Raw genomic sequence first — 100473 nt, forward strand, 5'->3', positions numbered from 1 at the left:
TCGGTGGCCTCAGCTTCCTCGCCGTCCTCCTCAAGAAAAAGAAAGGAGAATCCCTATGATCCGACTTGAAAAGCTCTGCAAGGCCTACAATGATGAGGTCCAAATCGGTCCTCTCAATCTAGAAATCCCCAAAGCAAGTTTTACCGCTCTGGTGGGTCCCAATGGGGCAGGCAAGTCCACCTGCCTCATGATGATTGGCCGTCTATTAGAAGCCGACAGCGGCCGGGTTTACCTAGAAGGTCAGGCGATGGATGAGAGCAAAAGTCAAGACTTAGCCAAAAAAATCGCTGTCTTACGCCAGGAAAATCACTTTATGACCCGGCTGACGGTCAGGCAATTAGTGGCTTTTGGTCGCTTCCCCTACAGCAAGGGGCGGCTCACAGCAAAAGACCTTGAAATTGTCGATAACTACATCCACTTTCTCAGCCTAGACCACTTAGCCGACCGCTATCTCGACCAACTCTCGGGTGGTCAACGCCAGCGCGCCTATGTGGCCATGGTCTTAGCCCAGGAAACCCCCTATGTGCTCCTCGATGAGCCTTTGAATAATTTGGACATTGCCAGCTCTATCCAGATGATGATGCATCTCCGCCAAGTCGTCAACCAATTGGACCGGACCATTATCACAGTCCTCCACGATATTAATATTGCGGCCCGCTATGCTGACTTTATCTGCGCCATGAAGAAGGGCCAGATCGCCAGCTTCGGTTCCCCACGCGATGTCATGCAGACCCAGCAATTACAGAGGATCTTTGACGCTAATATCCGAGTTATCGAAAGCGAAGCCGGACCCATTGCCGTATATTAAAGGCTAAACAAAAGAGCCATAGACTGAAATTTGACTCAGTCTATGGCTCTTATTTTATCATTAGTCCTTACAAGTAGGGCCTAGGCTTCACTTAAAGCATTTCTTTAACAAAGGAATGAAGTGGCTTTACTCTGCTAACCAGCTATCGACCTTGTCGCGGTTAGCCTCAATCCATTTGTCTGCTGCTTGCTGGGGATCTGTGCCATCTGCAATATCCAGCATCACGCTCTCCATATCTTCCATCTCCCACTCGAAGCGGTCAAGGATTTGATAGGCGCGCGGGTGGTCTTCTTTTAAGCCATGGCGGACCATGGTATTGATGGTTTCTTCACCACCAAAGTCCCCTTCCGGATCGTCCAAGTACTTTAAGTCATAGGTCTGGAACTTCCAGTGGGGCGACCAACCGGTGACGACAATTTCTTCATTGCGGTCGATGGCCTGGCCTAGGGCGGTCGTCATAGCCCCTGTTGACGCCGTTTCGATCTGCCATTGCCCTAAATTGGGATAGGATTCTAAGGCTCTTTCGGTCGCCATAACGACCCCTGTACCAGGTTCAATCGCTGTTATGGTAGCATTAGCCTCCGTCGTCAGATCAGCAATGCTAGAGACCGGCATATAGCTAGGAACAACCAAGCCGATCTTGGCCCCTCTGAGATTAGGGCCCAAGTCTTCCATCTGGTCGCCAAACTCATCATAGTAAGACCCGTGAGTTTGTGGTAGCCAGGCCGCCACCATCCCGTCCACATCACCCGAAGCTAGGGAAGCCCACATCACAGGCACATCAGCTGAGGTCATCTTGACCTGGTAGCCAGCCTCCTCTAAGACACTGGCAATGACATGGGTCGAAGCAATCTCCGTATCCCATTGGACATAGACAATTTCCAATTCTTCTTTATCTGAGAAGAGGTCGCCATCGAAGAGTGAGGACTTAAAGGCGCCCTCACTCCCTAGGCTAAAGACTAGCCCTAGCAGTGCACTTAGGGCTAATAGTATTTTTTTGATCATGATTTGTTTTTTTACTCCTTCTTAAAGGCTAAGAGGTCTTGAGACGGTTAGTCTTAAGCGGTAAAAAACAATTAATAGAATAGCTGAAGCTTTCTATTCTGCTAACCATTCTTCCACTTTATCGGGATTCGCATCAATCCACTCAATGGCAGCTTGCTGTGGATCTTTGCCGTTAGAGATTTCTAACATGACACTTTCCATATCATCTAAGCTCCAATTGAATTGGTCGAGGATTTGATAAGCCCGTGGATGGTCTTCCTTGAAGCCTTGGCGCACCATGGTATTGATGGTTTCTTCGCCACCATAGACGCCCTTAGGATCTTCTAAATATTTCAAGTCATAAGCTTGGAATTTCCAGTGAGGGGACCAGCCCGTCACCACAATTTCATCTTCATTAGAGATGGCTTGGCCTAGAGCAGTCGTCATCGCACCTGAAGAAGAAGTTTCAACGGTCCAATCGGCTAGGTTAGGGTATTGGGCGACAGCATCTTCAGTAGCCGCTACAACCCCAGCACCAGGCTCAATCCCTGTAATGACAGAGCCGGCTTCATTCGATAGGTCCTCAATACTGTTAACATCCATGTATTCAGGGACAACCATACCGATCTTAGCCCCTTCGAGGTTAGGACCTAAGTCTTCCATTTGGTCGCCGTACTGTTCAAACTGCGGGCCATGGGTTTGTGGGAGCCATGCCCCTACCATGCCGTCAGCTTCACCAGTTGCCACAGCACTCCACATAATGGCATTATCGAGGGGTGTAATCGTCACATCATAGCCTTCCCGGCGTAGAACTTCAGCAATAATATTGGTCGAAGCCACTTCCGTATCCCATTCCACATAGGAGAGGGTAATGGATTCGCCGTTTGAACTGCCGCCCCCAGAGAAGAGCGAGGAGCGGAAGGCGCCTGGACTGCCCAAGCTAAGTACAAGACCTAGGACAGCCACGATGCCAAGTATAATTTTCTTCATAATCGTATCTGCCTCCTATTCTTATTGGCGTTTATCTTCAGTTGCAAAGAGAGTCAAGCGGTCGATAATGATCGCCAGGATAACAATCCCGAGACCGGCAACGAAGCCTGTCCCCACTTGGGCTCTTTGTAAGGAGGATAGGACAATCCGACCGAGACCAGGTGCCCCGATCATGGAACCTGTTACAACCATGGAGAGGGCCAACATCACAGTTTGGTTAACCCCAGCCATGATTGTTGATTTAGCAATTGGGAGCTCCACTTGGAAGAGCTTTTGCGAAGGGGTTGAGCCGAATGCTTCAGCCGCTTCATCTAAGTCTTCAGGCACTTGGCGGATCCCCAAGTTTGTCATCCGCACAGTTGGTGGGAGGGCAAAGATGACCGAAGCGAAGACGCCTGGTACCGTCCCAATCCCAAAGAAAGCAACTGCTGGAATCAGGTAAACGAAGGCAGGCATGGTCTGCATAAAGTCAAGGATAGGCTTAAGCACCTTTTGGACCCCGTCGTATTTGGAAGCGAGGATCCCTAAAGGCACCCCAATCACTACCGACACCAGACTGGATACGAGCACCAAGGTGACCGTATTCATTAAGTCAGACCAGAGGCCTTGGTTAAGGATGTAACCTAGACCAAGCAGGACAAAGGTTGGCAGTGACCAGCTCTTATGGGAAATAAAGTAAGCCAGAACAGCTAGCGCTATGATGAAGATAGCTGGTGGAATCATCATCAATAGGCCAGTTAAGCCGTCCATCACCGTTGAGCCGAGGGATTGGAGGACATCGAAGAGCCCACTAAAGGTATTGGTAATCCATTCAGTCGCTCCTTCCACCCAATCGGCCACTGGGAGTTGGTCTAAGGGAAATAAGGCAAGTTTATTCATCTACTGGACCTCCTTCATAGTCACTTGATGAGAGAATATCAATAATCATCCGGCGGTTAATAATACCTAACCAACGGCCATTCTCATCGACAACCGATACCGGTAAGGATGCCCCTTGCAAGGCATCGAAGGTTTCATTAATCGTAGCATCAGGTGCAATCACGGGCACGTCCGTATGCAGGATATCCTCAAGGTTCAAGTCTTTACCCGCTTGCGTTTGCTTACGGATATAGGCTAAAGCCTCCCCATCATGGATATAACCGCGTAGGCGTTGGGAGTCATCGCGGACCATGATTTGCGAAATATCTTCTTCTTGCATCCGTCTGAGGGCTACACGCAAGCCTTCGCGATCCATATTGATCACAAACTCAGGACGTTTCATGGCATTTTCAGCGGTAATAACCTTAGAACGGTCGACGCTCTCAACGAAGCGTTCCACATAGTCATTGGCTGGATTGGTCAGGATTTCTTCACCCGTTCCAACTTGGACCACTTCCCCGTTCCGCATCAAGGCAATCCGGTCCCCAATGCGCAGGGCTTCATCCAGGTCGTGGGTAATGAAGATAATAGTCTTATTCACCCGTTCTTGGAGGTCAACGAGTTCATCTTGCATGTCGCGGCGAATGAGGGGGTCTAAAGCTGAGAAGGCTTCGTCCATCAAGAGAATTTCTGGATCATTAGCCAAAGCCCGAGCCAAACCAACCCGTTGCTGCATCCCACCAGATAGTTGGTCAGGGTATTGGTCCTTGTAGTCTAATAAGCCGGCATTTTCAAGGGCCTTTTCCGCTACTTTACGCCGTTCTTCCTTGTCTACCCCTTGGACAGCTAAACCATATTCGGTATTCTCCTGCAGGGTCATATGAGGAAAGAGGGCGAAGTTTTGGAAAACCATGCTGACCTTCTTGCGGCGGACTTCACGTAAGTCTTCAGCAGAAATCTTAGTGAGGTCGTCCCCGTCAATTTCTACAGAACCGGAAGTTGGTTCAATCAGACGGTTGATCATCCGTAAGAGGGTGGACTTCCCAGAACCGGATAGTCCCATGATAACGAAAGTCTCCCCTTCGTGAATATCCATGGAGGCATTGTCGACACCAACAGTAGCACCAGTGGCTTTAACAATTTCCTCCTTGGACTTTCCTTCTTTTAACATCTTTTTCGCCCGGTCGATTTGTCCGCGCGATCCATAAATCTTTGTGAGATTGCGAATTTTTACTGAACTCATTCGTTCTCCTCCCTGTTTTTGAGATTTCTAGTAACACTCGTATTTCCACCCTAACAAAATAAGGCCCCCATTTCAAAGATGAGGGCCTTATTTTTGGATTTTCATAGCATTTAAAAATCAATTCTATTTAAATTTTCTTAACTTTTACTAGGCCTTATTCCTAAGTAAAAGTCGATGTAACAGTTTCCATAAATCTCTTTCTTGAAAATACAATGATTGTTCTTTTTTAGATTTCTCCCTGGCGCAATTGTTCCGCCACTTTCTTAATCTCAGCCTTCTCTTCCTCAGAGAATTCCGGGTACTGGGGATTCAAATCCGCTAAGATTCCAATCAAGGCTTGGGTGGCTATCTGCCGTGAGAGCCAGGGGTTATCTGCAGGGAGAACATACCAAGGGGCACGCTCACTTGCTGTATGGTTGAGCATCCCTTCAAAAACTTCCTGGTAGTGGTCCCATTGTTTACGGTCTTCAATATCGGAAAGTGAGAACTCATAATTCTTCTTGGGGTCTTCAATCCGTTCCAGTAAACGGTCGCTCTGGGCATCCTTTGACATATTGAAGAAGAGTTTCAAAACAGGGAAGCCATTGGCAATCAGATAGTCTTCAAAGCCCTGGATCTGCTCATAACGCTTCTCAATGACTTCAGGATCTGCTTTAATTTCATCTGGCTGCTCTTCTGAATCTAAGGACTGGTGAATTTGGGGCGCGATGATGTCTTCATAATAGGACCGGTTGAGAATCGCGATCTCTCCCCGGGCAGGCAAGCCATCATGCATCCGCCAGAGATAGTCATGGGCCTTCTCATTATCTGATGGTTGCTGGAAGGAGGTCACCTTGAGCGCTTGGGGCTGGAGGGTGGAGAAGATATAACGGATAATCTCATCCTTCCCTGCGGCATCCAGAGCTTGAAGAACTATCAAAACGCCACGTGTTCCTTCTGCTGTCAGCCGATTATGCCAGTCCACCAGTTCAGGTACTAGGTCCTCATAGAGTCTGGTCTTAATTTCCTGGTCCTCTTCGTCTGATACGACCCGGCAAGGATAATCAGCCAAGCGAATCTCTTTTCCTGTTAATTCATAATCATCAAGTGTCATCAAAATCCTCCTTATAGTGTATCGTATGCAATTACTAGCTCTGTAAGAGATTTTTCTATCATAGGCTTAGCCAGCACTAAAGCCAGCCTAATAGTTGGAAGCATAAGGTTCCCAGCCCTAGCCAGATAGCTAAGTAGATCACGCCCATGACGGCCCCATTGCGCCACCATTCGCCCTGGCTCACATAGCCTGTCGCAAAGATGATTGAGGCGGGGCCACTGGCATAGTGGGTAGTGGACGCACAGATATTAGTCACAAAAGCGAGCATCAGGGCCGCATAGAGAGGTGGTGCCCCTGCAGCTAAAGCCACTGCTAAGAAAGCCGGATACATAGCAGTCACATGGGCAATAAGACTCGCAAAGAAGTAATGGCTATAGAAATATAAGAGGCACAAGGCCACGAAGACCCACTGCCAAGAATAGCCTGCGAGGGCAGCTGCCACGCGTTCACTGAACCAGGGAATAAAGCCCTGACTATTCAGCTGTTCTGCCATCATCATTAAGACGGCAAACCAGGATAAGGTGTTCCAAGCCCCGGTCTCCCCTAAGATATCCTGCCAAGTTAAGACCCCTACCAGTAGTAGCAAAGCAACAGCCACGACCGCCGTTGCTGTGGCATCTAAGAAGTGCCAAGAGCCCGTAATCCAGAGCACTAAGGCCAGCGCGAAGACAGCTCCTGTCCATTTCTCATCACGCGACAAGGGCCCCTGAGCGTCCAGCTCTTCTTGAGCCATTTGGGCGGCTTGGGGTGTCGAGCGGAGTTCTGGCGGTGAGAGAAGCAAGAAGGCTAGAGGAACAATTAGAAGAGAGACCAGGCCTGGGACGAGAGCCCCCAGAAACCAATTCATCCACGTAATTTCAATACCGAAATCTGCAGCAATAGCCTGGGCTAGTGGTTTCGACGCACCAGCTGTCAGGAAGAAGATGGCCACAATGGAATCCCCATGGTAGAGGCAGTTCATCAAGTAGGCACCAATCCGTTGGCGCGAAGGCTCATGCGGGTAGGAATCGTAAGAGCGGGCCAAGGACTGGGCAATGGGGGCCATCACACCCCCTGCCCGGGCAGTAGAGGATGGTGTGGCCGAACCGAGCACCAAGTCCACCCCTAAGAGGGCGTAGGTCAAGCCCAGGGTCGTCTTCCCAAAAGATCGGATAAAGCGATAGGCCATGCGTTGGCCGAGGCCTGATTTGATAATGGCCTTAGAAATGAAGAAAGCCATGACCACCAACCAGACACTCTTAGACGAGAAACCAGAAAATGCTTCCGAACTGGGCACGGTATCCGTTACAAGCGATGCTGCTAGGCCAATTAAGGCGACAGCCCCCATCGGCAGGGGCTTGAGAATAATCCCTAAGATAGTTCCCACAAAAATAGCTAGCATGTGGAGGGCTTCCGGTCTTAGATCAGCAGGCCGCCAAGGAAAGAAGTAAATCCCAGCCCCCACACAGAGGATGACCAGCCAAGACTGCCAGGAAGCCCATTGTTTCTTTTTTGACCTGGTCATAGAAGTCACCGCCTAGAGATCACGAGCTTGGCCATCCCCAGGAATCTGGAAGACATAACGGTGGCCTTGGCTCAAGCTATGGTAGAAAGCTTGCCCTTCATACAGATGGAAGACTTGGATATCGTCACGCTCCTTCTTATCAGGATAAACCTGGTCAACAAAGGGATTATTAGCTAAGACTTCTTCTAATTTATCGCGGCCAATTTTTCTCGCCTTACCTTCAATTCGGATACTTTGGACCAAATAATCATCTGTCTGAAAAGCTGCAATTGCTAGGTTAGGATTAGCTACGAGTTGGTCGTAGAACTTAGTCTTAGGGCTGGTCATAAAGAAGATGCCCTTGTCATTAGCCAAACCAATATGGATGGGCCGGGCGTGGGGCTGTCCCGCTTCATCAACTGTAGCGAAGGTTCCCACTCCCATATCTTCTTCAAGTATTCTTAGAATTTCTGTTGCATCCATTCTTACCACTCCTTTAAGCGTTTTCTTTATTATAACAAAAGCTTCTCGAATTCCCTAGTTTTTCTCAGTGAAACCATTTGTTTCACTTCCGAAATAAAATCCTCTATAATAAAATTGATCATTGTAGAGAAAGGAGCAAGATGATGCCCAAGAAGCAAGGATTGGAGTTTGGTCTCTATAGCCTAGGCGACCAGCTCCCCCATCCCCTGACAGCTAAGCAGCTGACGGCAGGCGAACGCATAGAAGAAATCATTCAATTGGCTAAAATGGCGGAAGCAGCAGGCTTTGATGCCTTCCAAGTCGGCGAATCCCACCAAGACTACTTCGTCTCCCAATCCAACTTAATTATTCTCTCGGCCATTGCCCGCGAAACCAAGAAACTTAAGATTGGATCAGCTGTGACTACCCTCTCAGTCCTCGACCCGGTCCGCGTCTATGAAGATGCCGCCACCATTGACCTAATCTCTAAGGGACGGATGGAGCTAGTAGCTGGCCGGGCCTCCCGCGTCGGATCCTTCGACCTTTTTGGTTATGACTATAAGGACTACGATGCCCTCTTCGAGGAAAAAATCCAATTACTCTTGAAGTTGAGGAAGCAAGATCGGATCACTTGGTCGGGAAATTTCCGCCCTGCTCTGAAGGACCAAGCTGTCCTACCCCAAAGCTATGCCCAGCATAGTCTCCCTATCTATCGGGCCATCGGTAACTCTGACAGTTCTGCCTATGAAGCCGGCAAGGTTGGCATGCCGATCTACCAGGCCCACCTCGCAGGAGCTGCCCAAACATACGCCCGTCGGATTCAGATATTCCGTGATGCTGCCCAAGAACACGGCCACGACCCGGCTGAGCTTCCTGTCCAAACTGGTGGCTTCCTCTTCCTCCGTGAAAGTACGGACCAGGCCTACCGCGATTTCTGGCCCCACCTGGAGGCTGGTTTCAAGAAAACCAATGGCCAGGCCTTCTCCAAGCGGGCCTTTGCCCAAGGTCAGTCCGTCAAAAGCATTACAACCGTCGGGGAGCCCGAACTCATAATTGATAAGTTACTGATGCAGTATGAACTCTTTGGCCAGCAGCGTTTCAATGGTGAAATTGACTTTGGCGGCCAGAGCCTCGATAGTATCAAACAGACCCTTGACCTCTTCGCCGATAAGGTCATGCCGGTCGTCAGAAAATATACCCAAAAGGAGACAGAAAATGACCACTAATCCACATATTATTCCAGAAATCGACCGCAGCCAAGGCCTCGAATTTGGCCTCTATAGTTTAGGAGACTACATGCCCAACCCTCACACCGGGGACTGGGTCAAGCCAGAAGACCGCCTCCAACAATTTATCGAGATGGCGCAATTAGCTGAAGCTGCTGGGATGGATATCTTCCACCTGGGCGAATCCCACCAGGAATACTTTATCTCCCAGGCCCATATGATCATCCTCTCAGCTATTGCCCAAGCCACTGACAAAATCAAGATTGCTTCTGCGGCAACCATTATTTCCACTTCGGATCCCGTCCGTGTCTATGAGAATGCCGCCACTATCGACCTCTTATCGGGTGGCCGGATGGAAGTTGTTGCCGGCCGGGCCTCACGTATTGGCCTCTTTGAGCTCTTAGGTTATGACTTCAAGGACTATGAAGCCCTCTATGAAGAGAAGCTTGACCTCCTCTTACAAATTAACGAAGAAGAAGAGGTCACTTGGTCCGGCCAATTCCGTCCCAGTCTAGACTCGGCCCGTGTCCTCCCCCGGTCCAAGGAAGGGCTGCCTATTTGGCGAGCCGTCGGAGGACCCGCTGATTCTGCCATCAAAGCAGGCCTCAAGGGGGTTCCCATGTATATTACTACCCTGGGCGGTTCTGCCGAATACTTCAAAAATTCCATCGACATTTACCGGTCGGTTCTCCATGAGAAGGGCTTCGATGCTGAGGCCATGCCCGTGACGACTTCTGCCCTGATGTATATCCATGAAGACCAAGCCACTGCTTTCAAGAACTACTATAAGCACCTCGACGAAGGCATGCGCAAGGCCAATGGCACGGGCTTCGACAAGCGGCTCTTTGCCCAAGGTAAGGACTATCGCGACTCACTCAATGTGGGAGACCCTGAGCTCATCATTGATAAGATTCTCTACCAGCATGAACTCTTTAATAACCAACGCTATGCTGCTCAGATTGACTTCGGTGGGATCCCCATGGATGACATCCGCCGCATGATTGATCTCCTAGGCGAAAAGGTTATCCCTACCGTCAAAAAATATACCCGTCAAAAGGAAGGATAATTTATGAATATACTCGTACTCTCTGGCTCCAACGTGGGCCGCAAAACCGAAATTGCAACTAAGGCACTCTACCAAGAACTCAAAGATCATTACAGTGACCATGACCTCCACTATCTCAACCTCAAGGACTTAGACATGGTCTTCGCTGATGGTCGGAATTTCTTAGATTATAAGGGGGACACCCAGACAGTAGCGCGGAGCGTCATGGAGGCAGACGTGATCTTCATTGGGACCCCTATCTTCCAAGCTTCGATCCCTGCTAGCCTGAAGAATGTCTTTGACCTCCTCCCCCAAAAGGGACTGGAGCATAAGACAGTCGGTATTATTGCCTCTTCCGGGTCCAACCGCCACTATCTGATTCCAGAACTCCAATTGAAACCTATCCTCAACTATATGAAGGCGAATGTCACCCCCCGCTATGTTTATCTCAACGATCGAGACTTCGGTATTGACGACATTCGCAATGACGATGTGCTCTTCCGCATCAAAGACCTGGTCAACGAAACCATGATTCTAGCCGATACTTACCAAGAAATCCTGCGCAAAGAAGACGAAAAATTTGGTTTTTAAAACTTGAGCGAATCATTTTATAAAGTGAATAAATGCTTTATAATATAAATGAGGAGGCATGTAAGTTATGACCATTTATGATTATGCTGTCGAGCGGCCTGATGGGACCTACCTCGACCTAGCGGATCTCAAAGGTAAAGTCATCTTGATTGTGAATACAGCGACCCGCTGTGGCTTTACCAGCCAATACAAAGAGCTCCAAAAACTCTATCACAACTACCACGACCAGGGCTTAGAGATCATTGATATCCCCTGTAATCAGTTCCGTGACCAAGCGCCAGAAACGGACCAGGAAATCCAAGCATTCTGCCAACTAAACTTCCAAACCGAATTCCCTCAGATGAAGAAGGCCAAGGTTAATGGTCCCGACCAACTGGACCTCTACCGCTATCTCAAAAGCCAACAAGCCTTCCAAGGTTTCGGTAAGTCAGCTAAGGGCTTGGCCCTGGCAGCCATGATGAAAGTCCAGGATAGTCAGTACCAAAAGAACCCTGATATTAAATGGAATTTCACCAAATTCCTGGTCGACCGCCATGGCCAAGTCGTCGCCCGTTATGAGCCGACACATTCGCTTAATAAACTCAGCCAACACATTGAAAGTCTCCTATAAAACAATTAAGGAAGTTGGGGCAGATAGCCCCGTTTCCTTTTTTAAATGACTTCGATTGTGTGCGCTAGCCATCATCCGCCCTGGCTGCACACTATCAGCACGAGATGGTCTGAAGGGCTTTTAAGACTTCTTTTCACCTATCCTTGATTTGTAGGGACAATTGACCCTGTTAATAGGTCAAAACAATTATTTGTGGAAATTTTCTAAATAAATTAGTCAAAACTATCTCATTTATTGAATTTTTGTGTTATCATAGTTAGCATCATGAAATAGAAAGATTGTTATAATGAATATAAAAACAAAAGACATTATTATTATTGGTTTCGCCCTCTTTGCCATTTTCTTTGGCGCTGGGAATTTAATCTTCCCGCCTTATTTAGGGGTTTTGGGTGGCGAAAATTGGTTAAATGCTGCCTTTGGTTTTCTAATGTCCGACCCTCTCTTCCCTATCCTGGGTGTCCTCGTGACCATTGCCCTAGGGGGACGGGCGGATGATCTGGGGCGGCGCGTCCATCCCAAGTTTGGGATTATTTTGGCCGGCATCTCGGTTGTCCTCATCGGCCCCCTCTTCTCCGTTCCTCGGACCGGGGCCACAACCCATGAAGTCTTCGTCCAATCCCTCTGGCCTGACGCTCCGATTTGGATAACATCCTTGATTTTCTTCTCCTTGACGGCTTATCTAGCCCTCAACCCGAGCAAGGTGATCAATCATATCGGTAAGTATTTAACGCCAGCCATTATTATTATCCTGACCCTTCTGGTGATCCTGGCCATTGTCAACCCGGTTGGGAGCGCTCAGCCTAGCCAAATTGACCACACCTTCGCCTATGGTTTCAGGGAAGGCTACCAGACCATGGATGCCCTGGCAGCTTCTATCCTTGCCAGTGTCGTCATGTCGGAACTCAAGCAGCGGGGCTACACGGATAAGAAGACCCAGATGAAAGCCGGCGTCCTAGTAGGGATTGTCGCCTTCGCCCTCCTATCTGTCGTTTACCTGGCCCTCACCTATGCCGGTTCAACGGTCTCTAGTCTCTTTACGATAGCGGACGACCGGACAGCCGTCTTTACTGGGACAGTCGCTCAGATCCTTGGGCCCTATGGTAATCTCATCATGGGGATCTGCGTCACCCTAGCCTGTCTGACGACAGCAGTCGGGATTACCTCAGCTTGTGCCAGCTTCTTCGTGGGCCAATCCAAGGGGCGCTGGACCTATCAAGCCGTTACTTTGACCTGCGTCGCTATTGAGTTCGTCATTTCGCTAGTTGGGACTAGTCGGATCATTGACTTTGCGAGCTTCGTCCTGACCCTCATTTATCCGATTGTTATGGTCTTAATCATCTTCTCACTCTTTGACCGCCAGATTCGCTACGATGCGACCTATACGGGAGCAGTTGTTGGCGCAGGACTAATTGGTTTAAGCCAAGCGCTAGCCATCCTCGGCCATTATTTCGACAGTTTGAAGATGGAGCCTGTCTTGAACTTCATCAGTCAGCTTCCTCTCAGCCAATTTGGCTTAGAGTGGTTCCTCCCCTCAGTTCTCTGTGCGGCAGCCTTCACCCTATACGCCTATTGGCAGGAGCGGAGCCATTCTCATTAAGCAAAACAAAATGCCAAGTCGTTAGCAACACGGCTTGGCATTTTTGTTTAGTCTCCTTGTTTTAACTTGCAATAGTAAGAAGTCTGTTTGGCTTGCTGTTTCTTCTTGATGGGTTGGCAAGTTCCAGCACAGCCTTTCTGCTTAAAGGCACAGGCCGCACAGGGACCTTGGCCATAGAATTCCTTATAAACAGCTCGGCCAGCATAGACAATCAAAGGAATCAAAACCAATAAAACTAAAAGATCACCCATCTTAAATCCTCCTTAAATCAGCCAAAGCAGGCTTAGCTTGGTAAGGTCGCTTGAAGAAGAGCATATAGACCATTCCGGCTAGGGTCAGACAGGCTAGCCCCGTCCACAGATCAAAATGCCCGGTCATCCACCAGGTCCCAAATTGGTAGATCATCAGTGAAACGGCGTAGGCTAGGAGGCATTGGTAAATCACCGCAAAGAGGGTCATTTTATCATCCATCATCTCCCGGCGCAAAGCCCCGACAGCTGCCATACAAGGAACACAGAGCAAGTTGAAGGTCATCAAAGAATAGCCTGCAATCGGGGTGAAAGCTTGCGATAATTGAGGCCAGAAGTCTGCCCCGTCTTCGGCTGCTTCCGCATAGCCAAAGAGGATCCCAAAAGTCCCCACTAAGTTCTCCTTAGCTAGAAGCCCTGTGACGGAGGCAACAGCTGCCCGCCAGTCTCCCCAGCCCAGTGGCACAAAGAGAGGAGCCAGCAGGCGTCCCAAACTAGCTAGAATGGAGTCCCCTGTCTCGACCAGGTTGAATTGCCAATCGAAAGACTGCAAGGCCCAGATCAAGACGGTCGATAGGAGCACAATGGTTCCCGCTTTTTTGACAAAGGCCTTGGTCCGTTCAAAAACCGTCCGCAAGACGCCCGACAGGCTGGGGAGGTGGTAGGCCGGCAGTTCAATCACAAAGGGAGCCGGATCTCCCGCAAACCAGCGTGTTTTCTTAAGCATAATACCAGAAAGGACGATCGCTCCGATCCCCATAAAATAAGTCGAAAGGGCCACCCAATCTGCATTAGGGAAGAAGGCACCGGTAATCAAGGCGATAATCGGCAGTTTAGCGCCACAGGGAATGAAGGTCGTGGTCATTATAGTCAAGCGGCGGTCATTATCATTCTCAATGGTCCGAGCCGCCATAATTCCCGGTACCCCGCAACCTGTTGAAACTAAGATGGGAATAAATGACTTCCCTGATAACCCAAACTTACGGAAGACCCGGTCTAAAGCAAAGGCAATCCGGGCCATATAGCCACAATCTTCTAGGAAGGCCAGGCAAGCAAAGAGCACCATCATCTGGGGTAAGAAGCCTAAGACCGCCCCTACCCCAGCCACAATACCATCCATAACCAAGGCTTGGAGCCAATCCGATACGCCCAGGCTCGCTAGGAGACCTCCCAAGTGTTCAGGGACGAATTCCCCGAACACTTGGTCATTGACCCAGTCCGTCCCCTGCTTACCGATCGTTGACACCGCTAAATAATAGACAAGATACATGACCAGGGCGAAGATAGGAAGGGCAAGAAAGCGGTTTGTCACAATCGCATCCACTCGGTCCGTGAAGCTGACGGCTGCTTGACTTTCTTCCTGGACGCAGTCAGCTATAATCTGACTAATCCACTCATAGCGACTACTTGCCATAATCCCTTCTGAGTCATCATCATAGGCGTCTTCCACTTGGTCGATCAAGCCTTCAATCGCTTGCGCTTGGTCTTCTGATAAGTTCAGGTCCTGGACGACTTCAGCATCCCGCTCAAAGGTCTTAATCGCATACCAACGCAGGCGATCAGGCGCTACCCTAGCCTCTAAGATTTCAGCAATTTCGCGAATGACTCGCTCCACCCGATGGGAATATTTTTGCGGGGGTTGATAGGGGACCTTGTTTTCAGCTCGAACAATAGCTGCTTCAGTTAGTTGAGCGACCCCTGTCCACCTAAGCGCAGAGATCGGGGCAACCGGGCATCCCAAAGCCTCACTCAGGCGCTGACAATCAATCTCAATTCCAGCTTTCTCCGCAATATCCATCATATTGAGAGCAACCACTACTGGAATCCCCAGCTCCGTTAGCTGAGTCGTGAGGTAGAGGTTGCGTTCCAAACTAGAAGCATCCACAATATTTAAGATCAGGTCAGGGCGCTCTTCCAAGATATAATTTCTTGAAATGATTTCTTCTGAGGTATAGGGAGAAAGGGAATAAATCCCAGGGAGGTCTTCCAACCAAACCGAGCTATCGGCCTTCAGACTTCCTCCCTTCTTCTCCACTGTTACTCCAGGCCAGTTACCCACTTTTTGCTTGGATCCTGTCAATGCGTTAAACAGGGTGGTCTTCCCTGTATTCGGATTCCCTGCCAATGCCAATTTAACCGTCATCATTCACTCCTTATTCCACTTCCACATTTGCGGCATCTTTCTTCCGCAAGCTCAACTCATAACCTCTCACTGTTAACTCCATGGGGTCCCCCAACGGAGCCAATTTGCGCACTGTTACTTGGGCTCCCTTGGTCAGGCCCATATCACGCAAGCGCCGCCTTAAGATCCCCTCAGCGTGGACCCTTCTCACCCGAACACTTTCACCCAATTCAACTTGGTCTAAGGTCTTCATCTCTTACTTTCTCTCCTTTTATCGAAGCAGGATATGCATGGCCATGGAACGATTCAGGGCCAGGCGTGTTCCTTTCAGGTCCACGATCAAATCCCCCGCGAGTTCACTTCGTACACTAATCTCGGCTCCAGGAACGAAGCCAAGATCTGTTAATCGTTTCACAATTTGCTTTGAACCGACCAAGCGGACGATGATCCCTGTCTCTCCTTTTTTTAACATAGCTAGGTACATAGGCGCCTCTCATTGATTCTCTTTCTCACTTACATGTTCATTCCTTAACTATTTTAGCCCTGTTAGTTAGTCCGTGTTTGTCATTGTATTCAAGGTTAGCGAAAGATGTGACAGGCAAAAACCCCAGTTTATCAATCTTTTTATCGGTAAAATGCTCACATGCTATTATTTTTAAAACAATATTTTTAAAAAGGACCCAGCGAAAAGTCTGAGTCCTTTTTAATCTAGAGCAAGTAATTAAGAATCTATCGGTCAATAAACATCATGACTAGAGAGGCGGCGGGTCGTAGTTAAAGCCCTAAATAGAAAGTAACAGGGCTTGCCTTTATAAGCTGCCAGGGAAGCCACTTGCTGGCCGCATGAGGGACAGACCAGGGCCTTGTCTAGGGAAGCGAGAGGGAAGTTAGCCGAGTGGATACGGTGGACTTGGAGCTTAATCAGGTTACCCCGTCCGACCTTATAATAGATCGCCAAGTCTGCCTTGCAAGTTTGGCAGGAAACCAGCAAGAGATGGCTATTTTTAACCTTCTTTCGATGGGGGTTTGCGTATTTCACAGCGCATCGGCCTCCTCTGCCCCTTGGATAAAGACCAAGGTATCCGCTTTAGAGGATGAGGCGTCATAGCTGAAACCCTCAGCTTCAAAGTGTTTGACTGCCTCCAAGCTGTCCACCTGGTCATGGACTAAGGCATTCGCCATCAAGCCCCGTAATTTCTTGGCTGTAGCGGAAGGGGCCTTCTTCACTTGCCCCTGCTGGTAGCGGTAGAATTCAATATCAATCCACTGGTAACGGTCCCTTTGAAGCATGCTGGCGTATTCCTGGCTGGCTAAATTAATCACAGTTTCCCCGGCTCGGAAAGCTTGGTCGAAGTCCCCCTTCCAATATTGGCGGAGAGACTGCCCCTCAACCCTCAGAGGCATGGTGAAGTCTAAACGATAAGCTTTAATCGGCGTGAAAGGTTGAATCGGACCATACAAGGCAGAAAGAATCCGCACATGGTCTTTGAGATAGTCTGTTTGGCTAGGCGTTAAATCGTCCAAAAGAAACTGGCGGAAGGCCAAGCCGTGATAAAGCTGGATGGCCGGATAGCTTACTTCACGGTCAAAGTCCGCTATGAAATCCTGGACCTGACTTACTTGCTTGTCCGTTAAGTTAAGGCTTGCTTGCAGCTCATTCGTATTTAGATTCTGGAGCCGGTCAACAATTTTCTGGCTCTTTGTAGAAAGTTGCCAGTCTTTAGCCTGGGCTTTGGACCTGTCCAGTTCTTTGGCTGGGGATAGGATAATCTTCATCGTGGAACCCTCCTTTAATCACCTTCCATTATGCCTGACCCCGCAGGCCTTGTCCACTCTCGACTGAGGGCTCCAATACAATATTGTTTGGCTCTAAACATGAAATAGCTGTCACACAATGATCAGTTAAAGCTATAAATCCCTGTTTTAAGGCATTTTTATTGTCAAGGAGACCAGGCTTTAAAGCGTCTATTATTTTAACGATAATTGCATGATTGTTTTTATTTGCATAGTTATTTCTAGCCGTGTTAGGATACAGTCAATCGTTTATTTGACACTTAAGCCCCTAAGAGAAAGGACGTCTTAGATGACTGACAAGAAGCTGAAGAACGCCCAAGCCTGGGAGCATATTAGAGAACATGGCCACGAGATGGATGAAGTCGAATTCAAATCTTTCTTCCCTCTCTTTGAGCCAGGTCCTGGCCCTGCCCTAGTCGATAAATATGGGAAAAATGATGACCTCACAAAGAATGCTGGCACTGGTGGCGAAGCCATCGGCCAACGGATTATTGTCAAAGGCCGGGTACTCGATGAAGATGGCAATCCTGTTCCTAAAGCCTTTATTGAAATTTGGCAAGCGAATTCGGCCGGTCGCTATATCCACAAGTTAGATTCTTGGGATGCTCCCCTCGATCCTAATTTCATCGGTAGTGGCTGGACCTATACGGATGAAGACGGTCACTATGAATTTACCACCATCAAGCCGGGGAACTATGCCTGGAAGCCGGACATCAACCAGTGGCGGCCAGCCCATATCCACTTCTCTGTTATGGGCCCTGCCCTAGCTGACCGCTTGGTAACCCAGCTCTACTTCGAAGGTGACCCCCTTCTAGACTATGATGAAGGGATCTACTTAGACCTCGATGAAGATGAGCGCAAGCGGGTCGTAGCGACTTATAACCATGACTTCACCGAACCAGACTGGGCACTTGGCTATCAATTTGACATGGTCTTGCGCGGATCCAGCGCTTCCCCAACCATGCCTAACCGCCACCAGCTCACTGACGAAGAACGCCAAGAGCTCAAAGATAAAGGAGTGGACCTCATCGATGACTAAAGTAGACCAAGAACACCTCGACCCTAGCCGTACCCCCCAGCAAACCGTAGGCCCATATGCTAGTCTAGGCCTAGTAGCCGACGAGGCCAATGACCACATTTCCAACGATCTCACCGAAGACGGGGGCCAGGGGCAAGAAATTATCCTCCAAGGTAACCTCTTTGGTTCAGACGGCAATCCCCTTTTCAATGTACTCGTTGAAATTTGGCAGGCCAATTCCGATGGTGTCTTCAACCATCCTGCCTTCAAAGACCGGGAAGGCTATGACCCAAGCTTTGTGGGCTTTGGGCGGACCATTACTGATGAAAGAGGGGCCTACCGCTTCAAAACTTTTAAACCAGGGGCTATCCTCGAAAAGGACTATCCGGAATTCTCCCAATCCCCACATATCCTTGCCTTCGTCCATGCCAGTGGGGTTTCTTATCCCCTCTATACCCGGATTTATTTCGAAGACGAGAGCCAGGATGACCACTTCATCCAGCAACTTTCAGAAGAAGAAGGCCAGTCGCTGATCGCCAAGAAGGTTGAAGGCACAGACCAAACGACCTATCAATTCGATATCGTGTTAGATGGTCCTGCTGAAGATATGGTGCTCGAGTCCAAGCTCGACGGTGAAGATGTGGGTGACCTCCCTGATGGATCAGGCAAGGCCCAAACCTACTTCTTCCACTTTAAATAAGGCTAACTTTTTCAATATAAAAGCCAGACGCTCAGCGCCTGGCTTTTATTTTTGATTACTTTATCTTATTCTTCGTTCAATGAAGCTTCATCGAAGATAACTTTAGAATCTTTGTTATCGATTGGACGAGTCCCCATCCAGCCGATCATTTCTTTCATAGAATCAGTAATGGCGTCAGTCCCTGCACGTAGGAGTTTACGTGGGTCGTAACCCTTGTTTGCGCGGTCAATATCTTTATCAGCTAAGATATATTCACGTGTTGCTTTTTGGAAGGCCAATTGGAATTCTGTATTGATGTTAATCTTAGCAATCCCAAGTGAAATAGCTTTCTTAATTTGGTCTTGAGGAATCCCTGAACCACCGTGTAATACTAATGGATTATCTACTGCATCAGCGATTTCTTTCAAGCGTTCAAAGTTCAGGCCTTCCCAACCTTCAGGATAAACGCCGTGGATATTACCGATACCGCAAGCTAATTTATCAACGCCTGCTTCAGCGAACATCACAACTTCGTCTACAGAAGCTAACTCACCCACACCTTGGTTTTCACCAATTTTGCCGATTTCAGCTTCGACTGAAATGCCACGTTCATGAGCTAAACGGACAATTTCTTTAGTGTTTTTCAAGTTTTCTTCAAGGGGAAGATCGTGGCCATCATACATAACAGAAGAATAGCCTAAGTCGATACATTCCTTAGCAGCTGCGAAGTCACCATGGTCTAAGTTTAAGATAACTGGAATATCAGCACCCATAGCATCCATTTCATTAAGCACTAAGTCACGAACTACTTTATAGCCGCCCATGTACTTAGCAGCACCCGTAGATACTTGGATTAATAAAGGTGTACGTGTTTCTTTGGCCCCACGAATTAAAGCACGGGTCCATTCCAAGTTATTTGTATTGTAAGCACCCACTGCATATTGGTTGTCGCGAGCGTGTTGTAAAATCTCGTTACCATTCACTAAAAAAGCCATCAAAAATACCTCCTAAAATTTTTACCGAATTCATTATACCCTACTAATTAAATTTTTCACAGTCCTTTTTATAAATAAAAACGCTTTCATAATCATAAACGATCAATTCCGGTCAATACCCGGCACATTTTCCCACAAAACCGATTAAAAAAAGTCATTTTTGAACAAAAATGACTTTTTTAGTACGCAAATAAGATTTTAAGTTCAATCAGACAGTTCGCTGCCATCCATAAGTTCTGCTTCCATCACTTCTTCACCTTCAAGTCCCTCATAGCGCCGACCCCAACCCGTTAAAATTGAAATCAAAAGGACTAAGAAAAGATTATAGCTATGGAAGAGATAAGGGGCAATTTGAGTGACGGACAGGGCTGGTGCCAAATCATAGCCTTGCGTTAATTGCGACCCGACAAAAATAAAAACAGAGAGGAAAGGCACAGCAACACCGAGCCCATTAGCAAAACCGTCTAATAAATTGGCCCGTCGGTAGGGATGGAGTTGACAGGCTTGGCCTAATTCATTCTGAACCTTACCAAAAGTCGTCATGGACGCTGATGAAACCCCACCAAATAAAATAGTGGTTAAGGTAATACCTAACATCATAGCTAATTCTGTTCCAGCTACTGTCTGGCAGAGTTTAGACTGCCTGATCTGATTAGTTAAACGGTGCAGGGCTCCCGAAGCGTTCAGTACCCCCATAATCCCATAAACAGATAGGACCAAAAGACAAGTCCCCATCATCCCTTCAACCCCTTCTGTTAAAAATCCAGTTAAGGCACCATCCTGACTTGATAGAATATCGCTCACTTGGAGCACCCCCGTTAAGAGACCTACAAGACAGCCAGAGAGCAAACCAACTAAGATAGCTAAATAGAGGTTTCGCTTACGAATAGAAATAACAATCATCAAAAGAACTGGAATTAACATTGAAAGAGAGGGCAAATGTTCAGCTCCAAGCACTTCAGAACCGCTATGTAAGCTCCCACCCCCGCCACATATAAGGAAGAAGACAAAGGATAAGGCGCCTGCTATTAAAGCATAAGGTAAACGTGTTCGGACCACTCCTCCAATATCACAAGCCTGATTAGAATGCCGGTAATGCTGACTCCCTGCAGAAATAATTGTTGTATCTGAAATAGGCGCTAGATTATCGCCAAAGACACCCCCAGAAAGGATGGCACCAGCTAGAGCAGCAGGATGGGCTCCTAGCAGAACGCCTGCAGGATAAAAAATAGGAAAGCAGGTAAAAAAGGATCCAATAGAAGAGCCAGTTGCTGTTGCAATAATTGAAACAAAGAGAAAAGTCATAGCCGTGTAGAGGCCCCCCTCAACTCCCATAACTTGAGCGAGATAGACAAAGCCAGCAGAAAGATTAGCGGTCTTAATCATCTGTGAAAAAATACCGATTGTCATCAGTAAGATAAGCACTGGCACTGATTCCCGAGCGCCCTCATAGACGGCTTCCCAGTAAGCCGTAGCTTGTTTGGGCTTAACAAAGATTGAGCCAATCAGCAAAGCTAGGATAGCTCCCATGGCTAAAGCATGCATTTCAAAAGCTTTTAAAACAACAAAGAAAAGAATACAAAAGCCCAAGAAAATGACTAAAGGCAGATAGGCCATTAAATAGCCACCTCTAAAAGTTAAAAGCTGCTTATCTTTCATTTATTTTCTCTCCTTAACCATTAGCATTCTCGTGTCGTCTAATAATTGACGAAAAGATCGAATGAGGATCCCGCTCAAGTTCATAACAGTCACCAGGCAATCTTGGGTACTGGTCTAAAAGTGATCGGATAGCTTCAAGATCTTCCTGGTCCAAAATAAAATCAAAAATAGCTAAATTATCTTTTACATGACGGTGGTTTCGAATTCCAATAATACTTCCAGCAACCCCTTCTTGTTGGAGAATATAGCGAGTAGCTACATTAGAAATGGAGACCCGGTGTTTGTGAGCAATCTCATCCAACAAGTGTAAGAGCTTCTGATAGCCAGCTTGCCCTAAACTTTGGTCAATCACCTGCTGGTACTTAACCTGAGAACGTGTTTCTAAGTCAATATCTGTCTGGTTAAGGTATTTATCCGATAACAGCCCACCCGATAAAGTACCGAAGCATAATTGTTGGATACCCTGATCAATCGAATAAGGTAAAAGTTTCTTCTCAGGACGACGATCAAAGAGCGAATACTGAGATTGGCAGGATATAATGGGGAGTCCTGCATCCACTAATTCTTTCAGATGAGGGGTATCAAAATTCGTCACTCCAATATAGCGAATCTTACCTTTTTCTTGTAACTTCACTAAGTGTTCAGCTACTTCAATATAGCGGTCGACACTATAATCCCACCAGTGAAACTGCATGAGATCAATATAATCACGTCCTAATTTCTTCAAAGAGCGATCAATAATAGCTTCTGTATCTTCAAATTTCACGCTCTCTAAGACATCAATGTCAGGCACATACTTCTCATGGATTTGAATATCATGAGCAGTTAGGTAAGAATGATGGTCTAATTCCTTCAAATAGCGCCCCAAAGCCTCTTCTGCCCCTGTATAAATATCTGCCAAGTCGAAGGTCGTAAAGCCAAGTTCTCCTAGCTGATGGAAAGTTTGATTAATTTCTTCAAGGTCAAGTTGGCCCTTCAAAGTATGGCCCGGTGATAGCTGCCATAAGCCATTGAGAACGCGAGCAATCGTATAACCTGGACTTAATTCAATTCTTTCTAACATTAGTCTTCATCTCCCTCACTTACTGGTACAACAGTTGTTTCAGCATGGCTAAATTGTCGCTTTTGATTTCTCGTTATCTTAAATACCGCCCCACAATTAGGATCTGGACAAGCAATCAGAGCATCAGATCGCATCCAATCATTCTCCTGGAGTAACCTTTGCTTAGCCGGTAATAAGGGAAGTAAGGCTGACAGGGCGTACATGGAGAAAGATTTTGTCTGAGGGAATATTAAATTCTCTCCCTCTACAATAAAATAGTCCCCCTCCTTGTGACTACAAACAAAAGGTCGGTCAGTCGCCAAGACTTCAACTTTTAAATTGTATAAAGTAAACAAATCATCTGTCATCGTTCGTCCTCCCATAATAAATAGCACCTGCCCTTTACTCTCCAAGGAGAATAAAGGACAAGTGCTTAACCTGCGGTGCCACCTCTATTAGCCAGCTATTACTGACTCACTTTCACAAGTTCCTAAAAACTTGCCGTCCATGATAACGCCTTGGTCGCGCTAGCTCATAGCAATGAGCTATTATCTGGTGCATAAAACACCCTAAGGCCCAGCCCCTAGCACAAGTAGGTATCTCTCACCTCCACACCCTCGCTTTAACTTGACTAACTAGGTTTTTCCTTATTAGATATTTGTAATTTAATTATAATATTTAGATCATTTTTTAGCAAGTTTGAACTAGCAAGATATTTTTTCTAATTCGTCTTCTTAATCCGCTCAGCCAAGTCCCCTTCCAGTTTCTCGAGCGACTGGCGGAGCTCTTCAAGCGCTCTGATTTGTTCTTTAATCTCTGACTGTACCTTGATATCAACTAGCACATTATCTAACCAGCTATCGAAGAACTTGTCACTCCATGTGTCGCTAATTGCTTCTGGCAGGGTCATACCGATGTCAGCTAGCTCTTGGTCTAATTCTTCCAAGGTCCGTCTGACTTCTGCAAGTTCTTGGTTTGACGTCTTAATATGGTCACGTTTCATCATCGACGAGAAGAAGCCGCCACCTAATAAGTCCACCACGCCCCAACTTGAAGCGTCTTGGAGAGATTTAAGTGCTTGATCCAGGCTTACTAAGACTTCTTGACTTGCTTGCTGGGCTTCTTTGATTTCTTCAATTGAATCCATCTTCCCTCATCTCCTCATTTCGCTATGACATTTTACTTATCTTTCTCCTAAAATAACACGAAAAAATAAGCGGACAAAGTCTAAGCCCCTGTCCGCTCATTTGTTGAAACTTATAGCAAGTGTATCGATTAGCTCTCAGCCATTACCAGCCTAAGTAAAACTTGCCTAAATTTAGGCAATCCCAATGAAGTGTCCCGCAAATCAATTTCTTTTCTTTCATTTAATCAAATCTCTCGTATCAAATCAATGGCTTCATGGTCTAAGAGGCTTTTGAGCCCTAGCCGATAGATGATGAGGTTTAAGCCATAAATGAGGCAAGAAAAGATGATGAATTCAACATAGGGGAAGTAGAAGACAAAGGCCTTCATTTCGATGCTCCTAAATGCCCCAGCGATTCCTGCCATGATGACCAAACTAATCAGGACCGCCAAGAGGAAGGACTTGCCCTGCTCGATGAGAAATTCTTTCGTAAAGCCTTGCTTGAGTGCTTTGAGGTCCATACCAATCGAGTAAAGCGTTCCAATTTCTTTACGCCGGCTCATCAAGCTGAGGTTGATCGAGGAATAGCCATTGGTAATGTTCATCATGAAGATGATGGCAGCAATGCCAAAAATCATGAGTTTGAAACTTTGGATATCTGTGAATTGCTCGGCCTGGATTTCTTCTTTGCTAAAGACCTTGAAGCTTTCATGGTAAGAAATGGTCCTTTCAATCTGACTGCTGATGGCTTCCTTGGCCCGGCTCGCTTCGTCTTCTGGCAAGTTGAGCTTGAGCACGAAGGGGTAGTTCAGGTTTTTCTCGTCGTGAGTCTTTGCCATCAAGTCTTGGTAGGTAGAGAAATCCGTATAAATCATGACGGTAAAGGGAAGAATCCGGGTCTGGTAGGGGCCTAGGTCCTCTATAGTGTGAGCGATAGGCAGATTGATCGGCCCTTCTTCCGTCTCATCATTAACCGTCACCTTCACTTGGTTAGGCTTGGCGAAATAGGGCACGCTTTCTGCTTGGGCAATAGGCGTGTTGGGGTCCGCCTGCACCTGGTTGTAGAGGGTATAAGTCCCCGCACATCCTCCCAATCGTTCGAGGTCTTCCTCCTCCAAGGCGATCAAGTCTCCGCTGAGGTAATTCTCACTGGAATCCGCCATCATCTCACTCAATTGCTCATCTAGGTCTAAGGCCTTAGCAGCTTGGGAGAGTTCGAGCTCTGGCGCGATGGCGAGGTGTTTCTCTTTTGAAATAAAGCCTCGGCCACCATAATCTGCTAGAATGTCTTCCAAAATAGTGGGGAGGTCCCCTGTATCATTATAGTAGTGAACGGTGAGATTATAGCCATCATCGAAGGCATAGAAATCTCGATTATAATCTGCAATAGCATAAACGATACAGAAGAGGGCGACAATCAGGATGCCAATGGCAGAGATATAGCGCTGGGACTTCAGACTCGCCATATTATTGAGCCTCAGCTCCTTCCAAAGATCAGGATGTCGCTTCTTGCCTTTCTTTTGGAAGAAGTTAAAGTTGCCTTTGAGCCCTTCGATAATATCAATCTGGGCAATCTTGCGGGCGGGATAGATGACCGCTAGTAAGACCACGACAAGGGCAAGGCAAACAATTAGCAATGACAAAAGCCAGTTAAAAGTAACCTGATTAAAGAAAACCAGCTCGGCCTTGCCAGAATTAGCCAGTTCAAAAAGATAACGAATCAGGAAGAAGCCGAGGAAGTGCCCAATGATAATGGGCAAAATAGAGATACTGACCGCCCCCTTGACCAGGATCTGGTAGATTTGAAAGTCGGTCGACCCGATGGACTTGTACATGGACAGCTCACGAACCTTGCGCAAGCCCCAGACCCAGAAGATGTTTTTGACAAAGAAGACAAAGATCCCCATACACAGTAAGAGCGTTAAAACATTGACTAGCTGGGTCATCAGATTCTTCGCTGCGGGCACGTCCAAGCCATAGAAACGAACCAGGGCCTCATTAAATTCTAAGTCCACCTCTTGCCCCAGTAGCTCTTGGATTTCGGCTTGGATGGCCTCACGATTAGCATAAGCCTCGTCAAAGGATTTAAACTTAATCAAAGGGATCAAAGCCTCGTCTTCCGCCACTAGGGGAAGGCCGTAATTAATTTTTAAGTTCTCATTATAAAAGTCTTTATAGACCCCCACCAGGCGAAAGTGCCGACTCTCCTCAGTCTCAAAGCTTTCTTGGGGGGTATAGGTTGACCGGGCATCAATGGCCTCCCCATCAATGAGACGCTGGCCTAAGTCAATTCTTAATTCATCGCCCAGAGCCAGTCCTTCTTCTTTGACCAAGGATTCATTAAGCACAATTTCATCGGCCTGTTGCGGGAAGCGCCCAGAAATGAGATAGGACTCCTCCCGCATCTGGTTGACCGCTAAATCTTGGCCCACCAAGGAAATCAGATGGTCCTTGTACTTGCCGCTGTGAGCCTTGGCCGAGCTTCCACCTGCTATCTCGATGGCTTCAATTTGATGCAATTGCTCAATGTCAGCCTGGGACAAGTCTTCTGACAAGCGGGCATCATAGAAGTTGGTCGCCTTCAGATGACGGTTATTGGCCGAAATATTGGTATAGGCATAGTAAAAAATCACCGTAAAAAACAAACTCACAATTAACAAGGAGACAAAAATAGGTAAATTCCGCTTATTCATTGGGCTCATCTCCTACAATCTGACCATCCACCATGCTGATGATCCGTTGGGTCTGTAGGGCCACTGCTTCATCATGGGTAATGACTAGGATGGTTTGTTTGAGCTTCTGGTTGAAATAAGTCAGCAGATCAATGATCTCTTGAGAATTCTTGCGGTCCAGGTTCCCCGTCGGCTCATCGGCTAGGATAATCGCAGGCCGGTAGATCAGGCTGCGAGCAACCGCTACACGCTGCTCCTGGCCACCCGATAACTCACTGGGAAAAGCCTGTAACTTATCAGCCAAACCCAACCTAGTCACTAGCTCTTGAAAGAAAGCTTCATCCACCTGGCGACCATCTAACTTCACTGGCAAGTTAATGTTATGGGCCACGGTCAGATTAGGAATCAGGTTATAGAACTGGTAGATTAGTCCGACCTTACGCCGCCGGAAGAGGGCCATCTCCTTAGAAGAATAGGTGGAAATATCAGCCCCCTCAATGAAAATCTTCCCCTTGCTCGGACGATCCACGCCACCGATCATATGGAGGAGGGTCGACTTCCCCGACCCGCTCGGGCCTACGATGGCAATAAATTCACCCCTATCGACGGTTAAATTAACCCCATCCACAGCCCGCACTTGCTTGTCCTTTTCGCCGTAAATCTTAGTTAAATTTTCTAGCCGAAGTATTTCCATAAGATCTCCTCCTAGGTCGACTATACGAAATGAAAATGACAAATCGGTGACAAAGCGAGCGAAAAGGGAATTAATTCGATCTGCCATTAATTCCCTCACGCCTTTATTTATAAAACTTCAATCTAAATTCTGCTCCTTGGCCAGTATTCCTGCAGCTGATCTGCCCCTGGTGTTTGTCCACAATGCACTTGGCCATGGCTAAACCGATACCAAAACCTTTAGAATCTGGATCTTTATAGAAACGTTGAAAAATTTTCTTCTGCTTGGCTTCGGGGATTCCCCCACCATCATCGCGGATGGACAGTTCGATAAAGATGGGGGTTTCCCGGCTTGTCATCCAGATCTGACGGCTTTGTTCTTGGTCAACCGCATTCTTTAGGATATTAATGACGGCCTCCGTCAACCAGTTGAAGTGCCCCATCAAGCACTCATCTCCGACGTGCAGGTGGACAGTTATTCCCCGCTCCTCAATCTCATCACTTAGGATGTCTAAGGCATAGTCCACGACTTCCGCCAAGCTGAGGGGACTTAACTTGAAGTCATCACCCTTGGCATCCAGGCTGGCGAGTTTCAAGAGGGCATTGGATAAATCATTGAGACGCTTTAAGTGTTGGGCTAAATTATCAGGATCAGCCTGGTGATTCTCTAAGGCAAAGAGCATGCCTGTAATGGGCGTCTTAATCTGATGCGCAATATCTTCAATATTCTGCGACTGAATTTGGGAGAGCTGCTTGGTTTTTTCTCTTTCTTCGACCAATTCCAGGAATAGCTTATAGATCTGGTCTTCCAACTGGGAGAAGGCATCCTGCTTCATGGGGATGCGGTAGTTCTGCTGGTAGAGGGCATCGATCAGATCCGTCAGCTCTTGGATCCGTCGACGCTGGCGGGCCTTAAGCCCAATAAGAAGGACAAGCAGGCTCAGTCCCCAGACAATATACATCATAGCTTCAACCGGTAGCCGATGCCGCGGACCGTCTCAATAAGATCTTTAGAGGTCTTATCGCGAATCCGCTTGATCGTCGCTGTCAAGGTATTATCATTCACATAAGCCTGCCGGGCATCCCAGAATCTGGTGAGCAGTTGATCCCGAGTTAGGAGCTGTCCCCGGTGCTTGATGAAGTGGGCCAGGACCCTGTATTCCAGGGCGGTCAAATCGACCACTCGCCCCTGGTAGCTAATCATCCCTTGGTCTTCCATGAGCCTTAAGTCGCTGTCCGCTTCCATATCATCAAAGTCTCTCAGGCAGGCGGCAATCCGAGCGCGCAAGATCTTCAGATGAAAGGGTTTGGTCAAATAGTCTGACGCGCCGCAGTCAAGGGCTTCCGCGATAAAGTCAACGTCATCGACCACCGTGGTAATCATCACTTGGATTTTATTGGCTAAAAAGAGCTCTAAAAGATCAAAGCCTTCCCCATCAGGCAAATTTAAATCGAGGATGGCAAGGTCATAAGCCCCACTGGACCTAGCTTGGCCTTCTTTGAAACTCCTCGCCCAGTCCACGTCAAAGCCATATGGGGAAAGAAAATCAATAATCTCTTGCCCAATGATGGGATCGTCCTCGACTAAAAGTAGTGAATGCATAGCAAAACTCCTCCAAAACTTAACTGCGACTCATCAAAGCCCGCTACACATTTTAGTTTCCCAGTCGATTTCATCTGATTTCAATTCTATCTTATCACAGGCGCTCTATTTTATCCTTTAAGACAAACATGGAAATATTCCCCTCATTCCCAAGACGGCTTGCCCACAAGCGATGACTTATAGAGGGAAGCTAGCTCTCCCTTAACCGCTAGAAGGATCCAGTCGTTAGCTATCCAACAATAAACTGGATTGTTCTAAGTAGTCATTGGGGTAATTTTTCAACAACTTGCCTACAGCCTGGGCCAGCTGGTCTTGGCTGGCTTCTCCCTCCCCATAGGCTGCTAAGAGCTCCATAAAATCGCTCTTCTCTTGGTCAGTCGCCAACTTCTTAAAGTAACCCCAAACATGCTGGTAGGCGTTAACAACCTGGCCCCGGTCTTCAGGTAGAGCCCTAGCTTCTTCAATGTAGGCTTCCACTACGGCTAATTCAGGCTGGGTCTGTTTCAAGTACTGGCGAATTTCCTGGTAGATTTTCTGCGACTTACTGAGCACTAGATACTTGTTTTGCGCCCACAATTTTTGGCAGGCATGAATTTGCTTGGCCATCTTAGTCCCTCCTATCCTTCATCTTTCCTAGCTTAGTATACGTTAAAAGAATATTTCTATCCATCTCAAGCCATTACTTAGACCTTTTAGCTCATTATTTACTTCTTCTAATCTCTTCGACGAACAGCTTCATAGAATTGAATGGGATTTCGCTCAAGCAAGTGAGTCTTCAATAGATCTTCCACGCTATTCAAAGTCAGAGGCCCGCGTACTTGCTTGAACAGATCACGGCTATCAACTTTCTCTTGGACATAGACAAGATTGGGATCTTCAAGTCCTAGCTGGTCGGCTAGAGCCTCCACGCAGTCATTCAGAGAGCCGATCTCATCGACTAGGCCATTTTGTACCGCCTGCTGTCCCAGGTAAACTCGGCCGCCAGCTAAGGGCTCCAAGTCGTCTGCCGCTATCTTACGTGCGACTGATACCCGGTCCTTAAACTCAGCGTAGACGGCTTCCATGCTACGAACGAAACGGTCTTTTGATTCATCAGACAGGGGCTCGAAGGGATTCAAGAAATCGGTTCCTTTCCCCTTGCTGACGCTTCCTAGATGGAGATCTAGTTTTTCTATGGTTCCAGTGAATTCTGGAACCATAGCCACCACGCCAATCGAACCTGTTAAGCTATTTCGATTAGCGAATAAGCGCTCTCCTGCACAAGCAATGTAATAGCCCCCACTGGCACAATAATCGCCCATCGAGACATAGGTTGATAAGTCTAAATGCTTGAATAGTTGATAGATCTTCTCTGCTTCAAGGGCTTCCCCACCCGGACTATCAATTCGAATCACCAGGCCACGCACATGGTCCATCTTCTTAATCTGGTCGACCTTATTCTTAACATTGTCGTAAGAAATATGTGTTTTTTGGCCAGGCTTGGATTGGATCGTCCCCGAGAGACAGATAAGGGCCAGCTCCTCTTGGTCGGTCGAGCGACTGGTCCATTTTTTTAGCGGCTTTAGGCCAAAGTGACCTTCTTTATCGCTCAGACACTCATAGGTATCAAATGAAACGGTATGCTCTGAGTCGTGGATGTCTAATTCCTTATAGGCTAAGCACCCATCAACCAAGCCCAAATCTAGGGCCTGTTGGCGGTCAGCTAGGACAAGGTCGCCAGCTAAGAGCGGCTCCTCAATATCTAGCCCACGCTTTTCTTTAACCAAATCCATAAAATACGTCAAAGACTCATCCCCTAATACTTGCAGGGACTCGCGTCTAGCTGGGCTCATATTATCATGGTGGTAAGCTTCACCAGCTAGCTTATAGTCTCCAATTGATAAGACATGCATTTTAAGGCCAAAGTTAGCCAAGAAATCTTTGAGATAAAGGTCATAATAAGCATAGCCCCGCAACCACAAGCTCGCATTATTGGTATCCAGCATATAAATCTTGGGCGCTAGTAAGGCCATTTGATAGTTCTTTTGGTTGAAGTCTGTGCCATAAGCAATGACTTCCTTATTTTTCGCCATCTCTTCGAATAAGGGGCGGACTTCTTCAATTTGGGCTAAACTTAAGTCCATACGGTCAACATTCAAGTATACCCGCTCGATCTGTGGATCGTCCCCTAAGTCCTCTAACTTAGCTAGGAAAGCATAATACGAGTCTTCTGCCTCCCTGGATATCAGGGAACTAGCTTGGTCTTCCTTCAAATCCTCTGTAGCAATCACCACTTGTCTGACTGCCTTGGTCATCACTTCCTTAGTCGGTGTAGATTTAGCCTTCAGCTTCTTATAAACAATCCCAGCCAAGATTCCTAGTAAGGCAATAAAAATCACAGCGACTAGCAAACCTTCGATCAAGGCGCGAATTATAAACATATCATCAGTCCTTTTTCAATTTAAAATTTACCACACCCTTCTCTGCAGCGATGACGTGGATGGATTCATTGTATAACAGCTAGGAGGCAAAGGGAATATGATACTTTTTTGTTATATTTTTTTAGTTAACCTTTTCCCAAATTAGATCCATTCACATTTTATTGAAGGAAAATCTGATTAGTATGTCTAAAGCTAACAATTCAACCCTTAGAGCCTCTCTATTTAAGCTTTCCCAGTAGACACATAGCCCCCTCGACATCCCCGGCAGCTTCTTCTCCAAAACAAAAGCCCCCACACTGGAGGGCTTTTTACATATGAAATCCTATACCATGGAGCACTCTATTGTTTTGTCTTCTCTAATAGAGCTACTGCTTCCACATGCGTTGTCTTTTGATTGGGAACATAATTTTTTATCCTCGTCATTCTTGTAGGAACACAATTTATTAATGTCATTGTCTTTGGCATTTTTTCTTTTATCTTTAAAGTTATTAGAATCTTGACTATCTTTAACTCCTGTTTTGAAATAGAATGTTAAGTCATAAGGATGAACTGTTCCGTCTTTATCAATTCTACCCACTACGACTTTATCAACTATGCTTTCGAATACTGTTCTATTAAATTCCTCTATAATTTCTTTGTTTTCTAAGACCTTTTTAAATTGCTTTAGTCTTTCTTTAATAGAGTTTTCATCTTTTATCGTTAGTTCTAGTGTTTTCTTTTCATCAAGTAATTCTTCTTTTTGTTTTGTGAGTTTTTTATACTTTTTAGCATAAACTTCTTCGTCTATACTATCTTCTAAATGAAGATCAACTAACTTTCTTTCTTGACTAATGATTCTGTTTAATTGGTTTTCTAACTTTTTCAAATCCTTGACTAAAGTATCATCATTTATTTCTTCTTCAACAATTTTTAAAAAGTCATCTATTACTGTTGAATCTGCATGGCATAATTGCCTATAGCTTTCAACAAATGCTTTTTCTATTGCTGCTTCTTGTATTCCTTTTGAATGAGGGCAATATTTTTTACCTTTTTTAGTTGACTTTACACATTGCCAGTTAATTTTTTTGTAAATTGAACTGGTGTGCCAAGTTCTTCTTGAAAGTATTTCACCACAAAATCCACATACCAGCATACTTGAAAAAGCGTATTGTCTTGATAGTTTTTCTCTTTTTCTATCCTTGTTAGCAATAGTGTTTCTATTTTGTGCTCTCCTGAGTCTAATCTCCTGAGCCTTCTCAAAATCTTCTTTTGATATAATTGGCTCGTGATGATTTTCAATATGGTATTTATCAGATTCTCCAAAATTTGCTAGTCTTCTTTTTGTTATTGGATCAACTGTAAAAGTTTTTCCCATTAGTATATCGCCAATATACTTTTCATTCTTAATTACCCCTAACACTGTAGTATCAGACCATTTTGTTTTACCTCTAGGGGTGAGATATCCTTGTTCTTCTAGTTCCCTACCAATGACCGAACCACCATTGCCTTCTAAATATCTTTTAAAGATATATCTAACAATTTTGGCTTCTTCTTCATTTATAGAGATACTTTTTGTTATAGGGTCATAGTCGTATCCAAGGCAACCTTGAAAACCAATAAGTTCCCCTTTTTCCATTTTCATTTTCAGTCCTTTTTTTACATGGGCTGAGGTATTTTCTACTTCTTGTTGAGCTACTGAACTTAATATTGTTAATAGTAACTCTCCATCCATTGTCAAAGTATCTATATTTTCTTCTTCAAATACTACACCAACATTGTTTTCCTTTAATAGTCTTACATACTTTAAGGTATCTAATGTATTTCTAGCAAATCTTGATATAGATTTAGTAATTATCATGTCTATATCTCCATTTTGGCAATCACTAATTAGTCTCATGAAATCAGCTCTCTTACTAGCAGTTGTTCCTGTTGTTGCTTCATCTGCATATATACCAGCCAGAGTCCAGTTCTTATTATTTTTTATTAGATTTGTGTAATAATCAACTTGCGATTTATATGATTCAAGTTGGTCTTTACTATCTGTACTTACTCGACAATATGCTGCAACACGTTTTAAATCTAAATGTAGTGCATTTCTATTTCTAGCTCCTGTATTTGAAGCTTTAATTAATTTTACTTTAGTATTCATTTTACCTCCTTCCCATTTTGTGTCTTTCTACAGTATTATTTTATCATAAAATTAATTGTTTTCTATCAATTTTCTTGTAATCTTTTTCTATTCTAGTCTTTATTTTTGTGTATTCCTTATCATTAATTAATTTAAGATCATAAAGTCTACATAACATAGCTACTCTCATGCTATAAACTTTTATTGCTTTCATAATAACCTCCTATGTAAATTTAAGTTTTTTGACATTGACAAGTGCCTTGGATTAGCAACATAGGAATCTCACCTCCGCCTCTGTTCAGGATGAGCCGGCTTTAACCTTAGAAGTATCATTATCCTCATTTTCTTCATTGCGAATAGGGTATCCCTCCCTATATTCAAACTCTTACTTATCGCTCCCTTTCTTCTTCCCTTGCTTTTAGCTTAGCAGTACTTGTTTTGCCGAATTATTCAGCAGAAAGATCTTGGCGGATAGGTTATCACGCTCCAAAAATGATTAACGTCTTGTCTTGGTCTATTCAATTGTTAAGGTTCAAAATTTATCGAGAGCTATTAATCTTTTTAAAATTTGACCATCAGAAAATACTTATCTTGATGAAACAAAATTGTTTAAAATTACCCTCTTATACTTAACAGTGAAAAGAAGTCTTTCTTGGTAACCAATTTTCAAAAATAAATTTGCTTAAATAAAAAAGTCCAATTCCCACTGTATAAGTAACAGTGAAAATTAGACCCTCTTGGCAACTGTCATCTAAAAGTTTTCCAACATTTCCTTTAGTTTTTCTAAGACTTTATTACGCCTTTTAATAACGGCTGGATGAGAAATATTCAGTTTGGCAGCTACTTCTCTAATTGTTTCTTCTTTATAAAAAAGACTTTCTACCAAATCCCTTTCAACAGGGTTGAGTTTAGAAATAGCTCTTCTTACTTCTTCAATCATTTCCTTTGTTTCGATAATTTTTTCAACATCAAATTCCAGATCTTCTAAATTTTCTTCAAAATTACCATCATGATCATAGGAACAAAAAAAGAAACAGTTATTTAACCTGTCTCTTCTCGTTTGATATTTCTCTTTATTCAATTCACTATGATAAGCAAGATATACCTCTTTGCTAACAACTACTTTCTTCCCTTCTACAAATAAATAGTATTCTTTGTCCATTAATTTTTCCTCCTTGTTGACATGAATTTCTTTTGTTTGAAAATAAAATTCACACAAGGAGGGTTTCTAATTCTATGCATATATTCTCCTGGGCATAAAAAAAGACCGAAAGAAAATAAATTCTTTCAGTCAATAAATGCCAATATTAAATTTAGGTGCAAATCACCTATCATGGATATTATATATGCACTTAAGTACACATAAAATTCGTATATGGTACTTTTTTCATTCGGAAATAGTACGCAATAAGTTCGTCATAATTTAACTTTTTAGATGTTCATTATATCATCAATACTACGACCGTCTTCAAGTTGACTAATAGCAGTTGGTAAAGTATATCCCCAAATTATTACACCAACCAATGCAATTGCTTCCTTTTTTCTTTGGTAATAAACAGTTCTCTCTAAAGATACACTTCTCATACAAGCTTCATCAGTAATCTTTTTTTCAGCAATGTAGTAGTTATAAATAATCTTATGATAAGTTTCTCCATACTCTGGATAAACTTTTAGTCTAACACAGGCATCATAAATTATTAAAAGCATAAGCTTACTATCCATTACATTGGATACTCTGTTATTAAACTTTTCTTCAACTTTTTCTGGAGCAAATGTAGAAAGATACAAGTAAGCAGATTCTGAAGTTGATCCATAGTTTTCTTTACTCTCAAACATCATAAAATTTGCCCTACTATCTACTGCCCAGGTAACTTGTCTATATAAACTTAAAATAAGTTTTGCAGCCGAACTAATCTCTTCAAATTTCAAGTTGCTATCTGCATACATGTTCATTATATTCTTTAAAGTTTTACTTATTCTCAATCTAATCACCCCAATACAATTTATTTACAACCCTGAATGTTTGTGCTATAATATGAATATAAGTTCAGTTTGTATTATATCTCAAATTGAAAAATAATTCAAGCACTATTGTTCGTATTAAAAGTTATAAATGCACATTAGTACAGGAGGTTAAAATTATGGCTTTTGCGGATAGATTAAAGGAATTTCGTGAAAAAGAAAAGTTAAGTCAAGCAGATTTTGCAAAAATGATAGGAATAAGTACAAGAACTCTTGTACATTATGAAGACGGAGAAAGATACCCAAGAGATGTCGAGGTTTACAAAAAAATAGCTGAGGTTATGGACTGTGATTACAATTATCTTCTAGAAGAAAGTGACGAGTTTTTAAATAGAGTTTATAACATGGGTGGCAAAAGAGAATTAGAAAAAGCTAGAGCATTAACAGAAGGTCTAAGCTCTTTATTTGCTGGTGGAGAAATTTCTGACGAAGATAAAGATGCTGCTTTTGAAGCTATTACTCGTGCTTATTGGGAGGCTAAAAGAGAAAACAAGAAATACGGTCGTAAGAAAAAAGATTAGGTGATTTTATGAGCATGAATCGCTATATATATGATAAGGTTAATCGACTTATAAAAAAATATAAGACACGAGATCCTATCGAATTAATAGAAGCTTTGAATATTAACCTGGTATATCTACCTGAAACAAAAATACTTTTAGGAATGTACCATTATATTCAAAGGAATAGATTTATTTTTATAAGTAGCAACACAAATTTTAATAGAAAGACTATACTAGCACATGAATTAGGTCACGATCAACTTCACAGAGATTATTGTATGAGGGGCGGAGCTTTTCATGACCAAATAGTGCTAAACCCTACAAATAAATTTGAAACTGAAGCAAATATTTTTGCAGCTCATTTATTAATAAGTGATGAAGATGTCCTCGATAATATCAATGATCAAGTTTGTGATTATGAAATCGCTGGACAATTAGGTGTAGATATAAATTTACTAAATCTAAAAATTTCTGAGTTAGCAAAAATGGGCAAGTTTAATAAACCAGTTAATGTTAATATACCTCAGGGAGATTTTCTTAAAAACTATCGCCCTGAACATGATGATGATTATTATTAGGAGACTCTATGGGAATTTTTATTACAGGATATTTTTTATTAATCCTTTCTGGAATAGTTTTCTACTATCTCATCTCTACCTACTCTGTAAAAATCTCAGCATTTTTGATTGATTTTATAGTTATAGGTTTAGGATTTTATATATCCATAAAAGATAAACTAGATAACAAATTAGCTATTCCCCTTTCAATTACAGCAGTAATAATTTATGGAATATTGCTAGTTTTAATAAATCGAAAGCTACCAAAGGTTAGCAGGTTTTTAAACTATATAATTGCTTTTATAGGAGCATCAGTCGCCCTATGGTTGGCACTTGATTTTATAACAAACACTCTAGCCGCTTTTAAAATAATAGGTCAAACTTATCATCAATTACCAATAACAAAAAATATGATGATAAATTCCTTTATACATTATCTAATTGTATTCTTGATTAGTATTCCAGTGTTTAAAGGTAGAATGAAATTTATACATGGAGGAAATTATGAGTAAAGAAATGGATAAAAATAAAGACGAAAATCAGAAAAAAAAAGAACTTCAAATCAGATCATCCGCTGCTGAATACTTGACTTTTATTGCAGCAAATGGTGATGATCAAGAAGCTATTGAAATTAGATATGAAGATGAAAATATTTGGCTTACTCAAAAGATGATGGCAGCTCTTTATGATGTCAGTACTGCAGCAATAAATCAGCACCTAAAAAAAATATTTGACGATAACGAACTAGACGAAAATTCAGTTATTAAGAAATACTTAATAACTGCAAACGACGGAAAATCATATAATACAAAACACTATAACCTACAAGCAATTATTGCAGTAGGCTTTAAAGTAAATAATGAACGTGCAGTACAATTTAGAAAGTGGTCAAACCAAATTGTAAAAGATTTTACAATTAAAGGTTGGGCGATGGATGATGAAAGACTCAAGAATTCTGGCACAAAACTTACCAAGGATTATTTCGAAAAATTACTTGTAAAAATTCGTGAAATTAGATTATCTGAGAGAAGATTCTATCAAAAAATCACAGATATTTATGCCACCTCTTTAGATTATGATCCATCTGCAAAAGCAACAAAAAGATTTTTTGCAGCTATTCAAAACAAATTGCACTATGCAATTCATGGAAAAACTGCAGCTGAATTAATTGTAGATAGAGCCAACCACAAAACTAAAAATATGGGACTTACTACTTGGGAAGGATCTCCAGATTCAAAAATTCATAAATATGATGTAGTTGTTGCAAAAAATTATCTAAATGAAGAAGAATTAAATCAAATGCAAAGAATTGTTTCATCTTATTTGGACATGGCAGAACTACAAGCAGAAAGACATATCCCGATGACAATGGAAGATTGGGAAAAAAGATTAAATGGATTTTTACAATTATGGGATAAAGAAATCTTAAACGACGCAGGAAAAGTATCTGCAGCTCTAGCTAAAAAACACGCAGAGACTGAGTTTGAAAAATATAGAATCATACAAGATAGGCTCTACAAAAGTGATTTTGATAAATTCCTAGAACTAGAAGATGATACTAAAAAATTAGAAGAATAACTTAATATACGCTTAACGCTTATAACTTTAATAGCTTTAATAGCAAGCACAGTAAGTGTACGGACACTTACGAAAAAATTAATGGAGCAGCCCTTTACGGAATGCTCCATTTTTTTAATTTTTACCTTGTTAGGGAGAACCCTAAGACCCCAAAATATATTTTATAAAGGAGAATAAAATGGCAAATAGATTTAGAAATGAAAGAATAGAAATAAAACTAACTAAGGAAGAAAAGGAAGTTTTTGAAAAGAAAATGAAACTTGCAAATTGCAAAACCATGTCCCACTTTCTTAGGAAATGTGTATTAGAAAAAGAAATTTATGTTGTAGATTTAGAACCATTTAGAAACTTACAATGGCTACTTTCAAATGCAACAAATAATATAAACCAGATCGCCAAGGCTACTAATACAACTGGTGTTATTTACAAAAATGAAATTGAAGCAATGAATAAAGAAATAGAAAAATTATCAAGAGAAATATGGCAGATTCATTCCCTACTTCTTAATAAATCAAAAGAAAGTTCTGGTGATTAATATGGCAATTACAAAAATACATCCTATAAAATCAACTCTAAATTTAGCAATAGATTACATTACTAAGAGCGAAAAAACTGATGAAAAAGTCTTAGTATCTTCATTTAAATGTCACCCATCTACTGCCCATATTCAATTTATGAAAACACGAGAAGATAACGATACTAAAGGTACAGTTTTGGCTAGACATTTAATCCAATCTTTTCTACCAGGAGAGGTTGATCCTATAAAAGCTCACGAAATAGGAATGGAATTATGTAAGAAAATTTTAAAAGAAGATTATGAATTTGTTCTTGCAACTCATATAGATAGAGGACATATCCATAACCATATTATTTTTAATAATGTAAATTACAATACTGGTAAATGCTACCAATCTAATAAAAAATCTTATCATAAAATCAGGTTTCAAAGTGACGAATTATGTAAAGAAAATAAGCTTTCAGTCATTGATAAATACTATGAAGCTTACAAGAGAAAATATAAAACTGCTGGTAAATCTTGGTACGAATATGAGCAAAACAAGAAAGGAAATTCCTGGAAATCTAAACTGCAATTTGATATAGATAGAATGATTAACAGGTCTAACTCGTGGGAAGAATTTTTAGAAAATATGAAGGCTCTTGATTATGAAATTAAGTTCGGTAAACACATTGCTTTTCGCCATAAAGATAAGCAAAGATTTACAAGAGCAAAGACTATCGGAGAAGATTATAATGAAGAAAAAATCAAAGAAAGAATAGATTTTGCTATCAAAAATAAAGCTAATCCTATTAAAAAGCGAGTAGGAAATGTTATTGATATATCTACTAATAAAAAAGCTCAATCCTCTAAAGGTTACGAAGTTTGGGCAAGAAAACATAATATCAAAACAATGGCAGATTCAATAATTAAATTAAGAGAACAAGGAATTAATTCAATTACCCAGCTTGATGATCTAATCAAAAAATCTGCTGATGATAGACAAGACTTGTTAGATAAAATAAAGAAATTTGAAGCTGAAATGAGGAGCTTATCTCAAGATATGGAAAATATAAATACTATAAATAAGTATCGTGAAATCTATAAATACCACAAGAAAAATCCTGAAGATAAGCAATTTGCAGAAGAATATTATAGTGAACTTTCTGTTTATAAAATAGCCGCTAAAGAAATTTTAGAAAACTATAAAAAGCTTCCAAGCACAAAAGAAATACTATCAAATCTCGATAAATTGCAAGAAAAAAAGAACACCCTTATGCAAGAGTATTCTTTGAATAAAGAACAATTTTCTGACCTTGTTCAGTATAGGAAAAACTATGAAAATTATTCCTGATTATGTTTCATTTGATAAGATAGGATGTGAGATTCCTTAAACTCTTATCATCTAGAATTGATAAGGAATCAATAATTTTAACAATGAATTTGAACTTTGAAAGATGGGAGTAGGTTTTTAAAGATTCTATGCTTACTGGGGCTATCGTTGATAGACTTGCTCATAGGGCCCATATTATGGATATGTCTAGGGAGAAAAGTTATCGGATGGAAGATACAGTAGAGTGGTCAAAAAATATATGAAATATATTTAAAACGCCTTTCCCCTATTACGTCATTATACAACCTATATACATATAAAAAATAAAGGCAGTCCGTAGACTGCCGATATTTATCTCTCTGTACCTTTGCTGTGGTCTTTCTTATTTGACTTAGCTTTGTCATCTGTCTTAAAGCTTTTTATTTGCCCTAATATGGACTTTTTATCTTTATCTTGACTCCTTACTTGTTCTTTTGCTTTTAAAAGCTTAGAAGATAAAATACGAACATTTTTATGTTCCTTTCCGTTGTTATCAATGCTTGTTTTTACTTGACCAAATATTTTAACAAAATCTCCTTGTTTTAGATTCTCTATATCTTTTGTCTTATCTCCATATGCTGAACAATTGGTATAAATTTTATTCCCATCGTCATCTTTTGAAACAATTGAAAAATTGCTTACCTTGAATTTTTCTCCATTAGCATTTTCTCTTTCAAGATTTTCTACTTTTCCAGCTATATTACCCACGAGATTTATAAGTTCATCTTTTTCTTCAATATCACTGACATTTTCAACAATCTTACCTTGTTCTTTCATATCATCAATCATATAGTCAAAGTCATCACTTAGTAGACCTGTTGTGTCATTGTTCATATATAAAACATAGACTTCTTCAAGTGCCTTTTCGTCAGTAACACCTTTTTCTATGCTCACAAGTGCTTTTATAAAATCCTTGTAATTATCATTCATCATTTCTTCTAAGTTTTCTCTAATATCTTTGTATTCCATAATTTCCTCCTTGTACTAAATAAGGAGAGCCTTTCGCCCTCCTCTACCTTTCTTGTCCTTTTTCGTTTTTTTCTTGATTTTTATCTTTTTCTTCTTCTGATTTGAATTTTGATATTTGTCCCAATATTGATGGTTTCTCCTCCCTTGTGTGAAGATTATCCTCTACATCATAAGTTGATTCAAAGTAATCACTATCTTTAAAATCATTGTCATACCTATCTGGTATTCCATCATTATCAAGATCTTTTGCTAGTGGATCATAGAAGTTTCCGTCATCATCTATTTCTAAGCCCAGTGCTTGTTTTAAATCTTCTTCATCTACTGATACCAGATCATCAAAACTAGACATCTTTATAGCTTCGGTCATATCTTTAATAGCTTGTGAGTTAGATATATCTTCCTCTACAAAAGATTCTGTTCTAATAGCTACATTGTCTACATACTGAGTCCATGTTTTTTCTTCCAAATTTACCTCATATTGAATCGAATGCTTACCATCAGGTGTTTCTGTATAGGCAAGTCCTATATGGCTTAAATCAGGATATAATTTGTCAAAGTCTTCATAGCTATTAGATTCTGAGAACTCGTAGTTAGAATAATCAACTATCGCCCTCTTTAAATCTTCTAAAAGTGGTGATTGGTTTTCTAATTCTTCTACTTCTCCCATATCTAAAAGTTTATTAATTTCAGCTAGTCTTAGTGTCTTATCCCTTAACTCATCTGCTTTTTCAAATGGTTTAGTTAATTCTACTTTAGCATTTTCTAAAGATTCTTTATAGTTTTCAAGGTTTTGATTTAACCTCTCAAGCCTTGCAGGCATTTTTTCAATTGCATTATCGAGCCTTGTTATATTACCATCAGTAGAGTTTGAAAACTCTCCAAAGTATTCTGCTTTTCCTAGAAGTTTAAAGGTGTGAGTATTAGTCATAAAGTTATATGAAACTTGCAAGTCTAAATTTCTATATTTACCAATGACCTTGCTATCATTTATCTTTACTTTTTTTATTTCTTCTAATAGCTTCTCTCCAGCTTCTTTCTTATCTAAAATTTTATTTGTACCAAGACTGATTAAAGTAAATTTGCTATCTCCTTCTCCTAATTTCTCAACACTTGCAATATCTTCTTTAACTGCTTGTATTTCCATTTCAGTTTTTAAAATACTTTGAGGATAAATTTTATTTACCTTATCTTCAAGCTTATATTTATTAGATTTATAGTTTGCTTCCAGCATTTTTAGCTTTGTAACTTCGTTATCTAAATCCATTTTTTCTTTAATTAGAGGATTACCCGTAGCTAAAGCCTTAATTTCTGAATAAGATAGACTTGCTTCATCAACATCTTCAGCAACTCTTACTGGAGTTTTTGAAGTCATAATTTGAGAAATGAATTTCTGCTTATTTTCTATTGTCTGGTCGAGTAGGTCGAGTATATTACTATCCCTTTCCCCTCTAAGAACCGTGCATGAGAGTTTCCCCTCACACGGCTCAAGTTTTTATAAGCCCTAATTAAAGAGCCAGCGTGTTTTCTTCATCATTTATATGCAATTTTCTATGACACCAAGGGTGTACTAAAGTTTTAAGGGTAATGTTATTTTGAATTGTTTGATGTACTCTAAAGTCTGTATCAATAGTTATTTTCTCTCCACAAACAGGGCATATTCCATTTTGCATTTTATACAGTCTATTTATAACTGTACGTCCTTTAAGTTCGTTTCGTATTTTTAACTCTTCTCTTTCTTCAAAGTATATTTGCCAATTTTCATCAAATGGATTTGCTTCAGCTTGTATCTTGGTAAATCTTTTAATATCAGTGTCTGTAGCATATTTAAGACGAAGATAGTATTTCTCGCTATTTTCCATTCTGTCGCCAGTTGCTACACTGAAAGTCCAGGTTCTGTTTCCAATGGTATTGAAGTATTTCTTAGCTATCCATTTTCTACCTTTCTTTGGGTGTCTACGAACGCACCAGTTCCACAAGCTTTTATATATTTCATAATCAAGTTTTTCAAAGGCTTTAGATGAAACATTATATTTCTGATAGTTTATCCAACCTATAATGATTGGATTTAATTTTCTAATCAAAATTTCTTGTTTCATTGACGGATTATCTTTTATGATTCGTCTAATTTTATCGACAATAGCCTTGAAGTTCTTATCAGATGGTTTTGTAAGCAACTTATCTTTATACATCCTAATATTAACTCCAAGAAAATCAAAACCGTCATTTATGTGTGTTATGAGTGTCTTTTCCTCTGATAATTCTAAACCTCTTTCAGCCAAGAATTTTACAATGATTGGCTTTACACCATTTTCAAGCAATTCTGCACTTTCCCCTGTAACGATAAAATCATCTGCATATCTAACAAAGTTAACCTTTGGGAAATATGTTTTCTTATTTACTGTTCTTCTATGGTATTTCTCTTTGATTGCTTTTTCTAAACCATCCAATACCATATTGGAAATAATAGGTGATATTGGCGAGCCTTGGGGACTTCCTGTTTCTGTTGGAAATAATTTTTGTTTTTCTATATATCCACACTCAAGCCAGAGTTTTAATAATTTCTTGTTCATTGGGATATTATTTAATATCCATTCATGACTTATATTATCAAAACAACCTTTTATATCTCCCTCAAGTACCCATTTTGCAGATTTCTTTTTATTGAGTGATGTAAAACACTGCTCGATAGCATCTTGTGTACATCTTTTTGCCCTAAATCCATAAGAATTAGGGTCAGCAGTAGTTTCTGCTATGGGTTCAAGTGCAAATTTATATAGGGTTTGCATTGCTCTATCTGTCATTGTAGGAATGCTGAGAGGTCTTTTCTTCCCATTTTTCTTTGGTATATACACTCTTTTAAGAGGCTTAGGTTTATATCCTCTTAAATTTAACTTTTCTATTGCCTTATACTTTGCCTGTGATGTTAGCCATAATTCTCCATCAACACCACTTGTTTTCTTGCCTTGATTTTCAGTTACCCTCTTAATAGCCAAGGCTTTTGCATAAAATGAAGTTGTGAGTAAATGTTGTAAAGATTTTACCTTTCCATATTTACTCATTTTCCACGCTTTCACAATACGCATTTGTAGTTTTTTAACATAGCTTTCTGCTAGATAAAAGTCTATACTTTCCCAGTTTTTAGCTCTGTTAGTAGTAGCACACATTTTACTGTTCATTTGCTTTCTCCTTTCAAAAATTCTACAAGTTCTCTTGTGATTAAAAACCAAATGGAAGTCTGCACTCTTTCAAGTTAGGGCAAATTTTGAACCCCTATCCATCTCATTACAAGATGGCATTCGCTTTTTCCATTCTCCTTTACCTGCACCATTATCAGCATTTCTTACGATTTGCTTTGCCTTTTGGCAATAGTACAGGCTTACCATGTTTCACTTAATTAACATTGATAACTTAGGCTCTACCTCTCTGCCGGTAGTCTTTTTGTCCGTGTAATCCCACTGTGGAAAGGATTATCCGACTACACACCATTTTGGTTCAGGCTTATCAGCAACTTTAGCCTGTTCGCCTTAACGACATTTATCAGTAGTTCACATATGTTAGCCATATTATCAAGCCTCGCTCCCTAACCACCTTGTTGCTAGCAGTTTCGGTATTTCCTCACGGTTTTACCTCAAGTAGGGATACTTTAATATCGGCTTACCACACCTAAGTGCAGTCGATACTAGGCTCAACTAACGGAATAGTTGGTTTGGTCATTTTGCCAAACAGTTAAATTAAGCGACTTCATGTCGCACCCATAAATAAGCATCAAAGGTATTCTCAGTTACATACCTAAAGATATTTACCTTATCATTTTCATTACCTTGACGAACAATTCTACCACTTCTTTGCTCTAGGTCAGACGGTCTCCATGGGACGTCTAAATCATGTAAGGCTATTAATTTGTTTTGTACATTTGTACCTGCTCCCATTTTTTGCGTAGAGCCTAATAATACTCTTACTTCTCCTCTTCTTACCTTAGAGAACAATTCATCTTTTTGTTTGTCTGTATCAGCTTCGTGTATAAAGGCTATTTCTTCTTTTGGTATTCCCATATTTACTAGCTTATTTCTAATATCATCATAGATATTAAATTCTCCATCTCCTTTTGGTGTAGACATATCTGAAAATACTAATTGGGTCGATGATTTTTCTTTTGTCTTATCCCAGATCGAAAAGATATTTTTAACACATACATTAACCTTTGAATTAGGATCATCGGGTAGTAGTGGATTTATTAATCTTTGGTCAAGGGCAAGTTTTTTACCATCATTTGTAATCTTTAGCATATTATCTTCTGTTGGCTCGACTTGGTTATTTCTAACTGCATCAGCTCTTTCTGAAATAGATTCTAATATTTCCTTTTGTTCCTCAGTAGGTTTTGTCTTAATAACTTCAAAATTTGCTTCTGGTACTGGCAAATTTAACATATCTGAAGTCTTTATATCTGCTACTTCTTTAAACATAGACATCAACTCTGGCAAGTTATAAAACTTTGAAAATCTTGTCTTTTGCCTATATCCAGTACCTTCTGGAGATAACTCAAAGGTGTTTTCTGTTTCTCCAAAAGTAGAAGCCCAAGCGTCAAAATGTTCTAATCCTCTTGCCTTTAAATCGTCATATTGAAGGTATCTTTGCATTGTATAAAGCTCTGTCATTGAATTTGATATTGGTGTACCAGTAGCAAATACAACTCCCTTGCCATCTGTCATTTCATCCATATACCTACATTTCATATACATATCCGAAGACTTAAAGGCTTCACTCTGACCGATACCCGCAACATTTCTCATCTTGGTATGCAAGAATAGGTTTTTGTAATTATGAGCTTCGTCTATAAATAACTTATCTACTCCTAGTTCTTCAAAGGTTATTACATCATCCTTTTTAAAGTCATCATTTAGTTTTTCCAGTCTTACCAAGAGTTTCTTCTTTGTCTTTTCCAGTTGTTTTACAGTGAAATTTTCCCCTCTATTTCTTTTATTCTCGTCAATAAAGGAAACTATATCATCTATTTGGTCTTGTATATGCCTTACCTGGTATTCCTTAGACATTGGTATTTTTTCGAATTGAGAGTGTCCTATGATGACTGCATCATATTCTCCTGTTGCAATCCTACCAATAAATCTTTTCCTATTTTTAGGTTGAAAGTCTTTTTTATCGGCCACCATAATGTTCGCTGACGGATATAATTGCATAAACTCTCTACCAATTTGAGTAGTTAGATGGTTAGGAACTACAAATAATGACTTACTTGCAAGTCCTAACTTTTTAGATTCCATAGCAGAAGCTACCATTTCAAAAGTTTTTCCTGCTCCTACTACATGGGCAAGTAGTGTATTTCCACCATAAAGAGTCCTTGCTATGGCATTTTTCTGGTGTTCTCGTAGTCTGATTTCAGTATTCATTCCATCAAAAGTTAAGTTAGAACCATCAAATTCTCTATTTCTAATTGAATTAAATTTTTCATTATAAATCTTTTCTAGCCTATATCTTCTATCAGGATCTTCAAATATCCAATTCTTAAATTCTTCTTTAATCAGTTCTTGCTTTTGACTTGCAAGCATAGTTTCTTTTTTGTTTAATACAGAAGTCTTAGAACCATCATCATTTATTACTTGGTCAAATACCTTTGTATCTTTTAGATTAAGGGCATTTTCAATTAGCTTATAGGCATTCACTCTACTTGTACCATAAGTCATGTTAGCAAGGTCATTAGTTGAGTCAACACTTTTACCTTCAATGTTCCATTCACTTGTATGTGGTGAGAACCTAACATTTATATTCCACCTATCATAACCTGGTGTTTTTAAAAGATTAAAAGTGAAGTCTTCTATATCTTTTTGAGGTATCCAAGTTGCTCCTAACCTTACATTTATATCAGAAGCAGTGAGTTCTTCAGGCATAACTTCTTGTAATTTTTCTCTTTGATATTTGAGTTTGCCTAACTCTTTTAATAATGTGTCTTTCTTTTCAGAAGGTGCTAAATCTATTACATTTTCAATTTCTCCGATATATGAATTGAGATAACCAATCTTTTCTCTAATATTTCCACTTAAATACTCGTCTGCCGATACATATGAAAAATGAAATGGATCGTCATTGTCAAAATTTTCAAAGGGCATTCTGTTATTTATTAGGTCTGTGTCCTTAATATCTAAAAATATTTCGCCCTCAAGCTCACCAATTAAAGTGTCCCTATCTTTATTTGTGATAGATTCCATATATTCAAAATCTACATATCCTTTTTGTGAAACTGATAAGACTAAGGCTTCAAGGGAAGTATCTACATGATCTACTACCTTTGCCTTTGTTATTGTTCTTTTTGAAAATATATCACTCTTAGCTTTGAAATTATCCTCATCATCAAGTATTTCTATTGATGATACCAAAGGAAAGTTTGAGTCTTCCTTTAAGGCTCTAGTGTTTGATAAGGAGTTAATAAAGCCATGTTTCTTTGAAAAGTTATCATAGACTTCATTTAACTTTGCTTGTGACTCTTTTATCTCTTCATCAGAAAAATCGTCCTTTTGTTTTTCTATTACATCTTTTAAAGCATCCATTACATCAAGATAATCTTTTATCTTTTCTTTATTTTTATCTGATATATTCTGCTTAATTAAGACAGAGTTTTCTCTTAGATAGACTTCTTCGTCAATAATGGTATAGGAAAAATTCTTAACATCGTCTGTCGCTGGAAGACTTAATTCTTCATCTTCTAATAGTTCGACCTCTTCATATTTTGAATTTGAAGATATTTCCTTACTTGCAAGATCCATTAAATCCTTTAGATTTTCATCTTCTCTTTCATCACAAGTAATAGTATTTCCAAATCTTCCAGATACTTCTTTCATATCCCCTAATACCATTTGAGGATTATCTACAAAGTATTTATTATAAGTCAAACCCTTTTTATCAGTTTCTAGGTGTATCCAATCGTCATCTCTTTCTATAACTGAATCTCTCTTTTTCAAGAAAATAATATCTGAAGTAACTTCTGTACCAGCAAGTCCTTTAAATGTTGTATTAGGTAGCCTCATAGCTCCTAAAAACTCACATCTTGCATTAATATATTTTCTAACAGATTCATCTTTTTTATCCATAGTTCCAGATGATGTTATGAAGGCAATAATTCCTCCATTCCTAACCTTATCTATTGACTTTGCAAAAAAATAATCGTGAATCAGAAAGTTATTTCTGTTATATTCACGATCGTTTACTTTAAAATCTCCAAAGGGAACATTTCCTATAACTAAATCGAAAAAGTTATTTGAGAAGTTTGTTTCTTCAAAGCCTTTAATTTGAATATTGGCTTCAGGATAAAGTTCTCTTGCTATTCTTCCGCTTAGACTATCTTTTTCTACTCCATAGACTTTAGACGCTTTCATTTCACTTGGTATATTACCAATGAAATTACCAACTCCTGCAGACGGTTCAAGGATATTTCCAGTCTTAAATCCCATATCTGTTATGGTCTTATATATTCCATCCATTACCTCTCTAGGTGTATAAAAGGATGTTAAGGTAGACTCTTTAGCATTCAAATACTCTCCATTTGTTAGATTTTCTTTTAAAATATTTCTTGCTTCAAGCCATTGTCCGCCCTTTTCTTCATCAAAGACATTGGCAAGACCACCCCAACCTAGATAGTCAGCAAGATAGGCTTGTTCATACTCCCTTGGGCTCCTATTTTCATTTTCAAGTCTTTTGAGCATTTTAATAGCTTTGATATTTTTATCTAGTCTTTCTGATGGTGTTAGGTATTCTGAGTAAATATGATTTTTCAAGTCATAATTTCTAGCAAAACTTAGCCTTTCCTTATTAGGTTCATAGCCTAGATTTTTTAAATCCTCTTTACCCCTCAATAAGTTTTCGGCTGCTTCCCTAGGTACATTGTATCTATCCATCATTTGGTCAATTTCTGGATTGTGGGTATCAATAAAGCTTTCTTGCTCTACTTGTCTTTCAATTTGATTTTCATGCTCAGATAATTTGTATATCTCATAATTTCCACTATCTAAAAGGTCATCAATCTTTCTACTTTCTTCAAATGTTTCACCCTTATATAAAGGGAATTCTTCCCCATTAACTTCTACTTTAGTTCCAGTTTCAATTAAGTTAATTCCATCAAAGGTATTCTCATCTTCTAAAATAAATTCTTTTCCAACTTTTACTGCTAGTTTTTCTGATGTTTGACTTAAATTTTCAAATATTTCTTCAAGGTATGAATCGTTTCTATATGGAATTACTTCCGAACCCCTAATCATACCTCCCATATATTCCATATTGTCTCTGATAGTGACAGTTTTAAGTCCTCCACTTAGTTCATCAAAATCTGTAATTGTAAAGTCCTTATCTTTATATCTAACCTGATCGCCTATCTTAAATTTAGGCTCTATCTTTTCTTTATCTTCTTGTAATGATTTTTCCTCACTTAGTGTAACTTGTTCTTCTAAATATGAAAATTCACGCTCATTTACTTCTTCACCATCACCAAGGTCAATCCTATAGTGTTCGACAACTTCACCGTCTACATAGTGGTCAAAATAGAATTTGAAATATCCGATATAATCATCAGTCATTTCTCCAAATTCATTTTCTCCATGAGTTTGATTATGGTCTTTAATATCAATATCCTTTTGTCTTAGGATATTGATTAAGTCTTTAGTTACTATCTGCCCACTATAATCGGGAACTAATTCGTGGTTTTCATTAAATTCTACAATCCAGTAGTCTTTTCTTTTTTCAATGTTGTTGCCATCAAAAAAAGAAGCTTTATCAGCTTCCTTTTCTTGGCTTATTTCATTTTCTAAGCTTCCACGTATTCCTTGATTGCCATTCTCTTCACTGTTGCCATTAAGTTGTTCATCTGTCCTTGGTATTCCTCTGGATTCTCTCTCATCATCTTCTCTGTCAATCCTTGTGCTCTCATCATCTTGACTTTCTCTCTCTTGATAAAGTCCACTGCCTGATCTTGAATTTCCTTCAGATGGTTCAAAAGTGTTTTCTCCTCGTACATTTCCTGAAGTTTCTTCCAGTTCTCCATGTCCTCGCTCCCTACTAGGTAAGACAGTCTTAGTACTGCGTAAGTCGGATTCGGAAATCTCTCCATAAATTCCAGATCCTTCTCCATCATATCCAAGGCTTTCTCTTCGATCTTCATCGCTATTTCCTCTGTCGCTTCCATCTGTGAAAACTCGTCCATCTCTACTTCTTGACCTATCATCTCGTCTATATAAATCATTTTGACCTCCTCTATCTTCATTTGTATTTTCTATATCTCTATTATAGTCGGCATCGGCCCTTTCTGTCAGCAGCCTAGCACGATCCATTTCCTTAGATTTTTCTATTGTTTTATCTATAATATCTTCACTAACCCTTGATATTACAAGACCTATCTGTTCTAAAGAAATTGTATTAATCCTAGAAAAATTATTTTTTAAATTTTCCATATCCATAGGATAGACTGTATTAAACCTATTAGCTACCGCATAGGATATTGAGTCTCTCATAAACTTTTCAAAGCTAAGTCTATCCTCTATATCTATCCTCAAATCAGCAAGAGCCAAGTTAATATATTCATCTCCATAAATTCGACTTAAAGAAAATATATTTTCATTAAGTGAATCACTAGCTTCAAATGAAGAATCTCTTATTATTTCTTTTAAAGCCTCGTTATGGTTTTCGTGGTCAAACTGCCATAAGCTAACCTCATTAATATTCCTATCCATTGATGTAGTCTGACTAATATCAAAGATGTATGAAACTCTTTGGCTTACATCACTCCCAACTAAAATTGGAATACCTTTTTGACCCCTCATAACAACTCTGCCAAAATATTTCTTCCACATATCAAATGTCGCACAAGCTCTAGCTTCAGGTTCTTTGTTATATATACTTAATTGGCTAGAAAAATCATATTTCTGATTATTGCCTATAACCTTTAAGAGTTTTAAATATTCTTTTTCATCTTGCAAAACTTCATACTTTATAGCTTCTTGTATATTCTTAAAATCATTTACTTGCATTTTCTACCTCCATTCTATGAATTTCTTTTATAATAGCCATTAAAATATCGACCACAATAGAATTGCCGGCCTGCTTATATAGTTTGCTTGAAGTGCAATTTTTTCTTCTTGGATGTACTTCTTCTAGTTTGTCTATATCTCTATCATCAAAACCCATGAGTCTTAGACATTCTCTTTCTGTTAAATACCTATACTGATCATTTCCGATATCTATTATTCCAGAATTGGGTACTCTCATTTGTTTTGTAGAAATAGTATAAGAAAAATCTTTAATCACTTTAAGTCGCCCTCTAAAACTACTATCTATGCCTTTATTTAAAAATTTGAGCATATAAGGTTGAGTCATTGTGTAAAGTTCACCTACATCTTTTTCTAAAAATACACTTAGTGGTCTAGTTTCTTTCCTCTCCAATTTATTAAAAGAAAAGTTATTTGCTCCAAGACATGAAACAACAAATATCCTTTCTCTTTTTTGAGGTATCCCAAAGTCCATTGCATTTAAGATTTCATACTTGCTTTCATATCCTAGGCTCTCTAGCTCTTTTAGATAAATAAAAAAGGAGTCCCTCATATTTCTATCAAGGACTCCCTTTACATTCTCCCAAATTATCCATTTAGGTTTATCTTTCATTTCTTTGATTATTCTAATTGTTTCAAATAGTAGGCTTGATCTAGTTCCTGAGTTTTTTACTCCTCCTTGCTTTTTTCCAATTCTTGAAAAGTCTTGGCAAGGACTTCCATGCATAATTAAGTCTATCTTTTCATTAGTAGCTTTATATCCTACTACTGATTTTGGCTTATAACTCTCTCCATAAAGTGCGTTGTATGATTTAACACAAGCCTTATCTATTTCTACATAATCAACAACTTCATAAGGTATCTTTAAATTAATAAAAGCCTTTCTAATGGCACCTATGCCACCGAAAAGCTCTAATATTTTTACCTTATTCATTTAGATTATTCTTGTACCTATCTACAAGCTCCCTTATACTATCTTCAATTTCTCTTAAAAAGTCTTCTTTATCTACCTCGCCAGAGCTGATCTTTGCAAGTTTCATTTCCCATTCAGATGTTGTTTCAGCCGACTTAAACTTATCCTCTACAATTGATACAAGTCTATTGCCTTTTTCAGTTACAAGTAGATTTTTCTTATCTCTTCTTATGAGATCCTTATGGATAAGATTTTCAATAATTCCTGCTCTTGTAGCTGGCGTTCCTAAGCCTTTTCTCTCCACTTCTATGTCTTTATCTAAGGATTCTACTCCTGCATTTTCCATAGCCTTTAAAAGTGTATCTTCATTATAATGACTTGGAGCTTTGGTAAATTTCTCTGATATATTTTTAGAAGTTATCTTAATTTTATCTCCAGTCTTTATATATGGTAATTCATTTTCTTGTTTTTCCTTTCCATAGCTCTTTAGATACTTGGTATAACCTTCATCAATTACAGTCTTGCCACTTGCATTAAAGTTAAACTTGTCATATTCATATCTGATTTTTCTGCTAGATTCCTTTAAGTTATCCGAGCATGAAGCAAGTAATTTATCCTTAATTAGATTATAGATTTTACTTTCTTTATCAGATAAATCTTTGGCTTTTCCGATACCTGATATAGTAGGAATAATTGCATAGTGGTCTGTAACCTTAGATGAATTAAAAATAGACTTAAAGTTTGATTCATTGATTTTAAAACCTTCTTCAAGTCCTTCTAATAATTCTTTCATAGTGGTAACCATATCATCGGTTAAATACCTACTATCCGTTCTTGGATATGTGATTAGCTTCTTTTCATACAAAGCTTGTGCCAGATTTAAAGTGTCATTTGCTGAATATCCAAAATATTTATTTGCTTCTCTTTGTAAGGTAGTAAGATCATAAGGCTTATCTGGTTTTGTGCTTACTTCTTTGTCTTCTACCTCTGTAATAACTATTTCATCTTCTAACAAGTTTAATAGTTGTTCTGCAACTTCAATTTTATCAATCCTATCAGATACAAGTTTCAATTCTCCATAAGATAGGTCAACTGTATAATATTTTTGCTTCTTAAATAGATTTATTTCGCTATCTCTTTTAGCTATTAAATATAGAGTTGGTGTTTGTACTCTACCAACTGAATATGTTTCCTTGTAAATGCAAGAATAAAGCCTACTTAAATTCATTCCTACCAGCCAATCTGCAATAGCTCTTGCACTTGCCGATCTATATAAGTCTTCAAAGTTTTCTCCATCTTTAAGATTTCTAAAGCCATCTTCAATAGCTTTGTTTTCCATTGAAGATATCCAAAGTCTTTGAATCTTCTTCTTACATTTAGCTTGATTATATACAAGCCTAAAAATAAGTTCTCCCTCTCTTCCAGCATCACAAGCATTTATAACTGTGTCGATGTTCTTATCGTTTAAAAGTTTCTTTAAAACTCCATATTGTTTTTTAGTGCTTTTAGATACTTCATAAATATATTCTTCTGGAATTATAGGAAGAGTGTCTATTCTCCATTTCTTCCATTTTTCATCAATCTTATCTGGACTTGCCATTTGAATTAAATGACCGACACACCAAGAAACAATGTATCCACCTCCCTCATAATATCCGTTTTTTCTTGTTCTTGCTCCAATTACTTTTGCAATTGTAACTGCTACACTTGGCTTTTCTGCTATTACTAACTTCATTAATACCTCCATAAATAAAAAAAAGAGCGAAAGATTTCTCTCTCGCTCAAAGTTTTTCTCCCGAATATTGTATTATTTTCGGGAGAATTCGATTTACTTATTAATTTCTTTTTCTAGTTCTTGAAGAACTTTTATAATCTCTTCAAAGTTTGGATAGTCTCCATAAATCATTTCTGACATAGCCTTATAATCTTTTTCTATTTCAGAAAATCGAAACTCTCTTGGGACTAACTTCAATCTACCATTTAATGCTTCTTCGTATTTTGCCCACTTCCTAGGATAAAATTTCATCTTAAATTCAGTCACTTTTTTTAATAACCCTTTATCTTCTAAGGCTTTGTTTTTAAAATCTGAATTTGCTATTTTATATAAGTCATAAAAGTGTCTTGCATATCTGTGGGGCATAGGAGAAGCTTCCGGTCTATTTGCTTCGTGGTGTAAAATTGTTGCTTTTTCCCAAAAGGTTCTCTCTGCCGATACTGTCCTTATATTAGTTTTTTCTTTAAATACATTTGAATATGCTTCGCCAATTATCGGCAAAACTTCAACATCAATTGCAGGTGTCCATGCTGCAAGGCTTCCTATTTCAAGCCTTATATTTTGTGTCAAATAATTAGATTCAAAGATTTTAGGATATTTACATAGAATTGTTTGTGGATCTATTGTATCTATTGAAAATTCAAAATCAAAATCCTTTAAATCTTCTTCTAAAATTTTTACAAATTCATCTCTTAAAAATTCTTCTGTCTTTTCATTGACTTCTTTGTTGAATTTATCTTGCTTGGTATTTGATCTTTCTATCCATGGTTCTTTTTCTTCGTAACCTAATACTCGCCAATCTAAGATTAAATCTATATCTTCAGAAAATCTTTCAATGAGTCCAAAACATTTTGAAAGTGATGTTCCTCCTTTAAAGGTAAAATATTCCCTCCATTTGTTTTCATTAAATAGATAATCTAAGATAAAAGTAACCCAATAGTCCTTTTCAATAACTGCCTCAGATATATTTCTCTTTCTGGCTGTATTTACCATTAAAACTCTTAAGTCTTCTTTGTTTTCTATATAAAACTTATTCATTTTTGCCCTCACAAATTTCCCTTATTACTTCATATATCCATGCAGGAACTGATTTTGATTCGTTCATTAAATCTGTTCTTTCTTCTTGAGTTAAATTTTCTCTTATCTTTTGCATAACTTGGGCATTGATATTTTCTTTCCCTAAAGACTTAATTGCTTGAATTACAGTCGCTGTCTTTAAGGACATATTAGCAATCTCTCCTGGATTTACTTTTTTAAATTCTAAAATTGTATCTCCAATTTTATATTCTTTATATCTTCCACTAGATATATATTTATAATGTGTTGGTACTTGTGTTGAAAGTCCTAATAAGTTTAAGGCTGTGCTATTATATGGTGCAATATTCCAATTGTATTTTCTTGCTATGGCAAGTGCTAATTCGTGAATTGATACTGCTTCGTACTCTCCAATTAACTCACTGTATTTTGGATTGTAATAGAATCCATTAATTACTCTTTTTATTTTATTTTCACTAACTAGTTGATTTAAAGTTCTACGGACAGTTTCATTTCCTGCTATATCTAAGAAATCATTGTTTATAAAAACTTTTCTGCTATCAAAATCATTAATTCTATTTTTTATTTGATCTAAATAAGAATTCATTTTGCACCACCTTTCTCCCGAATATTGTATCATATTCGGGAGAAATATTCAATTTAGATTAAATTTTCATATCTTTATAATAGTTCATCATCTTCATCTAAAGATTCTTCGTGAGTTTCATCATCGTCATCATCTTCTGACTCACTAATATAATCCTCATCATCTTCTTCAAAGTCTTCCAACATTTTATCTTCCTTAGCTTTGACTACTTTAAAATAATATCCTGCTCCTACAACTCCTCCAATTACAAGTGCAACAATTAGAAATGAACCTATTCCACTTTTCTTTTCTTCTTTTACTGGAACAACAGTAGGTTCTTCTTTTTTTACTTCTTCTTTCTTAGGTTCTTCAACCTTTATATTGTTTTTATCTTCTGATTCAATCATATTAAGTAGGTCTTGCTCTCCTACTTCTGTCAATAGCCTTACATTATCTTGATTTGATGAATGATCCACTATTAGGTGCATAGTTTTTCCACTTTTAGTTTGAAATGTTAAAAATTGTCTTACATCTACTGGATTTTCTTTATCTTTTTCTGTATCTCCACTTGGTGTAATATCTTTTCCATTCCTATCTACATTTTCAATTACTGAACCTCTTGCCTTATTTTCTTGTGTTGCTAGACTATTTACTGCCTTCGTATTACCACCTTTTACAAGTGGTGTTTTCTTTGGAGGATTATTTGAAGGCTTGGCTGCTTCACTTGTATTTCCTGGTATTCTTGGAACATCTTGATAAGGAATTTCTTCTTTTGATGGTGTAAAAACATCATCTTTCAACATTTTTTCAAATTCTTCTTTTTGTGGTTCATAGATTGATTCGTTTTGACTTTCAATCTGTCCTTCATTTGTCATCGCAAATGTAGTTGCTGGTACTGTAAATGTAAAAAGGAGTAACGCTATGGCTACTCCTCGTTTAATGCTCTTATTCATTTTTCTATCCTTTCTTATTTTACATTTTTAAATACATAGACTGCTTTTCTAGCATTGTCCCATTCTATTGTTTGGTTTTTACCATCTTTAATATCTCCATGACTTGCTCCAAAAGCTTTGGCAATGTTTGAAATTGAAGCATGAATTCTTCCATTTATAATCACTGGCTTAACATCTGAATTGTAGACCTTTCCATCTGAATCTTTCATAACACCAGTATCAATATTTAGTCTTAATGTCTTTTTTGCTAAGATATTATTCTCTTTATTTGAGAAAATAGCTTCACGAGTAGAGTTGTCATATTCAACATTAAAACCTAGAGTATAGGCAATATATCTTACTGGAATCATAGTTCTTCCTTGATCCACATAAGTTTTTACATCCTTGTATACTGTTGTCTTACCATCTTTATTGATAATGTTATAAAAGTTTTTGTCTACTTGGAAAACTGCAAATTCTTTTTCATCTTTAACTTGTTTTTTGTCTTGTTGTTCCTCTTGTTTTTTCATATTGTTAAGATCAAATTGATTTAGGATGTTCTTATCATCAGCTTTCAAAAGTTCGTCCCACTTCTTATCTTGAGATTTCTTATCTTCTTTCTTCTCTTTGTTTTCTTTTTGGAGTTTTAGAAGTTCATCTAATTTTTTAGATAGGTCTTGGTTTAGATTTTTATCTTTTTCATCTTTAGCTTGTTTCTCAAGTTCTTCTTTCGATTTTTTATTTGCTTCCTCAATTAACTTCTTTGCTTCTTCAATTTTCTTATCTAACTCTTCTTTTAGCTTTTTAATTTCTTCTTCAGAAGTTTTTTGTTTTTCTTCTAGCTCTTTAATTTTCTCTTCTAATTCTTTTTTTGTATTTTCAGAAGATTCTTTTAAACTATCAATAGCCTTTTGAAGCTCTTCAATTTTCTTACAACATTCTGACTTAGAATTTTCTGTCTCTTTCTTTTTAGACTCAAGGTCTTTTATCTTAGTATCTTTTTCATCAAGAGCTTTTTCTAAGTCCTTAATTTTATTATCTTTATCCTCGATTTCTTTAGTCTTCTTTGCAAGTTCTCCTTCTAAAGACTCAAGCTTTTCTTGCATTTCTTTGATTTTATTTTCGTTTTTGTCGGTCTTCTCTTTCTCAGCTTCTAACTCCCATTTTGTAGATGAATAATCTTCTTTTAGTTTTGCATTTTCATCTTGTAATCTTTTTAATTCATCTTTAAGCTGAGTAATTTCTGCTATTAGTCCATCATTATTGGAGTTTTTAAGATTCTCAATTTCTTTATTCAATTGAGCAATCTTATTATCTTTATCTCTAATCTCTTCTTCTAGCTTAGTCTTTTCTTGTTTTAGTTTTTCTCCATTATCTTTGCAAGATTCTAACTTTTCCTTTAATTCATCTATCTTTGATTGGTCTTCTTTTTTCTTATCATTTAAGTCTTTAATCTGATTTTCTAAATCACTAATATTACTTATAGAACTTTCTATAACTTTTTTACTACCATCTGTATCATCAGCTTTAGCTAGTACATTAGTAGTTGAAGTTGATGTTAAAACTAATAAAAGAGCCATAAAAAAGGCTCTTAGTCTGTTCGTATTAAATTTCTTCATTATGAATGTTCTCCTTTTCTTTTAATTTTTCTTCTCTTTTTCTATCATTAATTTTCTCCATTAATTCTTCCAAGCTAATATTGTTCCTCCTAAGAGTTACAATTATTTCTTCATTTTCAACTTGTATTTCTTCGTCGCAAATTTCCTTGTATTTTGCATTTAAATCTTTCAATTTCTCTTCTATTTTTTTCTTTTTATTCCTAATACTTATAAGTTTTCTGTTCACATAATATCTCCCTTCTATCTTGGTCTTCCAAAACCATAAAAGTGTGATTTCCAATATTTTGAATTTATTGATGTGTATTGAATTGGATCTCCTGCGTGAATCATCATTCCGTTACCTGCGTATATTCCTACGTGAGATATTGGAGTTCCACTGTTATATGTTGAGTGGAAAAATATAATATCTCCAGGTTGAGCTTCACTTGGACTTACTGGATTACAATAGTCTTTGTATATTCTCCATGCAGTTGTTCTTGGCATTCTCTTTACACCAGACTTTGTAAATGACCAACATACAAAACCTGAACAGTCAAAGTTAGATGGTCCACTTGCTCCAAACACATATCTTTTGCCTATATGTTTTTCTGCTTCATTAAAAAGATCCTTTGCAGTAGCTGAATCAAAAGCAAGACCAGGATTTCCAAAGTTTGGATTATCTACTATTTCTCCTAAGTCCCCATTACCTGATCCAAAAACATCTCCCATATTTCCCTTAGCTTCAAGAAGAGCTTCATAATGAACTACATTGTCTGGATAATCTTTAAATATTTCCCTAACAACTTCATCCATTTCTTTTTTCTTTAAAGTTACAATTAACTTTTTATATTCGTACTCTTCTTTTTCATAGCTAGTATAAGGATTACCACGACTATCATATCTTGTTCTTGCTACTGTTCTTGTTCTAATTTCAATTTCTTCCTTAAAATCAAGCTTATACATCTTATCGAAAAGATCTTTTAAAATTCCTTTTACTTCAGATGCTGATTTTACTTCTCCACATCTTGAAGTTATATAGGATAAAAGTTCATGGGTATTATGACCAATTTCTCCTTCTTTGTTTATGATATATTCGTCATATCCAGGATGACTTGTTTTCACACTTTCGATTTGTGATTGTAGGTCATACTCCATTGATGAAAATTCTTGATTAACTTCACTTAGAACTGTATCTTGTGATAGGTATGTTGTTGTCATTACTGAGTTTACAGAGTTACTTAATCCACTCATACCAACACTTCCACCACCAATCATGATTGATAGCATAAGACCTAGTCCTATTACTAGAAATAGAACCATCTTACTTTTTCTTACGATTAGCTCTTTAGAAGCCTTACCTAAACTTAAAATAGCTTTTTTAACCCTATCTACAAGTCTTGTTTCGTGCTTTTTAGCTATCATGCTCTTCATTTGTTTTCTCTGGTAAAACTTTTTAAATCTATTTTTCTTTATATAGGCATCTGACTTTTTTAAATCTTCCAAGCTACTTTTAAACTCCAACTTGCTTTTTCTCTTTCTTATTTTCTTATCAAGTTTAGATAGCTTTTTTAAGGACTTTTTCTTTTTGTCTAACTTATACTTCCTTATTCCATGCTGGAGTTTAGAGCTTACATTAGCGACTTTTTCTCCAGATTCTACACCAGTATTGTCAGATCCTGAACTTAGATAATCTCTCACTAACTCTGATGACTTAGCTCCAGATAATAAAACCCCAGAAGATAGACTTCCTTTAGTTTTGTTTTTTAAGATATTATCCTTTAGCTTACTTTTAGACTTTTCAAGCTCTCCAATCTTTTTATCTGAGATAAAGTCTTTAACATCTTGTGTCTTCTTAGAATCTTTCGTTGTAACTTTCTTCGATTCATTTTTTAAGTTATCAATTTTCTTGCGAGTAAATTTATCACTTTCATAATTTTTTCTCTTATAGTAAGTCTTCTTTTTATTAACTTTCTTTTGTTCTGAAGATTTAAGGCTTGTTTCTTTTTCATCCTTTATAAATTCTTGATTATTGTCTTTAAGCTCAGAATTGTCAAAAGTCTTATCTGTATCAACTTCGCTTGGCTTATTTTCTTTATCTATCTCTTTAGAAATTTTTTCCTTATCTCTAAACTTCTTTTCTTGATAAAGTTTCTGCTTTTGCTTTTTATCAATATTAGTATTACTTTCGTTCTTACTTACTTCATCTTTAACAAGCTTATCTTTTCTATATATTCTCTTACTTTTCTTTGCTTCGATAGGTTTATCTTCGCTTGTGTGGATTCGCTTAGACTCTCTCTCTTTAATTTTGTCTTGGAATTTATCCTTACTATGGATAAGTTTATCCTCATAATTTTTAAGAACTTGTCTTTTACTTGATGCCTTCTTATTGCTTTTTTGTTGAGCCTTAGCTGAAATATCATCTGTTGTTAATTTATTAGAATTAATATTTCTACTGTTTTCACTATCAAAATCAACTTTTTTAAAGTCTACATCTAACTCTTCATCAAGTTTAAAGCTTTCATCTGTCCTTATTTCAAGATTAGCTTGTTTTGTTTCTTCAACCTTATCCTTATTATCTAAAACTTCTTTTCTAATTCTTTCCTTATTTTTAGACTTCTGATAATCTTTTAGTTTATCTTGTTTTTGATCTTTAGCTGATACATTCTCTTGAATAAGTTTAGATTCTTTTTCTGAAATTTTATCTCCGAACCTATCCTTAGTCTTAATAATTTTATTGGTATAATCATCTGAATGAACAAGTTTACTATCAATATTCTTTTCAGGAGCGTCCCTATTTCGTATAATTTTCTTTTGAAAATCTTTTTTTAGTTTTTTATCCATATCACACCTACTTAGCTTCTTCTGGTTTTGTTGTCATTAGCTTATATAGCATGGTATCTTTAGGAAATTTATCTATAAAGGGAACAATAGTATTCCCGAAGAATAATAGTCCCTCACCTGCGTTTGAATTAGTAATATAGTTTAACTGATAAGGCGATATTTTTAATTTCTTAGCAAGTATATCTCTATCTCCAGATGCTTGATTTAACATTAGAACAAAGTCTGTATTATCAAAGATATTTTCAATTTCCTGACTTGTTAAAAGGTCGGCGGGTAGGGCAAAGGCGCCTACTACAAAGTAGCGGTTTCCTAGACCCTCCCACAGAACCGAACGTACCCCTCTCGAGGTATTCGGCTCCCCATTAGTAATTAACATATTAGTTTAGTGTTCATGTATTTCTTTATGACACTTGTTACAGACTACAAGTGTTTTTCTTCTTTTCTCTTTCATTGCTTGTTCCCAATTGGAATCGCCTAAGTCTTTTAGGTTCTTAACCACATGAACCTCATAGAGTTCAGCATTTTTACAACCACACAATTCGCAGGTTTTGGCATTCAATCTCTGTCTAATAGTCGTTTTCCAATTAAATTTCTTTCTAACGAAAATTATATCTTCAACCTTTCCACCTTTGCAGTCTGCTATTTTAACGGGCTTCACACGTTTTGTTCCTGCTTTTGTTTCATAGGGTACAGACCATGTTTTCCCGTCCTTATACTTATTTATGATTTTGCGAATGCTTGTTTTATGCTTGTTTGCTATGGTTTTTAAGCAACTATATTCCATGAGATAACAAAAGTAGTCTAATGTATGATAGTCAACTGCTAATTTGTAATAATTACATAAACCTCTAGCTTCTGCATTATAATGCTCCACAATTTCAGAATCAGATAAGTTTAAAAGTCCTGCACGATGTATTGGATGAATTTCACCATTTTCTTTTTGGCGTATAACTCCTTTATCAAACATAAATTTTTCTATTTTGTCTGAGTGGGGAATTGTAAGGGCAACTTTCATATGCAAGGTTCGAGATTGTCGCCATTTTCCATTTTTCATTTTATGCCCTTTGACTTGTTTGTTTCTTCTTACTGAAATATCGTATCCTAAAAACCTAACTTTCTCAGAGCTATGAGTGATAAGGGTCTTTTCTTCGCTTAATGTAAGCTTTAGTTCCTCATCTAAAAATTTGGCGATTTCTTCTTTTAAATCCTTGCAATCTTCTTTTGTACCACAAACTCCAACTAACCAGTCATCAGCGTATCTAACAAAGGTAAATCTTTTGTTATCTTTATTTTTACAAGGTAAAGTTCTTAATGACTTCTTTTGCTCCTTGTATTGCTTTATTAATTCCTGTCTTTCTTCTTCGTCCGTGGTATTGTCTATCCAATAGGACAAACGTTTCATTTCTTTATCCACTTCATGGTATTTAGGGCTTTTATATGCTGAACTTGGCTTATCAAAATGAGTACTTATTTCATCAAACTTTTTATCAAGTTCATTAAGGTAGATATTCGCTAAAATTGGTGCACATATTGAACCTTGGGGTGCTCCACTATAGGTTGCATTGTATTGCCAATTTTCAATATAGCCTGCCTTTAAGAATTGACGTATTATGTTTAAAAATTTGCTATCTTTAATTTTCCTGCCAAGTATTTCTATTAACTTGTTGTGGTTGATATTATCAAAACAACCTTTAATATCTCCTTCTATGAACCACACTACACCTGTAAATTCAGTTTTAATCTGCTTTAATGCTGTATGACAGCTTTTTCCAGGTCTAAATCCATGTGAGTTTTTGTGAAATATTGGTTCATAGATAGCTTCCAGTATCATTCTGACTACTTCTTGCAACAATTTGTCCCTAAATGTTGGTATGCCCAATGGACGCAATTTACCATTTTGCTTTGGTATATATTCTCGTCTTACCGGTTTTGCTTTATAGCTACCATCTTTAAGTGAATTAATCAACTCTTGAACGTATTCGTTACTGAATCCATCTGCTGTATCTTCATCGATACCTTTTGTTGTTGCTCCTTTGTTTGCATAAAGATTTTGGTAGGCAGCGTGGTAAATATCTTCACGAAGCAAGTATCTGTAAATCCTCGTAAACACGCCATCTACATATTTTGTTGAACACTTTTCTATACGCTCTAAAATTTCAAATGTTGGTTTCATTGAGGTTTCTCCTCCCTTTCATTTTTCTGTTTTAGAATTTACTAACTAGTTCCCTTCGCCATGTAAGAGTTATTAACTCTCTCGGACTACTATGGAACTTCCGTTGCCATATCAAACAAATATGTCTGACTTAGGCAATCCCCAGTTAATGTTGTGTATAGGTCGTTGAAGATTGTCGGATATGCTTTCGGTCTGTTATGACATGTTCTCATGCCTGTTTCATAACTTTCTTGATAGTTACAATGCCGTAAAAGATGACATTGTAGTGTTATAACTAGGGTTTCAGGACTTTTACCCTAACCTGCAAAAAACAGGAACTTAGACCTCACATTCGATAAATTCAATCTTATCCTCATATCTTCTTATCATCGGGAAACAGTCGCACCTAAAGTCCTTCGGTGACTAATCCCTTAACTGTCATGCTTTGGTCCCGTGAAAGTTTCCTTTCAATCGGTAAGACAGTTTGATTTGCACACTATCGTATGCAGTAGCACCTACGCTACTTTACACAACACCCTATCTGGGCGCACTTTTACGTTTTGAGTTATGCCTGTTGGAATACCGCCCCATTTTCTAAATCTTTTCCAGATTTCTACTGAATATGAAGCAGTTTGTGGGTCTTTTAATAAAAGGTGGAACTCATCTATATAGTATCTTGTAGACTTGCTTCCTCTATTAAGGGAAACCTTGTTCCAAACTTGGTCTTGAATTACAAGCATACCTATTTTTTTAAGTTGTGTTCCTAGCTCTTTTATATCAAAACAGAGCAATTGCCTATTTAGGTCAACATTTGACCTATTATTAAATACATTAAGACTTCCCTTAACATAAATTTCCATTTCTGTTGCTAGTTTTCTACCAACTCCCTCTTCTTGGGATAGGAGCATATCGTATAAATCTCCTAATATAGGCATATTTTCTGGTTTTGGGTCTTCAAAATATTTTTGATATATCTTTGGTAAGCACCTATCTATAACAGATTTTTCTGCAGCAGTAAGACCAGATCCTCCTACTACAAGTTCAAGCATAGACATTATGAAGTTCGCCTTATCCTTTAAAGGTGCGTCCCCATCTCCATAGTTCATATTTATATCTAGTGGATTTAGGTAGTCCTTTGACTTTGCCGAAACTTTAATAACTTCTCCATTAAATTGTTTTACAAGGTTTGAATACTCGCCTTCAGGATCACAAATAATTACATCATCATCTGTGACAAGAATTGCATTTGCCATCTCTCTTTTTGCCGAGAAAGATTTACCAGAACCTGGTGTTCCTAATATTAGTCCGTTAGGATTCTTTAGTTTCTTCCTATCTGCCATAATCAAGTTTTGGCTAAGGGCATTTAAGCCATAATACAAGGAATTTGCCGAATCAATAAATAGCTCTTCTGTTGTAAAAGGCATAAATACTGCCGTTGATGATGAAGTTAAAAATCTTTTTATCTCGACTTGGTTAACTCCTAGAGGTAAGACAGAAACAAGTCCTTGTTCTTGTTGATGAGATAATCTTTTTACCTGACAATTATGTCTGTTAGCAATTGATGAGATTTGAGCAATAGTATTTTCTAATTTTTGATTAGTCCTAGCAAAATTCATCATTACTATGGTAACTACAAAGAGCCTTTCATCTCTATTTTGTAAGTCAGATAACATGGACTTAACATCCGCACCAAAAGTATTTATATCTGAAGGAATAATATCCATATCATATCCAGCACGAACTGCTTTCTTTTGTTCTTCAATTTTCATTCTATCCAGGTCTGTGTTTTTTCTCTTAATGAGTTTAATAGCTTCTGCTTGTTCAACTACATCTATATGAAAAGCTACATAAATATTGTCATCAATATCTAAAAACTCAGATAACATTCTGTCTGATAACTCACTTGCAAGTATTTGAAAATGGCTTACTGCTCCAATGAATTTCCCAAATTTAAAATTATTTGCTGGTGCAAAATTAAAGATCTTGGGAGTTATATGTGATTTTGTAGACTCTTTCTTCTTCAAATCTTTATATGAAAAATCAAAGTTCTTGTCTGGATTTAACATATCGTGAACAAGTCTTAGTCTTTCTTCACCATAAAGACTTTCTGCTCTTACTCCCATAGATTTAAAGTTAGATAAAATATCCACTTCAAGTCTATTTAACTTTGCCCTTGCTTGCTCTAGGTTATCGGCTTCTGTTGTAAAGGTTATATACTTCATCTTTTTAAGTCCGTTATTGCCTTTTGCAAGTTGAAGCTTTAACATCTCCCTAAACTCTTTTCTTACATCGTCATAGAAATCTCCCTTGTCAGCAATTTTAATTGCATCTTGTAGGTCTTTATTTCTTCCTAATTGATTTACATATGAAAGTTCAATGTGGACACTTGGATCAAAAGAATTTAAAAAGTTGGCAAATTGGTTAAAGATTAAATCTCTATCTTCTTCCAATGCCAACTGGTAATTTATATCTTGAAATGAAATTGTCTTTGAATAATTTTTTTCATCTAACTGGCAAATGCCCTCTGGTAACATTCTTATATAGGGAATTGTATCCTCAACAGTAAATCTCTTTTCCTCTTTCTTTAAAAGTACACTTAGAAGACTATTTGTTGGATCTTTCTTTGTTTTTAGCCTTCTTACTTCCTTTCTGTCTTTTTTTAATTGTTTTTCCCTTAGATTTAAGTCGCTGATTTGCTTTTTTCTTTGCTTCAAGGTATGCCTCCTTTCTTATTCTCTTAGTTGGTTGATAAAACTTATGAAGATAGAAAAATCTAAAATATTTTTCAAAGGTTAAGGTGTCTTTTTCATATAAGGTTATAAAAAAGATTGGCAGGGTTACTATTAACATTACAATAATTGAAACATCATTAGGTAGATATTTCTTCATAAATAAATAGGTTGGTATGCCAATTAGTCCTGCCACCGAAAAACCTATAAGTTGTCTTTTAGTTAAGTTAAAGGCAACCTTTGTTTTAATCTTGTCCAAATCTTTTGGTATTGGTACATACGCCATTTTATTCTCCCTCTACTTCTTCTTTGGAAAGTTCAAGTATATGGTCATAATTAGATGTTGTTTCTTCTTCTAGGTAGCTAATTCTTTCTTCTAATTCTTCTTGTTTTTCTTCATTTCTATCATTGTATTCTCCTTGATACATAACAAATTCATTGTGACATCTTCCAAGTCTATTTATTCTTTTCTTTAAGTTTCTAATCTCTTCATTTCTTTTTTTCTCTTTTAAGATTTCATAAGTTCCTCCCAATAAAATTCCAAGTCCTAATAAAGCACAATTTTTCTTTTTTAACATTTATTCCTCCTAGTGCGTATTCATAATACTTTTTGCAACTGTCCCACTCTTAAACATCATAAGTCCAAGTAGTAGAGCATATCCTAATATACTAAACAAGCTTGCGTGAATATCTGTAACCTGTACCGTCCTTATTAAAACGGTGTAGATACCTAAACATACCATCAAAAACAAACCTTGTAGTCCCAAGGCAAAAAGTCCCTTGATATAATTTGTTCCAATCTGACCCCACTCTTTATTTCCCATAGTCGCAAATGGTATGGATGATACTGATGAGTAGACATATATTTCAAACATACGCCCATATACTATTAATGTTATAACTAGTGAAATTCCTTGAATTGCAATCCTCACTAGGCTTGTTTCAACTAATATCATTATTAATGCACCAACATCTTTTTCTTTTAATGTATCAACCATTGCAACTATCTGATCTCCTGAAACAGTGGCAGAAGTAGTGATTACCCCTGCCGCTTTGTTTACAAGATTTTGTGCCACATCAAAGACTGCCATTGAAAATTCAAAGGCATGGCCTGCAAGGTAGACTGCTATAAACATTTTTATAATGTATTTGAAAAACTCAAAAGTATCTGTATCGTGCATATTATTCTTTTGCATAACCATATTTATGAGTTCAATACATAAAACTGCTGTTATAATAAGACCTGCTATTGGAACAATCACATTGTCATTAATGTTTTTTATGAAGTTATATACTTCTCCATTCCAACCCATTGGTGTCTTTCCAACATCAGTTGCAATAACTCCTACCTTGTCATTTATATCTAAGAACATGGACTCAAGATTTGCTTTGATACCTCCGAGTAGCATATCCTTAAAAAATTCAGTTAGCTTGTCAAAGATACCAAACATAGACTTTCTCCTAATTTAAAGCATTTGCAAGTAGTGGAATTAATTTAATACCGATTAGTACAATTCCCCCACCAGCCATAAGCTGCTTAATACCTTGAGATTTAGCACCAGGGTTATCATTACCGTAACCTTCCATTAAGTTAATAACTCCCCATGCTCCTAAACCTGCACCAATTGCAGTTACAAGTGTCTTTAAAACTCCAACTCCAGCTGTAAAAAATTCCATATTATTCCTCCTCGTTTTCTTTCTTATTTTCTATTTTATTTAGTGATTTAACTATAAAGTTCTTGTAGACCTTATCTCCTTTTTTGTTTTCTTTGAAATATCCAAAGACATGGATTAGATCTCCTTTTTCAAATTCTTTTGCAATTTCTACCTTTTCTCCATATAATGAGCAATTTGTATATTCTTTGCCCTTTCCATATTTTTTAACAAGAGCAAAATTTGCTACTTGAACACTTTCTCCATCTTTTTCAAATTCTGAAAATTCAGCTTCCTTAACTAAATTTGCATTTATATTTATCATTTCTCTATCCATTAATTTCTTCTCCTTAATCTATAAATTCCAATTAAAAAAGCGACTGAATTTATATTTCAATCGCTAAATGTCTAATATATTAAATTATTTAAGTGGGGCTTCTTATCCTTACCATTTTTACCTCCTAATTTTGAGTATAAAAAAAGACGATAGAGTTTAATTATCTATCATCTCTTGCGTTCCTATTTAATTATTTGGCTCGACAAACTGGGATTGTCTAAAATAGTAAAGCCGTACCGCTTACTATTTTTTCTTTTACTGCTGAAACAGTATCTTTGATTGAATGCGTCATTAACTTGTTTCATTAAATCATATATATCCATTTGTACCACCATTTATAAAACTTTCTTTATTTTATCAACTTGTTCTTCTACTTCTTCCGGATAGTTTTTAACCATATCATCAAAATCAGCAATTTCACGTGCCTTTATTAACATTGATACTCTTTTGATTAAATCTTCATCTGTATATTTATAATAACTTAATACCTTATTTATAAAACCTGTTCCTAAATAATAAAGTGCAGCAATATCATAAGCAGGATCACCCATACCAGAGCCTTCAAAATCCACTATTCCAACTAATTCGTTATTATCGTTAAGAATATAATTCTCATACCATAAATCTCCGTGTATAAAATGATAATCATTAAATGTTAATAAATAGTTTTTATATTCATTAAACCAAGATAATATTTTTTCATAATTAGATTCACTTAAATATTCTTTTAATTCAATAACACTTTGTTCAGTTATTTCTAATTCATTTTTTATATATTCATCTTTATCAAAATCAACTCTTATTTCATATAATTCATCCATAAATTCAGCGAGTTTTTTAGCAATATTATCTAAATTAACTATTTCAATATGTTCTTTTCTAAAAGTATGTCCTTTAATCATTTTATAAATTAATGCGCCATTTGGATATTCTTCGCAAGGCTCAATCAATTCAATAATTCTTGGTATTTCCAACGATTTAACATTACTTATTTGATTAATTACGTTCACATATTTTTGATAGTTTTTATATGAATTTTGATTTACTCCATCAAGTAAAATATAATCATCATTTATAATATATGCCTTACTATTAAAGCCTTCATTTATGTATTTTCTACTTATAATATCCATCTTTGCACCTCATTCTTAATAACTAAATAGAGTCATAATAATAAACATTTTCTGGCAATTCTTGATTAGGCAATTTGAATGTTCTAATTTTAACAAACTTACCACCAATAATTGTCTAAAATAGTAAGGCCGTACCGCTTACTATTTTTTCTTTTACTGCTGAAACAGTATCTTTGATTGAATGCGTAGTCAGGGATTTACTCCCATCCTATCTTGAAGAATTGACCGAGACAGAGACCTCTGCTATGGTCAGAGAACACATTGAGCATTGTGCGGCCTGCCGCCAGCTTGAAGAGGATATGCGCAGGCAGGTTCCTATTGAAAAAGCGCCACAGCGTGCACTTAGATTTTTAAAGCGTGTTAAACGCACTCGCTTAATAGCGGCAATTCTTTCCGCACTTGTTGCCCTGTTTTGTATAGGGTGGCTCTATGATTTGGAGTTTCATTATGCCAATACAGAAGCCGGTAGGCTGGAAGCGGTATGTGACTATATTCCTTCACCGGAAGGCAACACTATTTCCGGTGTGGAAGCAGGAACTCCGGTTCGTGCAGTCTCGTGGCAAACAATAGACAATCACCTGCTGATCTTTTTCGCAGCTGATAACGAGGAAAATGTTCATGGTGTTATGCATCTTTACTCTGTTAATCCTGTTCAAATTTTATTCCTCCTCTGTGACTTCCATAAAAAGTATATCCTATGCGTTCTTAAGCTAGCTGCTGTTAGTGCTTCTCATTGCACCCTGGTTATAAAAGCCATACTCACAAACCTCTTCACCAAAACTCTTTACATCTCTAATATAGAACTCTATCTAGCGAACTTTTAGAAAAGATATAAAACATCAGAGTATGGACAGTTGCGGATGTACTTCAGAAAAGATTAGATGTCTAAAAAGCTTGTAGTTAAAGCTTTTTAGACATCTAAATCTAGGTACTAAAACAATTCATCCAGTAAAATATAATATTTTATTTTCTCCCAATCAGGCTTGATCCCCAGTAAGTCAAAAAATAGCTCGACATACTGTTCTTCCCCGATATCCTCCCTGATCGAGCGGACGCAGAAGGCAATGTCATACCACTTGTCCGCCCTGCCGCTTCTCCCAAGATCAATAAAGCCACTTACTTTGCCATCTTTCACAAAGATGTTGCTGTCTCCCAGGTCGCCGTGGGAAAAGACAAGTTCCTCTTCGGGCTTTTCCGTCTTTAAAAAATCATACAGCTCGCGCGGATCTTTAAATGGAGTGTCTTCTTCCCAGTTTTCGCAATCCACATCGGCCAGATCGTTATTCAGTAAGTAATCCAATTCGGCTAAGCGGCTGTCTAAGCTATTCGTATAGGGACAATCCGATATGTCGATGGAGTGAAAGAGCCTGATGCACTCCGCATACAGCTCGATAATCTTTTCAGGGCTTTGTTCATCTTCATACTCTTCCGAGCAAAGGACGCCATCGGCCTCACTCATGAGCAGATTGCTCCAGCCATCATGCCGTTCAAAGTGCAGGACCTTTGGAACAGGCAGCTTTCCTTCCAGCCATAGCATCATGTCCTTTTCTCGTTCCACATCATAGGTGGTCCCTTTATACCGGCTGTCCGTCATTTTTAAATATAGGTTTTCATTTTCTCCCACCAGCTTATATACCTTAGCAGGAGACATTCCTTCCGTATCTTTTACGCAGCGGTATTTTTCGATCAGTTTTTTCAATTCCGGTGATATTCTCATTTTAGCCATTTATTATTTCCTTCCTCTTTTCTACAGTATTTAAAGATACCCCAAGAAGCTAATTATAACAAGACGAACTCCAATTCACTGTTCCTTGCATTCTAAAACCTTAAATACCAGAAAACAGCTTTTTCAAAGTTGTTTTCAAAGTTGGCGTATAACATAGTATCGACGGAGCCGATTTTGAAACCACAATTATGATAGAATTTACAAGCTATAAGGTTATTGTCCTGGGTTTCAAGCATTAGTCCATGCAAGTTTTTATGCTTTGCCCATTCTATAGATATATTGATAAGCGCGCTGCCTATGCCTTGCCCCCTGAAATCCTTACATACGGCGATATCTTCTATATAAGCGTACCGGTTCCAATTTTTTCGCAGTTTAACTTTTCCGACGCATTTATCGTCTTGGTAGTAAAGATATATTATCTTATCAGTATTGTCAATATATTCAAGGCAATCTGCCTCCTCATCCTCTTCATCCTCTTCGTCTTGGTAGCTTTTTAAATATGGCGCTTCATAGAGTAATTCTGTAAAGGTCCAATTCTCGTTTTCATACCTCGGTATAATCTTACCTATCACCTCAAATGGTTCGCTGGGTTTATCGATATCTTTCAGGTGCCCTGCTTTCATTTCTGTAATCACTGTTCCCGCCTCTCTTCTATATCAGCGGCATATGTGCTATCCAGGCAGCCGGTTTTACCAGTGTATTTTTTATACATGTCCCTGGTATATTTTGTTATATTCCTATCATACTCCGGATAGGCATAATGAAGCCTTTCCGCCACCTCACCGGATACCGCCCTGAACAATTGATGGCATAGAAATAATGCTTCCCATATGTTTTCATAGGAATCCATCCGGTAGGTGGACAAAAGTTTCTCCCACAAATCCTCGGATATATACCTTTCAATAAACTTATAGTTCTTGCCTACACTTAATTTAAAGCCTGTTTCGATGCCGACCTTCCATGATATCATTCTCAGCAGCTCATGGCGAACAATCTGATTAAAATGATCAATAGCAAATAAAATTTCCTTACGGCACAATCCTTTAATAACATAAGGTGTTACATTCCAAAATTCATTGCAGCAATCATCATACTCCCTTGCGCTTGGCTTTCTTACATGATAATGATAAAAGTCATCTGTGTGCATATGCACAGACTTTTCCAAATCTGATTCTTTTGCAACAGCAGATGCCGTTGTAGTTTTTCCTGTCCCCGGCGCACCTGTGATTACAATAATTCTACCTTGATTCATCTATATTTTACCTCCACAACTTCCGATTCTATTATATCACATAGTCTACTATTTTAAAATAGCCCCTCGCCCATGTAAACTCTTACAGTAATTATTACAATCTTGTTATCACTGTATTACCATTTATCTTAGCTTTACCCTTTCGTGTAATATACTTTTCAATATCAAAACCATTTCTCCCATCATAATCTTCCAATAACTTGTAATTCTTATGTTTTGTAATATCAAATTTATCAGATAAGAAAGGTCTTACTCCTCTTAGTTGGTATATGCACTTACCACCGTCCATTACAGTTATTTCATCTTGACTCATAAGTTCCTTACCAGTTTTTTGGTAATTTAGACCAAAAGATTTTTGATTTGACCTTGTTTCTGATGTGTTATATAGGTCTATGGTTTCTTTTCCTAAGGTTTCTGATAACTCTTTTACTGTTGTTTTTTCTTTTCCTCCTAGAAAGAGTGTTGAGTCACAGTTACCAACTATAGTATCTGCATGGTCTTTGTAAATTGCTTTTAATTGAGATTGTGCTTGCAGTATTATACTTGCTGATATTTCTCTTGAACGAATTGTTGCAATCAATTTTTCAAATTTTGGAATTAAGCCTATATTGGCAAACTCATCAAGTAGACATCTTACATGAACAGGAAGTCTTCCACCATAAACATCATCTGCCTTATCACATAGTAGATTAAATAATTGGGAATACATTATTGAGACTACAAAGTTAAAAGTATCATCTGTATCTGATATTATTACGAACAAGGCAGTTTTCCTATCTCCAATTTTATCAAGCTCTAGTTCATCTTCGCTCATTAGTTCTCTAAGCTCTCTTATATCAAAAGGTGCAAGTCTTGCTCCACATGATATGAGAATTGACTTAGCAGTTTTTCCTGCTGCCAGTTTATATTTCTTATATTGCTTAACTGCAAAATGACTTGGATCTTTCTTTTCAAGAGCTTCAAAGAGCCTATCAATTGGGTTCATATAGGTTTCGTCATCTTCTCTGACTTCACTTGCGTCAATCATATCCAAAAGTGTCTTAAAGTTCTTTTCTTCTTCTGGTGCTTCATAATAGATATAACCGATAAGGGCAGTGTAATATAACTTCTCAGCCTGTTTCGATAGGTAAGCCTTTGATATAATCTCCGGCTTTTCCCCCGACTAACACCGGACATGCGACTTTCACCGCATCCGGCGTCCCATCGATTGTTTTCACAAACATTTAATCAGTCACCAAATTTTTCATGTTATTCTATTGCTAACAGACCTGCCTGCTCTCGCAGACTATTGATTTTAATCATCATCTTTTTAGTGGTTTTAAGTTCTTTGGTTAAGGCTTTTAATTCAGATAGAGGCTGTTCATCTAATAATGATTGATACTTTTTGTGAATCAAAGTCATATTTTTGTAGCGTTCATATCCACCTAATTCTTTCGGTGTTTTTAGCCAAGTGGCTATATCTTCTACATTTACAAACTCATCTCCACTAACAGCACATTTTCCCTTTTGTGCAGAAAATAATGATATTCTGCAATCATAGTATTCTGTGCTGTGGCTTTTGGGTAGCTGTTCTCTTAAACCTTTCAAAATACTTCTGTTTATCTTAAGTTCAGTGTGAATCAACTCCCGACCATCGGAAGTATAACTACAAACTGCCGACTTTTTAGCCATCGGTATCTTATTTTTGATGTATGCAATCGGATAAATCATCTGGTCTATTCCTGCCACATATCGAATCATCTTGGAATTTCCAAATCTTTCTTTCTCCGCTTCTGTGACAGTGCCACCGTCACGCTTTAGTATACAACCCTTTTCCGTATTAAGCCTATTGGTTAAAACTGTCATGATTCGTCTGTGGATATTTCTGCAATCAATACTGATACAGGTGGCAAGTTGATAATAATTTTGAATCCCCAACACCGTAGAATTGAACAGCTGAATTTCTGAAAGACAACTTTTCGTTTCCCTTGGTTTGGCAATATTCTTTGCCTGTTCCACTAACTTATCCGTTTCAATTTCAACCTTTTTGTCACAGATTGCCGATTGCACCACATATTTATGGCTTTTCGACCTAACCCTAATCTTGAACCCTAAAAACTCAGACCATCTCTTACGAGTATTCACTATCCTTGTCTTTTCAGGTGATACTTCAAGTTTAAGCCTTTCTTCAATCCACTTTGTAACAGCTTCCTTTGTCTTTACGGCTTCTTTTTTGGTTCGACAGAATATCCTGAAATCATCTGCATATCTGATGATGTGCATTTCCTTTAGATTTGTATTTTTCATCAGCCTATACCCATGACTTTTGTCAAACACCTCTGTTTTTCCAATGATTCTGTATCTTCCACGACTTACCGCCATAGGATTTTCTTCCCATTGACTTGCTACCCACCAATCAAGCTCGTTTAGAACGATGTTTGCAAGTAACGGCGATATAATTCCACCTTGCGGTGTGCCTTTGTGCGGTTCTATAAGTGAACCGTCAGGCATTTTAATTGTCGCTTTCAGTATCCGCTTTATGACGAAAATCAGCCTTTTGTCTTGTATTCCAAGCGACCACATTTGTTTAATTAGCTTGCTGTGATTTACATTGTCAAAAAATCCTTTGATGTCAAACTCAATCACATAATGCAAGTTCATTCTCTGCAACATGGTATAAGTCCGATTGATAGCGTGTTCCACCGAACGATTCGGGCGGAAGCCATAGCTGTTGTTACTGAACTTTGCTTCGCATATAGGTTCTAATATTTGTTTGATACATTGCTGCACAAGTCTATCCCATATGCATGGAATACCTAACGGTCGTGTTTTTCCGTTTGGCTTCGGGATGTCTTTACGCCTTACAGATTTTGGTCTGTACCCGTGCTTACTCCCTGTGACAATAAACCTCACTTTCTCCACCACTTCATCAGGAGATTTGCTCCCAATATCGGTTATGTTTTTCTTGTCTGTTCCTGCCGTGTAGCTTCCTCCGTTTGCTTTGATGTTTCTGTAGGCAAGCAAGATGTTGTTTTGGCTAAGTATCAAGCCCATTAGGTTTTCGAATACTTCACCATCTTTGCTCTTTTGATAGAGTTCATCAAATGTTTCTTGCATGCCGTAGTATTCAGCATGTCTTAGGTCATCTACACATAGATTTTTATTTTTCTTTGGCATAAGGCATCACCTCCTTTTTGAAAGTGACCCTTTTGGTCTTACTCGAATCCTTATCTCGGACTGAATAATATTTGCTTATTACAACCGACTAGAGACCATTCCTACTTCTCCCATTACAGAAGCTATCAACGGTTCGGTCTCAACCTTTCAGCAACGGTTAATCCGCTTATTATTCTTCGTCAGAAAATCTTCTGTTGAAGACCCGTTACCTTTCCTTGTTCCGATAATTCTATCTGTGCATATATATCCTTAGGTTTCTTGCTATAGTCCTGTTGGCTTGAATGTGCCTGTAACACAATATGGTCGTTCGTAGGGCAAATTTCTACTAAACCACACCAACTACGCTTTAACGTACCCATACATTTCTGTATGGTTTTCTTATAGAACCGTACATTCGCAGATTCGTCAGCTTGCCCGCCAAGGCAAACATTCTAACCATAGATATTTTATAGAGTCTTGGCTTATAGGTAGCACATCCCACCTCTGGGACGATTTCGTAGAACTTATGGCAGTTCCTTACGGCTACTCTCAGCCTTTGTCATGGAGCTTCACACCCCGACCTTTACAGTCGACACATGTCCATCAAGACTAGGCGTTTCAAGGCGTTACCCCATCATTCCACCTATCAAATTACCAGTTCATAAACCGCTAACAGTTTATGTGTAGGCTTTTTACTACCTACGAACAAGTCGCACTTACCCAGAAATCTTCTCCTGCCTTTTCTCCATCTCCCTTGGTGTTAGCAATTATGGTTTGAACAAGTTTTAAAATATCTTTTTCTGATCGAAGATAAGCAAAGGGATTGTATTTCATAGATTTTTTAAAGTTTATTGTATTTAATATCTTTATGTCATATCCATTTTCATAAAGCATTTTTCCACACTCTAGCACAAGTGTGCCTTTAGGGTCTGTTACTACATAGGAAGAGTGCATTTGCATTAGATTTGGCTTTACATAAAATCTTGTCTTACCTGATCCAGAACCACCTATTACTAATACATTTTTATTTCTAGCGTATTTAGGGTTTTTAGGTCTTGAGTTCATTGTTAGTCTTTCGGTATTAGTTATTAGTACATTGTTTTCAAACTTAGGGTCTATATATGGAGCAATATCCTTGCTTTCTCCCCATCTAGCAGAGCCATATTCCTTACCTTGCCTATATTTCTTTTTGTTTTTACCTTTGCTATAAACAATTAGCTTAACAGTAGCAGCAACTGATATACCTACTAACAAGTCCCTTGGATTAAGGCTTGGTATATAAGATAAAGTTCCTATATCAGAAATTCCCACCATTAATCTATCAATAATATCTCCTCCTACATAAGAATTAATGTGCTTAGAAAAGATATTTCCAATGTAGAAGAATGATAGATAGGGAATGTTTGATAATATAAATTTCTTTGGGTTGTCTATTTTAATTAGGTTTTTAATATCAGAAAGAATGGCTTCTAATATCTTATTCATCGTAGAAACCTTCACTATCTAATAAAATTAGTAGGTAGTGTCTTCCCTTTGGTGTTATTAATGTTTGTATTCCTACAAGTGTACCTAGTGGATCAATCCATTCTTTTACTTCAAAATATCCCTTGTTCTTATCTGCATAAGGTAAGAGTTTCTTTTTCTTATCTCTGTAAATTAATCCCTTATCCATTAGAAAACTTATAAATTGATTTTGTGGTATTCCTAACTCTTTGGCAGTATTTCTAAAGTTTGTAAGTAGGTTATAATCTACTAATTTGTCATAATAATCTGCCTTTGGTCTTAATTCTTCAATTTCTTCTTCTCTTTCAGCAATAATTCTATTGGCTACAAGAATTGCATCTGCAAGTAGATCTTCATTAGTTTTCTTTTCTTGCCCTACTATATATCCTCCGTTTTTTCTAATACTTGGTAAGACTTCTCTAGTTACCCAAGCTTTGAATATTTTTGCTTGTGGTAGTTTTGATGAGAGGATAAGTGAATACAATCCTGATTCGTTAATTATTGAAATATTCTGTATTCCTCCAGGGGTGTTCCATTTCGTTACACCCTTATCTTCTTCGTCTACATGGTCATAAATAGCTTTTCTGGGATTGACATATCCTAGCATAGTTGCTACTTCATTTGCTATAAAGAAAAACTCACCATCTTTTTCAATAACAGTGAGTTTCCCAAAATTCTTATTTTCAAATGTTTTTAGATTACTTATCATAAGCTTTGCTCCTTATGTTTATTTTTAACCTTATCCTTACTGATGGTGTCTTTAGCCATATCTTTAAACTTATTTATTGTCTTCGTTATTGAATCTTTTCTATCTGCCTTTCTTTCAGAAGCCCTAACTGCTTTTTTAAAGGCATGTTCCATTACCTTTATATCCTTAGATTGAAAAAACACAGAGTGGTTGCCAGTTTCCTTATCTTTCATAACAGAAAACTTCACTCCGTGTTTGTTTAAAATTTTCTTTAGTTCTTTTAACTCAGGATCTTTTAGATTAATTTCTTCTAACTGTCCCTTTTTAACCATATCTTTTAGCTTTACTTCTTCTCCATTATTTTTTATTACATTTTTCAAGCCTCCTTGTTCTTCTATTTGCTTGTGTACTTTCTTTAAGGCATCAAGAATTGCTTTACTTGTTGCTTTTGCAAGCCTTACTTCAAGGTTAAGGCTCGACCTAGATACTTCTTCATTAATCATCTATTCCACCTCCATATAAAAGTAACTCTTTATATTTTCTTAACTTCTCTTGATGGATTTTTCTTCTAAAATCTTCTCCCGTAACTTTAACTGGTATTGTCATTTCAAGTATTCTTGAATATATTCTCTGATACTCAAGGTCAATGTTTGGATTTTGAATAATTTCCAATGATAAGTTTGTAGTAAAAATTGTCGGCCTACCCTTTAAGTATCTTGAATTTATAATGTTATATACTTGTTCTCTTGCATAAGATGTATACCTTTCAATTCCAAGGTCATCTAAGATTAACAAAGGGATATTAGAGAGGTTACTTATTATTTCATTTGAATCTAGCTTAAATGCAGATTTTTGTATTTGATTTATAACCTGAGATAAATTCATAATCTTAACTTTAACTTGCTTTCTTTCGATTAATTCATTTGCAATAGAACAAGCAAGATAAGTCTTTCCACTGCCAACATCTCCATAAAATAAAAGTCCAACATTGTCTTCTTTCATTTGCTCAAAGCTTTTGGCGTAATTGTAAGCAACCTTGTAGGCTTGTCCCTTTTCATTTAAGAATTTCTCAAAAGTATATTGGTGTTGGATTGGCGATGAGAAGCAATCTCTTTTAAGTGTTGATATTTTCATCAGCCTTTCTCTTTCTTCATTTTCCTTATCTCTTTTTATTTCACATTCACATTTAATTCTGGGAATAAACTTTGTAAATCCAAGGTCAACTAATTCTCCATCGACTCTTTTACTACATGATTTACAATAGATATGTCCATTTCTTTCAATATCATTTTCTCTTAATACAAAATCTTTTAAGCTTTTCATAAACTCTCTCCTATATCGTAATTCATTTTTCTTGTTGATTTGTCATTAATGCTTTTCGCCTGATCATTAAGATACCAATTGATTATCGTTGCCTTGTGATCTTGATAAGCTCTGTTATTCGCTTTCATATAAGACGACAATCTATCAATGTATTCATTAATTCTACTTCCTAACTCATTTGTTAAGTCCTTGTATTCTTCATCAGTCAAAAATATATTTTTATATATTCCATAAGGCTTTTGCCCTTTACTAAAATCATTCTTTCTTAACTCATTATTACTAATATTGTTATAGTTACCTTCCGATTTTCGAAAATCTTGACTTTCGATATTCGAATCTCTTGAATTTCGATTATCGAACTTCTGGAATTTTGTTTTTCGAACTTCTTGATTTTTTAATTCCATATTATTAAATATGCTCATAAAGTCTTTAACATAAATTCTGTTAGGCTTTCCAAGTCCTTGTCTTTTCTTTTCAATCAGTCCTATTCCTGATTTAATATCAAGTTCAGCTATTAATTTATTTGCTTTTTCACTCGCACAATTAAATTGATCTTTTATACTTTCAATTGTGTAGTAAATAAAGACTTTTCCATCTTCATCTATCCAGCCATTTTTATATGAAAGACCCATTCGATTAAGCATATATGAATACAAAACTTTAGCTTCAATAGAAATGCTCTCAAAAATCTCATCTTCCATTAATACCATAGGTAACCTAATGAAGTTATACATTTCAGATTGCCTATTATAAAAATAATCAAAATTCATTCCTACCTCCTCTCTTTAAAATAAAAAAGAGCAGCCTTATTTAAGCTACTCTTGTAGAAAGTATAAAATGGGTTTTATCTTATTATATTTTTCTTTGTGTCTCCTCATACCAGTTGCAAAACTACTCTTACGTCCATGTAGTTTTTTTGGGTCTTTTTGACGTATCCTTCTTCATCTTTATCGAAGACAAAATGCTTATAAAACTGCTTAAAATGCAGGATTTCTATATTTACATCTTTTGTATCAACGCTATAGTCTCCACATGCTGGGTATGGGGAAATTGGTCAACCAGTTGGATCTTTGAGAGCTCATAGCCATAGTCTCTGAGCCAAGCCATATCTGTAGCCAAGGTCTTCGGATTACAGGACACATAGATGACCTTATCCGTCCCCAGACGGCCAATCCGGCGCATGACCTTGCCGCCTGCCCCATTGCGGGGAGGATCGAGGAGAAGAAGGTCTGCTTGGACCCATTCTTCTTCAATTTCGGTCAGGCCGCGACGGGCATCCCGGGCCATAAATTGGGTATTGTCAATCCCATTCTCTCGGGCATTACGCTTGGCGGATGCAATCGATTGATCGACAATTTCAATCCCGGCCAAGGCCTTGGCTTGCTTAGCTAGAGGCAGGCTGAAGGTCCCTACCCCACAGAAGAGGTCGATAACTTGGCTCTCATCAGTCAAGTTTGCCCAATCGAGAACCAGGTCAATCATGCGCTGGGCCTGGCTAGGATTAGGCTGGAAGAAGGTATCGAAGTAGAGCCGATAGTGGAAGCCGGCTAATTCGTCGCGGATATAGTCCCGCCCTGCTAGGATAGTGACTTGGTCCGCGCCCATCTTGTCAGCAATTTCCGTATTCTTGATCCACATCAGACTCTTCACTTCGGTATAGGCTCCCATCCGCCAGATCAGGTCCGCCACCGCTTCAGGATAGTCGTCGCTCGCTTCCTTAGCGAATAAGGCCAACATCACTTCCCCACTCTGCTGACCCTGGCGGAGGAGGAGTTGGCGCAAGAGACCCTGCTTGGACTTCTTATCATAGCCCGCTAGTCCCCAGCGCTTCTGCCAGTCTTGGACCTCTTCTTTGAGCTGCATAAAGATCTCAGGGGCTAGGAGATTGTCTTGCCAGTCCACGATCTGATACTGGTCGCCTTGGGCAAAGAAGCCCAGTGCGCCTTCTTTAGAGAAGCTCAATTCGATCTTATTGCGGTAATGGTAGGGATCCGCCATCCCCCAAACTTCTCCCACTAGGTCGGGATCGAAGCCCTGGTCCGCCAGATAATTCTGGGCCATGGCCTGCTTGAAGGTCAATTGGTCTTCATAGGCCATGAATTCAAGCGGCGCCCCTCCGACTTGGGGCCCTTCGAGTTCATAGCCCCCAATCCGACTCGGCGCAGGCTGGAGGATTCGGTCATAAGTTAGGCATGCCCGGCGGCGACCCCGGGCATTGGGGACTGTGATCAAGAGCCGGTCCCCGGGCAAGGCCTTGGGAATACGGAGCTTTAGCTTGCGTCCCTTGCCTTGATCGGTATCGGGGAAGCGGTAAGTTGCCAGGCCCATTCCTTTGTCATCCAGGGCTTTGACCTCTACTTCAAGCTGTTCGGTTGGATAGTGTTTTTTTGTCATCGGTAACCACCTTCTTTGCGATTATTTCAGAATAATTTTCTTCCAGTAAAGCACATAAAAGCCTGCTAGGCAAGATTTTTTGGCCCAAGTTAAGGGCTTATACGTGGTTCTAGGCTATGCTTATGATAGAATAGTCTTAACGATTATTTAAGATATTCCCAGACTTCCGACTAGTCGTCCAGCAGCTGGGTTAAGGAGTTGATTTTATGGCAGCACATTTTGGTTGGAGTCTCAGACTTCTAAGACGCTTTGTCCGCCTCTTCCTGCCTAAATACCAGTTTAATGGCGAAGATTTACCTGATCTCGACCAACCGACGATCTTCGTTTCCCACCATGAAAACCTCAAGGGACCCTTGCGTCTCATGGTTTGGACACCTGTCTTTATGCGGCCCTGGGTCTTTGCTAAGTTAACCCAAGTCAAAAGCTGCTACCGGCACTTCAGCTCCTATACCTTCCACAAGCGCTTCGGCCTTCCAAAAGCCTTATCCAAGTGTCTGGCCTGGCCTACCGCCCGGATCAGCGTCTTCTTCCTCAAGAGCGCCCGGTCGATCCCTGTCTACCGTCAGAGTAAAAAAATCCGTCTGACCTTTAAGGAATCCGTCGCTAGCCTCCAAGCTGGCCAGCCGATTGCCATCTTTCCCGATATCGACTACCAAAACAGTGACCAAAGCATTGGAGAGCTCTATGAAGGTTTCTTGACGATCGACCAGCTCTACTACAAAAAGTACGGCCAACGCATCCAATTCATCCCTCTGGTGGCCAATAAGTACAAGAAGGAATTTGAAATTGGCCGGCCCTTACGCTTCACCGGACGGATAAAATTTCGCAAGGAGCGCGAATTGATAGCCCAGGCCTTACAGGATGAATTAAACCGGCTATCCAGCCCTTGCCAAGAAGAATTAGAAGAAAACGAAAGCCAACTCTCCCTCAAATAGGGGTTGGCTTTTTTGTATAGACTAGATTAGCTTCCTAAGGGGCAGGCCTGGAAAGAGTCGGCTAGGAAGAAGGCACGGCGGTCTTTTTCCTGGTCGAGATCTTTGAGGCTCACTTGGTAGGGCATGGGATTGGTCCCCGAGCGAACGGTAAGGGTCTGGCTCTGACTAGCGTAGACTGAGCTGTAGCGTGTAAAGCTTCCTTCGCTCCTAGCCCCTGGGCGGAGGAAACCGCGGGGAAGGCTTAGAGCAGCTAGGACATCGAAGGCCCCAGCCTGAGCCTGTCCCTCATCTTCAGCAGCTGGCAGCAAAGCCTTGAGATAGTAAGCCTTAATGAAGCGTGACTTGGGGTCATAGCCTCCAGGTAAGTCCTTAGCTGCATTGAAAGCCCGCAAATTATCCAGGGGCAGGGTCGCTTCCAGGGCTTGGAAATGTTTGGCGATACGGGGTGAATTCGTCATCACACCATAAGGATTTGAAGTCGCCACTAGCTGGCCCCGGTCAGGCTCTAGGACCAAGCACGCCCCACTGCTATCGGTAAACATATAATGAAAGTCTGGACAAATTAAGGGCTGGCCATCACGGTCATGCTTGCTGAGCTGGATCTGGTCCAAATCATCTATCATCTCTTGGACCGACCCATAATGAGCCAGAGCATAAGTCAAGAAATGGTAGCTAGTGAGGTTCTTTTTGTTTGCTTGAGGCTCCTTAGCAAAGCGGGCTTTTGGCCCCACAAATTCATTGGTAATACCGATGAGCCCCTGGTCATTGATGCCCTCTTTCAGCGGGTCTCGGTCCCTAAAGCCGATGCCTAGACGAGCATAGCGGCCATAGTAGCTGCCGCCATGGTAGATATCATCGACTGCAGGATAGTTTGCTGGCTGGTAAATCATATTCCATGGAACAGGCCCTTCCACATCCATGGTCCGGCCCATAACCACGCCTTGGGGGTAAGTCATCTGAATCCCTGTACACATAACAAGCTCCTCTCCTTGATTTAGCCTTAAGCTATCATGAAAGAGCTTTTGACTCAATCCAAATGCTCACGCTTGGTCTGGTCAATAAAACGATAGAGGTCGCTTTCCTTACGGTAGATTAAGTAACTGACTGTCATCTGAACCCCCTGGACGATGAAGGCCAGAGCGAGGAGGTCGGGCAGAAAGAGACTGAAATCGGGATGCCCCAATAGGAGTAAGCCGACAAAAATCCCTGCCAGAGATAGGAGACTACCCCAGATAGGCACTGGCGAATCTTCATAGCGGAGCCGGAAAAATTGATAAGCTCGGACTAAGCCCATACCAAACATCCACCCCCCCAGGACATAGGGAAAGATCCGTTGACTGCCCTGGCTATAGTCATAGATCCCCCAGAGACAAGTCATCAGGGAAAAGCTCCCCGTTAATAAGTTGCCATAGTGGAGGTGTTTGCGTCCCGCTTGGTAGAAGTGGCGGAGGTCCCAAATCCCTGATAAGGCCGTACCTAAGAGAAAGACAAGGGCAAAAACATGGAGGTCCTTATCTGCTTTCAAGAAAAGAAAAGCCCCCATCACGATTAAGACCATGCCAATCAGGACACTGGCCAAGGACTGGTCGCGGTTCAGCCGGTTCAAACGCAAGTGGATATCCGCTGAGAGTGATAAGGCTTTGTGCCGGGTCTGGACTTGGTAGAGCCGGTCCTGGTGGAGGTCCTCCCAGATCAAAAGCAAGTCATTTAAGGTCTTTAACATAAAGCGCCGCTCGCCCGGTTCCAGCTTCCGGGCCTCAGCATAGAGACGGTTAATAAAGCTGCGAAAGTTTTCCGAAATATCGGTGATGCGAAGGACCCCAGTATTATAGAGGGCATCGAACAACAAGGTCAGCAGCAATTCGATTTCCTCAGGGCCGTGCCATTTCATCCAAATATTGAGGGTTTCCTGGCTGAGCTGGCTAGTCACCGTGGTCGATTCTACCCGCTCAAACTGGTCCCCCTCGATTTCCCAGAGTTGAAGCAGATGCTGGAGGAGAGAAATCCCCCCACTCTTGATAATGGTTGGCGCTGTAGCTGTATGTAAGATGATTCCAATTAAAGAATCTTCTGGTAGATATTCGTAGACCTTAGGCTGGATCCGCCGAAAGCCTGGTTGGTCAAAGGTCTCCTTGTAAAAACCGGGGGAATCTAGGACGTAAATGCCTTCAATTAATTCTTGGTCTTGGGCCTCCTGTTGGATAGCAGCAGCCAAGGCCAGGTTTCCCCCCTTAGAATGTCCAGCGATAATAAGCGAGTCTTGATCATCCTGATGCAGGACCTGGGCCAAATAACGCCCGGCTGCCCCTTGGGAGGGCATGGTCTTACGGTAGGCCAGCATAAAATTCTCCTGCCAGCCGACAATATGGTTGTCCGTTCCCCGAAAAATGACTAGTTTCTTATAGCCGGGGATTTCGACAATCAAAGCCGCAAATTGGACCGCTTTCTCTTGGTCTAGGAGACTGCGAAAGCCATAGAGGCGCAGCTTACGATAACGCTCTGTTGCCACTAAGGCATCGAGGACATCATGGCGGCCTTGACTAATAAAGGACCAGATATCCCGGGTATTCGGCTGGTAGGTCTTAGCGACCCAATCTTGGACCTGGACTAAGGACACCCAGTCCCCACCCGTCAGATCCGCTGGTACCAGGTCATCCATCTCTAAATTCGATAATTCAGTTAAAGCCGCAATATCAACTTCATTGAGGGGCTTTTTATCAAAAGTTTGGTCACTATTCGCCTCAATATACTCCACTAAGCGCATGCTGGCACCTCCCTTAAACTTGGCTCTATTATAGCACGGCTCTGTTCAGAGGGACGCCTCATCCACTCGCGCCAAAAAGAAAAAGGCTGGAACTTTTGTCCCAACCTCTTAGCTAAAGAAGCGATTGCTCAATCAAGGGCTAGGCCCTATCTTGTTGCCGTCTTATTGACCGGATTGGCCTTTCTCAGCGCGTAATTCTTGGATGAAAGCTTCGATCTTATCCATAGCGCGTTCGAGTTCTTTAATAGAATAGGCATAAGAAATCCGCAAGAAACCATCTCCTGATTCACCGAAGGCAGAACCAGGGACAACAGCAACCTTCTCTCTCTCTAACAATTCCAATGCAAATTCTTCACTGGACATGCCGAATTCGCGAATATCTGGGAAGGTGTAGAAGGCGCCTTCTGGTACAAAGCAGGGCAGACCCATCTCACGGTAGCGGCTCATTAAGAAGTTACGCCGTTCGTAGTAGTCATCCCGCATGTCTGCGACCTCATCGTCACACTCTTTCAGCGCCGTAATCCCTGCGTATTGGGAGGTCGTTGGTGCCGCCATAATAGTATATTGGTGGACCTTGAGCATCTGTTCGGTGATTTCCTTAGGGGCACAGACATAGCCCAAGCGCCAACCTGTCATGGAGAAGGCCTTAGCGAAACCATTGACATAGACCGTCCGTTCCTTCATACCTGGAATCGATGCAATAGAAGTGTAGGCTTCGTCTGCATACCAGATTTCAGAATAAATCTCGTCGGTAATACAATAAAGGTCATGGTCTATAATGACCTTAGCCAAAGCTTCAATATCTTCTCTCAGACAGACCGCTCCGGTTGGATTATTTGGGTAATTGAGAATGACTGCCTTGGTCTTATCCGTAATCGCTGCTTCCAACTGTTCAGCCTGCATCACAAACTTATCTTCTGCTTTCAAGCGGACAGGAACAGGGACCCCTCCTGCCAACTGAACAGAAGGAAGATAGGAAACATAGCTAGGGTCCATCACAATTACCTCATCCCCTGGGTTAACCAGGACCCGACAAGCCAAGTCGATCGCTTCACTGCCGCCGATGGTCACAATCTGTTCCTCTTCTGGATCATAATGGAGGTCATAGTGGCGGTCAATGTATTTGGCAATTTCTTTGCGTAATTCGATTAAGCCTGCATTGGCGGTATAGAAGGTCCGACCTTGGCGGAGACTCTTAATAGCCGCCTGGCGGACTGTCCAAGGCGTATCGAAGTCCGGCTCCCCAACACCTAGTGAAATGACCCCTGGCACTTCATTCGCCACATTGAAGAAACGGCGTATCCCAGAAGGCGCCATATCAAGAACTGTTTGGTTGAGGCTCTTTGTCATTGAGAGATCACCAACCGTTCCCCATCTTTTAGCTTGCTCTCAAAGATGGTGCCATGGTCCTTGTAGCGGTTCATCACAATATGGGTGGCCGTACCAGAGACCTCATCGATTGAAGCTAATTTATTAACGAAACGAGAAATTTGTTGCATGGGTGCCCGCTTGGTTAAGAGCATATAGTCGTAGGCGCCACTGGTTAAATAAAGGGCTTCGACTTCTTTGAAGCGGTACATCATTTCAGCCACTTCCTCATAAGAGGCGCCCTTGTGTAAGTTCACCGATACTTCAATCATGGCTGAGACATAGTCACTCTCTGTTGCGTCCCAGTTAATCATGGTTTTATAACCCGAAATAATGCCTAAGTGTTCTAATTCCGCAATGGTAGCTGATACAGTTTCCACATCTTCTTCCAATGCGTTGGCGAGTGCCTTATGAGAAATATGGGCATCGTCCTCAATATAGCGAAGAAGACGGTATTGCTTCTTGTGATCCATGTGCAGACTTCCTCCTTTATGGTATGATAGAGTTACAATTATGATGGTTTGTATTGGCCATCTGACATTGGATACCTACATTTTACCACACTTTGATCCGGCTTTTTGTTGAATCAAGTGGGAATATGCTTTGGAGGAGAAAATTTATGAAAAAACGAAACTTTTTGGCCCTGCTAGCGCTCCTAGCCCTTTGCCTCTTCGGCTGCAAGCAAGCGAGCGAAGAAGAGACTGACCAACCTTATGCCAAGAACGACAGTCAGACTGAGAGGCAAGCCCCCAAATATTATATCGATCCAACTACTTATAGCGTACGTCCCATCGCGGATGCCGACCCTAATGTGGTCCTCTTAACCTTCGATGACGTTCCCCGCCCCCTGCCTACCAGCAATGCGCCAACTATCGCCAACCACCTCGAAGATGCTGGGGTGAGAGGGCTCTTCTTCGCTAACGGCATGTACCTGGAGGACCAAGAAGGCCGTGATGCCATCAAGGCCATTGCAGACAAGGGCCATGTGATTGGCAACCATACCCAAACCCATGCCAACCTCAATGATCTCTCAGCTGAACAAACCCGCGAAGAAATCCAAGCCACCAACCAAGCCATTGAAAATATCACCGGTCAAAAAGTTCACTTCTTCCGTCCGCCCTTTGGCTCGACCAATGCAGCCCTCGATGGACTCATGGAAGAATTTGGCATGCAGCCTATGAACTGGTCCTTTGGCTATGACTGGGTAGCCGACTACCAGGATGCTGAAGCACTCACCAAGCAAACCTTGGAATCTGAATTCTTACAGCCCGGGGCCAATATCCTTATGCACGACACCCAATGGACAGCAGAAGCCCTGCCAGCCATTATCCAAGGCTTGAAAGACCAAGGCTATCAAATCGTTGATCCCCAAGAGCTTGCCCGGCCAGAAGAACTGAAGGACTTGGAGCTTTAGATTTTTTTAGGAAGAATTTAAGCAAATACTAAAAGCCTTAAAGGCTAAGCGTGCTATAATGAAGACACAAAATGTGAAAGTAGGTTATACAAATGAAAGCATTAATGAAGAAAGTGGCCCTCGGTGCAAGCCTGGCTGTGCTCAGCTTGAACTTGGTGCCCACTGTCCTTGCTGATAAGATTCAAATCAATCCCATGTTTACCTATGGCGAAAGCTTAAACCAAAGCCAATACCAAGAGACCAAACAAGCCTTGGGCGTCCAAGATGGGGCTAAAGAAATCCAAGTCAATATCAATGAATTGAATGGTTTATTGCAGGATAATTACCCCTACCGCCAGGTTTATTCCTCAGCTTATATCACCCCAGCTAAGAACAATGGGGATGTTACTGTTGAAATTGTGACCCCACAAACGATCACAGCCATTACCCCTATCCAGTATGAGAATGCAGCCCTGACCGCCGGAGCCGTAGATGTTGACATTAAGGTGGCTTCAGCTGTTGCTGTGGATGGGTCCGGTGCCCTAGCTGGTGTCTATAAGGCCTTCCAAGATGCAGGTTACCAGCTGAATGATAAGGCAGTAAGTGTGGCCCAAGACGAATTGACCACCACCTCCAAGATCAATGAAGAAAACCAGGGCAAAGAGGGCTTCTCTGACGAAGCTATGAATGCTGCTATCGCAGAAATCAAGACCGAAATCCAAAAGGCCAAGGACGAAAACAATGGCCAGATTGATAGCCAACAAATCCAAGTGATTGTCAATAACATTATCAATAACTATAATTTAAATGACGTCATTTCAGAAGAAAATAAACAGTCCATCATTAACTTAATGCAACAATTTAGTCAGATTGAACTGACCCAGGAACAAAAGGATGCCATTAATCAATTTGGCCAAGACCTCTTGAAGAATGGTGACCAAATTATCCAGAATGCTAAATCAGCCTGGGACAATGCGGATAAAGAACAATTAGCCCAAGATGCCCAGAGCATTTGGGACCAGATTGTCGCCTTTGTCAAAAGTTTCTTCTCCAATGCTGAGGAACCTGCAGCAGGCGACCAACAATAATAGCCGCTTCAACAGCTGACAAAATCAGTAGATCAGGTAGCCAAAGTTAAATGACATCTATCAGACTGCATTCACTCAGTCAAAAAGCTCGCCTCTCTTGCGAAAGGCGAGCTTTTCTTATCCTTAAATTTACCCTATCTTATTTATGATAGGGTTGGTTGTTTTGAATGCGGAAACTCCGGTAGATTTGTTCTACCAAGACCAGTCGCATGAGTTGGTGGGGCAGGGTTAAACGACCGAAACTTAGGTTTAAATCGGCCCGGCGGCGGACTGCTTGACTTGTACCGACCGACCCACCAATAACATAGACAAAGCGGCTTTTGCCGTGGGTCATGGCCGTCTGCAATTTCTTAGCCAGGCCTTCTGAATCCAAGAGCTCGCCATCCAAAGCTAGGTGGACGACAAAGTCATCGGGCTTGATTTTGGCGAGGATACGGTCCCCTTCCTTATTGCGAATCAGATCCAATTCTGTCTCTGAAGCTTCTTCGGGGGTCGCTTCATCCTTGACTTCAACCATGTCAAACTTACAATAAGCTTGGAGGCGCTTGGCATACTCTGCAATGCCCTGCTTGAGGTACTTTTCTTTTAGTTTTCCAACAACGATCAGTTTTACTTGCATGCTAATCCATCCATTCTATGCAAAATCCGTCAGATAATAGGCCATTTTTATCTTTTTACTAAACTTTGCTTTATTTTTCTGCCTAAAGTCGCTAATATAATATCATTTCCGCCAAGCATTTGGCTATCCCCAAGTTATAAAAGGAGTAAAACATGTCATGGTTCAATTCTTAAATAAGCTGGGCAGTTCACAAAAGATTGCCCTGAGCTTCTTAGTGGTTATCCTCACCGGCTCAATCTTGCTGAGCCTACCTATTTGCCAGACGGCGACGTCGCAAGCTAGCTATTGGGATAATCTCTTTATTTCTGTCTCAGCGGTCTGCGTGACCGGGCTGTGGACCCAGTCCATCCACGATTCTTACAATTTACTCGGTCAACTTGTCATGATGGTCCTCATCCAAACGGGGGGCTTGGGACTCATGACCCTCATCAGCATCGTCTACCACAGCCTGGGCCAACGCTTAGATATCCGTAACCAAATGGCAGCTGGAGATGCCCTCAACCACTCGGAACTGGATAATCTTTCCAGCTTTCTGAGCCGGATTGTCAAGTACAGCCTGGTCATTGAGGGGATTGGGGCAGTTTTCCTGACCTCTTTCTTTGTCCCCCGCTTTGGCCTAGCTCGAGGGCTTTTCCATAGTCTCTTCACAGCTGTCTCCGCCTTCTGTAATGCCGGCTTTGACCTGATGGGGAACAACAGCCTGCTGGACTATCAAACCGCCCCTGTCCTAAACTGGACTATTATGGCTCTCATTGTCCTCGGAGGCATTGGCTTTAGTGTCTGGTTCGATATTAGCCAGCAGGTCCAACGCTTCTACCATCAACATAAAAATATAAAATTTTCTTACTTTATCAAGCATCTCAGCCCCCATACCAAACTTGTCCTTGGATTGACAGTCCTCCTGATTGGTCTAGGCAGCTTCCTCTTCCTCCTGGTTGAGTGGTCCAACCCAAATACGATTGGGCCTTTGAACCCACTGGACAAGATCATGGTGGCTTGTTTTCAAACGGTCACCATGCGGACGGCTGGCTTTGCTAGTGTGGATTACACCCAGGTTCATCCTGTTAGCCTGCTTATCTTTGTTCTGACCATGTTTATCGGGGGCGGTGCAGGCGGGACAGCTGGTGGCTTGAAGGTGACAACTTTCGCCCTAACCCTTATGTTGGCTTTGAAGGAAGTTCGCCAGTCCAAGTATGTGAGTTTCGACCACCATACCATCCCCGATCCAACCGTGCGCAAGGCCTTTGCCATTGCTCTTATGTATGTTGCCCTCCTCTTCACAGGGAGCGCCCTGCTCTTAACTTTTGATCCTCAAGTGCCCTATCTCCACCTGCTATTTGAAGCCATTTCGGCCCTAGCGACAGTCGGTGTCTCCTGTAACCTGACCCCGAACTTGTCCATGGCCAGCCAGGGCACCCTCATGCTCTTAATGTACATCGGACGGATTGGACCGATGACCCTCTTCTTGGTCTTACTAGGACGCAAACGCCAAAAAATTGATATCCAGTACGCTAAAACAAATATTATTATAGGATAGGTGAATGAAATGAGTAAAAAAAATCGTGTGGTTGGCATCCTGGGGCTGGGCCTCTTCGGCTCTGCCCTAGCTAAGAATCTCTCCCACAATGGCATTGACATTATCGCGTGTGACCGCGATGAAAAAATCGTCAACGCTTTAGAAAATGACCTAACCATCGCTTCGATCGGAGACTTTACAGACATAGATTTTATGCGCGAAAGCGGCTTCGGCAATTGTGATGTCATCGTCATTGCGACCGGTAGCGATCTAGAATCCTGTGTCCTAGGCGTCATCAATGCCCGTGAACTCGGCATTGAAACTATTATCTGTAAGGCCAAGAACCAATCTGCTGCCAAGGTCCTCGAAGCCTTAAAGGTCAGCCGGGTCGTCCTGCCAGAAATCGAATCAGGAGAACATATCGCTGACGTCCTCAGCCGGAACTCCCTAGAGGATATGATTAAGCTCGATGACCAAACAGCTATCGTCGAATTCCGGGTCCCGCAAAAATGGCTAGGCCACACTGTGGATGAGCTCGACCTGCGCCGCCACTATGATATTAATATTATCGGTCTGCGTAAACAAATCAAGGAAACCTTGAACACAAAGTTTGATCCCGACTACCACTTCGGTCCCGATGACTTAGTCGTTGCCGTGGTCAACCGCGACCGTTTCCAACAGATTGACTACCTAGAAAAGCTTTAAGTTTATAAGCTTTCCATAATGCCACAACCTGCAAGCAGTGACCAAAACTGCCTGCAGGTCTTTTTATTCTTTAGTGGAACAGATTTTTTGTAACAGGCAAGCCTTATCCACAAGCTTATCAACAATTCCACAAGTAAAAATCCCCATTTCTTGCCTTTTTGACTCGACGAAAGGAATCACTCTGTTCTAGTCGGCAATTTTCTGCACATCGCTATGCACAAGCTTAGGCCCTCAATGGAGGGTTTTCCACTGTTTTTAGCCGACTTATACACAGCCTTGTGCATAACTTGCCCACATATTTATGCACAGGCCGCTAATCTTTTAATAAAAAAACCTTAAACACGGATAGATCGCGTGTTTAAGGTTTTTCGCTTAACTTGGTGCTTCATTGGATGATTGGGCTTCTAGTTGAACTTCTACTTCAACTGGTTGGCCTTCACGGTAAACTTCAACGGTTACCCTAGCGGTTGGGTCTGTACTATATAGTTTTTGACGGAGGTCCACCGTTGATGTGACATCCTCCCCATTAAATTTGGTAATCACATCGTAAGGCTTGAGCCCTGCCTTAGAGGCGGGTGTATTGGAGATTACTTCCATAATGACAACACCATTTTCAACTTCTTTTGGCAGTTTCAACAAGTTTTCTTGTTGGTCCAGTGGAATCCGACGCAAGTCTGTCATCTGTACCCCAAATTTTGGCCGGATGACCTTGCCATTCTCTTCTAACTGGCTGATGATCCCTTGGACTTCATGGCTTGGAATGGCGAAGCCCATCCCTTCAACATTAGCCGTCGAAATCTTCATCGAATTAATCCCAATTAATTGCCCAGCCGAATTCACCAGGGCCCCCCCGGAATTGCCAGGGTTAATGGCAGCATCCGTTTGGATAGCATTGACTTGCCAATCCGCGCTACCATCCTGGTCCAGGTCAACAGGCACTTGCCGATCGAGCCCGGAAATAATGCCATAAGTTACCGTTGAAGCAAAATCTGAGCCCAGCGGGGACCCGATGGCAATGGCAGGTTCCCCTACAGATAGGGCGCGGGAATCGCCGAACTGGGCCACTGTTTTGGCATATTTTGCTGGAATCGAAAGGACAGCAAGGTCTGTAAATTTATCTGCCCCAACAAGTTTAGCAGGAACTTGTTCCCCTTCACTGGTAATAATTTCCAGGGCGTCTTGACCGTCGATCACGTGGTTGTTCGTCACAATATAGGCGCGGTCACCTTCTACCTTATAGATAACCCCTGAGCCTTCAGATGCCGTTGCATATTGGTCTTCGGGGTTCTGGGTCGATTGGCTGGCAGGATTTCTAAAGCCAAAAAGATCATAGAGCTCATTATTTGACGTATCCGCCAGGTTAACGACCGAAACGACTGAGCCCTTGACCTCATCGACAATAGCTGAAACATCGGTCGTAATATTGACCGAGGCTTCCTTCTGGGCGCCCCCTTCTTGACTCGCTTGGCCTTGTCCTTGCTTAGCTAATTCCTTGTGGACGATATCTTCAACCTCATCCTGTGAAGTGACTTGGTCAAAAGCCCCACTCGCATAGCCGACGCCTCCAACCAGGCTGGCCCCAATTAAACCTCCTACGATAGCTGGTGTCCATATTTTTTTGAGCGATGTTTTATTTTGATTGTCCTCAGGCATTAAGCTACCCCCTAACTCTCATTTTTTGCTTTATTGTATGTGATAATTATGAAATCTTTGTGAAATTTATTATGGCTATTTTATAAAGTCAATAAGCCGGTTGCTTCATCTGGATGGGTATTATGCAGGAGGAACTGGTCATTGACCCCTAAGTCGTGGTCCCTTAAGACTGAAGTCACTGTCTGCATGGCAAGCTCGGGCAAGTTATTATCTTTGGAAAGATGCCCCAAATAGACGTGTTTGGTCTTATCACCAATCATTTCGGACAGGGCTTCCGCTCCCGCTTCGTTGGACAAGTGGCCGCTATCGCTCAAGATCCGCTGCTTCAAATGCCAAGGGTAACGTCCCATCCTAAGCATATCCGTGTCATGGTTACTTTCCATCAGGTAGGCATCACAATTCCGCAAGAAGCCGCGCTGCCGGTCACTGACATAGCCTAGGTCGGTCATCATAGCAAACTGTTTGTGGTCCTTTTGGAAGGCGTAAAATTGGGCCTGGGCAGCATCATGGCTCACCCCGAAGCTGGCCACATCCAAGTCTCCTAGGGTAAGCAGTTCCCCCGGTTCCATCACAAAGCGTTGGTCCAGGGGAATCTTACCACACTTATCGCCAATCGCTAGCCAGGTCTCCTCATTAGCATAGATCGCAAGCTTGTAGCGTCGCGCCAAGACCCCTAGCCCCTTAATATGGTCGCTGTGTTCATGGGTCACAAAGATTGCATCAATATTATGCATGGACCGGCCGATACTGGCCATTAATTGCTCGATCTTCTTCCCGCTCAGACCCGCATCAATGAGAATCTCGCGCTTGGGGGTCTGAACATAGGTCACATTGCCGGAGCTCCCGCTGGCTAACATTGAAATTCGCATTGAAAAATCTTCTGAAGTCATTATAACATCCCTTCTTAGCAATCGTGAGGTCGAGATAAAAGCTCCCACCTCTAAAAAGTAAAGTACTTTCCAAAAATATCTGCTCCAAAAGTCAGCTCTGATGGCCGCTTCACGCATACTGTCCGATCCATTGCCTCCGTTCTAAGCGACTTTTGTCAGATTCTCTTTATAAAAAAAGTCAGGGCAGACGTCAGTTTTAAGGAGGTCTTACTGCTCGAGGCTTGTCGCCTCCCCTCCTCCACTCGGTCTCCCCTGAATGGTTCTAGCTTTTATTTCCAAATCAAGTCCGTTAAATCTTTATCGTACAAGGCGTCTGGCCAAGACTGGACCTGGCCTGGTAAATATCCGTTAGCTACTAGCTTATTATAGTACAAATCATTTGTCCCTGTAAACCATGAGAGTAAGTAGCCTTGGCTGAGCTCAGCCTCTGAAGCTTTTTGCTCTTGGTCCGTCCATTCTTTACTCTTTAAGTCTTCAACTAGGGCTTTGACTGTCCGTCGCCGGGAAAGCCCTTGTGGCGTGTAGATGGGCAGGGCCTTCCGGTAGAGAACAAGGGCAAGAAGGAGACAGAGCCCATAGCCAAGCAGGGCCCCATAAGAGGTATCCATCTCTAGCATCAAGACCAAGGCCCCCACTGTCAAAGCCAGGGCTAAGATGAGATAGGCTAAGAACAGGAGCCGATACCACTTATTGCGGCGGGCTTTCGGGAAAAATTTGACTCGCCCTGAACTCATCAGGCGCGCTTGGTCTTTAACCAGGGCCTGCCTAAGTTGCTTGGTCTCAAGTAAGTCAGAGACATAGAAAGCCTGCCCGCCCGCTAGGCTCTGCCCAACTGATAATAGTGCTTGATCTTGTGGACTAGTGGCCTGGTCAACTTGAATTTGGATCAGGAGGTCAATTTTTTGCTTCTTCCCCTGATCCTGGTAGGCTAGGTCTACTAGGCCCTCTTGGTAAAGGTTAAAGAGGCTAGCATAAAAGCGTGACTTGGCTGTCGACTTCGTCCTTAAAGCTAAGACTTGGTAGGGGTGGACCGATCCCAGAGGCAGAGGATAAGTGGCCGCTTCTTGGGCCACTCGGTACTTCTCTCGAAGCAAGAAATAGGCCAAAATCAGCAAGGCCAATACTAAGAGGGCCAGCATACCCCAAATAAAGACCGACTGCCGTCTCAGCTTGTTCGCCCGTTTCTCAGCTTCCTGGTCCATCTCCTGAACAATCGTTTGCCCCTTACTTTCAGGCCCCACTGTAGGGTTATTAGCCAGGACTTGGGCTGGAATATAAGCCTGGAGAAGGATACTCTCCCCCGCCCCCTTATCACGGACTTGAATCTCTAACTCCTTATCATTCAACCAGCGCCATTGGGTCTTTTGCTGGGGACTGGTTAGGATTTGTGCTTCTTCGGCCTTGACTGCTTGGGGGAATTTGACGCGGACCACGGCCTCATCCACTGCTCCAGGTGCTGATAGGAGGGGCAAGCTCAAAATCGCTTGGTCACCATAATTGGTCCAGCTACGATTAATCGTGGACTGGTAGCGTGCAATTTGTTGGCTATCACTCATCTTGTTGAAAACATTAACCTGGAGCATGCTATCATCCTGCTGAGCAAAAAAAGTCCCGACTTCATGCGAATCACTCAAAGCAAAGGGAAAGGCTGACTTGGCATCCGAACTCCGCATATCAATCTTCAGAGCCTCCATTTCGCCCACATCCCCCAGGGCGATTTGATGGCGGACCTGGTCCACCTGGCCATGGATATCATAAGTGATCCTTTCCGTTTGCTTTATCACACCGTGTTCGTCGCTCGCTAGGTCAACTTGGTAGTCTGTGATGTTGACCTGCTTGGCTTGAACAGGACCCGCTAGGAAGAGGCCTAGCCATAGGACCAGGACGAAAATTCCTGCTTTGACATAGCTTTTGGTCATGGCTGCTCCTTTCTAGCTTCCTGCACTGCTTTGGGGTTGGATAATTGTCCCATTGATGCCATCCACATATTCCGTTTCAACTTCATCATCATTGTGCTTAATGTAAATCGTCCAGATGGGCTTGTACATATGGAGTTGGTCTAAGGCTAGACTCGTCCGGTAACCTATTTTGACCTTGACAACACTGGCCTTGTTGGGAATCTCATCATTGAGGTAGAGGTTCTCAATGGCCTGCTTCTCTGAAATCAGCGGGCGGTTTTCACCTTGGACTTGGGTCTCGCCTGCATAGCTCTGTTCATAAGCATCAACCTCCAGCTTATCATTGAGGTGGAAGATTAAGTCCCCGCTCCCATCAATGATTCCATGGCCATCATAGGCTTCTTGGTAGTAGGTAACCGTCGACTTTCTCGGATTATAGTAGGCGAAGTGATAGTCTTTGCCATTCAGAACCTGTTGGCTGTCCTTAAAGTCGTTCAGCTCCTTAAAGTCAGTCTCCGACCAGGAATCCTCTGCCAGGCCTTTATCTAAAGCAGGAAGGGGAAGGGGCCGGTCTAATTTGCTGAATAAGCGTCCCTTAGAATCTATAGTGACTTCTTGGTCTGTTAGTTTATCAGCCGCTTCCTGCCAGGCCTCCAAGTCTAATTGAGCAGCTACAAAAGGAAGCTCACCCGCCTCATCCGACAAAGGAATTTCCGCTAGTTCATTCAGATTCATCTCAGTTTGTACACTAGCGGCTGTCGACCGATTGGAATCATTTGGAAAATAAATCGAATTCTTGCTGACAAAGATATTCAATAAGAAGAGATCCAAAATCAAGAAAGCCACAATCAATATGTATTGTATCCGTCTAAAATCCATGACTCTCCTCCTAATCCTCAGCTTGGTCTTGCCCCAGCGAAATATCTTCAGATTCTTCGCCTGCTTCACGATCCTTATGGTCAGTCAAACCCTGCATATTCACATGCTCTTTACTATCTGAGTAAATCGTCTGCAAGTCCTCGTACTTAGACATATCCACGAGATTGTCCAGCATATGCCAGCGCCCCTTCAGCTTGACATGCCAGCTTGGAACTAATTCCACCAGTGCATTAGACTTGTCACTACGTACCCAGCGGTAACCGAGTTGGACCATATCAATTTCCTGGCTTGAATAATTATTTTCAGCTAGGATCCTAACCACATCCTTGCCACTCATTAGCCGCACAGGTGTAGACAAGGGGGTCACAGGGGTTTGTATGGTCAGGGCTGATAAGTTTAAGCCAATCAATCCTTGGTCACTTATTTTTAGCTTAATTTTGGATACATTATGGGGGTCGAAGACAGGAAGGCCGGCAATGAATTTGCGGAAGACAATCTGTTGGTTATCCGCATTAAAGTCCGTAAACTTCCAAGAATCATAGGCAGGTTGGAAGTCTTTGAGCAAGTTGAAGCTTTCCTGGATGGCTTCATACTGCTGGAGGGGGTCTCCTTTACCTTGATCACTCGCATAGACTAGTTCCAGGCTATTATTATCCAATAGCAGACTCTTGCCCTCAGAGAAGTAGCGCGAATAATTGGCATCACTGTAATCATGAATGTTCTCAGGTGAAGAAAAGAGCTTATTCAAATAAAAATAAATAGGCTGTCTTTCAACCATGTAAGTCAGCACATCTAATTCCTGGCTCTCCTTACTTAAATAAACCCGCCCCTCCCGGCATTCAAAGGGTTGAACAGCATAGAAGCTGGCCTTGTCTTGCTTAAGCTGGTCCTGGATGTCTTGGATGGGCCCCTCTTCTTGGACCTCGACCGTAAAGGCCTTATCATTCTTTTCATTCAAGAGATAAAGCTGCTTGGCGTTGGCTGACATAATAATGCGATCGAAAACATAGTCACGGTGGGAGGCATCCAATTCTGGCGCGTCCTTGAGTAAGAAAGCGATTGGAATTTCATCCGAAAACTCAAATTCGATAAAGTCCTTCTTATCAATGCTTTGACGGAGATTGTCTGTTTCCTCTTCCTTAATCTTACTGGCATCAATAGTCTTCGATAAGTCGAAGAGGGGCTGGGTGAGTTGCTTAATCAAGTCCGGTTTGAAGGATTTCACAAAACCCTCTTCCTTATCATGGAAGATCACAGACTTAGGCGAGAACACAACTTGCAAGGGAGCTGAACTCGGTTGGGCCACATTGAGTGTACCTGTTGCGACGGTCTGTTGGTCCTGGCCCTTGTCTTGACCAAAACTAGGCCAAGAATTAAAAATGCGAAAGGTTGGGCTAAAAATAGCAAAAGTAGCCAAGAGACTGAATGCAACGAGTAAGATTAAGATCGTATTGACAAAACGTCCCCAATGTTTTCTCATGCGTCCCACTCATCCTCTCCGTAAATTTCAACATAAGGGAGACTGACAAAGAAGGTCGACCCCTTATTCTCAATACTATTGACCCATATGCGACCATGGTGCATCTCGATCACTTCCTTAGCTATGGCTAGACCTAAGCCAGTTCCTCCTTGGGCTCTTGACCTAGCCTTGTCTACACGGTAGAAGCGGTCAAAAAGATGGGGAATACTCTTCTGTGGCACACCCAAACCCTGGTCCTGGACACTGAGGGTAACTTCATTATGGGTCGACATCAGCCGAACCGTAATCGTCCCGCCATCCGGTGAATACTTGATGGCGTTGTTAATAATATTATCGATCACTTGGGTCATCCGATCCTGGTCAATCTCCACAAAATATTCCTCCCCTGCTAGCTCACGCACAATGGTGAAGGGGCGGTCAGAGCCAAACTGTCCCGACTGGACCATCATATCAAAGCGGTCCAAGACATGGGAGACCAAAGCGGTAAAGGAAACCAATTCAAAGTTGAGCTGTTCCTTGCCAGAGTCCATATTAGACAAATGGAGGAGGTCCCCGATCATGCGGATCATGCGGTCAGTTTCATTCTGAATAACGCCTAAGAATTCCACGGCCAGCTCTTGGTCAGCTAGGGCCCCATCTGCCAGGGCCTCACTATAAGAGCGGACACTGGTTAGGGGGGTACGCAATTCATGGGAGACATTGGATACGAATTGCCGGCGGTCGCGTTCGATTTTTTCTCTTTCAGTAACGTCTGTCAGGACCCATACCAAACCGGAAATAAAGCCGCTATCCCGTTGGATGATGGAATACTCGCCCTTAATGACAGATTCCTGGTCAGGGGTTGACATATCCATGAGAATCTCGTCATTACTATCAAAGAGCTCACGGAAACTATAGCGGTCTTGTAAGTGGAGGACTTCCATAATCGAGTGGCCCATGACTTCTTCTTCTGAGGAGGAAATAAAGTCTAGGGCCTTGCGGTTGGTTAGGATGATCCGCCCCCGCCGGTCCGTTGCCATCACCCCATCCGTCATGTGCTTGAGAACCGAATCCAAACGCTGGCGCTCTGATTCTGTCGATTCCTGGGCTTCCTTCACGCGGACGGATAAGTAGTTAATGGATTCCGCCAAGTTACCGATCTCATCGTCGCTATAGACCTGGACCTGTCCATTGAAGTCTCCGTCCGCAATTTTTTCTGCTTGGTCTTTCATTGCTTTGAGCGGTCGGGTAATGCCCGTTGATATCAAGAAGGCCAAAACAATGGTGAAGAGGAGGGAGACCGCCGACGAGGACAGATAAATAATAATAATATTTTGAATCTGTCGGTAAACGCTCTCAATATTGACCCTTAAATTCAAAACCCCCACCAATTGTCCAGAAGAATCGGAAGATAGGATAGGGGCGACATACTGCTTCACCAGGATATTCTGTTCGGCATCATAAATTTCACGTGAGGAAGCGGTGTTATTATAGAGGGTCTGGTCAATATCCTCGCGTGTCACCCGCTGGCCCAGGTGTGCCTGGCTATTGGGACTGGAGCTCGCGACTAAAAAACCGTTCCGGTCCAATATCTGGGATTCCAGTATGTTATTGGAATTGAAGCGATGAAAGATCGTGTTTAAGCGGTCTGCCTTCTCCTGGTTATCCAAGTTATCATCGTCCAATATAGGGCGGGCACTCTCCTCTAAGAAACTCATTTGCACACTGACTTGCTCGTCAAAAGAAGCCAGCATTTCAGACTCGAGTTGCTTGATAAAATAAGCCCCAATAATTTGGAGTGAGAGCAGCACCACTAGAATAAAGATCATTGGAATCTTAAAGAGGACCGATTTATAAAATGGGATACCTTTCTTTGCCATGCTTTACTCCTGGTTAAGGTCTTGGATAAAGTAACCGACACCCCGTCTAGTCATCAAGATTTCGGGATGGGAAGGCGAGCTTTCGATTTTTTCCCGGAGACGACGGACGGTCACATCCACCGTACGGACATCCCCGAAGTAGTCATAGCCCCAGACAGTTTGAAGCAAGTGTTCCCGGGTCATGACTTGGCCAATATGGCGGGCAAGGTAGTGAAGAAGTTCAAATTCCCGGTGGGTTAATTCAATATCTTCCCCATTTTTAGAGACCATGTAAGCTTCTTCATGGATGACTAAATCGCCCACTTCGATGTTATGGGTCTTCTCTTCTTTCGTCTCTGGTTCTGCTGCAATGGCAGACCGTCGTAAGTTAGCCTTCACCCGGGCAGAGAGTTCACGGTTAGAGAAGGGTTTGGTCACATAGTCATCCGCCCCCATTTCCAAGCCTAAGACCTTGTCAATCTCATCACTCTTAGCAGTCAGCATGATGATAGGTACTTGGCTCTCCTTACGTATCTCCCGGCAGACCTCAATCCCATCCTTCTTAGGCAACATGAGGTCTAACAAGATCAGATCAGGATCATACTCTTCAAAATATTCCAAGGCCATCTCCCCATCTGAAGCCACATAGGTCTCATAGCCTTCTTTTTCCAAATTATACTTGATGATATCTGAAATGGCTTTTTCATCATCAACGATTAACACCTTTTTCATGCTTGCACTCCTTTAATTCATGAATTAACATACGATTCAAGCGCTTTTTCATTAATCTATTATACCTTGTGCCCAGCTAAAGTTCAATTTTTCAACTGAGCCTATCCATTCCTCCCCCATGATAGCACAAAAAAAGGCCACGGGCTTGCTTGGAGACCAGGGCCCATGGACTCAATAGAAAAGAAAAAAGTCGAGCGGGGTGAACTGCCCCCTGTCAAGTAGACAGGCAAATAAATAAATTTTTACCATGTGTGATTTTTGTCATGCATGGTTTTTATTTTGGATTTTAAAATAGAATTTATCAGTGAATACGATATTTCATAA

87 protein-coding genes and 7 pseudogenes (1 of these 94 cut by a window edge) are annotated in these 100473 nt (G+C 40.4%); 22 read left to right on the top strand and 72 right to left on the bottom strand.

Annotated features, from left to right (window positions below; translation table 11 throughout):
• Positions 1–59, top strand: partial view of an iron chelate uptake ABC transporter family permease subunit gene (locus F6I03_RS07695; protein ID WP_070431283.1) — the end only. Its footprint begins 964 nt before the window's first position; the window shows 59 of its 1023 coding nt (coding positions 965–1023); its start codon lies off the left edge, out of view; the stop codon is at positions 57–59.
• Positions 56–808, top strand: coding sequence for an ABC transporter ATP-binding protein (locus F6I03_RS07700; protein ID WP_070431282.1), 753 nt, complete (start codon positions 56–58; stop codon positions 806–808). Before F6I03_RS07695 ends, F6I03_RS07700 begins: the two co-directional genes overlap by 4 nt.
• Positions 809–934: 126 nt before the next feature.
• Here F6I03_RS07700 and F6I03_RS07705 read toward each other — a convergent pair whose 3' ends face one another.
• The 6 genes and pseudogenes from F6I03_RS07705 to F6I03_RS07730 all read right to left on the bottom strand — a co-directional run bounded on the left by F6I03_RS07705 (position 935) and on the right by F6I03_RS07730 (position 7942).
• The gene (locus F6I03_RS07705) at positions 935–1813 is read right to left on the bottom strand and encodes a glycine betaine ABC transporter substrate-binding protein (protein WP_070431281.1); all 879 of its coding nucleotides are present in this window, start codon (positions 1811–1813) and stop codon (positions 935–937) included.
• 93 nt (positions 1814–1906) lie between these two features.
• Positions 1907–3661, bottom strand: a pseudogene (locus F6I03_RS07710) (ABC transporter permease/substrate binding protein).
• Positions 3654–4883, bottom strand: coding sequence for a quaternary amine ABC transporter ATP-binding protein (locus F6I03_RS07715; protein WP_070431278.1), 1230 nt, complete (start codon positions 4881–4883; stop codon positions 3654–3656). Before F6I03_RS07715 ends, F6I03_RS07710 begins: the two are co-directional and overlap by 8 nt.
• A gap of 226 nt (positions 4884–5109) precedes the next feature.
• Complete coding sequence (locus F6I03_RS07720) at positions 5110–5976, bottom strand: PPK2 family polyphosphate kinase (RefSeq protein ID WP_070431277.1); 867 nt, start codon at positions 5974–5976, stop codon at positions 5110–5112.
• 76 nt (positions 5977–6052) lie between these two features.
• A complete protein-coding gene (locus F6I03_RS07725; protein WP_070431276.1) occupies positions 6053–7480 on the bottom strand; it encodes a DASS family sodium-coupled anion symporter in 1428 nt (475 codons plus the stop codon).
• 12 nt (positions 7481–7492) lie between these two features.
• Complete coding sequence (locus F6I03_RS07730) at positions 7493–7942, bottom strand: pyridoxamine 5'-phosphate oxidase family protein (protein ID WP_070431275.1); 450 nt, start codon at positions 7940–7942, stop codon at positions 7493–7495.
• Positions 7943–8085: 143 nt separating this feature from the next.
• Between F6I03_RS07730 and F6I03_RS07735 the strand changes: the two genes are divergently transcribed.
• From F6I03_RS07735 to brnQ, 5 genes are all read left to right on the top strand, one after another.
• Entirely contained in the window at positions 8086–9147 is a 1062-nt protein-coding gene (locus F6I03_RS07735; RefSeq protein ID WP_224788506.1) for an LLM class flavin-dependent oxidoreductase, read from the top strand.
• The gene (locus F6I03_RS07740) at positions 9137–10213 is read left to right on the top strand and encodes an LLM class flavin-dependent oxidoreductase (RefSeq protein WP_150983101.1); all 1077 of its coding nucleotides are present in this window, start codon (positions 9137–9139) and stop codon (positions 10211–10213) included. The genes F6I03_RS07735 and F6I03_RS07740 overlap by 11 nt, the downstream gene beginning before the upstream one ends.
• Positions 10214–10216: 3 nt before the next feature.
• Positions 10217–10783, top strand: coding sequence for an NADPH-dependent FMN reductase (locus tag F6I03_RS07745; RefSeq protein WP_070431272.1), 567 nt, complete (start codon positions 10217–10219; stop codon positions 10781–10783).
• Between the two features lie 67 nt (positions 10784–10850).
• Positions 10851–11393, top strand: a complete 543-nt coding sequence (locus F6I03_RS07750) for a glutathione peroxidase (RefSeq protein WP_070626220.1) — start codon at positions 10851–10853, stop codon at positions 11391–11393.
• Positions 11394–11679: 286 nt separating this feature from the next.
• Positions 11680–12990, top strand: coding sequence for a branched-chain amino acid transport system II carrier protein (brnQ, locus tag F6I03_RS07755; protein ID WP_070431270.1), 1311 nt, complete (start codon positions 11680–11682; stop codon positions 12988–12990).
• Positions 12991–13037: 47 nt separating this feature from the next.
• Here brnQ and F6I03_RS07760 read toward each other — a convergent pair whose 3' ends face one another.
• From F6I03_RS07760 to yaaA, 6 genes are all read right to left on the bottom strand, one after another.
• Positions 13038–13241: a hypothetical protein gene (locus F6I03_RS07760; RefSeq protein ID WP_070431269.1), complete on the bottom strand. Its 204-nt coding sequence runs from the start codon at positions 13239–13241 to the stop codon at positions 13038–13040.
• A 1-nt stretch (position 13242) separates the two neighbouring features.
• Entirely contained in the window at positions 13243–15381 is a 2139-nt protein-coding gene (gene feoB / locus F6I03_RS07765; protein WP_150983102.1) for a ferrous iron transport protein B, read from the bottom strand.
• Positions 15382–15391: 10 nt separating this feature from the next.
• Positions 15392–15613, bottom strand: coding sequence for a FeoA family protein (locus F6I03_RS07770; protein ID WP_070431267.1), 222 nt, complete (start codon positions 15611–15613; stop codon positions 15392–15394).
• An 18-nt stretch (positions 15614–15631) separates the two neighbouring features.
• Entirely contained in the window at positions 15632–15844 is a 213-nt protein-coding gene (locus F6I03_RS07775) for a FeoA family protein (protein ID WP_083290595.1), read from the bottom strand.
• Positions 15845–16096: 252 nt separating this feature from the next.
• The gene (locus tag F6I03_RS07780; protein ID WP_070431266.1) at positions 16097–16399 is read right to left on the bottom strand and encodes a hypothetical protein; all 303 of its coding nucleotides are present in this window, start codon (positions 16397–16399) and stop codon (positions 16097–16099) included.
• Entirely contained in the window at positions 16396–17136 is a 741-nt protein-coding gene (gene yaaA, locus F6I03_RS07785) for a peroxide stress protein YaaA (protein ID WP_070431265.1), read from the bottom strand. The genes F6I03_RS07780 and yaaA overlap by 4 nt, the downstream gene beginning before the upstream one ends.
• A 307-nt stretch (positions 17137–17443) precedes the next feature.
• On the opposite strand from yaaA, the gene F6I03_RS07790 reads away from it, so the two are divergent.
• The gene (locus F6I03_RS07790; protein ID WP_070431264.1) at positions 17444–18193 is read left to right on the top strand and encodes a hypothetical protein; all 750 of its coding nucleotides are present in this window, start codon (positions 17444–17446) and stop codon (positions 18191–18193) included.
• Positions 18186–18872, top strand: coding sequence for a protocatechuate 3,4-dioxygenase subunit alpha (pcaG, locus tag F6I03_RS07795; RefSeq protein WP_070431263.1), 687 nt, complete (start codon positions 18186–18188; stop codon positions 18870–18872). Before F6I03_RS07790 ends, pcaG begins: the two co-directional genes overlap by 8 nt.
• Before the next feature lie 65 nt (positions 18873–18937).
• On the opposite strand, the gene F6I03_RS07800 is transcribed toward pcaG, so the two are convergent.
• From F6I03_RS07800 to F6I03_RS07865, 15 genes are all read right to left on the bottom strand, one after another.
• On the bottom strand, positions 18938–19846 hold the full coding sequence (locus tag F6I03_RS07800; protein WP_070431262.1) for a class II fructose-bisphosphate aldolase: 909 nt from the start codon (positions 19844–19846) through the stop codon (positions 18938–18940).
• A gap of 204 nt (positions 19847–20050) precedes the next feature.
• Positions 20051–21505, bottom strand: a complete 1455-nt coding sequence (locus tag F6I03_RS07805; protein ID WP_070431261.1) for a Na+/H+ antiporter NhaC family protein — start codon at positions 21503–21505, stop codon at positions 20051–20053.
• Between the two features lie 13 nt (positions 21506–21518).
• A complete protein-coding gene (locus tag F6I03_RS07810) occupies positions 21519–22568 on the bottom strand; it encodes an aldo/keto reductase (RefSeq protein ID WP_070431260.1) in 1050 nt (349 codons plus the stop codon).
• The gene (locus F6I03_RS07815; protein ID WP_070431259.1) at positions 22568–22915 is read right to left on the bottom strand and encodes a TIGR04076 family protein; all 348 of its coding nucleotides are present in this window, start codon (positions 22913–22915) and stop codon (positions 22568–22570) included. Before F6I03_RS07815 ends, F6I03_RS07810 begins: the two co-directional genes overlap by 1 nt.
• Positions 22916–23268: 353 nt before the next feature.
• Entirely contained in the window at positions 23269–23694 is a 426-nt protein-coding gene (locus tag F6I03_RS07820; RefSeq protein WP_070431258.1) for a hypothetical protein, read from the bottom strand.
• Positions 23695–23918: 224 nt separating this feature from the next.
• Positions 23919–26366 carry an ABC transporter permease gene (locus F6I03_RS07825; RefSeq protein WP_070431257.1) on the bottom strand — a complete coding sequence of 816 codons (2448 nt, stop codon included), beginning with the start codon at positions 26364–26366 and terminating at the stop codon, positions 23919–23921.
• Entirely contained in the window at positions 26359–27039 is a 681-nt protein-coding gene (locus tag F6I03_RS07830; protein ID WP_070431256.1) for an ABC transporter ATP-binding protein, read from the bottom strand. Before F6I03_RS07830 ends, F6I03_RS07825 begins: the two co-directional genes overlap by 8 nt.
• Positions 27040–27142: 103 nt before the next feature.
• Positions 27143–27982, bottom strand: coding sequence for a sensor histidine kinase (locus F6I03_RS07835; protein ID WP_070431255.1), 840 nt, complete (start codon positions 27980–27982; stop codon positions 27143–27145).
• Entirely contained in the window at positions 27979–28620 is a 642-nt protein-coding gene (locus F6I03_RS07840; RefSeq protein WP_070431254.1) for a response regulator transcription factor, read from the bottom strand. The genes F6I03_RS07835 and F6I03_RS07840 overlap by 4 nt, the downstream gene beginning before the upstream one ends.
• 225 nt (positions 28621–28845) lie before the next feature.
• Complete coding sequence (locus F6I03_RS07845; protein WP_070431253.1) at positions 28846–29226, bottom strand: YbgA family protein; 381 nt, start codon at positions 29224–29226, stop codon at positions 28846–28848.
• 107 nt (positions 29227–29333) lie between these two features.
• Complete coding sequence (sppA, locus tag F6I03_RS07850) at positions 29334–31040, bottom strand: signal peptide peptidase SppA (protein ID WP_070431252.1); 1707 nt, start codon at positions 31038–31040, stop codon at positions 29334–29336.
• 322 nt (positions 31041–31362) lie between these two features.
• Positions 31363–33168: a recombinase family protein gene (locus tag F6I03_RS07855; protein ID WP_070431251.1), complete on the bottom strand. Its 1806-nt coding sequence runs from the start codon at positions 33166–33168 to the stop codon at positions 31363–31365.
• Positions 33169–33211: 43 nt separating this feature from the next.
• Entirely contained in the window at positions 33212–33361 is a 150-nt protein-coding gene (locus F6I03_RS09785) for a hypothetical protein (RefSeq protein ID WP_000644300.1), read from the bottom strand.
• A gap of 537 nt (positions 33362–33898) precedes the next feature.
• The gene (locus F6I03_RS07860) at positions 33899–34309 is read right to left on the bottom strand and encodes a sigma-70 family RNA polymerase sigma factor (protein ID WP_070431250.1); all 411 of its coding nucleotides are present in this window, start codon (positions 34307–34309) and stop codon (positions 33899–33901) included.
• 269 nt (positions 34310–34578) lie between these two features.
• The gene (locus F6I03_RS07865; protein WP_181877664.1) at positions 34579–35094 is read right to left on the bottom strand and encodes a hypothetical protein; all 516 of its coding nucleotides are present in this window, start codon (positions 35092–35094) and stop codon (positions 34579–34581) included.
• Between the two features lie 194 nt (positions 35095–35288).
• Between F6I03_RS07865 and F6I03_RS07870 the strand changes: the two genes are divergently transcribed.
• From F6I03_RS07870 to F6I03_RS09870, 7 genes are all read left to right on the top strand, one after another.
• Positions 35289–35690, top strand: coding sequence for a helix-turn-helix domain-containing protein (locus F6I03_RS07870; RefSeq protein WP_004026815.1), 402 nt, complete (start codon positions 35289–35291; stop codon positions 35688–35690).
• Between the two features lie 8 nt (positions 35691–35698).
• The gene (locus F6I03_RS07875; protein ID WP_070431249.1) at positions 35699–36250 is read left to right on the top strand and encodes an ImmA/IrrE family metallo-endopeptidase; all 552 of its coding nucleotides are present in this window, start codon (positions 35699–35701) and stop codon (positions 36248–36250) included.
• A gap of 8 nt (positions 36251–36258) precedes the next feature.
• Entirely contained in the window at positions 36259–36741 is a 483-nt protein-coding gene (locus F6I03_RS07880) for a hypothetical protein (protein ID WP_070431248.1), read from the top strand.
• On the top strand, positions 36734–37807 hold the full coding sequence (locus tag F6I03_RS07885; RefSeq protein ID WP_070626225.1) for a virulence RhuM family protein: 1074 nt from the start codon (positions 36734–36736) through the stop codon (positions 37805–37807). Before F6I03_RS07880 ends, F6I03_RS07885 begins: the two co-directional genes overlap by 8 nt.
• A gap of 178 nt (positions 37808–37985) precedes the next feature.
• The gene (locus F6I03_RS07890) at positions 37986–38342 is read left to right on the top strand and encodes a plasmid mobilization protein (RefSeq protein ID WP_000013364.1); all 357 of its coding nucleotides are present in this window, start codon (positions 37986–37988) and stop codon (positions 38340–38342) included.
• 1 nt (position 38343) lies between these two features.
• Positions 38344–39657, top strand: a complete 1314-nt coding sequence (locus F6I03_RS07895; RefSeq protein WP_150983103.1) for a relaxase/mobilization nuclease domain-containing protein — start codon at positions 38344–38346, stop codon at positions 39655–39657.
• A gap of 128 nt (positions 39658–39785) precedes the next feature.
• Positions 39786–39899: a hypothetical protein gene (locus F6I03_RS09870; protein ID WP_017645383.1), complete on the top strand. Its 114-nt coding sequence runs from the start codon at positions 39786–39788 to the stop codon at positions 39897–39899.
• An 88-nt stretch (positions 39900–39987) separates the two neighbouring features.
• Here the strand turns inward: F6I03_RS09870 and F6I03_RS07900 are convergent, their stop codons facing one another.
• The 21 genes and pseudogenes from F6I03_RS07900 to F6I03_RS08000 all read right to left on the bottom strand — a co-directional run bounded on the left by F6I03_RS07900 (position 39988) and on the right by F6I03_RS08000 (position 68370).
• Positions 39988–40644, bottom strand: coding sequence for a DNA-binding protein (locus F6I03_RS07900; protein WP_070431246.1), 657 nt, complete (start codon positions 40642–40644; stop codon positions 39988–39990).
• Between the two features lie 43 nt (positions 40645–40687).
• Positions 40688–42055 (bottom strand): annotated as a pseudogene (locus tag F6I03_RS07905) (helicase); the annotation flags it as partial.
• A gap of 94 nt (positions 42056–42149) precedes the next feature.
• The gene (ltrA, locus tag F6I03_RS07910) at positions 42150–43820 is read right to left on the bottom strand and encodes a group II intron reverse transcriptase/maturase (protein ID WP_070431244.1); all 1671 of its coding nucleotides are present in this window, start codon (positions 43818–43820) and stop codon (positions 42150–42152) included.
• Between the two features lie 555 nt (positions 43821–44375).
• Positions 44376–50669 (bottom strand): helicase-related protein, encoded by a 6294-nt coding sequence (locus tag F6I03_RS09940; RefSeq protein WP_070626227.1) that lies wholly within the window; start codon positions 50667–50669, stop codon positions 44376–44378.
• Positions 50656–51621, bottom strand: coding sequence for a DNA cytosine methyltransferase (locus F6I03_RS07920; protein WP_070431230.1), 966 nt, complete (start codon positions 51619–51621; stop codon positions 50656–50658). Before F6I03_RS07920 ends, F6I03_RS09940 begins: the two co-directional genes overlap by 14 nt.
• Positions 51614–53335, bottom strand: coding sequence for a DNA topoisomerase 3 (locus F6I03_RS07925; protein WP_070431229.1), 1722 nt, complete (start codon positions 53333–53335; stop codon positions 51614–51616). Before F6I03_RS07925 ends, F6I03_RS07920 begins: the two co-directional genes overlap by 8 nt.
• 93 nt (positions 53336–53428) lie before the next feature.
• On the bottom strand, positions 53429–54412 hold the full coding sequence (locus F6I03_RS07930; RefSeq protein ID WP_070431228.1) for a nucleotidyl transferase AbiEii/AbiGii toxin family protein: 984 nt from the start codon (positions 54410–54412) through the stop codon (positions 53429–53431).
• Positions 54405–55016, bottom strand: coding sequence for a DUF6088 family protein (locus F6I03_RS07935; protein ID WP_070431227.1), 612 nt, complete (start codon positions 55014–55016; stop codon positions 54405–54407). Before F6I03_RS07935 ends, F6I03_RS07930 begins: the two co-directional genes overlap by 8 nt.
• A 74-nt stretch (positions 55017–55090) precedes the next feature.
• On the bottom strand, positions 55091–55948 hold the full coding sequence (locus F6I03_RS07940) for a CD1107 family mobile element protein (protein WP_070431226.1): 858 nt from the start codon (positions 55946–55948) through the stop codon (positions 55091–55093).
• 14 nt (positions 55949–55962) lie between these two features.
• Positions 55963–57546 (bottom strand): stalk domain-containing protein, encoded by a 1584-nt coding sequence (locus F6I03_RS07945; protein WP_070431225.1) that lies wholly within the window; start codon positions 57544–57546, stop codon positions 55963–55965.
• Positions 57533–57772, bottom strand: a complete 240-nt coding sequence (locus F6I03_RS07950; RefSeq protein ID WP_001080402.1) for a hypothetical protein — start codon at positions 57770–57772, stop codon at positions 57533–57535. Before F6I03_RS07950 ends, F6I03_RS07945 begins: the two co-directional genes overlap by 14 nt.
• A 14-nt stretch (positions 57773–57786) precedes the next feature.
• The gene (locus F6I03_RS07955) at positions 57787–60366 is read right to left on the bottom strand and encodes a CD1108 family mobile element protein (protein ID WP_070431224.1); all 2580 of its coding nucleotides are present in this window, start codon (positions 60364–60366) and stop codon (positions 57787–57789) included.
• A 7-nt stretch (positions 60367–60373) separates the two neighbouring features.
• Positions 60374–60634, bottom strand: a pseudogene (locus tag F6I03_RS07960) (VirB4-like conjugal transfer ATPase); the annotation flags it as partial.
• A 114-nt stretch (positions 60635–60748) separates the two neighbouring features.
• Complete coding sequence (locus tag F6I03_RS07965; RefSeq protein WP_150983104.1) at positions 60749–62539, bottom strand: reverse transcriptase domain-containing protein; 1791 nt, start codon at positions 62537–62539, stop codon at positions 60749–60751.
• A gap of 530 nt (positions 62540–63069) precedes the next feature.
• Positions 63070–65232 (bottom strand): annotated as a pseudogene (locus F6I03_RS07970) (VirB4-like conjugal transfer ATPase, CD1110 family); the annotation flags it as partial.
• The gene (locus F6I03_RS07975) at positions 65123–65533 is read right to left on the bottom strand and encodes a PrgI family protein (RefSeq protein WP_016502701.1); all 411 of its coding nucleotides are present in this window, start codon (positions 65531–65533) and stop codon (positions 65123–65125) included. The gene F6I03_RS07975 and the pseudogene F6I03_RS07970, both read right to left, overlap by 110 nt.
• Before the next feature lies 1 nt (position 65534).
• Entirely contained in the window at positions 65535–65825 is a 291-nt protein-coding gene (locus F6I03_RS07980; protein WP_016502702.1) for a hypothetical protein, read from the bottom strand.
• 9 nt (positions 65826–65834) lie between these two features.
• On the bottom strand, positions 65835–66698 hold the full coding sequence (locus F6I03_RS07985; RefSeq protein ID WP_070431221.1) for a VirB6/TrbL-like conjugal transfer protein, CD1112 family: 864 nt from the start codon (positions 66696–66698) through the stop codon (positions 65835–65837).
• A 10-nt stretch (positions 66699–66708) separates the two neighbouring features.
• Complete coding sequence (locus tag F6I03_RS07990) at positions 66709–66924, bottom strand: Maff2 family mobile element protein (protein ID WP_000394204.1); 216 nt, start codon at positions 66922–66924, stop codon at positions 66709–66711.
• Position 66925: 1 nt separating this feature from the next.
• On the bottom strand, positions 66926–67237 hold the full coding sequence (locus tag F6I03_RS07995) for a hypothetical protein (RefSeq protein WP_023078930.1): 312 nt from the start codon (positions 67235–67237) through the stop codon (positions 66926–66928).
• Between the two features lie 335 nt (positions 67238–67572).
• Positions 67573–68370 carry an aminoglycoside phosphotransferase family protein gene (locus F6I03_RS08000; protein ID WP_004452867.1) on the bottom strand — a complete coding sequence of 266 codons (798 nt, stop codon included), beginning with the start codon at positions 68368–68370 and terminating at the stop codon, positions 67573–67575.
• Positions 68371–68615: 245 nt separating this feature from the next.
• On the opposite strand from F6I03_RS08000, the gene F6I03_RS09945 reads away from it, so the two are divergent.
• Positions 68616–69194, top strand: a complete 579-nt coding sequence (locus F6I03_RS09945; RefSeq protein WP_243098603.1) for a hypothetical protein — start codon at positions 68616–68618, stop codon at positions 69192–69194.
• A gap of 107 nt (positions 69195–69301) precedes the next feature.
• Here F6I03_RS09945 and aph(3')-IIIa read toward each other — a convergent pair whose 3' ends face one another.
• The 12 genes and pseudogenes from aph(3')-IIIa to rlmD form a co-directional block, all read right to left on the bottom strand.
• On the bottom strand, positions 69302–70096 hold the full coding sequence (gene aph(3')-IIIa / locus F6I03_RS08010; protein WP_001096887.1) for an aminoglycoside O-phosphotransferase APH(3')-IIIa: 795 nt from the start codon (positions 70094–70096) through the stop codon (positions 69302–69304).
• Between the two features lie 92 nt (positions 70097–70188).
• On the bottom strand, positions 70189–70731 hold the full coding sequence (gene sat4 / locus F6I03_RS08015; RefSeq protein WP_000627290.1) for a streptothricin N-acetyltransferase Sat4: 543 nt from the start codon (positions 70729–70731) through the stop codon (positions 70189–70191).
• Positions 70728–71219 (bottom strand): annotated as a pseudogene (locus tag F6I03_RS08020) (aminoglycoside 6-adenylyltransferase); the annotation flags it as partial. The pseudogene F6I03_RS08020 and the gene sat4, both read right to left, overlap by 4 nt.
• Positions 71217–71348 (bottom strand): annotated as a pseudogene (locus F6I03_RS09990) (zeta toxin family protein); the annotation flags it as partial. The pseudogenes F6I03_RS08020 and F6I03_RS09990, both read right to left, overlap by 3 nt.
• 94 nt (positions 71349–71442) lie before the next feature.
• A complete protein-coding gene (locus F6I03_RS08025) occupies positions 71443–72492 on the bottom strand; it encodes a VirD4-like conjugal transfer protein, CD1115 family (protein WP_256365977.1) in 1050 nt (349 codons plus the stop codon).
• Between the two features lie 104 nt (positions 72493–72596).
• Positions 72597–74504: a group II intron reverse transcriptase/maturase gene (ltrA, locus tag F6I03_RS08030; protein ID WP_001124947.1), complete on the bottom strand. Its 1908-nt coding sequence runs from the start codon at positions 74502–74504 to the stop codon at positions 72597–72599.
• Between the two features lie 690 nt (positions 74505–75194).
• Positions 75195–75968: pseudogene (locus F6I03_RS08040) on the bottom strand (type IV secretory system conjugative DNA transfer family protein); the annotation flags it as partial.
• Positions 75961–76695, bottom strand: a complete 735-nt coding sequence (locus F6I03_RS08045) for a phage antirepressor Ant (protein ID WP_000625112.1) — start codon at positions 76693–76695, stop codon at positions 75961–75963. The pseudogene F6I03_RS08040 and the gene F6I03_RS08045, both read right to left, overlap by 8 nt.
• The gene (locus F6I03_RS08050; RefSeq protein ID WP_070431219.1) at positions 76692–77177 is read right to left on the bottom strand and encodes a PcfB family protein; all 486 of its coding nucleotides are present in this window, start codon (positions 77175–77177) and stop codon (positions 76692–76694) included. Before F6I03_RS08050 ends, F6I03_RS08045 begins: the two co-directional genes overlap by 4 nt.
• On the bottom strand, positions 77170–77997 hold the full coding sequence (locus tag F6I03_RS08055; protein ID WP_070431218.1) for an ATP-binding protein: 828 nt from the start codon (positions 77995–77997) through the stop codon (positions 77170–77172). Before F6I03_RS08055 ends, F6I03_RS08050 begins: the two co-directional genes overlap by 8 nt.
• The gene (locus F6I03_RS08060) at positions 77994–78767 is read right to left on the bottom strand and encodes a replication initiator protein A (protein WP_070431217.1); all 774 of its coding nucleotides are present in this window, start codon (positions 78765–78767) and stop codon (positions 77994–77996) included. Before F6I03_RS08060 ends, F6I03_RS08055 begins: the two co-directional genes overlap by 4 nt.
• A 229-nt stretch (positions 78768–78996) precedes the next feature.
• The gene (gene rlmD / locus F6I03_RS08065; RefSeq protein WP_070431216.1) at positions 78997–80391 is read right to left on the bottom strand and encodes a 23S rRNA (uracil(1939)-C(5))-methyltransferase RlmD; all 1395 of its coding nucleotides are present in this window, start codon (positions 80389–80391) and stop codon (positions 78997–78999) included.
• Positions 80392–80597: 206 nt separating this feature from the next.
• Here rlmD and F6I03_RS08070 point away from each other — a divergent pair, with 206 nt between their 5' ends.
• On the top strand, positions 80598–81326 hold the full coding sequence (locus F6I03_RS08070; protein ID WP_070431215.1) for a hypothetical protein: 729 nt from the start codon (positions 80598–80600) through the stop codon (positions 81324–81326).
• Positions 81327–81352: 26 nt separating this feature from the next.
• Here the strand turns inward: F6I03_RS08070 and F6I03_RS08075 are convergent, their stop codons facing one another.
• From F6I03_RS08075 to F6I03_RS08090, 4 genes are all read right to left on the bottom strand, one after another.
• The gene (locus F6I03_RS08075; protein WP_070431214.1) at positions 81353–82300 is read right to left on the bottom strand and encodes a linear amide C-N hydrolase; all 948 of its coding nucleotides are present in this window, start codon (positions 82298–82300) and stop codon (positions 81353–81355) included.
• 53 nt (positions 82301–82353) lie between these two features.
• Positions 82354–84090, bottom strand: coding sequence for an Mbeg1-like protein (locus tag F6I03_RS08080; protein WP_070431213.1), 1737 nt, complete (start codon positions 84088–84090; stop codon positions 82354–82356).
• Positions 84091–84252: 162 nt separating this feature from the next.
• Entirely contained in the window at positions 84253–85440 is a 1188-nt protein-coding gene (locus tag F6I03_RS08085; protein ID WP_070431212.1) for an aminotransferase class I/II-fold pyridoxal phosphate-dependent enzyme, read from the bottom strand.
• Entirely contained in the window at positions 85437–85931 is a 495-nt protein-coding gene (locus F6I03_RS08090; RefSeq protein WP_070431211.1) for an Lrp/AsnC family transcriptional regulator, read from the bottom strand. The genes F6I03_RS08085 and F6I03_RS08090 overlap by 4 nt, the downstream gene beginning before the upstream one ends.
• Before the next feature lie 146 nt (positions 85932–86077).
• On the opposite strand from F6I03_RS08090, the gene F6I03_RS08095 reads away from it, so the two are divergent.
• On the top strand, positions 86078–86872 hold the full coding sequence (locus tag F6I03_RS08095) for a polysaccharide deacetylase family protein (protein ID WP_070431210.1): 795 nt from the start codon (positions 86078–86080) through the stop codon (positions 86870–86872).
• A gap of 92 nt (positions 86873–86964) precedes the next feature.
• Positions 86965–87939 (top strand): DUF1002 domain-containing protein, encoded by a 975-nt coding sequence (locus F6I03_RS08100; RefSeq protein ID WP_070431209.1) that lies wholly within the window; start codon positions 86965–86967, stop codon positions 87937–87939.
• Positions 87940–88078: 139 nt separating this feature from the next.
• Here F6I03_RS08100 and rlmH read toward each other — a convergent pair whose 3' ends face one another.
• Positions 88079–88558 (bottom strand): 23S rRNA (pseudouridine(1915)-N(3))-methyltransferase RlmH, encoded by a 480-nt coding sequence (gene rlmH / locus F6I03_RS08105; protein ID WP_070626231.1) that lies wholly within the window; start codon positions 88556–88558, stop codon positions 88079–88081.
• Between the two features lie 157 nt (positions 88559–88715).
• Between rlmH and F6I03_RS08110 the strand changes: the two genes are divergently transcribed.
• Positions 88716–90095 (top strand): TrkH family potassium uptake protein, encoded by a 1380-nt coding sequence (locus tag F6I03_RS08110; RefSeq protein WP_191622032.1) that lies wholly within the window; start codon positions 88716–88718, stop codon positions 90093–90095.
• Between the two features lie 9 nt (positions 90096–90104).
• Entirely contained in the window at positions 90105–90779 is a 675-nt protein-coding gene (locus tag F6I03_RS08115) for a potassium channel family protein (RefSeq protein WP_070626233.1), read from the top strand.
• A 372-nt stretch (positions 90780–91151) separates the two neighbouring features.
• On the opposite strand, the gene F6I03_RS08120 is transcribed toward F6I03_RS08115, so the two are convergent.
• The 7 genes from F6I03_RS08120 to yycF all read right to left on the bottom strand — a co-directional run bounded on the left by F6I03_RS08120 (position 91152) and on the right by yycF (position 100149).
• On the bottom strand, positions 91152–92432 hold the full coding sequence (locus tag F6I03_RS08120) for a S1C family serine protease (RefSeq protein ID WP_070431206.1): 1281 nt from the start codon (positions 92430–92432) through the stop codon (positions 91152–91154).
• 80 nt (positions 92433–92512) lie between these two features.
• Positions 92513–93322, bottom strand: coding sequence for an MBL fold metallo-hydrolase (locus tag F6I03_RS08125; RefSeq protein ID WP_070431205.1), 810 nt, complete (start codon positions 93320–93322; stop codon positions 92513–92515).
• Between the two features lie 269 nt (positions 93323–93591).
• A complete protein-coding gene (locus tag F6I03_RS08130) occupies positions 93592–95241 on the bottom strand; it encodes a DUF2207 family protein (RefSeq protein ID WP_070431204.1) in 1650 nt (549 codons plus the stop codon).
• Positions 95242–95253: 12 nt separating this feature from the next.
• Positions 95254–96099, bottom strand: coding sequence for a two-component system regulatory protein YycI (locus tag F6I03_RS08135; protein WP_083290588.1), 846 nt, complete (start codon positions 96097–96099; stop codon positions 95254–95256).
• A 10-nt stretch (positions 96100–96109) separates the two neighbouring features.
• Complete coding sequence (locus tag F6I03_RS08140) at positions 96110–97579, bottom strand: YycH family regulatory protein (RefSeq protein WP_150983105.1); 1470 nt, start codon at positions 97577–97579, stop codon at positions 96110–96112.
• On the bottom strand, positions 97576–99438 hold the full coding sequence (gene walK, locus F6I03_RS08145) for a cell wall metabolism sensor histidine kinase WalK (protein ID WP_070626235.1): 1863 nt from the start codon (positions 99436–99438) through the stop codon (positions 97576–97578). The genes F6I03_RS08140 and walK overlap by 4 nt, the downstream gene beginning before the upstream one ends.
• A 3-nt stretch (positions 99439–99441) precedes the next feature.
• Positions 99442–100149: a response regulator YycF gene (gene yycF / locus F6I03_RS08150; protein WP_070431200.1), complete on the bottom strand. Its 708-nt coding sequence runs from the start codon at positions 100147–100149 to the stop codon at positions 99442–99444.
• Between the last annotated feature and the right edge of the window lie 324 nt (positions 100150–100473).

The organism is Aerococcus sanguinicola, from assembly GCF_008726925.1.
In the GTDB taxonomy this organism is placed as follows: Bacteria; Bacillota; Bacilli; order Lactobacillales; family Aerococcaceae; genus Aerococcus.

Coding starts and splice junctions, on each gene's coding strand:
- F6I03_RS07700 (WP_070431282.1), top strand. CDS start 56: ATGATCCGACTTGAAAAGCTCTGCAAGGCCTACAATGATGAGGTCCAA.
- F6I03_RS07705 (WP_070431281.1), bottom strand. CDS start 1,813: ATGATCAAAAAAATACTATTAGCCCTAAGTGCACTGCTAGGGCTAGTC.
- F6I03_RS07715 (WP_070431278.1), bottom strand. CDS start 4,883: ATGAGTTCAGTAAAAATTCGCAATCTCACAAAGATTTATGGATCGCGC.
- F6I03_RS07720 (WP_070431277.1), bottom strand. CDS start 5,976: ATGACACTTGATGATTATGAATTAACAGGAAAAGAGATTCGCTTGGCT.
- F6I03_RS07725 (WP_070431276.1), bottom strand. CDS start 7,480: ATGACCAGGTCAAAAAAGAAACAATGGGCTTCCTGGCAGTCTTGGCTG.
- F6I03_RS07730 (WP_070431275.1), bottom strand. CDS start 7,942: ATGGATGCAACAGAAATTCTAAGAATACTTGAAGAAGATATGGGAGTG.
- F6I03_RS07735 (WP_224788506.1), top strand. CDS start 8,086: ATGCCCAAGAAGCAAGGATTGGAGTTTGGTCTCTATAGCCTAGGCGAC.
- F6I03_RS07740 (WP_150983101.1), top strand. CDS start 9,137: ATGACCACTAATCCACATATTATTCCAGAAATCGACCGCAGCCAAGGC.
- F6I03_RS07745 (WP_070431272.1), top strand. CDS start 10,217: ATGAATATACTCGTACTCTCTGGCTCCAACGTGGGCCGCAAAACCGAA.
- F6I03_RS07750 (WP_070626220.1), top strand. CDS start 10,851: ATGACCATTTATGATTATGCTGTCGAGCGGCCTGATGGGACCTACCTC.
- brnQ (WP_070431270.1), top strand. CDS start 11,680: ATGAATATAAAAACAAAAGACATTATTATTATTGGTTTCGCCCTCTTT.
- F6I03_RS07760 (WP_070431269.1), bottom strand. CDS start 13,241: ATGGGTGATCTTTTAGTTTTATTGGTTTTGATTCCTTTGATTGTCTAT.
- feoB (WP_150983102.1), bottom strand. CDS start 15,381: ATGACGGTTAAATTGGCATTGGCAGGGAATCCGAATACAGGGAAGACC.
- F6I03_RS07770 (WP_070431267.1), bottom strand. CDS start 15,613: ATGAAGACCTTAGACCAAGTTGAATTGGGTGAAAGTGTTCGGGTGAGA.
- F6I03_RS07775 (WP_083290595.1), bottom strand. CDS start 15,844: ATGTACCTAGCTATGTTAAAAAAAGGAGAGACAGGGATCATCGTCCGC.
- yaaA (WP_070431265.1), bottom strand. CDS start 17,136: ATGAAGATTATCCTATCCCCAGCCAAAGAACTGGACAGGTCCAAAGCC.
- F6I03_RS07790 (WP_070431264.1), top strand. CDS start 17,444: ATGACTGACAAGAAGCTGAAGAACGCCCAAGCCTGGGAGCATATTAGA.
- pcaG (WP_070431263.1), top strand. CDS start 18,186: ATGACTAAAGTAGACCAAGAACACCTCGACCCTAGCCGTACCCCCCAG.
- F6I03_RS07800 (WP_070431262.1), bottom strand. CDS start 19,846: ATGGCTTTTTTAGTGAATGGTAACGAGATTTTACAACACGCTCGCGAC.
- F6I03_RS07805 (WP_070431261.1), bottom strand. CDS start 21,505: ATGAAAGATAAGCAGCTTTTAACTTTTAGAGGTGGCTATTTAATGGCC.
- F6I03_RS07810 (WP_070431260.1), bottom strand. CDS start 22,568: ATGTTAGAAAGAATTGAATTAAGTCCAGGTTATACGATTGCTCGCGTT.
- F6I03_RS07815 (WP_070431259.1), bottom strand. CDS start 22,915: ATGACAGATGATTTGTTTACTTTATACAATTTAAAAGTTGAAGTCTTG.
- F6I03_RS07820 (WP_070431258.1), bottom strand. CDS start 23,694: ATGGATTCAATTGAAGAAATCAAAGAAGCCCAGCAAGCAAGTCAAGAA.
- F6I03_RS07825 (WP_070431257.1), bottom strand. CDS start 26,366: ATGAATAAGCGGAATTTACCTATTTTTGTCTCCTTGTTAATTGTGAGT.
- F6I03_RS07830 (WP_070431256.1), bottom strand. CDS start 27,039: ATGGAAATACTTCGGCTAGAAAATTTAACTAAGATTTACGGCGAAAAG.
- F6I03_RS07835 (WP_070431255.1), bottom strand. CDS start 27,982: ATGATGTATATTGTCTGGGGACTGAGCCTGCTTGTCCTTCTTATTGGG.
- F6I03_RS07840 (WP_070431254.1), bottom strand. CDS start 28,620: ATGCATTCACTACTTTTAGTCGAGGACGATCCCATCATTGGGCAAGAG.
- F6I03_RS07845 (WP_070431253.1), bottom strand. CDS start 29,226: ATGGCCAAGCAAATTCATGCCTGCCAAAAATTGTGGGCGCAAAACAAG.
- sppA (WP_070431252.1), bottom strand. CDS start 31,040: ATGTTTATAATTCGCGCCTTGATCGAAGGTTTGCTAGTCGCTGTGATT.
- F6I03_RS07855 (WP_070431251.1), bottom strand. CDS start 33,168: ATGAATACTAAAGTAAAATTAATTAAAGCTTCAAATACAGGAGCTAGA.
- F6I03_RS09785 (WP_000644300.1), bottom strand. CDS start 33,361: ATGAAAGCAATAAAAGTTTATAGCATGAGAGTAGCTATGTTATGTAGA.
- F6I03_RS07860 (WP_070431250.1), bottom strand. CDS start 34,309: ATGGACAAAGAATACTATTTATTTGTAGAAGGGAAGAAAGTAGTTGTT.
- F6I03_RS07865 (WP_181877664.1), bottom strand. CDS start 35,094: ATGTATGCAGATAGCAACTTGAAATTTGAAGAGATTAGTTCGGCTGCA.
- F6I03_RS07870 (WP_004026815.1), top strand. CDS start 35,289: ATGGCTTTTGCGGATAGATTAAAGGAATTTCGTGAAAAAGAAAAGTTA.
- F6I03_RS07875 (WP_070431249.1), top strand. CDS start 35,699: ATGAGCATGAATCGCTATATATATGATAAGGTTAATCGACTTATAAAA.
- F6I03_RS07880 (WP_070431248.1), top strand. CDS start 36,259: ATGGGAATTTTTATTACAGGATATTTTTTATTAATCCTTTCTGGAATA.
- F6I03_RS07885 (WP_070626225.1), top strand. CDS start 36,734: ATGAGTAAAGAAATGGATAAAAATAAAGACGAAAATCAGAAAAAAAAA.
- F6I03_RS07890 (WP_000013364.1), top strand. CDS start 37,986: ATGGCAAATAGATTTAGAAATGAAAGAATAGAAATAAAACTAACTAAG.
- F6I03_RS07895 (WP_150983103.1), top strand. CDS start 38,344: ATGGCAATTACAAAAATACATCCTATAAAATCAACTCTAAATTTAGCA.
- F6I03_RS09870 (WP_017645383.1), top strand. CDS start 39,786: ATGCTTACTGGGGCTATCGTTGATAGACTTGCTCATAGGGCCCATATT.
- F6I03_RS07900 (WP_070431246.1), bottom strand. CDS start 40,644: ATGGAATACAAAGATATTAGAGAAAACTTAGAAGAAATGATGAATGAT.
- ltrA (WP_070431244.1), bottom strand. CDS start 43,820: ATGAACAGTAAAATGTGTGCTACTACTAACAGAGCTAAAAACTGGGAA.
- F6I03_RS09940 (WP_070626227.1), bottom strand. CDS start 50,669: ATGCAAGTAAATGATTTTAAGAATATACAAGAAGCTATAAAGTATGAA.
- F6I03_RS07920 (WP_070431230.1), bottom strand. CDS start 51,621: ATGAATAAGGTAAAAATATTAGAGCTTTTCGGTGGCATAGGTGCCATT.
- F6I03_RS07925 (WP_070431229.1), bottom strand. CDS start 53,335: ATGAAGTTAGTAATAGCAGAAAAGCCAAGTGTAGCAGTTACAATTGCA.
- F6I03_RS07930 (WP_070431228.1), bottom strand. CDS start 54,412: ATGAATAAGTTTTATATAGAAAACAAAGAAGACTTAAGAGTTTTAATG.
- F6I03_RS07935 (WP_070431227.1), bottom strand. CDS start 55,016: ATGAATTCTTATTTAGATCAAATAAAAAATAGAATTAATGATTTTGAT.
- F6I03_RS07940 (WP_070431226.1), bottom strand. CDS start 55,948: ATGAATAAGAGCATTAAACGAGGAGTAGCCATAGCGTTACTCCTTTTT.
- F6I03_RS07945 (WP_070431225.1), bottom strand. CDS start 57,546: ATGAAGAAATTTAATACGAACAGACTAAGAGCCTTTTTTATGGCTCTT.
- F6I03_RS07955 (WP_070431224.1), bottom strand. CDS start 60,366: ATGGATAAAAAACTAAAAAAAGATTTTCAAAAGAAAATTATACGAAAT.
- F6I03_RS07965 (WP_150983104.1), bottom strand. CDS start 62,539: ATGAAACCAACATTTGAAATTTTAGAGCGTATAGAAAAGTGTTCAACA.
- F6I03_RS07975 (WP_016502701.1), bottom strand. CDS start 65,533: ATGGCGTATGTACCAATACCAAAAGATTTGGACAAGATTAAAACAAAG.
- F6I03_RS07980 (WP_016502702.1), bottom strand. CDS start 65,825: ATGTTAAAAAAGAAAAATTGTGCTTTATTAGGACTTGGAATTTTATTG.
- F6I03_RS07985 (WP_070431221.1), bottom strand. CDS start 66,698: ATGTTTGGTATCTTTGACAAGCTAACTGAATTTTTTAAGGATATGCTA.
- F6I03_RS07990 (WP_000394204.1), bottom strand. CDS start 66,924: ATGGAATTTTTTACAGCTGGAGTTGGAGTTTTAAAGACACTTGTAACT.
- F6I03_RS07995 (WP_023078930.1), bottom strand. CDS start 67,237: ATGGATAGAGAAATGATAAATATAAATGCAAATTTAGTTAAGGAAGCT.
- F6I03_RS08000 (WP_004452867.1), bottom strand. CDS start 68,370: ATGGATATTATAAGTAGAAAATACATAAATGAAGGCTTTAATAGTAAG.
- F6I03_RS09945 (WP_243098603.1), top strand. CDS start 68,616: ATGGTCAGAGAACACATTGAGCATTGTGCGGCCTGCCGCCAGCTTGAA.
- ltrA (WP_001124947.1), bottom strand. CDS start 74,504: ATGCCAAAGAAAAATAAAAATCTATGTGTAGATGACCTAAGACATGCT.
- F6I03_RS08045 (WP_000625112.1), bottom strand. CDS start 76,695: ATGATAAGTAATCTAAAAACATTTGAAAATAAGAATTTTGGGAAACTC.
- F6I03_RS08050 (WP_070431219.1), bottom strand. CDS start 77,177: ATGATTAATGAAGAAGTATCTAGGTCGAGCCTTAACCTTGAAGTAAGG.
- F6I03_RS08055 (WP_070431218.1), bottom strand. CDS start 77,997: ATGAAAAGCTTAAAAGATTTTGTATTAAGAGAAAATGATATTGAAAGA.
- F6I03_RS08060 (WP_070431217.1), bottom strand. CDS start 78,767: ATGAATTTTGATTATTTTTATAATAGGCAATCTGAAATGTATAACTTC.
- rlmD (WP_070431216.1), bottom strand. CDS start 80,391: ATGACAAAAAAACACTATCCAACCGAACAGCTTGAAGTAGAGGTCAAA.
- F6I03_RS08070 (WP_070431215.1), top strand. CDS start 80,598: ATGGCAGCACATTTTGGTTGGAGTCTCAGACTTCTAAGACGCTTTGTC.
- F6I03_RS08075 (WP_070431214.1), bottom strand. CDS start 82,300: ATGTGTACAGGGATTCAGATGACTTACCCCCAAGGCGTGGTTATGGGC.
- F6I03_RS08080 (WP_070431213.1), bottom strand. CDS start 84,090: ATGCGCTTAGTGGAGTATATTGAGGCGAATAGTGACCAAACTTTTGAT.
- F6I03_RS08085 (WP_070431212.1), bottom strand. CDS start 85,440: ATGACAAAGAGCCTCAACCAAACAGTTCTTGATATGGCGCCTTCTGGG.
- F6I03_RS08090 (WP_070431211.1), bottom strand. CDS start 85,931: ATGGATCACAAGAAGCAATACCGTCTTCTTCGCTATATTGAGGACGAT.
- F6I03_RS08095 (WP_070431210.1), top strand. CDS start 86,078: ATGAAAAAACGAAACTTTTTGGCCCTGCTAGCGCTCCTAGCCCTTTGC.
- F6I03_RS08100 (WP_070431209.1), top strand. CDS start 86,965: ATGAAAGCATTAATGAAGAAAGTGGCCCTCGGTGCAAGCCTGGCTGTG.
- rlmH (WP_070626231.1), bottom strand. CDS start 88,558: ATGCAAGTAAAACTGATCGTTGTTGGAAAACTAAAAGAAAAGTACCTC.
- F6I03_RS08110 (WP_191622032.1), top strand. CDS start 88,716: ATGGTTCAATTCTTAAATAAGCTGGGCAGTTCACAAAAGATTGCCCTG.
- F6I03_RS08115 (WP_070626233.1), top strand. CDS start 90,105: ATGAGTAAAAAAAATCGTGTGGTTGGCATCCTGGGGCTGGGCCTCTTC.
- F6I03_RS08120 (WP_070431206.1), bottom strand. CDS start 92,432: ATGCCTGAGGACAATCAAAATAAAACATCGCTCAAAAAAATATGGACA.
- F6I03_RS08125 (WP_070431205.1), bottom strand. CDS start 93,322: ATGACTTCAGAAGATTTTTCAATGCGAATTTCAATGTTAGCCAGCGGG.
- F6I03_RS08130 (WP_070431204.1), bottom strand. CDS start 95,241: ATGACCAAAAGCTATGTCAAAGCAGGAATTTTCGTCCTGGTCCTATGG.
- F6I03_RS08135 (WP_083290588.1), bottom strand. CDS start 96,099: ATGGATTTTAGACGGATACAATACATATTGATTGTGGCTTTCTTGATT.
- F6I03_RS08140 (WP_150983105.1), bottom strand. CDS start 97,579: ATGAGAAAACATTGGGGACGTTTTGTCAATACGATCTTAATCTTACTC.
- walK (WP_070626235.1), bottom strand. CDS start 99,438: ATGGCAAAGAAAGGTATCCCATTTTATAAATCGGTCCTCTTTAAGATT.
- yycF (WP_070431200.1), bottom strand. CDS start 100,149: ATGAAAAAGGTGTTAATCGTTGATGATGAAAAAGCCATTTCAGATATC.